Source organism: Streptomyces sp. NPDC093600, assembly GCF_044764755.1.
Lineage (GTDB): Bacteria > Actinomycetota > Actinomycetes > Streptomycetales > Streptomycetaceae > Streptomyces.
In genome coordinates, this window is the sequence record NZ_JBIWIU010000014.1 from 56,211 (window position 1) to 164,918 (window position 108,708).

The 108,708-nt window shown below is 71.7% G+C and carries 84 protein-coding genes, 1 tRNA gene and 1 rRNA gene (1 of these 86 cut by a window edge); 27 read left to right on the forward strand and 59 right to left on the reverse strand.

The genetic code is table 11. The annotated features are described in order from the left end of the window. Positions 1 to 703, forward strand: the final stretch of a protein-coding gene (locus tag ACIRB4_RS27680) for a DNA topoisomerase (ATP-hydrolyzing) subunit A (protein ID WP_403294916.1). The gene continues 1,754 nt to the left of window position 1, outside the view; 703 of the gene's 2,457 nt are visible here — the last part of the coding sequence; its start codon lies off the left edge, out of view; the stop codon is at positions 701 to 703. Here the strand turns inward: ACIRB4_RS27680 and ACIRB4_RS27685 are convergent. Next, on the reverse strand, positions 700 to 1,761 hold the full coding sequence (locus ACIRB4_RS27685) for a CobW family GTP-binding protein (protein ID WP_403294917.1): 1,062 nt from the start codon (positions 1,759 to 1,761) through the stop codon (positions 700 to 702). The genes ACIRB4_RS27680 and ACIRB4_RS27685 overlap by 4 nt on opposite strands. 217 nt (positions 1,762 to 1,978) lie before the next feature. Here ACIRB4_RS27685 and ACIRB4_RS27690 point away from each other — a divergent pair, with 217 nt between their 5' ends. Together ACIRB4_RS27690 and ACIRB4_RS27695 are read left to right on the forward strand one after the other, a co-directional pair. After that, positions 1,979 to 3,649 (forward strand): ATP-binding protein, encoded by a 1,671-nt coding sequence (locus ACIRB4_RS27690; RefSeq protein ID WP_403294918.1) that lies wholly within the window; start codon positions 1,979 to 1,981, stop codon positions 3,647 to 3,649. Then, positions 3,646 to 4,329 (forward strand): response regulator, encoded by a 684-nt coding sequence (locus ACIRB4_RS27695; RefSeq protein WP_403294919.1) that lies wholly within the window; start codon positions 3,646 to 3,648, stop codon positions 4,327 to 4,329. The genes ACIRB4_RS27690 and ACIRB4_RS27695 overlap by 4 nt, the downstream gene beginning before the upstream one ends. 74 nt (positions 4,330 to 4,403) lie before the next feature. Here ACIRB4_RS27695 and ACIRB4_RS27700 read toward each other — a convergent pair whose 3' ends face one another. From ACIRB4_RS27700 to ACIRB4_RS27710, 3 genes are all read right to left on the reverse strand, one after another. Then, a complete protein-coding gene (locus ACIRB4_RS27700; protein ID WP_403294920.1) occupies positions 4,404 to 5,996 on the reverse strand; it encodes a cation acetate symporter in 1,593 nt (530 codons plus the stop codon). Next, complete coding sequence (locus tag ACIRB4_RS27705) at positions 5,993 to 6,511, reverse strand: DUF485 domain-containing protein (protein ID WP_403294921.1); 519 nt, start codon at positions 6,509 to 6,511, stop codon at positions 5,993 to 5,995. Before ACIRB4_RS27705 ends, ACIRB4_RS27700 begins: the two co-directional genes overlap by 4 nt. A gap of 185 nt (positions 6,512 to 6,696) precedes the next feature. Further along, complete coding sequence (locus ACIRB4_RS27710) at positions 6,697 to 8,814, reverse strand: type IIA DNA topoisomerase subunit B (protein WP_403294922.1); 2,118 nt, start codon at positions 8,812 to 8,814, stop codon at positions 6,697 to 6,699. A gap of 432 nt (positions 8,815 to 9,246) precedes the next feature. Here ACIRB4_RS27710 and ACIRB4_RS27715 point away from each other — a divergent pair, with 432 nt between their 5' ends. Then, positions 9,247 to 9,477, forward strand: a complete 231-nt coding sequence (locus ACIRB4_RS27715; protein ID WP_403294923.1) for a hypothetical protein — start codon at positions 9,247 to 9,249, stop codon at positions 9,475 to 9,477. Positions 9,478 to 9,678: 201 nt separating this feature from the next. Here ACIRB4_RS27715 and ACIRB4_RS27720 read toward each other — a convergent pair whose 3' ends face one another. From ACIRB4_RS27720 to ACIRB4_RS27750, 7 genes are all read right to left on the reverse strand, one after another. After that, positions 9,679 to 10,500 carry a serine protease gene (locus tag ACIRB4_RS27720; RefSeq protein WP_403294924.1) on the reverse strand — a complete coding sequence of 274 codons (822 nt, stop codon included), beginning with the start codon at positions 10,498 to 10,500 and terminating at the stop codon, positions 9,679 to 9,681. A 174-nt stretch (positions 10,501 to 10,674) separates the two neighbouring features. Next, positions 10,675 to 12,222 (reverse strand): RNA polymerase sigma factor, encoded by a 1,548-nt coding sequence (locus tag ACIRB4_RS27725; protein WP_403294925.1) that lies wholly within the window; start codon positions 12,220 to 12,222, stop codon positions 10,675 to 10,677. Between the two features lie 374 nt (positions 12,223 to 12,596). After that, on the reverse strand, positions 12,597 to 13,484 hold the full coding sequence (locus ACIRB4_RS27730; RefSeq protein WP_403294926.1) for a FadR/GntR family transcriptional regulator: 888 nt from the start codon (positions 13,482 to 13,484) through the stop codon (positions 12,597 to 12,599). Positions 13,485 to 13,644: 160 nt separating this feature from the next. Beyond that, the gene (locus ACIRB4_RS27735) at positions 13,645 to 15,423 is read right to left on the reverse strand and encodes an ATP-binding cassette domain-containing protein (protein ID WP_403294927.1); all 1,779 of its coding nucleotides are present in this window, start codon (positions 15,421 to 15,423) and stop codon (positions 13,645 to 13,647) included. Positions 15,424 to 15,564: 141 nt separating this feature from the next. Beyond that, positions 15,565 to 16,329 (reverse strand): NUDIX domain-containing protein, encoded by a 765-nt coding sequence (locus tag ACIRB4_RS27740; RefSeq protein ID WP_403294928.1) that lies wholly within the window; start codon positions 16,327 to 16,329, stop codon positions 15,565 to 15,567. 109 nt (positions 16,330 to 16,438) lie between these two features. Beyond that, on the reverse strand, positions 16,439 to 18,607 hold the full coding sequence (locus tag ACIRB4_RS27745; protein WP_403294929.1) for a glycogen debranching N-terminal domain-containing protein: 2,169 nt from the start codon (positions 18,605 to 18,607) through the stop codon (positions 16,439 to 16,441). 115 nt (positions 18,608 to 18,722) lie between these two features. Next, positions 18,723 to 20,207, reverse strand: a complete 1,485-nt coding sequence (locus ACIRB4_RS27750) for a DUF4192 domain-containing protein (protein ID WP_403294930.1) — start codon at positions 20,205 to 20,207, stop codon at positions 18,723 to 18,725. A 133-nt stretch (positions 20,208 to 20,340) separates the two neighbouring features. Here ACIRB4_RS27750 and ACIRB4_RS27755 point away from each other — a divergent pair, with 133 nt between their 5' ends. Together ACIRB4_RS27755 and ACIRB4_RS27760 are read left to right on the forward strand one after the other, a co-directional pair. After that, a complete protein-coding gene (locus ACIRB4_RS27755; RefSeq protein ID WP_403294931.1) occupies positions 20,341 to 22,524 on the forward strand; it encodes a RecQ family ATP-dependent DNA helicase in 2,184 nt (727 codons plus the stop codon). Between the two features lie 214 nt (positions 22,525 to 22,738). Beyond that, positions 22,739 to 23,368, forward strand: a complete 630-nt coding sequence (locus ACIRB4_RS27760) for a hypothetical protein (RefSeq protein WP_403294932.1) — start codon at positions 22,739 to 22,741, stop codon at positions 23,366 to 23,368. 80 nt (positions 23,369 to 23,448) lie between these two features. Here the strand turns inward: ACIRB4_RS27760 and ACIRB4_RS27765 are convergent, their stop codons facing one another. The 3 genes from ACIRB4_RS27765 to ACIRB4_RS27775 all read right to left on the reverse strand — a co-directional run bounded on the left by ACIRB4_RS27765 (position 23,449) and on the right by ACIRB4_RS27775 (position 25,615). Further along, positions 23,449 to 24,081 (reverse strand): hypothetical protein, encoded by a 633-nt coding sequence (locus ACIRB4_RS27765; protein WP_403294933.1) that lies wholly within the window; start codon positions 24,079 to 24,081, stop codon positions 23,449 to 23,451. A 113-nt stretch (positions 24,082 to 24,194) separates the two neighbouring features. Beyond that, a complete protein-coding gene (locus tag ACIRB4_RS27770; RefSeq protein WP_403294934.1) occupies positions 24,195 to 24,905 on the reverse strand; it encodes a ribonuclease HII in 711 nt (236 codons plus the stop codon). Between the two features lie 83 nt (positions 24,906 to 24,988). Then, on the reverse strand, positions 24,989 to 25,615 hold the full coding sequence (locus ACIRB4_RS27775; protein ID WP_403294935.1) for a TetR/AcrR family transcriptional regulator: 627 nt from the start codon (positions 25,613 to 25,615) through the stop codon (positions 24,989 to 24,991). Between the two features lie 132 nt (positions 25,616 to 25,747). Between ACIRB4_RS27775 and ACIRB4_RS27780 the strand changes: the two genes are divergently transcribed. Then, positions 25,748 to 27,301: an MFS transporter gene (locus tag ACIRB4_RS27780; RefSeq protein ID WP_403294936.1), complete on the forward strand. Its 1,554-nt coding sequence runs from the start codon at positions 25,748 to 25,750 to the stop codon at positions 27,299 to 27,301. 36 nt (positions 27,302 to 27,337) lie between these two features. On the opposite strand, the gene ACIRB4_RS27785 is transcribed toward ACIRB4_RS27780, so the two are convergent. The 4 genes from ACIRB4_RS27785 to ACIRB4_RS27800 form a co-directional block, all read right to left on the reverse strand. After that, a complete protein-coding gene (locus tag ACIRB4_RS27785; RefSeq protein ID WP_403294937.1) occupies positions 27,338 to 29,077 on the reverse strand; it encodes a DUF4153 domain-containing protein in 1,740 nt (579 codons plus the stop codon). A 265-nt stretch (positions 29,078 to 29,342) separates the two neighbouring features. Next, positions 29,343 to 30,254: an ADP-ribosylglycohydrolase family protein gene (locus tag ACIRB4_RS27790; RefSeq protein WP_403294938.1), complete on the reverse strand. Its 912-nt coding sequence runs from the start codon at positions 30,252 to 30,254 to the stop codon at positions 29,343 to 29,345. Then, positions 30,244 to 30,927: a histidine phosphatase family protein gene (locus tag ACIRB4_RS27795; RefSeq protein ID WP_403294939.1), complete on the reverse strand. Its 684-nt coding sequence runs from the start codon at positions 30,925 to 30,927 to the stop codon at positions 30,244 to 30,246. Before ACIRB4_RS27795 ends, ACIRB4_RS27790 begins: the two co-directional genes overlap by 11 nt. Positions 30,928 to 30,960: 33 nt before the next feature. Next, positions 30,961 to 32,571, reverse strand: coding sequence for an ABC-F family ATP-binding cassette domain-containing protein (locus tag ACIRB4_RS27800; RefSeq protein ID WP_403294940.1), 1,611 nt, complete (start codon positions 32,569 to 32,571; stop codon positions 30,961 to 30,963). Positions 32,572 to 32,701: 130 nt separating this feature from the next. Between ACIRB4_RS27800 and ACIRB4_RS27805 the strand changes: the two genes are divergently transcribed. Beyond that, positions 32,702 to 33,394 carry a TetR/AcrR family transcriptional regulator C-terminal ligand-binding domain-containing protein gene (locus tag ACIRB4_RS27805; protein WP_403294942.1) on the forward strand — a complete coding sequence of 231 codons (693 nt, stop codon included), beginning with the start codon at positions 32,702 to 32,704 and terminating at the stop codon, positions 33,392 to 33,394. Between the two features lie 33 nt (positions 33,395 to 33,427). Here ACIRB4_RS27805 and ACIRB4_RS27810 read toward each other — a convergent pair whose 3' ends face one another. Further along, entirely contained in the window at positions 33,428 to 34,033 is a 606-nt protein-coding gene (locus tag ACIRB4_RS27810) for a YdbC family protein (RefSeq protein ID WP_403294943.1), read from the reverse strand. A gap of 186 nt (positions 34,034 to 34,219) precedes the next feature. Between ACIRB4_RS27810 and ACIRB4_RS27815 the strand changes: the two genes are divergently transcribed. Then, positions 34,220 to 34,750: a TerD family protein gene (locus ACIRB4_RS27815; protein WP_403294998.1), complete on the forward strand. Its 531-nt coding sequence runs from the start codon at positions 34,220 to 34,222 to the stop codon at positions 34,748 to 34,750. A gap of 131 nt (positions 34,751 to 34,881) precedes the next feature. Here ACIRB4_RS27815 and ACIRB4_RS27820 read toward each other — a convergent pair whose 3' ends face one another. After that, complete coding sequence (locus tag ACIRB4_RS27820; RefSeq protein WP_403294944.1) at positions 34,882 to 37,785, reverse strand: vitamin B12-dependent ribonucleotide reductase; 2,904 nt, start codon at positions 37,783 to 37,785, stop codon at positions 34,882 to 34,884. Positions 37,786 to 37,943: 158 nt separating this feature from the next. Next, positions 37,944 to 38,456, reverse strand: coding sequence for a transcriptional regulator NrdR (nrdR, locus tag ACIRB4_RS27825; RefSeq protein ID WP_403294945.1), 513 nt, complete (start codon positions 38,454 to 38,456; stop codon positions 37,944 to 37,946). A 478-nt stretch (positions 38,457 to 38,934) separates the two neighbouring features. Here nrdR and lexA point away from each other — a divergent pair, with 478 nt between their 5' ends. Next, the gene (gene lexA, locus ACIRB4_RS27830) at positions 38,935 to 39,726 is read left to right on the forward strand and encodes a transcriptional repressor LexA (RefSeq protein ID WP_356892707.1); all 792 of its coding nucleotides are present in this window, start codon (positions 38,935 to 38,937) and stop codon (positions 39,724 to 39,726) included. Positions 39,727 to 39,853: 127 nt separating this feature from the next. On the opposite strand, the gene ACIRB4_RS27835 is transcribed toward lexA, so the two are convergent. From ACIRB4_RS27835 to ACIRB4_RS27855, 5 genes are all read right to left on the reverse strand, one after another. After that, positions 39,854 to 41,827 (reverse strand): ATP-dependent DNA helicase, encoded by a 1,974-nt coding sequence (locus ACIRB4_RS27835; RefSeq protein ID WP_403294946.1) that lies wholly within the window; start codon positions 41,825 to 41,827, stop codon positions 39,854 to 39,856. A gap of 37 nt (positions 41,828 to 41,864) precedes the next feature. Next, positions 41,865 to 43,661 carry an IucA/IucC family protein gene (locus tag ACIRB4_RS27840; RefSeq protein WP_403294947.1) on the reverse strand — a complete coding sequence of 599 codons (1,797 nt, stop codon included), beginning with the start codon at positions 43,659 to 43,661 and terminating at the stop codon, positions 41,865 to 41,867. Positions 43,662 to 43,722: 61 nt separating this feature from the next. Then, a complete protein-coding gene (locus ACIRB4_RS27845) occupies positions 43,723 to 44,457 on the reverse strand; it encodes a GNAT family N-acetyltransferase (protein WP_403294948.1) in 735 nt (244 codons plus the stop codon). 42 nt (positions 44,458 to 44,499) lie between these two features. Next, positions 44,500 to 46,365: an IucA/IucC family protein gene (locus ACIRB4_RS27850; protein ID WP_403294949.1), complete on the reverse strand. Its 1,866-nt coding sequence runs from the start codon at positions 46,363 to 46,365 to the stop codon at positions 44,500 to 44,502. Positions 46,366 to 46,407: 42 nt separating this feature from the next. Further along, positions 46,408 to 47,859, reverse strand: a complete 1,452-nt coding sequence (locus ACIRB4_RS27855) for a diaminobutyrate--2-oxoglutarate transaminase family protein (RefSeq protein WP_403294950.1) — start codon at positions 47,857 to 47,859, stop codon at positions 46,408 to 46,410. Between the two features lie 331 nt (positions 47,860 to 48,190). Here ACIRB4_RS27855 and ACIRB4_RS27860 point away from each other — a divergent pair, with 331 nt between their 5' ends. Then, the gene (locus ACIRB4_RS27860; protein ID WP_403294951.1) at positions 48,191 to 49,366 is read left to right on the forward strand and encodes a trypsin-like serine peptidase; all 1,176 of its coding nucleotides are present in this window, start codon (positions 48,191 to 48,193) and stop codon (positions 49,364 to 49,366) included. Between the two features lie 141 nt (positions 49,367 to 49,507). Next, on the forward strand, positions 49,508 to 50,677 hold the full coding sequence (locus tag ACIRB4_RS27865; protein ID WP_403294952.1) for a trypsin-like serine peptidase: 1,170 nt from the start codon (positions 49,508 to 49,510) through the stop codon (positions 50,675 to 50,677). Positions 50,678 to 50,807: 130 nt separating this feature from the next. Here ACIRB4_RS27865 and hflX read toward each other — a convergent pair whose 3' ends face one another. From hflX to miaA, 6 genes are all read right to left on the reverse strand, one after another. After that, positions 50,808 to 52,301: a GTPase HflX gene (hflX, locus tag ACIRB4_RS27870; protein WP_403294953.1), complete on the reverse strand. Its 1,494-nt coding sequence runs from the start codon at positions 52,299 to 52,301 to the stop codon at positions 50,808 to 50,810. Positions 52,302 to 52,420: 119 nt separating this feature from the next. Further along, a complete protein-coding gene (locus tag ACIRB4_RS27875; RefSeq protein ID WP_403294954.1) occupies positions 52,421 to 53,911 on the reverse strand; it encodes a M1 family metallopeptidase in 1,491 nt (496 codons plus the stop codon). 208 nt (positions 53,912 to 54,119) lie between these two features. After that, positions 54,120 to 56,249 (reverse strand): RelA/SpoT family protein, encoded by a 2,130-nt coding sequence (locus tag ACIRB4_RS27880; RefSeq protein WP_403294955.1) that lies wholly within the window; start codon positions 56,247 to 56,249, stop codon positions 54,120 to 54,122. A 231-nt stretch (positions 56,250 to 56,480) separates the two neighbouring features. Next, entirely contained in the window at positions 56,481 to 57,365 is an 885-nt protein-coding gene (dapF, locus tag ACIRB4_RS27885) for a diaminopimelate epimerase (protein ID WP_403294957.1), read from the reverse strand. Positions 57,366 to 57,484: 119 nt separating this feature from the next. After that, a complete protein-coding gene (locus ACIRB4_RS27890; protein ID WP_403294999.1) occupies positions 57,485 to 57,949 on the reverse strand; it encodes a hypothetical protein in 465 nt (154 codons plus the stop codon). Between the two features lie 108 nt (positions 57,950 to 58,057). Then, a complete protein-coding gene (miaA, locus tag ACIRB4_RS27895) occupies positions 58,058 to 58,996 on the reverse strand; it encodes a tRNA (adenosine(37)-N6)-dimethylallyltransferase MiaA (RefSeq protein ID WP_403294958.1) in 939 nt (312 codons plus the stop codon). Positions 58,997 to 59,178: 182 nt separating this feature from the next. Between miaA and ACIRB4_RS27900 the strand changes: the two genes are divergently transcribed. Together ACIRB4_RS27900 and ACIRB4_RS27905 are read left to right on the forward strand one after the other, a co-directional pair. Continuing rightward, positions 59,179 to 59,466: a hypothetical protein gene (locus tag ACIRB4_RS27900; protein ID WP_403294959.1), complete on the forward strand. Its 288-nt coding sequence runs from the start codon at positions 59,179 to 59,181 to the stop codon at positions 59,464 to 59,466. A 51-nt stretch (positions 59,467 to 59,517) separates the two neighbouring features. Beyond that, positions 59,518 to 59,802: an antitoxin gene (locus ACIRB4_RS27905; protein ID WP_403294960.1), complete on the forward strand. Its 285-nt coding sequence runs from the start codon at positions 59,518 to 59,520 to the stop codon at positions 59,800 to 59,802. Positions 59,803 to 59,922: 120 nt separating this feature from the next. Here ACIRB4_RS27905 and ACIRB4_RS27910 read toward each other — a convergent pair whose 3' ends face one another. From ACIRB4_RS27910 to ACIRB4_RS27930, 5 genes are all read right to left on the reverse strand, one after another. After that, entirely contained in the window at positions 59,923 to 60,651 is a 729-nt protein-coding gene (locus ACIRB4_RS27910; RefSeq protein ID WP_403294961.1) for a class III extradiol dioxygenase subunit B-like domain-containing protein, read from the reverse strand. Between the two features lie 42 nt (positions 60,652 to 60,693). Next, on the reverse strand, positions 60,694 to 62,214 hold the full coding sequence (gene miaB / locus ACIRB4_RS27915) for a tRNA (N6-isopentenyl adenosine(37)-C2)-methylthiotransferase MiaB (protein ID WP_403294963.1): 1,521 nt from the start codon (positions 62,212 to 62,214) through the stop codon (positions 60,694 to 60,696). 88 nt (positions 62,215 to 62,302) lie between these two features. Continuing rightward, on the reverse strand, positions 62,303 to 62,974 hold the full coding sequence (locus ACIRB4_RS27920; RefSeq protein ID WP_403294964.1) for a hypothetical protein: 672 nt from the start codon (positions 62,972 to 62,974) through the stop codon (positions 62,303 to 62,305). A 22-nt stretch (positions 62,975 to 62,996) separates the two neighbouring features. Continuing rightward, complete coding sequence (gene pdxA / locus ACIRB4_RS27925) at positions 62,997 to 64,007, reverse strand: 4-hydroxythreonine-4-phosphate dehydrogenase PdxA (RefSeq protein ID WP_403294965.1); 1,011 nt, start codon at positions 64,005 to 64,007, stop codon at positions 62,997 to 62,999. Beyond that, positions 64,004 to 65,350 (reverse strand): four-carbon acid sugar kinase family protein, encoded by a 1,347-nt coding sequence (locus ACIRB4_RS27930; RefSeq protein WP_403294966.1) that lies wholly within the window; start codon positions 65,348 to 65,350, stop codon positions 64,004 to 64,006. The genes pdxA and ACIRB4_RS27930 overlap by 4 nt, the downstream gene beginning before the upstream one ends. Positions 65,351 to 65,465: 115 nt before the next feature. Between ACIRB4_RS27930 and ACIRB4_RS27935 the strand changes: the two genes are divergently transcribed. Together ACIRB4_RS27935 and ACIRB4_RS27940 are read left to right on the forward strand one after the other, a co-directional pair. Further along, positions 65,466 to 66,371 carry a LysR substrate-binding domain-containing protein gene (locus ACIRB4_RS27935; RefSeq protein ID WP_403294967.1) on the forward strand — a complete coding sequence of 302 codons (906 nt, stop codon included), beginning with the start codon at positions 65,466 to 65,468 and terminating at the stop codon, positions 66,369 to 66,371. Between the two features lie 112 nt (positions 66,372 to 66,483). Next, complete coding sequence (locus ACIRB4_RS27940; RefSeq protein ID WP_403294968.1) at positions 66,484 to 67,482, forward strand: TAXI family TRAP transporter solute-binding subunit; 999 nt, start codon at positions 66,484 to 66,486, stop codon at positions 67,480 to 67,482. Positions 67,483 to 67,495: 13 nt separating this feature from the next. Here ACIRB4_RS27940 and ACIRB4_RS27945 read toward each other — a convergent pair whose 3' ends face one another. Together ACIRB4_RS27945 and ACIRB4_RS27950 are read right to left on the reverse strand one after the other, a co-directional pair. After that, a complete protein-coding gene (locus tag ACIRB4_RS27945) occupies positions 67,496 to 68,899 on the reverse strand; it encodes an ATP-binding protein (protein WP_403294969.1) in 1,404 nt (467 codons plus the stop codon). A 16-nt stretch (positions 68,900 to 68,915) separates the two neighbouring features. Further along, the gene (locus tag ACIRB4_RS27950; protein ID WP_403294970.1) at positions 68,916 to 69,620 is read right to left on the reverse strand and encodes a response regulator transcription factor; all 705 of its coding nucleotides are present in this window, start codon (positions 69,618 to 69,620) and stop codon (positions 68,916 to 68,918) included. 271 nt (positions 69,621 to 69,891) lie between these two features. On the opposite strand from ACIRB4_RS27950, the gene ACIRB4_RS27955 reads away from it, so the two are divergent. From ACIRB4_RS27955 to ACIRB4_RS27975, 5 genes are all read left to right on the forward strand, one after another. Beyond that, a complete protein-coding gene (locus ACIRB4_RS27955; RefSeq protein ID WP_403294971.1) occupies positions 69,892 to 70,677 on the forward strand; it encodes an amino acid ABC transporter ATP-binding protein in 786 nt (261 codons plus the stop codon). A 71-nt stretch (positions 70,678 to 70,748) separates the two neighbouring features. After that, on the forward strand, positions 70,749 to 71,666 hold the full coding sequence (locus ACIRB4_RS27960) for a glutamate ABC transporter substrate-binding protein (RefSeq protein WP_403294972.1): 918 nt from the start codon (positions 70,749 to 70,751) through the stop codon (positions 71,664 to 71,666). Between the two features lie 194 nt (positions 71,667 to 71,860). Beyond that, entirely contained in the window at positions 71,861 to 72,508 is a 648-nt protein-coding gene (locus ACIRB4_RS27965) for an amino acid ABC transporter permease (protein WP_403294973.1), read from the forward strand. Continuing rightward, positions 72,505 to 73,440 (forward strand): amino acid ABC transporter permease, encoded by a 936-nt coding sequence (locus tag ACIRB4_RS27970; RefSeq protein WP_403294974.1) that lies wholly within the window; start codon positions 72,505 to 72,507, stop codon positions 73,438 to 73,440. The genes ACIRB4_RS27965 and ACIRB4_RS27970 overlap by 4 nt, the downstream gene beginning before the upstream one ends. A gap of 163 nt (positions 73,441 to 73,603) precedes the next feature. Then, positions 73,604 to 75,409, forward strand: coding sequence for an FAD-dependent monooxygenase (locus tag ACIRB4_RS27975; RefSeq protein WP_403294975.1), 1,806 nt, complete (start codon positions 73,604 to 73,606; stop codon positions 75,407 to 75,409). 99 nt (positions 75,410 to 75,508) lie between these two features. Here ACIRB4_RS27975 and recX read toward each other — a convergent pair whose 3' ends face one another. Both recX and recA read right to left on the reverse strand, forming a co-directional pair. After that, a complete protein-coding gene (gene recX, locus ACIRB4_RS27980) occupies positions 75,509 to 76,075 on the reverse strand; it encodes a recombination regulator RecX (RefSeq protein ID WP_403294976.1) in 567 nt (188 codons plus the stop codon). Between the two features lie 4 nt (positions 76,076 to 76,079). Continuing rightward, positions 76,080 to 77,213, reverse strand: coding sequence for a recombinase RecA (gene recA / locus ACIRB4_RS27985; protein WP_403294977.1), 1,134 nt, complete (start codon positions 77,211 to 77,213; stop codon positions 76,080 to 76,082). A 464-nt stretch (positions 77,214 to 77,677) separates the two neighbouring features. On the opposite strand from recA, the gene ACIRB4_RS27990 reads away from it, so the two are divergent. Next, a complete protein-coding gene (locus tag ACIRB4_RS27990) occupies positions 77,678 to 78,157 on the forward strand; it encodes a DedA family protein (protein WP_403294978.1) in 480 nt (159 codons plus the stop codon). Positions 78,158 to 78,175: 18 nt separating this feature from the next. On the opposite strand, the gene ACIRB4_RS27995 is transcribed toward ACIRB4_RS27990, so the two are convergent. Beyond that, positions 78,176 to 79,366 (reverse strand): MFS transporter, encoded by a 1,191-nt coding sequence (locus tag ACIRB4_RS27995; RefSeq protein ID WP_403294980.1) that lies wholly within the window; start codon positions 79,364 to 79,366, stop codon positions 78,176 to 78,178. Positions 79,367 to 79,404: 38 nt separating this feature from the next. Between ACIRB4_RS27995 and ACIRB4_RS28000 the strand changes: the two genes are divergently transcribed. Further along, entirely contained in the window at positions 79,405 to 80,001 is a 597-nt protein-coding gene (locus tag ACIRB4_RS28000; RefSeq protein ID WP_403294981.1) for a CGNR zinc finger domain-containing protein, read from the forward strand. Between the two features lie 27 nt (positions 80,002 to 80,028). On the opposite strand, the gene ACIRB4_RS28005 is transcribed toward ACIRB4_RS28000, so the two are convergent. Then, positions 80,029 to 81,174: an AI-2E family transporter gene (locus tag ACIRB4_RS28005; protein WP_403295000.1), complete on the reverse strand. Its 1,146-nt coding sequence runs from the start codon at positions 81,172 to 81,174 to the stop codon at positions 80,029 to 80,031. 267 nt (positions 81,175 to 81,441) lie between these two features. After that, positions 81,442 to 81,636: a DUF3046 domain-containing protein gene (locus ACIRB4_RS28010; RefSeq protein WP_403294982.1), complete on the reverse strand. Its 195-nt coding sequence runs from the start codon at positions 81,634 to 81,636 to the stop codon at positions 81,442 to 81,444. Positions 81,637 to 81,715: 79 nt separating this feature from the next. Here ACIRB4_RS28010 and ACIRB4_RS28015 point away from each other — a divergent pair, with 79 nt between their 5' ends. After that, positions 81,716 to 82,657 carry a hypothetical protein gene (locus ACIRB4_RS28015; protein WP_403294983.1) on the forward strand — a complete coding sequence of 314 codons (942 nt, stop codon included), beginning with the start codon at positions 81,716 to 81,718 and terminating at the stop codon, positions 82,655 to 82,657. A gap of 227 nt (positions 82,658 to 82,884) precedes the next feature. Here the strand turns inward: ACIRB4_RS28015 and ACIRB4_RS28020 are convergent, their stop codons facing one another. Genes ACIRB4_RS28020 through ACIRB4_RS28030 form a run of 3 tightly spaced genes read right to left on the reverse strand, consistent with a single transcriptional unit; the run spans position 82,885 to position 84,813 of the window. Continuing rightward, a complete protein-coding gene (locus ACIRB4_RS28020; protein ID WP_403294984.1) occupies positions 82,885 to 83,193 on the reverse strand; it encodes an AzlD domain-containing protein in 309 nt (102 codons plus the stop codon). Beyond that, on the reverse strand, positions 83,190 to 83,948 hold the full coding sequence (locus ACIRB4_RS28025; RefSeq protein ID WP_403294985.1) for an AzlC family ABC transporter permease: 759 nt from the start codon (positions 83,946 to 83,948) through the stop codon (positions 83,190 to 83,192). Before ACIRB4_RS28025 ends, ACIRB4_RS28020 begins: the two co-directional genes overlap by 4 nt. 10 nt (positions 83,949 to 83,958) lie before the next feature. After that, complete coding sequence (locus ACIRB4_RS28030) at positions 83,959 to 84,813, reverse strand: AraC family transcriptional regulator (RefSeq protein WP_403294986.1); 855 nt, start codon at positions 84,811 to 84,813, stop codon at positions 83,959 to 83,961. Positions 84,814 to 84,916: 103 nt separating this feature from the next. Here ACIRB4_RS28030 and ACIRB4_RS28035 point away from each other — a divergent pair, with 103 nt between their 5' ends. Both ACIRB4_RS28035 and ACIRB4_RS28040 read left to right on the forward strand, forming a co-directional pair. Further along, positions 84,917 to 89,554, forward strand: coding sequence for an ATP-dependent helicase (locus ACIRB4_RS28035; protein ID WP_403294987.1), 4,638 nt, complete (start codon positions 84,917 to 84,919; stop codon positions 89,552 to 89,554). A gap of 100 nt (positions 89,555 to 89,654) precedes the next feature. After that, on the forward strand, positions 89,655 to 90,554 hold the full coding sequence (locus tag ACIRB4_RS28040; protein WP_403294988.1) for an Fpg/Nei family DNA glycosylase: 900 nt from the start codon (positions 89,655 to 89,657) through the stop codon (positions 90,552 to 90,554). 44 nt (positions 90,555 to 90,598) lie between these two features. Here ACIRB4_RS28040 and ACIRB4_RS28045 read toward each other — a convergent pair whose 3' ends face one another. The 10 genes from ACIRB4_RS28045 to ACIRB4_RS28090 form a co-directional block, all read right to left on the reverse strand. Then, entirely contained in the window at positions 90,599 to 90,859 is a 261-nt protein-coding gene (locus ACIRB4_RS28045) for a hypothetical protein (protein WP_403294989.1), read from the reverse strand. Between the two features lie 158 nt (positions 90,860 to 91,017). Beyond that, a complete protein-coding gene (locus ACIRB4_RS28050) occupies positions 91,018 to 91,488 on the reverse strand; it encodes a DNA starvation/stationary phase protection protein (RefSeq protein ID WP_356895561.1) in 471 nt (156 codons plus the stop codon). A 167-nt stretch (positions 91,489 to 91,655) separates the two neighbouring features. Then, positions 91,656 to 92,039 carry a helix-turn-helix domain-containing protein gene (locus tag ACIRB4_RS28055; protein ID WP_041131554.1) on the reverse strand — a complete coding sequence of 128 codons (384 nt, stop codon included), beginning with the start codon at positions 92,037 to 92,039 and terminating at the stop codon, positions 91,656 to 91,658. Between the two features lie 109 nt (positions 92,040 to 92,148). Further along, positions 92,149 to 92,670: a CinA family protein gene (locus ACIRB4_RS28060; protein ID WP_403294990.1), complete on the reverse strand. Its 522-nt coding sequence runs from the start codon at positions 92,668 to 92,670 to the stop codon at positions 92,149 to 92,151. Further along, positions 92,667 to 93,365 carry a CDP-diacylglycerol--glycerol-3-phosphate 3-phosphatidyltransferase gene (pgsA, locus tag ACIRB4_RS28065; RefSeq protein WP_403294991.1) on the reverse strand — a complete coding sequence of 233 codons (699 nt, stop codon included), beginning with the start codon at positions 93,363 to 93,365 and terminating at the stop codon, positions 92,667 to 92,669. The genes ACIRB4_RS28060 and pgsA overlap by 4 nt, the downstream gene beginning before the upstream one ends. Continuing rightward, positions 93,362 to 94,903 carry a 30S ribosomal protein S12 methylthiotransferase RimO gene (gene rimO, locus ACIRB4_RS28070; RefSeq protein WP_403294992.1) on the reverse strand — a complete coding sequence of 514 codons (1,542 nt, stop codon included), beginning with the start codon at positions 94,901 to 94,903 and terminating at the stop codon, positions 93,362 to 93,364. The genes pgsA and rimO overlap by 4 nt, the downstream gene beginning before the upstream one ends. Positions 94,904 to 95,013: 110 nt before the next feature. Beyond that, on the reverse strand, positions 95,014 to 95,838 hold the full coding sequence (locus tag ACIRB4_RS28075) for a helix-turn-helix domain-containing protein (protein ID WP_403294993.1): 825 nt from the start codon (positions 95,836 to 95,838) through the stop codon (positions 95,014 to 95,016). 266 nt (positions 95,839 to 96,104) lie between these two features. Next, positions 96,105 to 98,903, reverse strand: coding sequence for a DNA translocase FtsK (locus tag ACIRB4_RS28080; protein WP_403294994.1), 2,799 nt, complete (start codon positions 98,901 to 98,903; stop codon positions 96,105 to 96,107). Between the two features lie 142 nt (positions 98,904 to 99,045). Further along, entirely contained in the window at positions 99,046 to 99,720 is a 675-nt protein-coding gene (locus ACIRB4_RS28085; protein ID WP_356895573.1) for a response regulator, read from the reverse strand. A 286-nt stretch (positions 99,721 to 100,006) separates the two neighbouring features. Further along, positions 100,007 to 105,499: a HAMP domain-containing protein gene (locus tag ACIRB4_RS28090; RefSeq protein WP_403294995.1), complete on the reverse strand. Its 5,493-nt coding sequence runs from the start codon at positions 105,497 to 105,499 to the stop codon at positions 100,007 to 100,009. 268 nt (positions 105,500 to 105,767) lie between these two features. Between ACIRB4_RS28090 and ACIRB4_RS28095 the strand changes: the two genes are divergently transcribed. Then, positions 105,768 to 108,419: a SpoIIE family protein phosphatase gene (locus ACIRB4_RS28095; protein WP_403294996.1), complete on the forward strand. Its 2,652-nt coding sequence runs from the start codon at positions 105,768 to 105,770 to the stop codon at positions 108,417 to 108,419. Positions 108,420 to 108,537: 118 nt separating this feature from the next. Here the strand turns inward: ACIRB4_RS28095 and ACIRB4_RS28100 are convergent. Together ACIRB4_RS28100 and rrf are read right to left on the reverse strand one after the other, a co-directional pair. After that, positions 108,538 to 108,610 (reverse strand) — tRNA-Thr (locus tag ACIRB4_RS28100). A 5-nt stretch (positions 108,611 to 108,615) separates the two neighbouring features. Then, positions 108,616 to 108,708 (reverse strand): 5S ribosomal RNA (gene rrf, locus ACIRB4_RS28105); the annotation flags it as partial.

Consider the following 108,708-nt stretch of genomic DNA (forward strand, 5'->3'; position numbering starts at 1 on the left):
CACCGCCGCCGCTCCGAACCTCGCGGGCGGGGCGGCGCTGTCGGAGTTCGTGACCCTGCGGGACGACGAGACGGTGGTCTGTCTGACCACGCTCGACGAGTCCTCGCCAGGTCTGGCGATCGGCACGCTCCAGGGCGTGGTGAAGCGCGTGGTGCCGGACTATCCGGCGAACAAGGAGGAGCTGGAGGTCATCACCCTCAAGGAGGGTGACCGGATCGTCGGCGCGACCGAGCTGCGGACGGGCGAGGAGGATCTGGTCTTCATCACCTCCGACGCCCAGCTGCTGCGCTACCAGGCCTCGCAGGTACGTCCCCAGGGGCGCCCTGCGGGCGGCATGGCGGGCGTCAAGCTCGCGGCCGGTGCCGAGGTGATCTCGTTCACGGCGGTGGACCCGGCCGCGGACGCGGTGGTGTTCACGGTCGCGGGCTCGACGGGCACGCTGGACGGTTCGGCGGCCACGTCGGCGAAGCTGACGCCGTTCGACCAGTACCCCCGCAAGGGGCGCGCGACGGGTGGTGTGCGCTGCCATCGGTTCCTGAAGGGCGAGGACGTGCTCATCCTCGCCTGGGCGGGCGCCGCCCCGGCGCGCGCGGCCCAGCAGAACGGCACGCCGGTGGACCTCCCGGAGATCGACCCGCGCCGGGACGGCTCGGGTACGCCCCTGGCGAAGCCGATCGCGGCCCTGGCGGGCCCGGCGAGCTAGCTCGTCGGCCGCTCTTCGGTCTCGTCGGGCTGTACGTACCGCAGGACGCCCCACATGCCGTGTTCGTCGGGGGCGTCCTGCGGGCCGGTCAGCTCGCAGGCGGCGAGCTCCTTGCGCAGCGCCTCGGCGTCGATGCCGGAGCCGATGAGGACGAGCTGGGTCCGGCGCTCCTCGCCCTCCGGCCAGGGCTCGGGGTAGAAGCGCAGGAACCGGCCGACCGCGTGGACGCCGTAGCGGTTGACCGGGTCGGCCTCGCCGAAGTCGACGAAGCCCTTCATGCGGTAGAGGCCGTAGGGGCGGGAGTCGAGGAAGTCCATCAGGCGGCGCGGGTGCAGCGCGGTCCCGGTGGAGAGGGAGAGCGTCTCGTAGGCGGCGTGCGGGTGGGCCGCCGTGTCCTCGTCCGCGTACAGCAGATCCTCGATGGACATCTGTCCCTCGATCTCGTCCTCGGGCACGACCCGGTCGAAGAGGACCTCGGGGTCGATCCGCCCGTACGCGGCGCGGATCACCGCGGCGCGCCCGGCCAGCCCGGCGACGGTGTCGTGGACGGCCTCCAGCTCCCGCTCCGCCACCCGGTCGGTCTTGTTGACGACGACCAGGTCGGCCAGGGCGAGATGCCGGTCGGTCTCGGGGTGCCGGGCCCGCGTGGCGGAGAACTCGGCGGCGTCGACGACCTGCACGAGCCCGCCGTACACGATCCGCTCGTTCTCGCTGGCGAGGACCATCCGCACGAGCTCCTGCGGCTCGGCGAGACCGCTCGCCTCGATGACGATCACATCGAGCCGCGCGGACGGCCGGGTGAGGACCTCCAGGTACTCGTCCAGTTCGCTCGCGTCGACGGCGCAGCACAGGCAGCCGTTGCCGAGCGAGACGGTGGAGCCGACCTGCCCGGCGACGGTCATGGCATCGATCCCGATGTCCCCGAAGTCGTTGACCATGACCCCGATGCGGGTCCCTCGGGCGCTGCGGAGCAGATGGTTGAGCAGGGTCGTCTTGCCCGATCCCAGGAATCCGGAGAGGACGACGACGGGGATCTGCTGCGCCTGCTGCGTGCTCAAGAGGAGGCCCTTCCGGTGTCTCGACGCTCTGACGAAACCCCCAGAATAGGCACCCCGCGGCGGGACACCCCCGCGCGGCCAGGAGGGTGGCCGGGAGCGCGGCGCGGCCGGTTGGGCGCCCCCGTGGGTGGACCACGCCCCCGGGCCGGTGCTGCCCCCCGCCCCCGCCTTCCGTCGAGATTTCCGGTCGCGCCGCCCCTCCCCGTACCGTTCCCGCATGAGCCCCGCACCGACCACCCCCGCGCGGCCCCCCGTGCGCCGTCGGCGGATCGGCTGGCCGCAGCGGGTCTTCTCGCAGGTCCTCCTCATGCAGCTGGCCATCGCCACCGGCGTGACCGTGCTCGCCACCGGCCTCTTCCTCGCGCCGCTGAGCGCCCAGCTCGACGACCAGGCCATGCGCCGTGCCCTCGCCATCGCCGAGACCACCGCGTCCCCGCAGGTCGCCGCCGCGCTGCGGGACTCGTCGCCCTCCGCGTCCGGCCCCGTGCAGACGGAGGCCGAACGGATCCGGCGCTCCACCGGGGCCGAGTACGTCGTCGTCATGGACACCCGGGGCGTGCGCTGGTCGCACACCGATCCCGCGCAGATCGGCAGGATCGTCTCCACCGACCCCAGCTCGGCTCTGGCCGGCCGCGAGGTGATGGAGATCGACAGCGGCACCCTCGGCCGCTCCGCCCGCGGCAAGGCCCCCCTGAGGAGCGCCGAGGGGACGATCGTCGGCGCCGTGTCGGTCGGCATCGAGTACGACAGCGTCCATGACCGGCTGCTCGGGGCGATCCCGGGCCTCCTCGCGTACGCCGGCGGCGCCCTGGCGGCCGGAGCCCTCGCCGCGTATCTCATCTCCCGCAGGCTCCAGCGGCAGACCCACGACCTCGCCTTCTCGGACATCTCCGCGCTGCTCGCCGAGCGCGAGGCCATGCTCCACGGCATTCGCGAGGGCGTCGTCGCCCTCGACCGGACCGGCCGCATACGGCTGATGAACGACGAGGCCCAGCGCCTTCTCGGGATCGGCCCCGAGGCCACCGGCCGCCCGCTGGAGGACGTGCTCGGCTCCGGGCGCACCGCCGACGTCCTTGCCGGTCGCGTGACCGGCGAGGACCTGGTGACCGTCCGCGGGCACCGGGTCCTGATCGCCAACCGGATGCCGACCGACGACGGCGGCGCCGTCGCCACCCTGCGCGACCGCACCGAACTGGAGCGGCTCGGCCGCGAGCTGGACTCCACGCGCGGCCTGATCGACGCGCTGCGGGCTCAGGACCACGAGCACGCCAACCGTCTGCACACCCTCCTCGGTCTCCTGGAGCTGGAGATGCACGAGGAGGCGGTCGAGTTCGTCACCGAGGTCGTCGGCGTCCACCGCGCCACCGCCGAACAGGTCACGGAGAAGATCCACGACCCGCTGCTCGCCGCCCTCCTCGTCGGGAAGGCCACGGTCGCCGCCGAGCGGGGCGTCTCGCTGCGGATCGCGCACGGCTCACTGCTCCCCGACCGTCTGGTCGACCCGCGCGAACTGGTCACCGTCGTCGGCAACCTCGTCGACAACGCCCTGGACGCCGCGGCGGGCACCGCCGGCGCCCGCGTCGAGGTCGCCCTGCGCACGGAGGACCGCACCGTCGTCCTGCGCGTGGCGGACAGCGGCCCCGGCGTCCCGGAGGACCGGCGCGAGCTGATCTTCACGGAGGGCTGGACCACGAAGGAGCTGCCGTCCCACGGCAAGCGCGGCCTCGGTCTGGCGCTGGTCCGCAGGCTCGCCGAGCGCCAGGGAGGCAGCGCCCGGGTCGGCGAGGGCCCCGACGGGGGCGCCGAGTTCACCGTCGTACTCCCGGAGGCGCTCAGAGAGCCGCTGAGCGAGCCGGAGCCCGCCGTGGCGACGGGTGACCCGCGATGATCGACGTACTGGTCGTCGACGACGACGTACGGGTCGCACGGATCAACGCGGCCTATGTGACGAAGGTGGACGGCTTCCGGGTCGTCGCCACCGCGCACTCGACCGCGCAGGCCCTCGCCCGCCTGGCCGAGGTGCCGGTCGACCTGATCCTTCTCGACCACTACCTGCCGGACGAGAACGGCCTCGCGGTCGTACGGGAACTGCGCCGGCTGGGCCACCAGACCGACGTGATCATGGTGACGGCCGCCCGTGACGTGGCGACCGTCCAGGCCGCGATGCGGCACGGGGCGCTCCAGTACCTGGTCAAGCCGTTCACCTTCGCCGGGCTGCGCACCAAGCTGGAGGCGTACGCGGCGCTGCGCCACACCCTCGACGGCGGTGGCGAGGCGGAACAGGCGGAGGTGGACCGGATCTTCGGCGCGCTGTCGGTCGGTGGGGCGGATCCCGTCCTGCCCAAGGGGCACTCCCCCACCACCGCCGAGCTGGTGCGCCAGGTGCTGCTCGCCGCCGACGGTGCTCTGTCGACGCAGGAGATCGCCGAGCGGGCCGGGGTGAGTCGGCAGACCGCCCAGCGGTATCTCAAGCTGCTGGAGCGGACCGGCCGGGTGCGGCTCTCCCTGCGGTACGGCGAGACCGGCCGCCCCGAGCACCGGTACGTGTGGGCCGGCTCGGCGGGCTGAGCCTCACGTCACACCGCTCCGGTGCCCACGTCGCACCGCCCCGGAGCGCACGTCACACCGCTCTGACTCCCACGTCACACCGCCCCGGCGCCGGTCAGCGCCCGGACCTCCGTCTCGGCGTGCTTCGCCGGGTCCGGCGGCTCGTGGGAGGTGACGGTTCCGATCCAGCCGGCCAGGAAGCCCAGCGGGATGGAGACCACTCCCGGGTTCTGCAGCGGGAAGAGATGGAAGTCGACGCCCGGGAAGAGCGCGTTCGGGCTGCCGGAGACGACCGGGGAGAGGACGACGAGCAGGACCGCGGGCACGAGTCCCCCGTACACCGACCAGACGGCGCCCCTGGTGGTGAAGTTCCGCCAGAACAGCGAGTAGAGGAGCACCGGGAGGTTGGCGGAGGCGGCGACGGCGAAGGCGAGCCCGACCAGGAACGCCACGTTCAGGTCGCGGGCCAGCAGCCCCAGCCCGATCGCCGCCGCACCGATCCCGGCGGCGGCGAACCGTGCCACGGTCACCTCGCTGTACTTCCGCCCGTTGCGACGGCGCAGCGAGGCGTACAGGTCGTGGGCGACGGAGGCGGAGGAGGCGAGCGTGATCCCGGCGACGACGGCCAGGATCGTCGCGAAGGCGACGGCGGCGACGATCGCGAACAGGACGGTGCCTCCCGTGGAGCCCGCTCCGCCGCCGAGGTCGAGCGCGAGCAGCGGTACGGCGGTGTTGCCCGCGGCGTTGGAGGCGCGGACGTCGTCGGGGCCGACGATGGCGGCCGCTCCGAAGCCGAGGACGATCGTCATCAGGTAGAAGCTGCCGATCAGACCGATGGCCCAGACGACGGAGCGGCGGGCGGCCCGGGCGGTGGGCACGGTGTAGAAGCGGGACAGGATGTGGGGCAGGCCCGCGGTGCCGAGGACGAGGGCGATGCCGAGGCTGATGAAGTCCAGGCGGGCGGTCCAGTCCCCGCCGTAGCGCAGCCCCGGCGCGAGGAAGTCCCGGCCGTGGCCGCTGCGTTCGGCGGCGGTGGTGAGGAGCTGGTCGAAGTTCCCGTGGAAGCGGAGGAGGACGAGCACGGTGAGGGTGATCGTGCCGGCCATGAGCAGGACGGCCTTGACGATCTGGATCCAGGTGGTGGCGCGCATGCCCCCCAGGGATACGTAGATCACCATCAGGGCGCCGACGCCGATCACCGTCCAGGAGCGGGCGGCTTCGCTCGTACCGCCGAGGAGCAGGGCGACGAGGCTGCCCGCCCCGACCATCTGGGCCACCAGATAGAGCACGGAGACGGTGACGGAGGAGGTTCCGGCGGCGATCCGGACCGGGCGTTCGGTCATCCGGGCGGCGACGACGTCGGCGAGGGTGAACCGGCCGCAGTTGCGGACCAGTTCGGCGACCAGGAGCAGGACGACCAGCCAGGCGACCAGGAAGCCGACGGAGTACAGCATGCCGTCGTAGCCGAAGAGGGCGATGAGACCGGAGATGCCGAGGAAGGAGGCGGCGGACATGTAGTCACCGGCGATGGCGAAACCGTTCTCCATGGGGGAGAACAGCCGGCCGCCGGCGTAGAACTCCTCGGCCGAGCCGTGCCGGTTGCGGCTCACCCAGGTGGTGATCGCCAAGGTCACCGCGATGAAGGCGCTGAACAGCAGCAGTGCGAGGGTCTGGTGGTCGCCGGTCACCGCTGGACCCCCCGCGTCATCTCCTGGGTGTCCCACCGCAGTTCCAGCGCCGCCCGGTCCCTGCGCAACCGGGCGTGCCGGGCGTAGGCCCAGGTCAGCAGGAAGGTGCTGAGGAACTGGCCGAGTCCCGCGACCATCGCCACGTTGACCGCTCCGACGACGGGTCTGGCCATCAGTCCGGGCGCGACGGTCGCCGCCACGACATAGGCGAGGTACCAGAGGAGGAAGGCGAGGGCGGCCGGGATCACGAACCGGCGGTAGCTGCCGCGTACTTCCTGGAACGCCGGACTGCGCTGGACCTGCAGATAGATGTCCGCCGCGCTGTGCGCCGGCCGCTGCGGCGGTACGGCCCCGGCCGCCTCCGCGGCCGTGTGCGCGTCCTCGCCGACGGATGCGTCCGTGTCGGCGGGCTCGCCCCAGCCGGAGGCCAGGTCGTCGTACCAGGGGTCGTCGATCCGGACCGCCGGACCGCCGGACCGCCCCGCGGGGGCGACCGGTCCTTCCTGCTTCTCCACCGGTGAACTCTCCTTGTCAGCGAACCGTTTCGGCCGCGTGCACAAGGATGGACAGAGCGGGAAGATCCAGGACTCTTCTCCTCCCCCACTTCACCCCATCAGGTGATGGAATCACCGGTCGGACTGCCGGAGCAGCCGCCCGGGCCGCCACCCTCGTGCGAGGAAGGCGGCCCGGGAGCGGCAGGTCAGGCGTCGATGCGCGAGCGGTCCAGGGTCGCCGCCGAGCTGGTGATGAACTCCTTGCGGGGAGCCACGTCGTTGCCCATGAGCAGGTCGAAGACCTGCTCGGAGGAGTCCAGGTCGCCGATGTTGATCCGGCGCAGGGTGCGGTGGCGGGGGTCCATCGTGGTCTCCGCCAGCTGGTCGGCGTCCATCTCGCCGAGGCCCTTGTAGCGCTGGATGGCGTCCTTGTAGCGGATGCCCTTGCGCTGGTACTCCAGCAGGGTCTCGCGCAGCTCGTTGTCCGAGTACGTGTAGACGTACTTGTCCTGGCCCTTCTTGGGCTGGACCAGTTCGATGCGGTGCAGCGGCGGCACGGCGGCGAAGACGCGTCCGGCCTCGACCATCGGCCGCATGTAGCGCTGGAAGAGCGTCAGCAGCAGGCACCGGATGTGCGCGCCGTCGACGTCGGCGTCGACGAGGAGCACGATCTTGCCGTAGCGGGCCGCGTCGATGTCGAAGGTGCGGCCCGAGCCGGCTCCTATGACCTGGATGATCGCGCCGCACTCGGCGTTCTTGAGCATGTCCGAGACGGAGGACTTCTGAACGTTGAGGATCTTGCCGCGGATCGGCAGCAGTGCCTGGAACTCGCTGTTGCGGGCGAGCTTGGCGGTGCCGAGCGCGGAGTCGCCCTCGACGATGAAGAGCTCGCTGCGCTCGACGTCGTCGCTGCGGCAGTCGGCGAGCTTGGCCGGCAGCGAGGAGGTCTCCAGCGCGGTCTTCCTGCGCTGCGCCTCCTTGTGCTGGCGGGCCGCGATACGGGTCCTGGCGGCCGCCACGGCCTTCTCCAGGACCGCCCGGGCCTGGGCCTTGGCGTCGCGCTTGGTGGACGTCAGGAAGGCCTTCAGCTCCTTCGCGACCACGTTGGCGACGATCCGGCGGGCTGCGGAGGTGCCGAGCACCTCCTTGGTCTGGCCCTCGAACTGCGGCTCCGCGAGGCGGACCGTGACGACGGCCGTGAGCCCCTCCAGGGCGTCGTCCTTGACGATGTCGTCCTCGGCGACGCGCAGCATCTTGGTGGAGCGCAGCACCTCGTTGACCGTCTTGGTGATGGCCTGCTCGAAGCCGGCGACGTGGGTGCCGCCCTTGGGAGTGGCGATGATGTTGACGAAGGACCTGACCGTGGTGTCGTAGCCGGTGCCCCAGCGCAGGGCCACGTCGACGCCCAGCTCTCGGGTGACCTCGGTGGGGGTCATGTGCCCGAGGTCGTCCAGGACCGGGACGGTCTCCTTGAAGGTGCCCTGGCCGCTCAGCCGCTGCACGTCGCAGACGGCCTTGTCCTGGGCGAGGAACTCGCAGAACTCGCTGATGCCGCCGTCGAAGCGGAAGGTCTCCTCGCTCTTGCCGATCCCCTCCAGGTCCCGCTCGTCGCGGACGACGATGGTCAGACCGGGTACGAGGAAGGCCGTCTGGCGGGCGCGCTGGTGGAGGTGGTCCAGGGAGAGCTTGGCGTCCTTGAGGAAGATCTGGCGGTCGGCCCAGTACCGCACCCGCGTGCCGGTGCGGGTCTTGGGCACACGCTTGCCCTTGAGCAGTCCGTTGGCCGGGTCGAAGGGGCTGTCGGGCCCCTGCTCGGTGAAGATCCCGGGGACGCCCCGGCGGAAGCTGATCGAGTGCGTGGCGCCGTTCCGGTCGACCTCGACGTCGAGCCGGGCCGACAGGGCGTTCACCACGGACGCGCCGACGCCGTGGAGACCGCCGGAGGCCGCGTACGAGCCACCGCCGAACTTTCCGCCGGCGTGGAGCTTGGTCATGACGACCTCGACACCGGACAGTCCGGTCTTGGGCTCGACGTCGACCGGGATGCCCCGGCCGTTGTCGCGCACCTCGACGGAGCCGTCGTCGTGGAGGACGACGTCGATGTGGTCGCAGTATCCGCCGAGGGCCTCGTCGACGGAGTTGTCGATGATCTCCCAGAGGCAGTGCATCAGGCCGCGGCTGTCGGTGGACCCGATGTACATACCGGGGCGCTTGCGAACCGCTTCGAGCCCTTCGAGTACGAGCAGGTGCCGCGCGGTGTAGTTGGAACCGTCACGGTCTGCGGTCAGCAGCGCACTGGACGGCACGGACGTTTCGGCGGTCACGCGGTTCGCTCCTCGCTGAATTTGAAAACTGGCCCGGTGGGGTAAGGCCCGGCTTCGGTCACCGGTCAGAGGGTACCGATGCCTGGTAGAGCGGTTGTCACGCCACCCTCCGGATTCCTCATGCTAGTCCAGAGTCGCATGGGTGTTCGATCCCTCGATGGGGTGACGTGAACATCACGTTCCCTTCCAGGCATGAACCATTTAGGCTCCGGGCACGTCCTCATGAACAACCGGCAAGCCAGCCGGGAGGACGAACCGACCCAAGCAACGCGAAATCCGTAGAGCGACGCAATACGGCTCATTCGCCGCCAACCGGCAGCAGACAGCCACCTTGGGAAAAAGTTTCAAGGAAAAGGCACGAGCGGGAACGTTTTCGGCCTGGTTGGATGTTGACCCTGGTACGACAGCTCGTCGAGCTAGAGAAGAGGCGACGTGACTACTGTTCTGACCCCCGCGAGCCCCCTGACGGCCGCTGACCGCTGCGACCGCTGTGGCGCCCAGGCGTACCTGCGTGTCGTCCTGGTCAGCGGCGGTGACTTGCTCTTCTGCGCGCACCACGGGCGTAAGTTCGAGCCGGAACTCAAGAAGATCGCCGCGGAAATACAGGATGAGACGGACCGGCTCACCGACGTGCCGGCCAAGGCAGTAGACGAGGACCACTGACACCTCGCATCCCCGACGAGCCAAGGGCCGGTCGCTGACCGGACGACGGGCGGCCACCCCCGCGAACAAGGGGGGTGGCCGCCCGTTCTCATCTGCCGCCGGCCTCAGGCTCGGGCCCCCGGGGCCGCAACGGGACGCTCGGCGCCCGTCGACCGTACGGGCACGCTCGGCGACCGTTCCCGTACGGATCGACACGGCCGCTCAGAAGCGGTTGGGCAGCACCGCCGAGACCCGGGTGTACACACCGGGGTAATCCGCCTGCGCGCAGCCGCTGCCCCACGACACCAGGCCGATGAGCCGCCCGTCGGCGACGAGCGGTCCACCGCTGTCGCCCTGGCAGGCATCCTTCCCGCCGCGCGGATCGCCCGCGCAGAGCATGAGATCCGCTCGGTAGGCGGCGCCGGACGCCCCGCGGGGATAGGCCCGCTCGCAGGCCTCGTCCGGCAGCACCTCGACGGGCGCCGAGCGCAGGGCGGAGGCATAGGTGCCGTTGCCGCTGACGTCGCCCCAGCCGTACACCTCCGCCGGTGTCCCCGGGGCCTCGGCCCTGTCGCCCGGGCGGGCCGTCGCGATCACGTACGACGCCGGCAGCGCGGTCGCCAGTGTCAGCACGGCGAGGTCACCGGCGTTGGTCGAGGGGTTGTAGCCGGGGTCGACCCAGGTCCGGGAGATCCGGATCTCCTGTCCGCCCCGGCCTCGCAGCGCGCTGCGGCCGGCGATCACCTTGAGGTCGCCGATCTCCTCCGGCTCGGCGCCCAGGAGGTCCCTGCCGACGCAGTGGGCCGCCGTGAGCACCTTCGTGGGACCCACCACGACTCCCCCGCAGAACTGTCCCGCGCGCGTACCCCCGAACCGGTCACGGCTGGAGAGCGCCACGACCCATGGCGCGTCCGCGATCCGTACGGGTTGCCCGCCGACGACGACGCTGTCGGCCGCCGCCGGCGTGGCGAGGGCGAGCGGCCCTGCCCCGGCCGGGAACAGGCCCAGGGCAGCGGCCGCTGCGAGGGCGATGGGGCGACGCATAGAGCCTCCTGACTCTCCGGTGATGTCCGTTCACCCAGAGTCGTGCACCCGTGCCGCCCTCGCACCCTCGAACGCGCCGAAGGGCCCGGCCCCTTCTCGGGAACCGGACCCTTCGTACGCTCGGCGGCACGCCGCCACGCCTCGCGCGTGCGAGGCGATGACGGCAGGCGCCGACTAGTCGAGGTAGTCGCGCAGGACCTGCGAACGCGACGGGTGGCGCAGCTTCGACATCGTCTTGGACTCGATCTGGCGGATCCGCTCACGCGTCACGCCGTAGACCTTGCCGATCTCGTCCAGCGTCTTCGGCTGGCCGTCGGTGAGACCGAAGCGCATGGAGACCACACCGGCCTCACGCTCGGAGAGCGTGTCGAGGACGGAGTGCAACTGCTCCTGGAGGAGCGTGAAGCTGACCGCGTCGGCCGGGACGACCGCCTCGGAGTCCTCGATCAGGTCGCCGAACTCGCTGTCGCCGTCCTCACCCAGCGGGGTGTGGAGGGAGATCGGCTCACGGCCGTACTTCTGGACCTCGATGACCTTCTCCGGGGTCATGTCGAGCTCCTTGGCCAGCTCCTCCGGGGTGGGCTCGCGGCCCAGGTCCTGGAGCATCTGGCGCTGCACACGCGCGAGCTTGTTGATGACCTCGACCATGTGCACCGGGATACGGATGGTGCGGGCCTGGTCGGCCATGGCGCGGGTGATCGCCTGCCGGATCCACCAGGTGGCGTACGTGGAGAACTTGTAGCCCTTGGTGTAGTCGAACTTCTCGACGGCGCGGATCAGGCCCAGGTTGCCTTCCTGGATCAGGTCCAGGAAGAGCATGCCGCGGCCGGTGTACCGCTTGGCCAGCGAGACCACCAGGCGGAGGTTGGCCTCCAGGAGGTGGTTCTTGGCGCGGCGGCCGTCCTCGGCGATGATCTCCAGCTCGCGCTTGAGCTTGGGCGCCAGCTTGTCGGAGTTGGCCAGCTTGTCCTCGGCGAACAGACCTGCCTCGATGCGCTTGGCGAGCTCGACCTCCTGCTCGGCGTTGAGCAGCGGGACCTTGCCGATCTGCTTGAGGTAGTCCTTGACCGGGTCGGCGGTGGCACCCGCGACGGCGACCTGCTGCGCCGGAGCGTCGTCCTCGTCCTCGTCGGACAGGACGAAGCCCTTGTTCTCGCCCTCGGCCTCTTCGTCCTCACCCTTGCCGGGTGCGACGTCCTCGAGGAGCTCCTCGCCCTCGATGACCTCGTCGGCGTCCTTCTTGGCGGTGGTCTTCTTGGCCGCCGTCTTCTTGGCGACGGTCTTCTTGGCCGCCGTCTTCTTCACGGCGGTCTTCTTCGCGGCCGCCTTCTTGGCCGGCGTTCCGGCCTCGTCGGCCGGGTCCGCGCTCTCTGCCGCCGGGGCCGCCGCGGCGGCCGTGGCGGGCTTCGTCACGGTCGTCTTGGCGGTGACGGTCTTGGTGGCGGTGCGCTTGGCCGGGCTCTTCGCTGCGACGCTCTTGCGGGCGCGCTTCGGCGACTCCGCTGCACTGACCATCAGCGTCACACCCTCTTCCTCGAGGATCTGGTTGAGGCTGCGCAGAACATTCTTCCACTGGGTTGGCGGAATCTGGTCAGCCTCGAAGGCCCGACGCACGTCATCGCCGGCGATCTGCCCATCAGCCTTTCCCCGCTCGATGAGCGCCATCACAGACTCGGACTCGGCGATCTCCGGCGGGAGCGTACGGGATGTGCTGGCCGACACGAACAACCTCTCGGAACGATGGAAACGGCTTCCGGCCCCGCCCATGATCGGGTCGGAGCCGACGACCGTCGACGGGGAATGTGCCGACGGCGCGGGCTGGACCGGGGAACTGCACAGCGCCTCACGCGGCGGCTGTATTCCTTCCTCGGCTGTCACCTCTTAGGTCATCGCACGGCTCCGAGGAGTGTTACGCCCAATCCGCGTGGCCCGAGTCACACCCCATGTGTGACGAATCGGCCAGAACGGTGGTTAGTAGCCCATTCGTGCCGCCGACACCGCCGCGGCCCCGGGGATCCGCCATGATCCCCGGGTTCCGCGCGGGGTCCGGCGACACGCGATGTGTACGGCTCCGCACTTCCGGCCACGTCCGCGCGTCAGTGCTCGCGCGGAGCCGGCACCACGCGCTCCATCTCGGGGTGGACGGTGAGCAGCTGCCGCATGGCCGTCTCGGCGCCGTGGGCGTCACCGGCGCCGACGGCGTCGACGATCCGGGCGTGGTGCGCGAGGCAGCTCTCACCGGGCCGGTCACAGGCGGTGACAGGTCCGCCGGAGACCTGGAGCGCCGCGCCGACGATGCCGGAGAGGTGCTCCAGCATGCGGTTGCCCGCGAGCTGGATGAGCAGGGAGTGGAACTCGGTGTCGGCCCGGGAGAAGGTGATCCCGTCGCCCTGGGCGTAGGCGTGGCTCATGATCTCGACCATGTCGGCGAGCCGCTGCTGCACGTCCTCCCGGCCGTGCCCGGCGGCGAGCCGGGCGGCCAGTGGCTCGATGGTCCAGCGCAGCTCGTTCAGCTCGCGGCGCTGGTCGTCACGCTGGGGGCCGAAGGCGCGCCACTCGATGATGTCGGGGTCCAGCAGGTTCCAGTCGCTGACCGGGCGGACCCTGGTGCCGACGTTGGGGCGGGCGCTGACCAGGCCCTTCGCCTCCAGCACGCGCAGCGACTCGCGCACGACGGTGCGGGAGACCTCGAAGCGCTGCCCGATCTCCTCCGGGACGAGTGGCCGGTCGGCGCCGAGGTCGCCGGAGACGATCATCTGTCCCAGCTGCTGGACGAGTTGGCCGTGCAGTCCGCGGCCGCGGCTGCCCGCGCTGCGGCGGCCGACCCGGCCGAGGTCCGTCTCCACCCCTTCCCAGGAGGGCGGGCCGACGCGATCGGCGACGGGCGCCTCCGCGTACGGGTAACGGTCGAGGTCGCCCGGGGCGCCGAGGCCGGAGTCGACGGAGCGGGCGGCGGTCATCATGGTGTGCGCAAGGGTACTCACGCATCCTTTGTCGGCGTGGCTCCGTGGACCCTTGAGGTCTTTGGTGAAAAGCACACGAAAGGGTGATCGTCACCCCCTACACAATTGACGATTAATCGGACATACCCCGGCATTTTTAAGGAAGTTATCGGTGAACCGCACGATGTCGGTCCACAACTGATCACCAACGCGCCTTTCGGCGAAACCCGGTGAACAGATAGGCGCAGAGCAGGCCGGTCAACGCAAGCGACAGCGCCACCCCCACGGGCTGGGCGAGCACCCGAACCATGCCCATCAGCCAGCGGTCGGCCTCGACCGGCCACTCCAGGCTGACCGATCGCCGGAGGCGGGCGGGGAGTCCGGCGATCGAGCGGCCCGACGGGCCGGCGAGCACCAGGTGCAGCACGGGGACGAGCGCGATCGGCACGGCGAGCACCGCGGCCACTCCGGCCGCGGCGACCCGGAACACCCCGGCCCCGAGCACCCCCGCCCAGGCGCAGCCGACGATCAGCCCCAGCCAACTGGCGCACAGGCTCGGCCAGTTCTCCGGCACGGGGATCAAGTCACCGCCGTAGACGAGGCGGACGGCCTCCAGATCGGCCACCACGACGGCGACGGCGAGGAACACGGCGACGGCGGCCGCGACGGTGAGCTTGGCGAGCAGCAGTCCGAGACGCCGCGGCACGGCGCCGCGGCCGGTGGTGAGGGCGGGGTAGCGGTACTCGTCCCCGAAGGAGAAGGCCCCGAGCAGCCCCGCCCCGAGCGCGGCCGGAGGCAGCGGTGACAGCCCCGGCCAGCCGGCGAGCACCGTGGCCACAGGGGTGCGGCCGCTGCGGGCGAGCAGCACCGAGATGAGGACGGAGGCGACGAGGGTCGCGGCCACGACGAGCGGAGTGCTCGGTACGCCGAGAAGGCGGCGGATCTCGTACCGCAGGGGGCGCAGCGGCGCGCGGGCCGGGCGACGGGGCGCCAGGGGCTCGGACTCCTGGCCGCTTCCGCCTCCGTCGACCTTCGCCCGGGCCTCCGCACCGGCCCGGGGGGCGGCGGGGCCGGTGGCGGGAGGAGCGGATGCGGAGGAGCCGACGCAGTCCGTGTCGCCCACCTCGTCGGCGAGTCGATGGATCAGCACACCGTGACGGAAGGCGGTCTCGCCGATCGCGGCGCAGTCGCTTCCGTAGACGGAGAGTCGGTTGCCGTTCTCGGTGACCACTTCGACGGAGCGGCGGGCGGCACGGGCCTCCTGCGTGACGGCGGCGGCGAGCCGTGCGGCGTGCGGGGTACGTACGGCCACACGGGGCCGGAGCCGGGTGCGGGCGAATTCCGTCGCGTCCTGATCGGCGACGAGGCGGCCGGACTTCACGGTGACGACCCGGTCGGCGTGGCGGGCCGCCTCCTTGGGATCCGCCGTCGTGAACAGAACGGTTCCGCCGGCCTCCGCGTGGGCGCGCAGCAGTTCGTGCAGCCAGGCACCCTCGCGCGCCGAGAGACCGGCCACGGGCTCGTCGAGCAGCAGGGTGTGCGGATCCCCCAACAGAGCACAGGCGAGCCCCAGTCGGCGGTCCATGCCCCGCGAGAGCGTGCCGACGCGCTGGTCCTGGAGGCCGGTGAGGCCGACGAGGTCGAACATCTCGTCCGCCCTGCCGCCCGGGACGCCGACGGCCGCGCAGACCATCCGGAGCTGACTGCGCAGGGTGCGCGAGGGATGTCCGGCGACGTCGCCGAGCAGGACACCGACCTCGCCGGGGGGATGGGCGATGCGGTGCAGGGGCCGGCCCCGGAAGTACGTCACGCCGCGACCGGGCTCGAGTTCGAGCATCAGCCGCAGGGCGGTGGTCTTTCCGGATCCGGCAGGGCCGAGCAGGGCGGTCACACCACCCGGCCTGGCGTCGAAGGTGAGATCGTCCACGGCGGGCGAAAGGTCGCGGCGGGGGCTGCTGGTGAGTCCGATGGCCTGGAGCATCGCTTCTCTCGCGGTAGGTGACACCGCTCCGCGGCAGGGCGGCTATCGAAGCAAGATAACGCTACATTTCAGACTTTCGGCGCAGGGTTGGGGCCTCGGGTCGCCCCGGGCCGCCCCCTGGGCGACGGAGGTCGGGCCGGTTCAGACCTCGGGGCGCAGCATGGGTGGATTGAGCAGCGTCGCCCCGCCTGCCCTGAACAGCTGCGCCGGGCGGCCGCCCTGACGGGTGGTCGTGCCACCGGCGGGGACCAGGAAGCCGGGGGTGCCGGTCACCTTCCGGTGGAAGTTGCGCGGGTCCAGAGCGACGCCCCACACCGCCTCGTACACCCTCCTGAGCTCGCCCACCGTGAACTCGGGCGGGCAGAAAGCGGTGGCCAGCGAGGAGTACTCGATCTTGGACCGAGCGCGCTCCACGCCGTCGGCCAGGATTCTGGCGTGGTCGAAGGCGAGCGGGCCGGACTGCTCGTCCTCGCGCTCGGCGTCCGGGCGGAGGAGTTCCTCCACGGGCGCCCAGCGGGCGCTGTTGGCGTCGCCACCAGCGCGCGGCGCCGGCAGATCCGGGGCGAGCGCCAGATGGGCGACGCTGACCACACGCATCCGCGGGTCTCGCTCGGGATCCCCATAGGTCGCCAGCTGTTCCAGATGGGCGCCGTTACCGGCCGCGGGCAGCGGAGCGGCGGGGTCGTGGGCGCAGAGCCCGGTCTCCTCGACCAGTTCGCGCGCCGCGGCCGCGGAGAGGTCCTCGTCGGCCCGGACGAAGCCGCCGGGCAGCGCCCACCGGCCCTGGAACGGCGGTTCTCCCCGTCGCACGACCAGGGCGCACAGGGCAGGGCCCCGGACCGTGAGCACGACCAGATCGACGGTGACGGCGAAGGGCGGAAAGGCCGACGGGTCGTAGGGAGACATGCCGCGATCATAGTCGTCTTCCTGACGATAAACACGCCCCTCGGCCGCATCGACGGTGACTTCTTCTCCCTCCCACGGGGCTTTCGGCGTGTTCCCGACCCGCATCCGTTCAGCCTCCGAGCTGGAGGCCCTCGGCGGCCTCCTCCACCATGCCGAGCCCGAGCCTGCTCACCCGTACCGCGAACGGTTCACCCGCGACGAGGAGCCCCGAAAGCCGGACGGCACCCAGCGGGGCCGTCCGTACCGGCTGCAGGGCGACCGTCCCGCCCGGTGCGTCCGGTCTGATCCCGACGAGAGTGGTCAGGACCAGCACCCCGGCCGCCGCCGCCACCGCGGCGGGCCGGCAGGCCGCCGGGTGCGGCACCGGGGCGCCCCCGGCCGTGCGCAGACCCCCGGCGTACATCTCGGGCAACCGGAAGCCGAACGCCTCGGCCGCGTCGAGAAGACCGCGGACCAGGGACGCCGCCTCCTTCTCGTATCCCGCCGCGGCGAGACCGGCGACGGCCACGGCCGTCTCGTGCACCCGTACGGCTCCGGCGCGGTGCCCGAAGGGGTTGTGGCCCGGTTCCTTGACGCCGAGGCCACGCAGGCCCCAGCCGGAGTCCAGCGCGGGTGTGCCGAGCAGCCTGGCCAGCTGTTCCGTCTCCGCCTTGTCCAGCAGGCCGGGGGCGTGGCGGCCGCCGCCCGCGAGGCCGGTGTCCAGGAGGTGCGCCGACCAGCCGCCCAGCTGGTTCCACAGCCGGCCGTCCGGCGCCCGTGCCACGGCGGGCCTGCCGCCCGAAAGGTCGTCCCACCAGAACTCCTCGTGGAAACGCCCGCGCAGGGTGTGCGCCCACCCTCGCCACATGTCGGCGCCGGGACGGCCGCACGACTCCAGGAGGTCGGCGCCGAGGACGGCCGCCCGGTGTGCGTGGGCCTGGGTCTCGGCCCGCCACGGCCCGGCGGGGCCCGGGTCCGGGACGAAGCCGCTCGGGTCCGCGGCGCCGCGCAGCCATCCCAGGCACCGTTCCGCGGTGGGGAGCAGCTCGGCGAGCTCCTGCTCCGGCATGCCCCAGCGTCTGGCCTCGGCGAGGAGGACGGGGAAGGCGAGGGTGGCCTCGATGCCGGTACAGCGGGGCGGCAGGTGCGGACCGGCGTCCCGGAGGGGCCCGGGGATCTTTCCGGCTTCGGGCCCCTGCCCGCCGCGTTGGGTGCGGGCGAGGGCGCGCAGGGTGGAGACGGCCAGTCGGGTGCCGAGCGGCAGCGCCATGCGCGCGGCCCAGAGGGCCTCGACGCTGACGGGTCCGCAGCGCCAGGGCACTCCGGCCGCGAGGTGGACGTCGGCGGGCTGGGCGGGATCGCGCTGCAGCAGCGCTCTGAGGTCGTCGACGGCGGTGCGCAGCAGCTCGCCCACGCGCGGGTCGTCCCCTTCCGCCCGCGCGTCGGCGAAGACCTGCCCGCCCGGCCGCGCGACGGCCGGTGCGGGGCTGCCCGCCGGGCCCGCGGCCGTCCTTGGGGCTTCCGGCCGTCCGGCGGCCGCCCCTGCCCCTGGCCATCCGGAGCGTCCGGTGCCCTGTATCCGGGCTCCAGGCCCCGGGCCTGGGGCGCCCGCGAGCCGGGCTGGCCGGTCGCCGCGCACGCGGAGCTCGATCGTGCGGGCGTCGCCGGCCGCCAACTCGATGTCCCAGCGGAGGACACCGGCCGCGGCCAGCGCGTCCATCGGGGGCGGGTCGGCCGTGACGGCGGCGTAGCGCCCGTCGTCCGCCGTCCAGCGCAATCCTGTGCCGTGAACGCTCGCGGCGAGCTCGGGTCCGCAGCGCCCGGCCGCCACCGCTCCCAGATCCGCGAGATCCGTCCCCAGAGCGATCTCCACCGGGAGTCGAAGCGGTCGTCCGGCGGAGCTGCGCAGGGTGATCCGCTCGGTGCCGTCCGCGCCGCGCGAACGCTCGACGGTGACACCGGGGTCAGGCCCCGTGTCACCGGGGGTGCGCAGGACACCGAGGAATCCGGCCCGGTCGGCGGCGGCCAACCTGCCCTGGAGGGGGACGGGTTCGCGGCCCGCCACCCGAAGGACGCAGCGGGAGAGGAGCCGTCGACCGGCCAGATAGACCCCGTCGAGGCCGTGGCCGGTGAGCTGGCCGTGCTGGGAGCAGACGGCGAGGGCGGGCAGGGCGACGCAGATGAGCGCGTCGTGCACGGCCGGCAGCTCTCCCGGTCGTGGGGTACCCGGGTGCGCGGGGCCGGCGGCGGACGTGAGTCCGGGCGGGCGTCCGGTGGCCGGGGCGGGGCTGGGGGCCATGGGTCGTGTGCTGTGCTCTCTGTGCGATCCGGACAGCCGGTGGAACGTCGGCGGTACGGGCCGTACGGCTCCGCCACAGAGCTGAACGCCGCTGCGGGCGAGGTGGTCACGGGCGTCACCGCCGGCTCCTCGTCCCGCGCCGCCCACCGCGCGGGGCGGCGCCGCTCCGGGCCTGCCGGGTCCGCACCGGGCCGGGGCGGGCGCTCGCGGCCGGTGGTCCCTTCCTGGCGGCCCGCGGTCGGGCGCCGCCGGGGCGGCGCACTCGGGGGCGCGGCCTGCCGTTCACCGGGACGGACGGCGGGGGCTCGGCCTCGGCGCGGCGTTCGGCGCGCAGGCAGCGGCGCAGCGACTCGGGATCGAGTCCCTCGTTGCACGCCTGGTGCAGCAGCCGGGCGAAGAGGTATTCGGGATCGGCCTCCAGCGCCAGGCCCAGAGCGACACGGGCGGACGGCTCGTCCCCGGTGGACCAGGCCGTCCAGCCCGCGAGGGTGAGCGGGGCGGCCGCGTGCTCGCCGTAGGGCGCGACGCAGCGCCGGGCCAGAGCGCGCCACAGGCGCAGGGCGGCGGCGCCTTCCCGGCCCTCCATCCATGCGGCGGCCTGGTCCCTGGTTTCCCGGTCCTGGAGGCCGATGATCAGTGTGGCGGCTTCGCGCGGGGTGAGCAGGGCGTCGTCGGCGGCGTCGAGCTCCGCCGTACCCCCCGCCCACGGCCGGCTCATGGGCTTCGGTTCGGGCCGGCCGTCGTCCGCCCCTGCCTGGGAGGAGGTGGAGGTCGCGTCCGCCGCTTCGGGCCCGGCCGGTGCGCCGAACCGGCGCAGGAGCCGGCGGGCCAGTTCGAGCGTGGTCTTCCTGATCTCCTTCCTGCCTCGGCCCGAGCGGTCTTCGAGGAGCTTGGGCGTGATCTCCGCGGCCGCCGCGTTCAGGGCCTTGCGCTGCTCCTCGTCGCCCCGCGGCTCGGTGCCGGAAGGCGTGTCGCCGTGCGACCGGCCGTCGCCGCGAAGGGCGTCACCAGGCGCTTCACGCGGCTTGAGCCGTGCCTGCATGTCCCGCAGGGTTCCCCTCACCTGGATTCCGGCGTAGGCGGCGGCCGCCGCCATCACCGACGTACCGGTCAGGGCGAGCGGTGTTCCGTCGGGCGGACAGCATCGGGTGTCGGGGCAGCAGTAGGAGAAGTACAGGCCGTCGGAGATGCAGAGGGCTTCGCAGACCGGAATGTCGAGCTCACCGCAGGCGGTACGCAGCCGATGGGCGAAGGGGCTGAGCCGCTCGCTGACCTGGCGGGCCGTCTCTCCCGGCGCCGGATCCTGGCAGAGGAAGACGACGATGCCGTCCGGGCGGTCGCCGTTGCGGGTACATCCGTCGACCAGGCACTCCGCGAGGTGCTCGGCCGTCGAGGACCACTCGGCCGGTGAGCTCGGGATGCCGAGCCTGACCCGGCCGCCGAACCGTCCGCGCTCGCCGTGGAGCCCGACGAGGACGACCGAGTCGGTGGGGTGGAAGCCGAGCATGAACGGGAGGGCGTCGGCAAGCTCGGCGGGGCTGCGCAGGGTGATCTGCTGCGCTCCGGAGGGGCCGTCGGATGCGTGTGGGTTCGTGTTCATGGTCACGACGGTCCCGCGCCGACCGCCGACCGCGAAACCCCTGTGGATAACTCACGGGGCGGTCCCCTCCGAGTTGTCCACAGGTCTCGCGGCTCGTTCGCGGTTTGTCGTACCCATCGGGTTGCATGGGGGCATGACCAACGCAGACCGCCTCGAAGACCGCGCGGCCCTCCGAGCCACCGCCGACGCCGTACTCGCCCGTCTTGTCGGCGATCCGACGGGTACGGCCAGACTGCGGGAGGACCAGTGGCGTGCCATCGAGGCGCTCGTCGCCGAGAAGCGGCGGGCGCTGGTCGTGCAGCGGACCGGCTGGGGCAAGTCGGCGGTGTACTTCGTCGCGACCTCGCTGCTGCGCTCCCTCGGCGGCGGCCCGACCGTGATCGTCTCCCCGCTGCTCGCTCTGATGCGCAACCAGGTCGACGCGGCGGCCCGCGCCGGTATCCGCGCCCGCACGATCAACTCGTCGAACGCCGAGGAGTGGGAGACGGTTCAGCGGGAGGTGGCCGCGGGCGAGGTGGACGTGCTGCTCGTCAGCCCCGAGCGGCTCAACAATCCGGACTTCCGCGACGAGGTGCTCCCCCGGCTCGCCGCCGCCACGGGCCTGCTCGTGGTCGACGAGGCGCACTGCATCTCCGACTGGGGGCACGACTTCCGCCCCGACTACCGCCGTCTGCGCACGATGCTGGCCGATCTGCCCGCCGGGGTCCCGGTGCTCGCCACCACGGCGACGGCGAACGCACGAGTGACGGCGGACGTGGCCGAGCAGCTCGGGACGGGTGCGGGGACGGACGCGCTGGTGCTGCGGGGTCCGCTGGACCGGGAGAGCCTCAGCCTCGGCGTGGTCCGGCTGCCCGACGCGGCCCACCGGCTGGCGTGGCTGGCCGATCACCTCGGCGAGCTTCCCGGCTCCGGGATCGTCTACACCCTCACGGTCGCGGCCGCCGAGGAGGTCACGGCCTATCTCCGCCAGTGCGGCCACACGGTCTCCTCGTACACGGGTCGTACGGAGAACGCCGACCGTCAGCAGGCGGAGGAGGACCTCCAGGCCAACCGGGTCAAGGCGCTGGTGGCGACCTCCGCGCTGGGTATGGGCTTCGACAAGCCGGACCTCGGTTTCGTGGTGCACCTCGGATCGCCGTCCTCCCCCATCGCGTACTACCAGCAGGTGGGTCGCGCGGGGCGCGGCGTGGAGCACGCGGAGGTGCTGCTGTTGCCGGGGAAGGAGGACGAGGCGATCTGGCAGTACTTCGCCTCGGTCGCCTTCCCGCCCGAGGAGCAGGTGCGTCGCACGCTCGACGTGCTGGCGGGGGCGGACCGCCCGCTGTCGCTGCCCGCGCTGGAGCCGTTGGTGGAGCTGCGGCGGACCCGTCTGGAGACGATGCTCAAGGTGTTGGACGTGGACGGTGCCGTGCGGCGGGTGAAGGGCGGCTGGACCAGCACCGGCCGGCCGTGGGTCTACGACGCCGAGCGGTACGCGTGGGTGGCCCGTCAGCGGTCGGCCGAGCAGCAGGCGATGCGCGAGTACGCGGCGACGACGAGCTGCCGGATGGAGTTTCTGCGGCGTCAGCTGGACGACGAGGAGGCGGCTCCGTGCGGCCGCTGCGACAACTGCTCGGGACCCCGGTTCGATCCGAAGGTGACCGAGGCCGCGCTGGACGCCGCCAAGGGCGAGCTGGGTCGGCCGGGGGTGGACGTCGAGCCGCGCAAGATGTGGCCGACGGGGCTCCCGGCGGTCGGCGTGGACCTGAAGGGCCGCATTCCCGCGGGTGAGCAGGCGTTCCCCGGACGGGCGCTGGGCCGGCTCTCGGACATCGGGTGGGGGAACCGGCTGCGTCCGATGCTCTCGGAGCATGCGCCGGACGGCCCGGTCCCGGACGATGTCGTACAGGCCGTGGTGCGGGTGCTCGCCGACTGGGCCAAGGGACCGGGCGGTTGGGCGTCTGGAGCGTCCGACGCGCCGGCCCGGCCGGTCGGTGTGGTCACGGTCGCCTCGCGGAGCAGGCCGCACCTCGTGAGCTCGCTCGGGGAGCGGATCTCGGAGATCGGCCGGATGCCGCTGCTCGGTTCGGTCGCGTACGCGCCGGAGGCGGAGGATCTGCGGATCTCGCGAACGAACAGCGCTCAGCGGGTCGTCGGGCTCCATCAGGCGCTCATGGTTCCGCCGGAGCTGGCCGAGCGGCTGGCCTCGACGGCCGGGCCGGTCCTGCTGGTTGACGACCTCTCGGACAGCGGCTGGACGCTGGCGGTGGCGGCGCGGCTGCTGCGACGGGCGGGGGCGGAGGGGGTGTTCCCGCTGGTACTCGCCGTCCAGGGGTGAAACGGGGAGTGAACAGCGGATGACTGGGCAGGGATATGAGTGTCATACCGGCTCATTCCAGTCAGCGCTCTCAATTGCTCGTTGCCGCCCGCGCACGGGCCCGCAAGAATTGGAATCCGCCCCGCACAGCCCCTACGCGGTCCGGAAGGACTGTGCTGTGCCGCGCCCTCACTCGCCCCTGCCGCCCAACGGGCGCGTATCCGAAGGGAGGACCGTGACCTTCGGATTCGCTCCGTCCGCAGCCACCTCGATCAGCTCGTCGTCCGAGTCCCCGAGCCGCCTCGCTCGGATGCTCGAACCCGCCGAGTGGGCGGCGGCCGGAATTCCGCTCCTCCGTAATCCGCGTGAGGTGGTCAGCGGACTGCACGCCCGGCACCGGCCGACGCCGTCGACCGCGGTGGTGGCCGTCCTCGACCACGAGGAACGGCTCGCCGCCAGCGCGTCGTTCACGCGCCGCGCCGTCCCGGCGGACGGCTGGGAGTTCCGTAACGCGCTCCTCGCGCATCTGCGCCGGGTCGTTCCGCACGACCTCCGGCGCAGGTCTCCCGTGCGGACCGCCGTCCTGCTCTACTGCCGGGACGGTGACGAGCGCTGGACGGAGGAGGACGGCGCCTGGATGTGGGGGCTGCGGGACGCCTGCACGCTCCACGGTCTGCGCTGCGGTGCGTACATCACCCTGACCCGGGGCGGCTGGCAGGTGCTGGGTGAGGGCAGGGGCGGCCGGCAGCCCGGTTCCGAGTCCCGTCCGACGGCGCTCGAAGACGTCGGGTCCGAGCTGGAGACGCTCCGGCCGCGTACGGCGAGTGGAGCCGCCGAACCACTGCGGCGGACGGCCGCCCGCTGAGCCACGCGCGCCCTCCGGCGTGCCACGGCCCGGCCACCCCGCAGGGCGGCCGGGTCAGGTCCGTGGACGCGTGTTCCGGCTCAGACTCCGGTGCCGAGCGCGGCGTTGACCCGACGTGGGTCGCCGCAGACGATGAGCAGCGCTGTCGCGCGCCCCATCGCCAGGGGCAGGGAGCGTGCGGTGGCGTCGTCCGCGCCACCGTTGACCGCCACGACCACGACGGGCCGGGACGCGGCCCGCTCCACGACGGCGGCGTCCGCGAAGAAGACATCGTCGCGGGCGTCCTGCTGCGCCCAGTAGGCGGCGTCGCCGAAGGACAGCTCGTGTGCCGCCCAGGGGTGCTGCTCGCCGGTGGTGAGGACGAGGATGTCGCCCGGTGCGCGGCCGGTCTCCAGGAGAAGATCGACCGCTTCCTCGGCGGCGTCGAGAGCGCCGTCGGCCTGGGCCGGAATCACCTGGATCTGCGGGCCGGGCCGCTGCGCGGAACGATTCTCCGGGCGGGGCGACGGGGAGGGGGCGGCAACGGGTTGCGGGCGCTGCACCGGCGGGCCGGGCCTGGCCGGTCCGGGGCCGGGACGGCCGGGACGCGGTGAGGCCGCGGTGCGCGGGCCGGGTACGGGACGGGGGGTCGGCGCGGGGTGTCCGGCGGCCGTGGTGGCGCGGGGACCCTGGGCACTCTCGTGAATCTGAGGCTCCTCGGGGATGAGAGGCATGAGTGGATGTCTATCAAACGCCGGTGCGCGAGTCATCGGCGGGTGGGCACAGATGTGCGCCCCGGCTGCTGAGGCGGCTCTCGGGAGAGTCGTGGGGTTCAGGAGCCGGAAGTTCAGAAGTCGAAGCCGAGTTGGCCCCCGCTTTCGAGTGCGGCCGCCTCGGCGGAGATACGGAATTTCTTGAGGTGCTGCCACCGGGGCATGGCGTCGAGGTACGCCCAGGACAGACGGTGGTACGGCGTGGGGCCGCGCTCTTCGAGGGCCGCCTTGTGGACGGGCGAGGGGTAGCCCGCGTTGGCACCGAAGCCGTAGGCGGAGCACTCCTCCGCGCCCGCCTCCAGTTCGGCCATCATCGCGTCGCGCCGGACCTTGGCGATGACCGAGGCTGCGGCCACGGCGATACAGGACTGGTCGCCCTTGATCACCGTACGGACCTTCCAGGGGCTGCCCAGATAGTCGTGCTTGCCGTCGAGGATCACCGCGTCCGGACGCACGGGCAGCGCGTCCAGGGCGCGGACGGCGGCGAGCCGGAGCGCGGCGGTCATGCCGAGGTCGTCTATCTCCTCCGGGGAGGCGTGCCCGAGCGCGTAGGCGGTGACCCACTTCTCCAGCTCCGCCGCCAGGGCGGTGCGGCGCTTGGGGGTGATCAACTTGGAGTCGGTGAGCCCCTCGGGGGGCCGGCGCAGCCCGGTGACGGCCGCGCACACCGTGACGGGACCGGCCCACGCCCCTCGTCCGACCTCGTCGACACCGGCAATGATCTTGGCGCCGGTGGTGGCTCGGAGCGATCGCTCGACGCTGTGGGTGGGTGGTTCGTACGGCATGGCGCCAGACAGGTTACGCCGATCCATGCCGCCCGCGATACCCGGATTCCCGTCGGATGTCCGAACCGGCCACCGCGCGCCGCTCAGCCGCGCCCGGGGCGCAGCAGCGGGACCATGATCTGATCGATCATGGCGGCGATCTCGGAGTCCGTCCATTCGCTGGCGCACATCTTCGAGCGGTACATCATCAACGCCGGGACGACATCGAAGAGCAGCTCACCGGTGGCGTCCGGACGGACATCCCCCCGCCCGATCCCCCGCTGCACCACCTCCCGGAAGAGGCGGGTCGACGGTTCGATCACCCCGGTCACGATCAGCCCGTGGAGCCGTTCGGCGATCTCACCGTCGCATTCGTGAATCACCGACCGCAGGGCGGAGCCGGGCTTGGAGTACATCGCCGCCCGCACCCGTCGGCACAGTTCGTACAGGTCCTCGCGGACACTTCCGAGGTCCGGCGCCTCGCCGAGGGTCGGCAGACCGGCCTGAAGGGCGTCGGCGACCAGATCCTCCTTCGACGGCCAGCGCCGGTACACGGCGGCCTTGCCGGTCTGCGCACCGAACGCGACACCCTCCATCGTCAGACCGTTCCAGCCGACCGTGCTCAGCTGTTCGAGCGCGGCTTCCAGAATGGCCCGTTCCAGTACGGGACCGCGGCGCCGCAACGACGCTCGCTGCGACCGAGCGGTGGCCGCGGAGCGCGAAGTAACCATCAGGGACTCTCCCTTGGGGGGTGTCGGAGCGTTCGGCAGCGGTCGATGAACGGTTGCGTTCACTGACGGGGACTCACTACCGTTGAAAACAGTGAACGGCATCGTTCACTAATCTTCCGTGGGGGATCCATAGTGACAACATCTCCAGTGGACACACCGACCAAGCCGGGTGCGGCCCGGCGCCAAGGGCGACCGGGAATCGCCCTCGCCGTCATCGCCGCCTGTCAGTTGATGGTCGTGCTGGACGCCACCATCGTGAACATCGCGCTGCCGCACATCCAGGACGCGCTCTCCTTCTCCACCACCGATCTGTCGTGGGTCCTCAGCGCCTACACGCTCACCTTCGGCGGACTGCTGCTGCTCGGCGGCAGGGCGGGCGACATCCTGGGTCGCCGACGGGTCTTTCTGGCCGGAATCCTGCTCTTCACCTTCGCCTCACTGCTCGGCGGGTTCGCTCAGGAGCCCTGGCATCTGCTCGCCGCCCGCGCTCTGCAGGGCGTCGGCGGGGCGATAGCCTCGCCCACCTCGCTCGCGCTGATCACGACGACCTTCCCCGAAGGCCCCGAGCGGAACCGGGCGTTCGGCGTTTTCGCCGCCGTCTCGGCCGGCGGCGGCGCGATCGGGCTGCTGGCCGGCGGCATGCTCACCGAGTGGCTCGACTGGCGCTGGGTGCTGTTCGTCAACGTGCCGATCGGTCTGCTGATCGCCTTCCTGACCCCTCGGTACATCAACGAGTCCGAGCGTCACCCCGGCCGATTCGACGTCGCGGGCGCTCTCTCGTCGACACTCGGCATGGCCTCGCTGGTGTACGGGTTCATCCGCGCGTCCGAGGAAGGGTGGCGGGACCCTGTCACCATCGGTTCGTTCGTGGCGGCGGTGATCCTGCTGGTGGCGTTCGCTGTCGTCGAGTCGCGGGCCCGGGAGCCCATCACGCCGCTCAGGATGTTCGCCGACCGCAACCGTTCGGGCACGTACGTCATCATGCTCAGCCTGGCCGCCGCCATGTTCGGCATGTTCTTCTTCATCGTTCTGTTCGTACAGAACGTCCTGGGCTACAGCCCGATCCGGTCCGGCCTCGCCTTCCTGCCGGTGACGGTCGCGATCGTCACGGGTGCGGGGCTCTCGCAGCGGCTGCTGCCGGTCCTCGGTCCGAAGCCGTTCATGGTGGCGGGCTCGGCGATCACCGGTGTCGGCCTGCTCTGGCAGACCTTCATCACGCCGGACAGCTCGTACGTCGGCGGGGTTCTGGGCCCGATGGTGCTGTTCGGGTTCGGCATGGGTCTGAACTTCGTGACGCTCACGCTGACCGCCGTCTCCGGTGTGGCGCAGCACGAGGCCGGCGCGGCCTCCGGGCTGCTGAACGCCACGCAGCAGGTGGGCGGTTCGCTGGGTCTGTCCATTCTGGTGACGGTGTTCGGTACGGCGAGCCGCGACGAGGCGGAGAAGCAGGTCCCCTCCTTCCTCGCCACCGCGACCCGGGCCCAGAAGGCGGAGTTCGCGGCCTCGAAGGAGCTCCCGGCCCCCTGGGGCCACGAGGTGCTCACGTCCGGCATCTCGACGGCCTTCACGGCCGCCGTCGGCATGGTGCTGCTCGCCCTGATCACGGCCGTGGCGGTGATCAGGGTACGCAAGAGCGATCTGGAGGCACTCAGCGGCAAGGCGGAGGCGGCGGGCCCGGCGGCCTAGGGAGAGTCGTACGGGATCGACGGCGCCGGACCTGAATCAAGGGGCGCCGTGCGGAATGTCGTCACCGTACGTATCGCCGTCACCGTCCGGGTCGTAGTCCTCTTCCCGGCTCGGCTGCCCGCAGGCCTCGGGCGAGCGTGTGAGGGGACGGTCCGCGAGGATCGCGCGGGCCCTCCTCTCCGACCAACTGGTGGCGTACCAACTGCCGTCGTCCGCACGGAGCCGGGCGTCGATGTCCAGCAGCGCGCAGGAGCGCTGCGGTTCGGGAAGCCGGTCGAGCACGGGCACCGCGTCGGCCGAGAGGCCTTCGAGATAGCGCAGATCGATCTTGCCCAGCTCGGCGTACCGTTCGACGTTGCGCTCGGCGATCAGGGCGTCGGGCGACACCAGGCCGAAGGTGAGGACCGCGGCGGCGGCGCTGACGGCCAGCGCCCGAGGCAGCAGGCGGGCGCCGAACACTCCGGCGGCCATGATCAGCAGGATGACCACGCCCAGCCAGATCTCCATCGCGGTGACGGACAGGCGCAGGCGGGTGAGGCCGTAGGCGTCGATGTACAGGTCCATCCTGCGCAGCGCGGAGGCGACCACGACGAGCGTCAGCACGCACAGGGTGCCGAGCACGGCGCGGACGAGCGTCCGGTCGCGGGTGTCGGAGCGCGGCGCCCATCGCAGGGCGAGGCCGATCACCAGGAGGGTCAGCAGGGTGGCCATGAGCAGCTGCCAGAAGCCCTGGCGGGCGTACTCGGAGTAGGTCAGCCCGGTCTCGCTGAGCACCTTGTCGTATCCGCCGAAGAGGACGGCGAGTTGGACGGCGTTGAAAGCGGCGAAGAGAAGGTTCAGGACGACGAGCGGAAGCGCCCACTCCATTCGGGCGCGCGCCCGTCCGGGGCGGACGACCACGCGGTCCCAGCGCAGGGGCGCGGCGGCGGTGCGGGCGAGGGAGATCGCTCCGAACAGACCGAGCAGCAGGAACGAGAGCCGCCAGGGCGCCTGGGCGAGCGAGACGTCGGGCGTCAGTGAGCCGAGGAGATCGGCGAAGGCCGCGTCGGCGCCGGCGAACAGCGCGCCGAAGACGACGAGCAGCAGGACGGCCACGCCGACCGTGCGCACGATCGGTCCGAGGCGGCCACGGGAACCGTCCGCGCGATCGCGCAGCCCCCGCAGCACCCAGGTGGTGCCGGAGCCCAGGGAGTCGATCAGTCCGACGGGCCCGAGCAGCATGCTGGGCCAGCCCCTCCCCCCGTGCAGCGCGAAGGCGGTGAGCACCAGCGCGGACACGATGGCCAGGAACGTCGGCCATCCCGCGTCGAGGAGCGCGGGTACGGCGAGGAGGGCCAGCCCTCCGACGGCCCACACGAGGGTCCAGGGCCGCAGTCGGCGGCCGGCGTGGCGGGCGGCGAAGGAGGCGGCGAGGATCGCCGGAACGGCCACGATGATCAGATTCAGGCCGATTCCGTCACCGAGCAGCAGGGCGCTGAGCAGTGCGGTGGCCAGGATCGCCCAGAGCGTGGGGGCGGTCACCCTCGCCGGTGGGTCCGGACGGAGCCGGGTGAGCCGGCTCTCGCGCGGAGGCATCGGAGGCCCCCACGGCTGATGCGGCGGCCTCGGTCCGCCCGGCGCACCGGCCACGGCTCGCTGCTGCGACGCGCGCGCCCCGGGCGGCGGCCGATGCGCCCACGGTGCGGGTGCGCTCGGCCCTCCGGCCGATGCGCCGACGGGCGACTTCGGCTCGGCCGGTTCTCTGTTCTTCGATGGTTGTTCAGGTGTGTCGGACACGGGACCCCCTCCCGACCCGGCCCGCGCAGGCCATGGTTGGCGGAAGGCTGCGGTCCGGGTGTCTCGTCTGCGCGCTCTGTCATGATCAGCGCTTTCGGAGTGGTCGACTCTAACCGCGCTCCGGGAGATCCAACCGGAGCGGACGGCGCTGTGGCAGGACCGTGACACTCCACTTCGGACAAGCGGGACGATCGGCGCTTACGAGGGAGCCGTGCCGGAGCGTCGCGTCGGCGAGTCGCGTCGGCGAGTCGCGTCGGGCTCCGCGTCATGGGCGGACCGTGGCCGGTAGCCAGTCCGGCAGCTCCTCGGTCTGCTCCAGCCAGGCGGCCGGCGGCGCGCCCGCCGCCGTCGAGGCGGCCACTCCACCGGCGATCGCGCAGGTGGTGTCGACGTCGCCGCCCGCCTGCGCCGTCGTCCAGAACACCTGCTCGTAGTCGCCCAGGGCTCGGGCGGCCGACCAGAGCGCGAACGGAACCGTGTCGTGGGCGCTGGTGCGACGCCCGCAGCCGAGCACCGCCGCCACCGTGCCCGCGTCGCCGTAGTCGAGCATGTCCCGGGCCCGCCGCAGACCGGCGCCGACGGCGCTGCGCGGTACGAGGGCGATGACTCCGTCGAGCAGGTCGGTGGGTGTCGGCGGACCGGCCGGATCGGCGGCGAGGGCCGCGGCGGCCGCCACAGCCATGGCTCCGACGACGGCTTCCCGGTGCTGGTGCGTGGTGTACGCGGAGATCTCGGCCTGGTGGGTGGCCTGTTCCGGGTCGTCGGCGTACCAGGCGCCGAGCGGGGCGATCCGCATGGCGGCTCCGTTGCCCCACGATCCCTGGCCCTTGAAGAGGGCCGAGGCCAGCTCCCGCCAGTCGCCGCCCTCCCGGACGAGCCGCAGCATCCGGTCGACCGTGGCGCCGTAGCCTCGGTCGACGCCGTGGTGCTCGGCGAACGACTGAGCGAGGGCGTCCTGATCGATCCGGCCGTGCCGGGCGAGCACGGTGAGGACCGAGCAGGCCATCTCGGTGTCGTCGGTCCACTGCCAGGGACCGGCCGGCACCTCGCGTCGTCTCAGCAGCGGATAGTTGGCGGGGACGAAGAACTGGGAGCCCAGGGCGTCTCCCACGGTCAGCCCACGGAGGCTGGCCAGGGCGCGGTCGAAGCGCCGGTCGAGAGAGAAGTCAGCGGTCATCGCTCTGCCACTCTATCCCGGTGTGGCCGTACGGCTCCGGCGTACGCCAGCGCTGGAACGGGCGGTCCAGGGTGTATCTGCCGTCCTCCCCCAGCAGCAGCGTCCTCGTCTCGGCGTTGCCCGGATTGGACAGCGACTCGAAGTCGGCGACCGTCCAGTGGAACCAGCGCATGCAGAACAGGCGCATGGTCAGCCCGTGCGTGACCAGCAGCACGTTCGGCGGATGGTCCGGCGCCTCGAAGCTGCGGTGGAGGCTTTCGAGGAACGCGCCGACCCTGTCGTACACATCGGCCCCCGACTCGCCCTGCGCGAAGCGGTAGAAGAAGTGCCCGTACGCGTCGCGGTACGCCTTCTGCAGCCGGACGTCCTCCCGGTCCTGCCAGTTCCCCCAGTCCTGTTCCCGCAGGCGCGGCTCCTCCCGCACCCGGACCCGTCCGGGATCGAGCCGGAACGCCTGGAACGTCTCGTGCGTACGGCGGTACGGCGAGACGTACACGCTGACCCGTTCCTCTCCGAAGAGCTCCCGGAGCCGGGCCCCCGTCGCCTCCGCCTGCCGCCGACCGGTCTCGGTGAGCCTGAGCGCGTGGTCGGGCTCCCGTTCGTACACGGTGTCATCGGCATTGCCCTCGGACTCTCCGTGCCGTACGAGAACGATGCGCCGCGGTCGTGCCATGCAACGACCCTAGATCGCCCGGTCGGGACAGGCTCAGTCGCGTAGACGCCCGGAGTCCATCCGGCGTATCCGGCCGGTGAAGCGGCGGCGCAGCTGCCGGTCGTGGGAGACGACGACCAACGCGCCGGGCCACCGCTCCCACGCCTCCTCCAGCTCCTCGACGAGGCCGAGTGCCAGGTGGTTGGCCGGCTCGTCGAGCAGCAGGAGGTCGGCGGGACCGACCAGAAGACGGGCGAGGGCCAGGCGCCGACGCTGGCCGGCCGAGAGGCTCCCGACCGCGACCCTGAGGTCGGCCGGGCGGAACAGCCCGAACGAGAGGAGCAGCTCCTCCCGTTCGTCCTGGGCGAGGGCGAGTCCCCGTCCGAAGGCGTCGAGCAGCGGCACCGCGGGGCGGTCGACCGGTATCTCCTGGGCCAGGAACCCGATGCGCCCCGCGCGGCGGACCTCCCCCGCGTCCGGCTCGACTAGACCCGCGGCGACGCGCAGCAGGGTGGACTTGCCCGCGCCGTTGTCACCATGGATCAGCAGCTTCTCGCCCGCCCGGACCGTGAGGTCGTCGACGGCCAGCCGGTCCGCGACGCGGACACCGGTCAGGGTGACCAGGTCTCCCCGGGCGCCTCCGGCGACCGGCCGGGCGGCGAAGGTGAGCGGCCTCGGAGGCCTGGCGACGGGGTCGGCCCGGAGCCGGCGCAGCCGCTCCTGCGCGTTGCGCACGCGTCCCGCGACGGATGCCTGGACCCGTCCGCCCGCGCGGTCGTAGGCCATCTTGTTGTTGTCCTTCATGGCGCGGCCGACGGCGACCCCGTGGGCGGTGGTCGCGGCGAAGACCTCGAGCCGCTCCGTCTCCTCGCGCCACTCCTCGTACGCCTGCTCCCAGCGCCGCCGTGCGGCCGCGCGTTCGGCCCGGAATCCGGCGTACCCGTCTCCGTACCGGACGACGGTGTGCCGGTCGGCGTCGACCTCCAGGACCGCGGTGGCCACACGCTCCAGGAAGACCCGGTCGTGGGAGACGGCCACGACGGTGCCGTGGTGGGCGAGGAGGGCTCCTTCCAGCCAGTCGAGGGCCCGGGCGTCGAGGTGGTTGGTCGGTTCGTCCAGGAAGAGGACCTCGGGCGCGGCGGCGACCGCGCAGGCGATACCGAGCCGGGCCTGTTCGCCGCTCGAGAGGCTGCCGAGCCGCCGCTCCCGTCCGACCCCGGCGAGCCCGAGGCCGTGCATCGCCTTGTCGATACGAGCGTCCGCCTCGTACCCGCCCCGCAGTTGGAACGCGGTGAGCAGGTCGCCGTACTCGTCGAGAAGACTCCTTTCCGCCGTGGCGAGCTCGGCTTCGAACCTTCGGAGCCGCGCCTCCATGGCGCGAAGATCGGTCAGAGCGTCGTCGATCGCGTCGGCGACGGTGTGGTGGGCAGGCAGTCGGGGAGTCTGCGCGACCACACCCGTACCGCCGTGGGTCATGGTGACGGCCTCACCCTCGTCGGGTGCGTCGAGCCCGGCGAGGATGCGCAGCAGCGTGGACTTGCCCGCGCCGTTCTCCCCGACGACCCCGATCCGCTCTCCGGGGCGCACGGTGAGCGAGACCTGGTCGAACAGCAGCCGCTCACCTCGGGACACGGTCACGTCGCGCAGAGAGATCTGTGTGGGCAAGGGCGCCTCCAACAGCGGAAACAGCGATTCGGACAGCAGGACAGGGAACAACCGACTCGATAAATGCAACTCCAGTCGCGTTACGGCGAGTGTGGCACACTCGATCCCACTAACGCAACGGGAGTAGCAATTGAATGATTCGATCGAAGGGAACCCGGCGCCCCCGCCCGGCAGCCGCCGCCCGGGGGGCCGCACCGCGAGGACGCGCGCCGCGGTCCGCGACGCCGTGCTGACGGGGTTGGCGGAGCACGGCTATCCGGCGCTCACCGTCGAGTACGTGGCGGAGCACTCCGGTGTGCACAAGACGACGCTGTACCGCCGTTGGGGCGGCCTCGAAGGGCTGGTGGCGGACGCCCTCGATCTCGCGGGCGAGGACGGCTGGGCCCCGCCGGACACCGGTAGCCTCGACGGCGATCTCCGGGCGCTGGCCCGCGAGGTGGCCGACTCCTTCGCCGACCCGGTGGCGGCCGCGGCTCCGACCGCCTTCGTCGGCGCCGCCTTCCAGTCCGAGCGGGCCGCCGGCGCCCTGCGGGCCTTCTACGCCGAGCGTTTCGGTCGCTGCGAGATCGTCGTCACCCGCGCCGTGGCTCGCGGCGAGGCGCCCGCCGGCACGGACGCGGGCGCGGTCGTGCGCGCGGTCTCCGCGCCCCTCTTCCTGCGCCTCTTCGTCACCCGCGAGCCGGTCGACACGGCGGTCGCGGATCAGGCGGCCCGAGCGACGTCCGCGGCGGTCAGGGCAGGCGCCTTCACCGCGGACAGCGGCAAGGGCGGCAACAGCGGCAACCGCCGCAACGGCGAGGCAAAGCCCGAGACCGCCGACTGACCGCGCCGCGCCGGTCACACCCCAGCACGCCGGTCACACCGTCCAGGACGGCTCGAGCTGCACCACGTCCCCCGCCAGCGCCGCCACATCGGCCTCCGTCTGGGCGCGCAGACCGAGCCGTTCGACGCGTTCCACCCGGTACTTCCCGTGCTCCGCGGCGGACCGCCACATCGACAGCACGAGGAACTCACACCCCGGCGCCTCGCCGAACACCCCGCGGAGCATGCCGGGAGAGCCGGCCATGGCCGGATTCCAGACCTTCTCCTGCATCAGCGCGAAGTGCTCGACCCGGTCCTCGTGAACGCGGCAGTGGGCGACCCGGGCCACGTCGGCGTCCGTGAACCGCGGCTCGAAACCCGTCTTGACGTCGAAGCGGTGGTCGAAGAGCTTGACCTGGGCATCCTTGAACGTGCCCGCCTGCGTGGCCGCGAGCCGGTCGTGCGACCGCGCCATGAACGAGTCGTAGAAGGCGCGGCTCTCCCAGAACGAGAAGACATGGGCGACATCGGGCCGCCCTCGGCTCCATCCTCCGCCCTGTCCCCGGAATCCCGGCTCACCCAGCAGCCCCGCCCATTTCCGCTGCCCCCGCTCGAACCCCCGACGGTCCACCACGGTGCAGCGAATCCACTTGACCAGCACCGCGCCATCGTACGGGCCCGGACATGGCCCCCGTCGGAGTACGGAGAAGTGCGGTCTCCGATCACCGCGGCCGCGTCCGTGTCCACCACCGGCGAGGGGCCCGCGTGACACCATGGGCAAACCGCCCGTTACCACGGGCAGTTGACCAGACACGGCACGGCGACGCGTACGCGGAAAGGGGACATGGTGAGCGGTCTCAACAAGGGGGTCGGCAAGATCGAGGTGACGCTCAAGTGGGACCCCAGCCCGATGGGCGCCCCGGCGCACGACCTGGATCTGATCGCGGGGGTCTACACGGCGGACGATCCGTACGGATCGCCCGCCTATCTGGTGCACTTCGGGAGCCGCTCCCCCGACGGCACCATCACCCTCAACCGCGACAGCCGTACGGGGCAGGGCTTCGGCTACGACGAGGCGATGACCCTGGAGCTGGACCGCCTCGCCCCGCACTACGCGCGCGTGGTGGTGGGTGTGGCCATACAGCAGGGTGGCGGACGCCGGACGTTCGGCGACATCGACCACGCCGGCGTACGCGTGCGTGAGGGCTACACGGAACTCCTGGCCCACGACTTCACGACTCTGGCCGACGCCACGGCGGCGACGATCGTCGAGTTCAGCCGCGACGGAGACAGCGGCTGGTCCTACCGGGCGACACGGCGCGGCTTCGACTGCGACCCGCAGACCTTCACGACACTGATGGGCGCCCAGCACTCCTGAACCCTGCCGCCTCGGGCAGGACGCGAACAGTCTCGCGGGCAGGACGGCGGACACGAACGCCGAGGGCGGTGGCGCCGGGAAACCGGCACCACCGCCCTCACACGATCTTCACCCCCGAGGGGCGAGCGCGATCAGCTGCAACCGCTGGTCGAGCCGCAGCCCTCGCAGATGTAGCAGGAGCCCGCTCGCTGCATCTTCGTACCGCAGGAGAAGCACAGCGGCGCGTCGGCGCTGATGCCCAGCTGCATCTCGACGAGCTCCGCCGAGGTGTGCGCCTGCTTCGGTGCGGGGACCTCGGTCTTCGGGGCCTGGGCGACGGCCTTCAGGGGCTCCGTCTGGGTCTCCGTCTGGCGAGGGGCGGACTGGGCCAGGCCCTCGACGTCCACCTCGTCGTCGGCGGGCTCGTAGGAACCCGTCTCCAGGTGGCGCTGACGCTCCTCGGCCGAGTGGATGCCGAGCGCGGAGCGCGTCTCGAAGGGCAGGAAGTCCAGCGCCAGGCGGCGGAAGATGTAGTCGACGATCGACTGCGCCATCCGCACGTCCGGGTCGTCCGTCATACCGGCCGGCTCGAAGCGCATGTTGGTGAACTTGGAGACGTACGTCTCCAGGGGCACGCCGTACTGCAGACCGACGGAGACGGCGATGGAGAAGGCGTCCATCATGCCCGCGAGCGTCGAACCCTGCTTGGACATCTTCAGGAAGACCTCGCCCAGACCGTCGTCCGGGTAGGAGTTGGCGGTCATGTACCCCTCGGCGCCACCGACCGTGAAGGAGGTGGTGATCCCGGGGCGGCCCTTGGGCAGACGCTTGCGGACCGGACGGTACTCGACGACCTTCTCGACCGCCGCGCGGATCGTCTCCTCGGCCTTCTCGGTGACCTCGACCTTCTCCGCCTCCTTCTTCTTGGCGGAGAGCGGCTGGCCGACCTTGCAGTTGTCGCGGTAGATCGCGAGCGCCTTGACGCCCATCTTCCACGCCTCGAAGTAGACCTCCTCGACGTCCTCGACGGTGGCCGTCTCCGGCAGGTTCACCGTCTTGGAGAGGGCGCCGGAGATCCACGGCTGGATGGCGGCCATCATGCGGACGTGGCCCATCGCGGAGATGGAACGCTCGCCCATGGCGCAGTCGAAGACCTCGTAGTGCTCGGTCTTCAGACCGGGCGCGTCGATCACGTTGCCGTGCTCGGCGATGTGGGCGACGATCGCCTCGATCTGCTCCTCCTGGTAGCCCAGGCGGCGCAGGGCCTGCGGGACGGTGCCGTTGACGATCTGCATCGAGCCGCCGCCGACCAGCTTTTTGAACTTGACCAGGGCGAGGTCGGGCTCAAGGCCGGTGGTGTCGCAGGACATCGCGAGACCGATGGTGCCGGTCGGGGCGATGACCGAGGCCTGGGCGTTGCGGAAGCCGTTCTTGGCGCCGAGACGGATCACGTCCTGCCAGGCCTCCGTGGCGGCGGCCCAGATCGGCGAGTCGAGGTCGTCCATGCGGACGGCCGTGGTGTTGGCGTCCGCGTGCTGCTTCATGACGCGCTGGTGCGGCTCGGCGTTGCGGGCGTAGCCGTCGTACGGGCCGACGACCGCGGCGAGCTCGGCGGAGCGCTTGTACGACGTACCGGTCATCAGCGAGGTGATGGCGCCGGCCAGCGCGCGGCCGCCGTCGGAGTCGTACGCGTGGCCGGTGGCCATCAGCAGGGCGCCGAGGTTGGCGTAGCCGATGCCCAGCTGGCGGAAGGCGCGGGTGTTCTCACCGATCTTCTGCGTCGGGAAGTCGGCGAAGCAGATGGAGATGTCCATCGCGGTGATGACCAGCTCGACGACCTTGGCGAAGCGCTCGGACTCGAACGACTGGTTGCCCTTGCCGTCGTCCTTGAGGAACTTCATCAGGTTCAGCGAGGCGAGGTTGCAGGACGTGTTGTCCAGGTGCATGTACTCGCTGCAGGGGTTCGAGCCGTTGATACGGCCGGACTCCGGGCAGGTGTGCCAGCGGTTGATCGTGTCGTCGTACTGGATGCCCGGGTCGGCGCAGGCCCACGCGGCCTCGGCCATCTTGCGGAACAGCGACTTGGCCTCGACCTCCTCGATGACCTCGCCGGTCATACGGGACGTGAGGCCGAACTTGCCACCCTGCTCGACCGCCTTCATGAACGTGTCGTTCACGCGGACGGAGTTGTTGGCGTTCTGGTACTGGACGGACGTGATGTCGTCGCCGCCCAGGTCCATGTCGAAGCCCGCGTCACGCAGGGCGCGGATCTTCTCCTCCTCCTTGACCTTGGTCTCGATGAAGTCCTCGATGTCGGGGTGGTCGACGTCGAGGATGACCATCTTGGCCGCGCGGCGGGTGGCGCCACCCGACTTGATCGTTCCCGCGGAGGCGTCGGCGCCGCGCATGAAGGAGACCGGTCCGGAGGCGTTGCCGCCGGAGGAGAGCAGCTCCTTGGAGGAGCGGATACGGGAGAGGTTCAGGCCGGCGCCGGAGCCGCCCTTGAAGATCATGCCCTCTTCCTTGTACCAGTCGAGGATCGACTCCATGGAGTCGTCGACGGACAGGATGAAGCAGGCGGAGACCTGCTGGGGCTGCGGCGTGCCGACGTTGAACCAGACCGGCGAGTTGAAGCTGAAGATCTGGTGCAGGAGGGCGTAGGCCAGCTCGTGCTCGAAGATCTCGGCGTCGGCGGGCGAGGCGAAGTAGCCGTACTCCTCGCCGGCCTTCCGGTAGGTCTTCACGATCCGGTCGATGAGCTGCTTGAGACCGGTCTCGCGCTGCGGGGTGCCGACGGCCCCGCGGAAGTACTTGCTGGTGACGATGTTGACCGCGTTCACCGACCAGAAGTCGGGGAACTCGACGCCACGCTGCTCGAAGTTGACCGAGCCGTCGCGCCAGTTGGTCATGACGACGTCACGACGCTCCCAGACCACCTCGTCGTACGGATGCACTCCGGGGGTGGTGTGGATGCGCTCGATACGCAGGCCCTTGCTCGCCTTGGCTCCCTTGGCGCGGGAACCTCGTGCTGCCGGACCGCTCGCCGTCTCTGTCATGCCGCCTCCCATATACGGGCAAAACACCCTGAAGTGCCCAGATAGTCCCGGGGCACCGTCTTCTTGTCTGCTGCCACGAGCACCGCGCAGGCGCGCGTGGCACGTCTTTTCGGCCGCTCGGCGACCGGTCTCGCCGGACCCTCGGTCCGGCCCGCCGGTCAGTCGGCGGCGGTGGCGGGAACGGGGACCCCGGGGGTCGCTCCGGTCCCGCGCTCCACTGCGGGAGGCCGCTGCCCGCGGAGTTCCGCGATGGCGGCCTCGAAGTCGTCGAGGCTGTCGAAAGCCTTGTAAACGGATGCGAAGCGCAGGTACGCGACGAGGTCGAGCTCCTGCAACGGGCCGAGGATGGCCAGACCCACGTCGTGGGTGGTCAGCTCGGCGCTCCCGGTGGCGCGCACCGCCTCCTCGACCCGCTGGCCGAGCTTGGCGAGGGCGTCCTCGGTCACGGGCCGTCCCTGGCATGCCTTGCGGACGCCGGAGATGACCTTGGTACGACTGAAGGGTTCCGTCACGCCCGACCGCTTGATCACCATCAGCGAGGCGGTCTCCACCGTCGTGAAACGACGGGAGCAGTCGGGGCACTGACGGCGGCGGCGGATCGACGTGCCGTCGTCGGTGGTGCGACTGTCGACGACACGGCTGTCGGGGTGCCTGCAGAAGGGGCAATGCATGGTTCCGACCCTCCCTCACAGCACGACTGAATAGCTCCGCCGGGCCCGTCAAGGCCCCTTCGAAGCGACCACCAGCATAGGCGATGCGTACGGTCCCGACCGACCGGGGACCACAACTTCTAGGTGACTGATGCCATGCAACCACTAGATCTGGTGGCGAAGCGCATTTTCGGCGCGTTGCGCGTGTCGCGCGACGCGGGCGCCCGCGGTCGACGACGAGAGTACGGGAAGAGCGCGGCGCCGCCGCTTCGGGGTCCCCGGGTGCCACACTGGAGAGGCGACCCGCCGCCCTGCGGTACGGCGGGGAAGGTTACCGTGATGACCGCATTCCACTGCGGTCCGGGCCTGCCTATACACCCACCTGCACGAACACGTAAGGCAATCTGCGAATTTTCACTCGAACGTGTGTTTGGCGCAACCTTTCGAAAGCCACTACCGTTGTGCCAGCCAGGGAGACCATTCGAGAGGGGCCGACGACGTGACCACCACCGCAGACAGTGCCACCATCACAGCCCAGGACCGCTCCCAGGGCCGATTCGAGCCGGTGCATGCCATGAATGACACAGTCATGAACGGGGACGGGGAGCCCGGCCGGCCCGCGCGCTCGTTGCCCGGACGCCCCCCAGGGATCAGGGCCGACAGCTCCGGCCTCACGGACCGGCAGCGGAGGGTCATCGAGGTCATCCGGGACTCGGTCCAGCGGCGCGGGTACCCGCCGTCGATGCGCGAGATCGGCCAGGCCGTGGGTCTCTCCAGCACGTCCTCGGTGGCGCACCAGCTGATGGCCCTGGAGCGCAAGGGCTTCCTCCGTCGCGACCCGCACCGCCCTCGGGCGTACGAGGTGCGCGGCTCCGACCAGCCCAGCACGCAGCCGACCGACACCACCGGCAAGCCGGCCGCCTCGTACGTCCCCCTGGTCGGACGGATCGCCGCCGGCGGTCCGATCCTCGCCGAGGAGTCGGTCGAGGACGTCTTCCCGCTGCCCCGGCAGCTGGTCGGCGACGGCGAGCTGTTCGTCCTGAAGGTCGTCGGTGACTCGATGATCGAGGCCGCGATCTGTGACGGCGACTGGGTCACGGTGCGCCGCCAGCCCGTCGCCGAGAACGGCGACATCGTCGCCGCGATGCTCGACGGCGAAGCCACGGTCAAGCGCTTCAAGCGCGAGGACGGCCATGTCTGGCTGCTGCCGCACAACGCGGCATACCAGCCGATCCCCGGCGACGAGGCCACCATCCTCGGCAAGGTCGTCGCGGTACTCCGGCGGGTGTGACGCCACCTCGCCGGCTCCGACCGGGCCCCGGGACCCACTGCGCCGGTCCCGGGGCCTGCTGCTGTGTCTCCTGCCCGCCGAGGGGGCGGGGCTTCCTGTCTCCTGCCCTGCCCCCCTTGCGGGGCTCTCAGGCTCCCGCCGCCGTGGACGCCGCGTCGATCGCCGCGAGCGACTTGCGCACCTGGTTACGGTCCGTGGTGTACCAGAAGTCGGGCATCGACGCCTTCAGATAGCTGCCGTAGCGCGCCGTGGCCAGCCGCGGATCCAGGACTGCGACGACGCCGCGGTCGCCCGTGGCCCGGACCAGCCGGCCGGCGCCCTGGGCCATCAGAAGGGCCGCGTGCGTGGCCGCGACGGCCATGAAGCCGTTGCCGCCCGCTTCCTCGACCGCCTTCTGCCGCGCGCTCATCAGCGGGTCGTCCGGACGCGGGAAGGGGATCTTGTCCATCACCACGAGCTGACAGCTGGCACCCGGCACATCCACCCCCTGCCACAACGAGAGCGTGCCGAAGAGACAGGTCTTCGGATCGGCCGAGAAGTTCTTGATCAGCTCTCCGAGGGTGTCCTCGCCCTGGAGCAGGATCGGGAACTCGGGGATGCGGGTGCGCAGCTCCTCCGCCGCGAGCTGAGCCGCCCGCATCGAGGAGAACAGACCGAGGGTGCGGCCGCCCGCCGCCTGCATCAGCTCGGTCAGCTCGTCCAGCATGTCGCCGCGGTCGCCGTCACGCGCGGGCCGGGAGAGGTGCTTGGCGACATAGAGGATCCCCTGCCTGGGGTAGTCGAAGGGCGAGCCGACGTCGATGCCCTTCCACACCGGGATGTCGTCGCCCTCGGTGCCCTCCGGTGCCAGCCCCAGCGAGGCTCCCACCCCGTTGAAGTCACCCCCGAGCTTGAGGGTGGCCGAGGTGAGCACCACGGACCGGTCCGCGAAGAGCTTCTCCCGCAGCAGCCCGGAGACGGAGAGCGGGGCGACCCGCACCGAGGCGCCGAAACGATCGTGGCGTTCGTACCAGACGACGTCGTACTCGGACCCCTGGGTGATCCGCTCGGCCACGCCGTGGACCGACTCGACCGAGGCCATGGCCTGCCTGCGCACCGCGTCCTCGTCCTGGACCGACTTGTCCCGGGTGGACCCCAGGGCCGTGATCACCGCGCGAGCCGCGTCGCGCAGCGCCATCAGCGCATAGGAGAGGTCCTCCGGGATCTCCTCCAGGCGGCCCGGCAGGGCCAGCTCCATGACCCGCTCGAAGCCTTCGGCGGCGGTCTGCAGCTGATCGGCGATCTTCTCGTCGACCAGCTTCGCGCTCCGGCGTACGGCGCGGTTGACCTGGCCGGGGGTGAGCTCGCCGGTGGCGACGCCGGTGACACGGGAGACCAGCTCATGGGCCTCGTCCACGATCAGCACCTCGTGCTGGGGCAGGACGGGGGCGCCCTCGATCGCGTCGATGGCCAGCAGGGCGTGGTTGGTGACGACCACATCGGCGAGCTTGGCCCGCTCACGGGCCGCCTCGGCGAAGCACTCGGCGCCGTACGCGCACTTGCTCGCTCCCAGGCACTCGCGGGAGGAGACCGACACCTGGGACCACGCGCGATCGGAGACACCGGGCGTCAGATCGTCCCGGTCCCCCGTCTCCGTCTCGTCGGACCAGTCCCGCAGCCGCAGCAGATCCTGGCCGAGCTTGCTCGTCGGCGCGGCGGCCTCGAAGGGGTCGAAGAGCCCGTCCTCCTCGTCCTGCGGAACCCCCTCGTGCAGGCGGTGCAGACAGAGGTAGTTCGACCGCCCCTTGAGCATGGCGAACTCCGGGCGCCGGCGGAGCTGTGGATGCAGGGCGTCGACCGTACGGGGAAGGTCGCGCTCGACCAGCTGGCGCTGGAGCGCCAGCGTGGCGGTGGCCACCACCACGCGCTCCCCGTGCGCCAGTGCCGGGACCAGATAGCCGAGGGACTTTCCGGTGCCGGTGCCGGCCTGGACGAGGAGGTGGGCGCTGTCGTCGATGGCCTCGGCAACGGCCTCGGCCATGGCGACCTGGCCAGGCCGTTCCACACCGCCCACGGAGGAGACCGCGGCGTGGAGGAGATCGGGGAGGGATGGCTTCGTCATAGCGCTTCCACCCTACGGCGCGGGACTGACAGCCGGATCACGCGAGGGGATTCGGGACGGTTCCGTGGACAGCCGCGTGCGGCCGCGCGGGGCGGTCGCGGTAGCCGTCCAGGTGCAGACGGTTGCGGTTGAGACAGAGACGCTCGATCCGGGGGGTGAGGAGATCGAAGAGCTCGAACCGTTCCTTCAGCTCCGGGAAGCGCGTCTGGTGACGGACGATCTCGGCGCGGACCAGGGCCCAGAAATCCTTCTCCGGTAACCCGAGTTGTTCCTCGCAGAGCGGCGCCAGGTAGCGGAAGACTCCCACGAAGAGCCCTGAATGGATGAACTGCGTGAGGAAGGCCGGCTCTTCCGTGAGCAGCACGGCGCGGACGTCGTCCGGCATGGTGTCGTGCTCGGGGAGCGGCCGGGCGCTGATGTTGACGTCGTCGACGAAGTCCTTGATCGCCAGCCGCACGGGGACGTCCCGGTCGTCGTAGACGACGATGGCGTTCTCGCCGTGCGGGGAGAACACGGTGCCGTACCGGTAGAGGAAGCGCAGCAGCGGGGGCAGCAGCGCCCGGAAGAGGTGCTGGAGCCAGACGGCGGGGGCGAGGCCGGACCGTTCGACGAGCTCGGCGACGAAGGCGCGGCCGTCCGGATCGGTGTGCAGGAGTGCGGCGAGGGTACGGGCGCGCTCACCGGGCGGCAGCCGCAGCGGTTCCCGCCAGATCGCGCCGAGGAGTTCCTTGTACTGGTACGGGACCTCGGGCAGCCGGTCGTAGAGGGGGTGCTGGACGGTGACCGAGGCGACCTCACCGAGGAGGATCACGCCGCACTCGTCGCGCAGGAAGGGGTCGGCGTCGCGCAGGCCGTGGACCCAGGAGGTGACGGCCGGGGCGGCGAGGGTGCGCTCCGTGGGCAGTCCCCGCCAGACGAGGGTGTTGAGGACGGAGAGCGGGAGTTTGACGGTGTGCCGGTCGGACCGGCTGGTGTTGAGGAAGGTGCGGATGGACTGCTGCGGCAGCCGCAGATCGCCGTCGGTCCGGTGGAGCGGGACGATGGCCCCGGCGGCGACGGCGGGTGCGTAGAGCGGGAGCAGGATCTCGTCCCACTGCCAGGGGTGCACGGGCAGCAGGAGGTACGTCGCCGGATCGAGGCCGCGGCCGCGCAGCTGCGCGTCGAAGGCTTCGCGGACCTCGGTGTCGAGCTCGCGTGCGTAGAGCCGGTCGGCGGTTTCCAGCCCCGGCACTCCCCGGTAGGCGGCGAGGTCGGTGCTGACGGCGATCCAGGGGAGGTGGACGGCGCGGCGGGCCTCGGGGGCCCAGCGGGCGGTGTCGGAGGCGGAGAAGCCGATGCGGCCCTTGTTGAGGACGAGCCAGGGGTGGCCGGTCTGGTGGCCTTCGAGTTCGGCGTATCCGAGGTCGGCGAGCCGGTCGGCGGTGAGCGCCGTGTGGTGGAGACGGGCGTCGGCGGCGAGGGTGGTGGTGAGTTCCCGGATGAGATGGCCGAGGGTGGCGCCGTCGATGCCGAGGAGCCGGCGGGCCCGGACCAGGAAGTCGAGGGGGTCGGTCAGCGGTCTGCCGTCGAGGGTGATCGAGTCCGGTGCGACGCGCCAGCTGCCGTACGCGCCGCGGCGGGCGGAGAAGGTGAGCGCCGCACCGTCGTCGAGGCGCAGGGCGTACCGGTCGGCGCCGCCCGGACCGTCGGTGGGGACCGGTTCGATGATCTCCTCATAGGCGAACTCGCCGAGGGTCTTGGCGAGAAGGTGCGAGCACGCCCGGGTCCAGGCGGCGGGGGTGAGCTCGGCGGGTGAGAGCAGTGCGGAGTCATGGGTGGCTGGGGACGACGGCACGGGGACTCCTCTGGGTGGGAACCGCTGTGGGCGGAGCGGGGTATGTACGGCGAAGGGGCGTTCACAGGAGGTGACGGAGGACGCGGTCGCGGACCATGAGGGCGGCTCGCTTCTCGGGGAGGTCGACTTCCGCGGAGAACCGGAAGCCGGCGCTCAGGAAGGCGGAGACGGACGGGGTGTTGCGCAGGTCGGGTTCGGCGATGACGCGGGTGCATCGGGGGCGGTGGTCGAGGACGAGATCGGCGACGGCTCGCAGGAGGGCCGTGCCGACGCCACGGCCGCGGTCGGCGACGCTGCCGATGAGGAGATGGACGCCGGTGTCGTGGGGGCGTGCCGGGTAGTGCCGGGCGAGGGGGTCGAGGTCGGCGCGGTAGAGCTCGAAGTAGCTCATGGGGGTGGCGTCGAGGACTCCCAGGCAGGGCACGCTGCGGCCGTCGCCTTCGAGTTGGGCGCGGAGGTGGCCGGCGGTCACGGTCTCCGGTCCGGACAGCTCCCAGAACGCGGCGACGGCCGGGTCGTTCATCCAGCGGCTGATGAGCGTGAGGTCCCGTCCGATCCGTACGGGGACGAGCTGGAACGTGCCGACGGGGGTGGTGGCCGGGCCCCAGCCGGCGACGGAGTCGAGCAGATCGCCGTCGGTCGTCTCCGTGGGCTCGTCGACCGAGAACAGGGCGACGAGTTCGTCGGGGAGGCGCAGGTCCACCGTGTCCTCGCCGGCCGTGCCGGCGTCGGTGTCGGCGCTCGCGTCGGTGTCCGTGCCGGCGTCGGTGTCGGTGCTCGCGTCGGTGGGAGGCACGGTGGCGCTCTCCTCTCGGAAGTGCGGTCGGATCGTGGTCTCTCAGGGACGGAGGGGGTTGGTGACGGTGACGTAGACGGACTGGGTGTCGACGGGTCCGACGAGTTCGTCCAGGCCGTGCAGGCGGGTGAGGAGGTTCGCCTTGCAGCGCAGGGTCGCGGCCTCCAGAAGCCGGTGGGGCAGCGGTGAGCCGAGGCTGATGGCGGAGGTGAGGAACTGGCGGAAGCCGGCGAGCAGGACGCGTTCGTCGGCGAGGCGTTGGGAGCCGAAGGCCCCGATGAGGCCGAGGACGTTGTTGATGCCGAGGTAGTAGGCGAAGCGCTCGTCGGTGACCTGGTCGGAGACGAAGGTGTCGCTGACCGTGCCGATGCCGGGCAGGCGCTTGTCGAGTTCCTCGCGGTGCGACTCGCGGAAGTAGTAGCCCTGGTTGTCGCGGTAGCGGCCGCCGACGGGCCAGCCTTCCGGGTCGAGGAGTACCAGGGTGTTCTGCTGGTGGGCCTCCAGGGCGACTCCGGCGGCGCCGTCGAGCCAGAGCACGGGGCGGACGACGTGGTCGAGGTAGCGCAGGAACCACTCGGCGGCGACGGCCGTGGTGGGGCGGCCGGTGCGGGCGGCGAGACGGGTGACGATCTCGGTGAGGCGGGAGCGCATCCGGGTGGTGCCGGGCCAGGGCCGTGGGGCGGTCAGGGCGGCGATGCAGACGGCGTCGTCTGCTGCGGCGAAGGGGTTGTGGCGGACCATGACGTCGAGTCCGGGCACGGGGTCGCCGTCGGGGGTGTCGACCGCGAGCCAGGCGGGGTCGCGGACGATGTCGAATCCGGGGTGCGCGGCCTGCCACTGGTCGACGAGGCCGGTGCGCAGGAGGCGGTGGACCTCCACGCCGCGGTGGAGCTCCTTGCGGAGGTTCTCGCGGCGGGAGTTGGTGATGCGGACGCCGAGGGAGAGCTTGAGCATGGCCCGGGCACCGGGGCGGTGCACGGTGCGGACGGAGGAGGTGGGGTGCCAGGCGGCGCCGTGGGGGCCGAGGTCGTGGAGGAGACCCGCGTCGAGAAGGGGGGCGACGGTGGGGCGGTGGAGCAGTTCGCGGGCCTGCCAGGGGTGGAGGGGCAGCGGCACGGTGCCGGCGGGCAGGGTGAGGCCCTCGGCCAGTGCGGTGGCGAGCTGTTCGGCGGTGACCGGGCGCCCCTGCTCGGTCCAGGCGGAGTCGGAGGCGAGGACGGTGCGGTCGACGGCCATCCAGTGCAGGGGGAAGGAGCCGTGCAACTCCGGTGAGTAGAGACGGACCTCTGCCTCGGAGAGTCCTTCGCGGCTCTTCGGGGTGGGATGGAGGGGGTGGCCGAGGAGCAGGGACTGCTCGGCGGTGAGGAAGAGGTCGGCGTCGGGGCGGGGGTTCGGGCGGCGGCGCCGGTCGGTGACGAATTCGGCGGTGCGGCGGGCGGAGTCGGCGACGCGGCCGACGAGTTCGGTGCCTTCCGGACGGCCGGTCTCGCGGCTGAGGAGGGCGGCGACGGTGACGGCGTCGGCCGCCGGTGCCGAGGTGGGGAGGCCTTCGAGGGCGGGGGCGCCGAAGCGGTGCCAACCGGTGGGTGACCAGTACAGGACGGGTACGAGGAGGGCGGTGCCGCTGGCTTCCAGGGGGATGCGGAGGGTGCCGGAGCCGGGGGCGGGGAGGTTCTTCTCCCGTACCCAGCAGCGCAGCAGGTTCTCGGTGGTCGCGATGTCGGCGGCGCGCTGCGGATCCGGGTCGTCGAGGTGGTCGTGGCCGGTCGCGGCGGAGGCGGGCAGGGGCGCGGCCTTGGCGTCGTACGGGCCGGAGGGCTGGCGGGGGACGGTGGCCGGCTCGACGGTGAGCGGGCCGGGGGCGGCGCTGCCGGTGTCGGACGCTTCGGAGGAGGGGGTGGCGTTCACGGGGGGGGCTTCCTTGTGAGGGGTTCCCGGGTTCGGTCCGGGTCAGTGGGACGGTCCGGTGGCGTTCCGGCGGTGCGCGGACCGGGGGCGCGGGGGCCGGCCGGGGCGGTGGGCGCGTTCGGCGGCGGCCAGGGCGTCGGCGAAGCGGTCGAGGACGGCTGCGGCCTGCTCGTCGGTGAGGGTGAGCGGGGGCAGGAGCCGGACGACTCCGGAGTGGCGGCCGCCCAGTTCGACGATGAGGCCGCGGCCGAGGCACTCCTGCTGCACGGCCACCGCGAGGGCCGGGTCGGCGGGCGGGGCGGAGGAGCCCGTTTCCTCGGCGTACGGGTCGACCAGCTCGACGCCGATCATGAGCCCTCGCCCGCGTACGTCGCCGACGCAGGGGTGCTCGGCGGCGAGGTTCCGCAGGCGCCCGAGCATCCTCGCCCCGAGAGCGGCCGCGCGTTCGGCGAGCCTGTTCTCCCGTACGTACGCGAGGGTGGCGGCCCCGGCGGCCATGGCGAGTTGGTTGCCGCGGAAGGTGCCCGCGTGGGCGCCGGGCTTCCAGGCGTCGAGTTCGCTCCGGTAGACGATGACGGCGAGCGGGAGGGAGCCGCCGATGGCCTTGGAGAGGACCATGACGTCGGGGACGATCCCGCTGTGCTCGACGGCCCAGAACGCGCCGGTGCGGCCGACGCCGGTCTGGACCTCGTCGGCGATGAGCGGGATGGAGCGCGAGGCGGTGATCTCGCGCATCCGGCGCATCCAGGTGTCGGGAGCGGGGATGACCCCGCCTTCGCCCTGCACCGGTTCGAGGATCATCCCGGCGGGGGTCGGGACGCCGCTCTTGGGGTCGTCGAGCAGGTTCTCCGTCCAGCGGGCGGCCAGCTCGGCGCCCTGGTCCCCGCCGACGCCGAAGGGGCAGCGGTAGTCCTGCGGGTAGGGCAGCCTGGTGACCCGTACGTCCGTGGCGCCGCCCGAGGCGTCGAGCGCTCCGGCGGTCATGCCGTGGTAGGCGCCGGTGAAGCTGAGCAGTCCGCCGCGTCCGGTGGCCGTGCGGACGAGTTTGAGGGCGGCCTCGACCGCGTCCGTGCCGGCCGGCCCGCAGAACTGGATGCGGGCGTCGTCGGCGAGTCCGGCCGGCAGCGTGGCGAACAGCTCCGTGGTGAAGGCGTCCTTGACCGGGGTGGCGAGGTCGAGGACATGGAGCGGGGCGCCGGAGTCGAGGACCTTCCGGACGGCCTCCAGGACCACCGGGTGATTGTGCCCGAGGGCCAGGCTCCCGGCGCCGGAGAGGCAGTCGAGGTAACGGCGCCCGTCCGCCCCCTCGATGGTCAGTCCCCGGGCGCGTACGGGCACGATCGGCAGCGACCGGGCGTAGGTGCGCGCCGCCGATTCGCGCAGCGACTGGCGGCGCAGGATGCCCTCATGGGCGCCTGTCCCGGTCGTGGTCCGCTCGCCCTCGGGCGCGTGCGCGGCCGGTGGTACGGCCGGAGCTGATTCGGTCAGGGCCACGGTTCGGTGTCCTCCCGCTGTAACGGTTGCGTTGCACATCGGTACGTCGCGCGACCGTGCGAACGCCGGCCCTGGACGCTGCCTCCGTGTCCCCCGTCCGTACCAACGACGAGGGATCGCGGGGATCACGGGCCGATCCCAAGTTCGTCGGACGGCCCGGATCACAGCCGGGCAACGGCTGCACGAGGGGCGGAACCGCGGACCTGCCGCACGCCGTCCCCTCCGGCACCGGCATCATGGGGGCCGCGCTTAGGCACCGGTCACGGCGCCGCCGCACTTCACCGCTGTTCACTCATGCACCAGTTGACGTAGTTCCCAGGGGGATCACGAGATGCGATCGATTCGTCCGCTGCTGGCCTCGGCAGCCGCCGTCGCGGCCTTGACGCTGACGGCGACGGCCTGCGGCCCGACCGAGGAGAACGCGGGGGACAAGCCCAGCGCTCCCGCCAGCCCGTCCGCCGGCGGCAAGATCACGATTCCGGACGATCTGAAGGACCGGCTCAAGGAGCGCGGGATCGATCTGGACAAGTGGCGGAACGGCGAGTGGAAGAACTGGGACCGCGACAAGTGGCTGCGTGAGGCCAAGGACTTCGTCAACCCGATCATCGAGGACCTCTGGGACCCGGACCGGATGCGGGATGCCGAGCGCCCGGACAGGCCGGTCGAGGAGGAGGACATCTCGGGCGACGAGGGTGTCACCGACCCGACCCCCGATCCGGTCAGCGCGAAGGCCGTGACGCCGCCGTACCACTCCAGCGCGCCGGAGGCGGGCAAGGTCTTCTTCGACGGTCCCGAGGGCTCGATGGTCTGCTCGGCCACGGTCGTGAAGGACCCGGCGAACCCGGGGAAGTCCAACATGGTCTGGACGGCGGGCCACTGCGTGCATGCCGGCAAGAAGGGCGGCTGGTACCGCAACATCGCCTTCGTCCCCTCGTACAACGACGGCGGCAAGCCGACCGTCCAGCTGGAGAACGCGACCCGCGAGGAAGTCGCGCCGTACGGCGTGTGGTGGGGCGACTGGGCGCAGACGTCCGAGCAGTGGATCTCGCAGGGCGCGGCGACCGGCGGTCAGGGCGCTCCGTACGACTTCGCGGTGATCCATGTGACGCCGGAGAAGGGCAGCACGGGCAAGTCGCTGGAGGAGACGGTCGGTGCGGCGCTCCCCGTGGAGTTCAACGCGCCCGCCACGTCGAAGATCGCGAGCATGAAGGCGACCGGCTACCCGGCGGGTGCGCCGTTCGACGGTCAGAAGATGTTCCAGTGCCAGGACAAGCCGGGCCGTCTGTCGGTGGTGGCCAAGCAGCCGACGATGTACCGGATCGGCTGCACCATGACCGGTGGTTCGTCCGGCGGTGGCTGGGTGGCCCAGGGCAAGGACGGGAAGCCGGCGCTGGTCTCGAACACGTCCATCGGTCCGGTGACGGCCGGTTGGCTGGCCGGTCCGCGCCTGGGCGCCGAGGCCAAGGGTGTGTACGAAGAGGTCAGCAAGAAGTACGCGGGCCGCTAGCCGGTCTTCGGTGCGGAGGCGGGGCCCCCGGGGTCCCGCCTCCCGCCGACGGGCATACTGTCCACCGCTAATGACGCGTCCATGGCAACCAATCCATGGCAGAGCCGGGGCGCGGGAAACATCCCAGGGGGATCTCAACTCATGCGTTCGACAAGACTCCTGCCGGCGTTCGCCGGCCTCGCCGTGGCGCTCTCGCTGACCGCCACCGCGTGCGGCCCGACCGAGACGGCGCCGGCGGCCGACAAGCCCGCCGCCGGGGCGACCGCCGCCGACCCCACCACCGGTGGCGGCGGCGCCACTCTGCCCAAGGACCTGGCCGACAAGCTCCAGAAGCACGGCGTCGACCTGGACAAGTGGAAGAACGGCGAGTGGAAGAACTGGGACAGGGACACCTGGCTCCGTGAGGCCGAGGACTTCGTCAACCCGGTGATCGAGGGGCTGTGGGACCCCGAGCGCATGCGGTCGGCGAAGAGCCCCGACCCGGCGATCACCACGGCGGCGGGCGCGGGCGGCAGCGACCCCGTGCCGCGGCCCGTCCGGGCCCAGCGCGAGAAGACTCCGTACCACCGCAACGCGGCGCCCGTCGGGAAGATCTTCTTCGACTCGCCGCAGGGTCCCATGGTCTGCTCCGGCACGGTCGTGAAGGACCCGCGCCGGCCCGGGAAGTCCAACCTCGTGTGGACCGCCGGGCACTGTGTGCACGCCGGCCAGCGGGGCGGCTGGTTCCGCAACATCACCTTCGTGCCCGCCTACAACGACCTCGGCAAGTCGGCGTCCTCCCTGAACAACGCGCAGCCGCACCAGGTCGCCCCCTACGGCCAGTACTGGGCCGACTGGGCGGTCACCTCGGGCGAGTGGATCCAGCGCGGTGGCACGAACCCCGCCTGGCCCTACGACTACGCCGTACTGCACGTGCAGCCGGAGCGGGGCAAGAAGTCGCTCGAGGAGACCGTGGGCGTCGCCCTGCCGATCGACTTCTCCGCGCCGACCACCGCCGAAGCCGGCACGATGGGCGCCTGGGGATACCCGGCCGCCCCGCCGTACAACGGTCTGATCATGCACAAGTGCCTCGACCGGCCGACCCGCCTGACGACCGCTCCGGCGACGCCGACCATGTACCGCATCGGCTGCACCATGACCGGCGGTTCCTCCGGCGGTGGCTGGATCCGCACGATGCCGAACGGCAAGGTGGCGCTGGTGTCGAACACCTCGATCGGCCCGGTCGGCGGCAACGGCTGGCTGGCCGGCCCGCAGCTGGGCCGTGGCGCCAAGGACGCGCACGAGATGGTCAGCAAGAAGTTCGCCCGCTGACCTCGCGTCACCGGTGGCCGGCCTTCTCGGCCGGTGTCCACGCGTAAAGGCCCCGCCCCCCTGCTCGGGGGGCGGGGCCTTTACGCGTGGGACCCGTTGAGCCGTGCGCGGCGACGCGCGGCGGGACCGGTCAGTGCGCGGCGGGAACGTACGGCATCAGGAACGCCGCCAGCTCCTCGTGCACCCGTGCCTTGACCAGCGTGCCCTCCGGCGTGTGCTCCTCGGAGAGCAGCTCGCCCTCGGCGTGCACCCGCGAGACGAGACCGCCCTCGGTGTACGGCAGGAGCGCCTCGATCTCGACCTGCGGCCGCGGCAGCTCGGCGTCGATGAGCGCGAGCAGCTCCTCGATGCCCTCGCCCGTACGCGCCGAGACGGCGATCGCGTGACGCTCGGCCCGCATCAGCCGCTGCAGCACGAGCGGGTCGGCCGCGTCCGCCTTGTTGACGACCACGACCTCCGGTACGTTCACCGCGCCGACGTCACGGAACACCTCGCGGACGGCGGCCAGCTGCTCCTCCGGGGCGGGGTGCGAGCCGTCCACCACGTGCAGGATCAGGTCGGAGTCGCCGACCTCCTCCATGGTGGAGCGGAACGCCTCGACCAGGTGGTGCGGCAGATGCCGTACGAACCCGACGGTGTCGGCCAGGGTGTACACCCGGCCGCTGGGCGTCTCGGCCCGGCGGACGGTCGGGTCGAGGGTGGCGAACAGCGCGTTCTCCACCAGCACACCCGCGCCGGTCAGCCGGTTCAGCAGGGACGACTTGCCGGCGTTGGTGTACCCGGCGATGGCGACCGAGGGAACCTTGTGACGGCGCCGCTCCTGCCGCTTGATGTCGCGGCCGGTCTTCATCTCCGCGATCTCCCGGCGCATCTTCGCCATCTTTTCGCGGATCCGGCGCCGGTCCGTCTCGATCTTGGTCTCACCGGGACCACGGGTGGCCATGCCGCCACCGCCGCCGCCACCCATCTGACGGGAGAGCGACTGACCCCAGCCTCGCAGTCGCGGCAGCATGTACTGCATCTGCGCGAGCGCGACCTGCGCCTTGCCCTCTCGGGACTTGGCGTGCTGGGCGAAGATGTCGAGGATCAGGGCGGTCCGGTCGACCACCTTCACCTTGACGACGTCTTCGAGGGCGATGAGCTGGCCGGGGCTGAGTTCACCGTCGCAGACGACGGTGTCGGCACCGGTCTCGAGCACGATGTCCCGCAGCTCACGGGCCTTGCCCGAGCCGATGAACGTGGCCGGGTCGGGCTTGTCACGGCGCTGGATGACGCCGTCGAGCACCAGGGCGCCCGCCGTCTCGGCGAGGGCCGCCAGCTCCGCGAGGGAGTTCTCCGCGTCCTGCACCGTGCCCGAGGTCCATACGCCGACCAGCACGACGCGCTCCAGGCGCAGCTGCCGGTACTCGACCTCGGTGACGTCCTCGAGCTCGGTGGAGAGGCCCGCCACGCGCCGCAGGGCCGCGCGCTCGGAGCGGTCGAACTGATCGCCGTCCCGCTCTCCGTCGATCTCGTGGCTCCAGGCGACGTCCTCTTCCATCAGGGCATCGGCCCGAAGGCTCTCGGTGCGGCTCGTCTCGGCGAAGCTCTGCTCGTCCTGGGAAGGGGATGAAGAGGAGGTCATTTGATCCTTTACGTCGATGGAAAGTCGTTGCGTCGATCACAACACGCGACGGCACGGAAAGATTCCCGGTCCGGCCGCGTCGCCGACCTGATGATGGTGACACGGCCGGACGGCGCGCGTCACCCCGGTTTCGCGGCGCTCGCGGGCTGCGGTGCCCGGCTGCTCCAGTCCGGGTGCCCGGGCATGGCCGGTGTCTTCTCCGCGTACAGCCAGCCGGCGAAGAAGGCGCTGAGATCGCGCTCCGCGATCTGGGAGGCGAGCGCGATGAAGTCGGCGGTGGTGGAGCTCGCGTCGCGGTGCTCGCTCACCCAGCGGCGCTGCAGGCTCTGGAAGGCGTCCCGGCCGATCTCCTGCCTGAGCGCGTACAGGACCAGGGCGCTCCCGTCGTAGACGACGGGCCGGAAGAGGCTGATCTTCTGGCCGGGCGAGGGCGGCTCGGGAGCGGCCGGAGGCCCTCCGGCCGCCCGCCACCCGTCGGAGGCCGCGTAGGCGGCCTTCATACGCCGCTCAAGGGACTGTTTCCCGACCTCCTCGGCGTACAGCGCCTCGTACCAGCTCGCGTGCCCCTCGTTGAGCCACAGGTCGGACCAGGTGCGCGGCGAGACACTGTTGCCGAACCACTGGTGGGCGAGCTCGTGGACCATGATCGAGTCGACGTACCACTCCGGATAGCCGGGTTCGGTGAGGAGTCTTCTCTCGAAGAGAGAGAGGGTCTGGGTCTCCAGCTGGAAGCCGGTCACGGCGTCGGCGACGAGCACCCCGTAGGTCTCGAAGGGGTAGCGGCCGACCTGGCGCTCCATCCACTCCATGTGCGCGGGTGTCCGCTTCAGCCAGGGCTCCAGGAGCTCCCGGTCGGCGGTGGGCACCACGTCCCGTACGGGCAGGCCGTGCGGTCCTGTCCGGTGGACGACGGTGGAGCGGCCGATGGAGACCTGGGCGAGCTCGGTGGCCATGGGGTGGGCCGTGCGGTAGGTCCAGGTGGTGGTGGCGCCGTTCTCGGCGCGGCCCGCCGGCAGGCCGTTGGCGACGGCCGTCAGGGTGCTGGGAGCGGTGATGCGGAAGGTGAAGTACGCCTTGTCGGCGGGGTGGTCGTTGGACGGGAAGACCCGGTGGGCGGCGTCGGCCTGGTTGGCCATGGCGAGGCCGTCGCCGGTGCGGACCCAGCCGCCGGTGCCCGCGGAGCCGCGGGGGTCGCTGGTGTGGGTGACCGCGATCTCCAGCGCGTCGCCTTCCTCGACCGCGTGTGCCGGGGTGATCACGAGGTCCTCGCCGCTGGTGGCGAAGTCGGCGTCGTCGCCGCCGACGGTGACGGCCGAGACCTCGCCGTGCGTGAAGTCGAGGTTGATCCGCTCCAGGTCGGCGGTGGCGAGCGCCGAGATCCGGGTGACGGCCGCGAGGGGCTCGGTGTTCCGGCCGGAATAGGTGAGGCCGATGTCGTACGACCGGACGTCGTAGCCGGGGTTGCCGAGGTGGGGGAAGAGCGGGTCCCCGATGCCGAGCGGCGGGGGCGGGGGGAGGGTGGCGGCGACGAGGCCGGCCGAGGCGGCGACCAGGACGGCCGAGCGGAGCCACCGCGCGCGTGGGGAGGTTTTCCGGGAGGTGAGCGGCATGGGCTACGGCTACCAGTGCGCGGGACCCTGCCCCCGGCGGCGCGCTCGTCCACCACCCGAAGGAGTCAGCGCCCGGCCGAAGGCGGCCGTCCCGTACGGCCGGCGCGGGCGCTGGCGTGGCGGGCGGGCGCTGGCGTGGTCGGCAGGCGCTGGCGTGGTCGGCAGGCGCGGCCGGTGTGTCCTGCGGGCCGGTCGGGGCGGCGCGGGCTCAGAGGTCGGGTGAGGCGGGGTGCTGCGCGCGGCTCACGTCGTACACGCCGGGCACGTCCCGCATGGCCCGCATCAGCGCGGGGAGGCCGGTGGCGTCGGGGAGTTGGAGGGTGTACGTGTGGCGGACGCGCTGTTCGCAGGGCGGTTCGACGGTCGCCGAGACGACGGCGACTCCGGCGGCGGCGATGGCCTCGGTGAGGTCGGCGAGGAGCCGGGGCCGGCCGAAGGACTCGGCGACGAGTGTGACGCGGCACTCCGCGGTGTCGCCCCAGTGGACGGTGACGGGTTCGCGGCCCAGTCGCCTCATGGCGTCGGCGGCGGCGCAGCCGGTCCGGTGGACGGTGACGGACCCGCCGCGTACCAGGAAGCCGGTGATCTCGTCGGGTGGTACGGGCGTGCAGCATCCGGCGGGCCGTACGGCGCCGGCCGTGGTCCCCGGCAGATCGGCCAGGAGCCTGGCGCCGGAGCGGCGGTCGGCCGTGACGGAGACGGGCGGGCGGGGATCGGCCGCCGGAGCCTTGGCGGCCTCCGGGTGCGCCTGGAGCCAGCCGGTGATCGCGATGCGCGCGGCGGGGGTACGGGCGTGGTCGAGCCACTCGGGAGAGGGCCCCGAGACCGTGTCCTGGGCCAGCAGTGGCTCAACGGTGTCTCCGTCGGCGAGCACGGTGCTCAGGGTCGCCAGGCGCCCGTTGACGCGCGCGCCCACGCAGGAGTGGGCTGCCTCGCCGTACTGCGCGTACGCGGCGTCGACGCAGGTGGCCCCGGCGGGCAGGCTGATCGTGCCGGGGGCGCTGCCGTCGGCCCGGAAGACGGTGATCTCCTGGTCCTCGGCGAGGTCGGCGCGCAGCGAGGTCCAGAAGGTGTCGGGGTCGGGCGTGGACTGCTGCCAGTCGAGGAGCCGGGAGAGCCAGCCGGGGCGGGTGGGGTCGGCGCGCTCACCGTCCTCGGCCGGTTCGGCGCCGTCCTGCGGTACGTACGGGTTGCCCAGGGCGACGACGCCGGCCTCGGCGACCTTGTGCATCCGGTGGGTGCGGATGAGGACTTCGGCGACGGCGCCGTCGGGAGCGGCGACGGCGGTGTGCAGCGACTGGTACAGGTTGAACTTGGGAGCGGCGATGAAGTCCTTGAACTCGGAGATCACCGGGGTGAAACAGGTGTGCAGTTCGCCAAGGACGGCATAGCAGTCGGCGTCTTCGCCCACGAGCACCAGGAGCCGGCCGAAGTCGCTGCCGCGCAGGTCGCCGCGCTTGAGCCGGACGCGGTGGACGGAGACGAAGTGCCGCGGCCGGACGAGGACTTCGGCGGTGATGCCGGCCTCGCGCAGGACCGTGGAGACGCTGTCGGCGATGGCGGCGAGCGCGTCTCCGGCGCCGGCGTTCTCCGCGATGAGGGCACGGGTGTTCTCGTACTCCTCGGGGTGGAGGATCGCGAAGACCAGGTCCTCCAGCTCGGTCTTGAGGGCCTGGACGCCGAGCCGTTCGGCGAGCGGGATGAGGACGTCACGGGTGACCTTGGCGATCCTGACCTGTTTCTCGGGCCGCATGACACCGAGGGTGCGCATGTTGTGGAGCCGGTCGGCGAGTTTGATCGACATGACGCGGACGTCGTCGCCGGTGGCGACCAGCATCTTGCGGAAGGTCTCCGGTTCGGCGGCGGCGCCGTAGTCGACCTTCTCCAGTTTGGTCACACCGTCGACGAGGTAGGCGACCTCGTCCCCGAACTGTTCGCGCACCTGATCCAGGGTCACCTCCGTGTCTTCGACGGTGTCGTGGAGGAGGGAGGCGGTCAACGTGGTGGTCTCGGCGCCGAGTTCGGCGAGGATGAGGGTGACCGCGAGCGGATGCGTGATGTAGGGCTCGCCGCTCTTGCGGAACTGGCCTCGGTGGGAGGACTCGGCGAGGACGTACGCCCGGCGCAGCACGGCCAGGTCGGCGTCGGGGTGGTGGGCGCGGTGCGCGTCGGCGACGTGGCCGATGGCGTCCGGCAGGCGGCCTCGTGCGGTCGGACCGAGCAGAGCGGCGCGCCCCAGCCTGCGGAGGTCGATCCTCGGGCGGGCGCGCCTGCGGCTGGGAGCGTCGGGGGCGTTGGCCTCTGCCGCGCTCACAGGATTGGTGGCCTCTGCACTCATGGGGCACCTCCGGCGACGTCGACCGGCGGAGGGCGGGCAAGGCGTGCCTGCCTGGCCGGTGCTTGATGCTACCGAGCCCACCACGCGGCGCAGTCACGCTCTCGCCCAGCGTGAAGCGGATCACCCATTCGAGCGACAGATCAGTCGTTGACTGTTTCGATTCCGGGACTTTTTCGATTCTGGTTCCGGCCGGTCCACGGTCGGCCGGAACCAGATCGCCGCTCGCGGTCCTCAGGCCGTGGTGGCGGTCGCCAGCCAGGAGGGGTCGATCGTGCCCTCGGCGACGATGACGGCGGGCCCGGTCATCTCGATCTCGCCGTCGGGGTGCTCGGTGATGATCAGCGTGCCGCCGAGGACGTCGACGGTGTACGTGGCGGGCGTCCCGCTCTCGGCCGGGTCGACGCCGTCCCGGCGCGCGGCGGCCACGGCGACGGCGCAGGCGCCCGTGCCGCAGGAGCGGGTCTCGGAGGATCCGCGCTCGTGCACGCGCATGGCAACGTGGCGGGGGCCGCGGTCGGCGACGAACTCGATGTTCACGCCTTCCGGATAGACCTCGGCCGGGGCATACGGCGGCTCGGTGAACAGGTCGCCCGCGTGGTCGAGGCTCTCGACGAAGGCGACGGCGTGCGGGTTGCCCATGTTCACGTTGCGGGCGGGCCAGCTGCGGCCTTCGACGGTGACGGTGACCCCGTCCTCGGGGAGCACGGCGCGGCCCATGGAGACGGTGACGGAGCCGTCCTTGTCGAGGTGGACCTTCTTGACCCCGTCGCGGGTGGCGATGGCGATCTCACCGGCCGTGACATGCCCGGCGTGCTCCAGATAGCGGGCGAAGACCCGCAGGCCGTTGCCGCACATCTCGGCGACCGAGCCGTCGGCGTTGCGGTAGTCCATGAACCATTCGGCTTCGCCGGCCATCGCACGGGCCTCGGGGTGGGCGGCGCTGCGGACGACGTGCAGCAGCCCGTCGCCGCCGATCCCGGCGCGCCGGTCGCACAGCCGTGCGACGAGGTCGGCGGGCAGCTCGACGGCGTTGTCGGTGTCGGGGACGATCACGAAGTCGTTCTCGGTCCCGTGGCCCTTGAGGAAGGGCAGCGGCGATGTCTGCGTGCTGGTCACGGGATCAACTGTACGGGTCGGGTACGACAGGCGCCTCGACGGTCCACGGAGCGGGCGGGGCGCGTCGGGCACTGTGCCGGGCCGGCGGAGGGGGCGGGGCGCGTGGGGCGCCCAGCGGGTCAGCGCAGGCGGGCGACGCGCCAGACCGCCAGAGCCACCAGGAGCGCGCTGACGCAGACGTACAGAGCCATCACGCGCCAGTCCGGGCGTTCGCCGGAGCCCCGGGACGGCAGGCCGGGCCAGGTGTAGCCCACCTTGCGGGCGGCCATCATGCCCCAGCCCGCGGCGCAGGAGCTGATGAGCAGCCCCAGCATGGCGACGACGGCGCCGCCCTCCCCCGAACCGAATGCCAGCGGAAAGGCGAACATCAGGGAGCCGACGGCGGCGAGGCCCACGATGGGCGCGAGCTGCCAGATCCGCAGACGGCCCTGCGGCCGCAGCTCGACCTCGACCTCGTCGGCGTCCACCTCCACGGAGGTGCCCTGGGCGTCGTCGGGACCGTCCGGGGTCAAACCGGGCGCGTCGCCCGGGGTTTCCCCCCGGGCCGCGCCGTGCTGCTCTGTGTCGCGAGGGCCGGCCTCCATCGCCACGCGCCCTCCCAACTCGGACTCCACTTGGTCGATCGATGCTCGATGATGGCACGCTCCCGACCGTTGGAATGACGGGCGTGGCGTCCCGATGCCATCACGTGATCAGGCTGTAACCGCTCGTTCGACCAACGTCAGCGCCTCTCGCGGGAGTTCCCCGCGGTGTTCCGCCGCGCCGCTCAGCCAGTGGACGCGCGGGTCGCGCCGGAACCACGAGTCCTGACGGCGCGCGAAGCGCTTGGTGGCGCGCACGGTCTCGGCGCGCGCCTCGTCCTCGGTGCACTCCCCCGCGAGCGCCGCGAGCACCTGCTGGTATCCCAGCGCACGGGCGGCTGTGCGCCCCTCGCGCAGTCCGCGCGCCTCCAGCGCGCGGACCTCGTCCACGAGCCCGGCCTCCCACATCCGGTCCACGCGCGCGGTGATCCGCTCGTCGAGCTCGGGCCGCTCGACGTCCACGCCGATCTGGACCGTGTCGTAGACCGAATCCGGCCCGGGCAGATTGGCCGTGAACGGCTTGCCCGTGATCTCGATGACTTCGAGCGCCCGGACGATGCGCCGCCCGTTGCTGGGCAGGATCGCGCGCCCCGCCTCGGGGTCCGCGGCCGCCAGCCGGGCGTGCAGGACCCCGGAGCCCCGCTCCTCCAGCTCGGCCTCCAGCCGGGCCCGTACGGCGGGGTCGGTGCCGGGGAACTCCAGCGCGTCGATGGCACCGCGTACGTACAGGCCGGAGCCCCCGACCAGGACGGGGGTGCGGCCGGCGGCGAGGAGGCGGTCGATCTCGGCCCGGGCGAGACGCTGGTACTCGGCGACGCTCGCGGCCTCCGTCACGTCCCAGATGTCGAGGAGGTGGTGCGGGACGCCGCCGCGCTCTTCGAGCGTCAGCTTGGCGGTACCGATGTCCATCCCTCGGTAGAGCTGCATCGAGTCGGCGTTGACGACCTCACCGCCGAGCTGCTGGGCGAGGAAAACGCCCAGATCGGACTTTCCGGCCGCTGTAGGACCGACGACGGCGATGACCCGCGGGGCGGGAGCTGCACTTCTCACCGCCCCAGTCTCGCAAACCTCCCGCCGAGTCCCCGAATGAGCGACGTGACGGCCCGCATCCGGGTTCGTTGCCTGTTGCGAGGTTCCGACCGCCGGTTTCCGTACCGGCTGCACCGGGCGGCGCAATGGGCCGCACCGGGCGCCGCGGGGCTTCTCCCACACGAGTACGCTATGGAGTGGAAATGGGCGTTTTTGCAATGTTTCGCCGTAAGGGCAAGGAAGCTGCCGAGGCGTCACCGCAGGAGACCGAGGCCGTCGCCCTGACGTCGGAGGCGGAGGAGGCGGAGGAGGCGAAGAGCGCCTCCGAGGCCCCCGCCGCCGAGGCCGAGGCGACCGAGGACAGCGGGACCGCGGGGAACACCGAGCCGGCGCCGGCCGTTGCCGAAGCGGCCGAGTCGGTGGAGATCCCCAAGCAGCAGTCGGCCGGGGAAGCGGCGGACAACGAGGCCGGCGAGAGCGCCCGGAAGTAGCTCCTGGAGACAGGGCACGGCAATACGGTTCAACCGGAGGGAAGGTGACCCATGGGTCTCCTGGATTCACTGAAGGCCAAGCTCGCCCCGGCCAAGGACAAGGTCTCCGACCTCGCACAGCAGCACGGGGACAAGATCGATCACGGCCTGGAGAAGGCCGCGAAGGTGGTCGACGAGAAGACCAAGGGCAAGTACAGCGGCAAGATCCAGTCGGGCACCGGCAAGGCCAAGGAGGCTCTGGACCGAATCGCCCACAAGGACGACGGGCCCAGCGGCGACGCGACCAAGGGCGACGGCACTCCTGGCGGAGGCCCGACCCCGCCGCCGGCCGCCTGACGCCCGGCGTCACCTGACGTTCCCTCCGCACGGCGGACGGCCGCGGAGCACATCGCTCCGCGGCCGTCCGCCGTTCGTACGGGGTTCGTTGTTGTCGGGATTGCCGGTCGTCCCCGTGTCCTAGGACCAGGCGGCGACGAAGTAGCCGACGCCGTAAGGGGCGTCCTCGTACAGCAGACGGCCCTCCAGGCCCGCGCCCTCGGCGGCGCCCGCGAGGACCTGCCAGGGGGCCCGCCCGGCCGCCTTCAGCTCGTACGCGAGGTTCTCGTCCAGGCCGAGCAGGGCCTCCGTGTCGGCGCTTCCCAGCGCCCTGGCCGCCACGGCGTCGAAGGGGGCGGCGCGCTCGTCCAGATAACCGGGGGCCTTGACCGAGCGGCAGGCACTGCCGTCGCCCATGACCAGCAGCGCCACGCGCTCGGCGGAGGCGGCCAGCTCACGGCCGGTGGCGACGCACCGGCCGCGCTCCACCCGCTCCCCCACTCCCAGCCCCTCGACCGGCGCGCCGGACCGGTCGGCGCGCTCCAGGAGCCAGGCGGCGACGGCGAGCGACGCGGGCAGCGGCCGGGCTCCGGCCCGTGTGTCGCGTCCGGTCGGCCCGTCGGTGCCGAGTCGTACGGCGAGGTCGACCCCGAACCCGGCGAAGGACCCCGTGGAGCCCTCGGGGTACGTGCCGAGGGCGCCCTCGGCCGCGGGCCCGACGACATAGAGCCGATCGGGCCGGGACGCGGCCAGCAACCCCAGGGCGTCCGCGCACGCCACCCGTGCGGCGTGGAGTTCGGGGGCGGCTCCGGCCGCGACCTCGGGCACGAGCAACGGCGGACACGGACAGACGGCTGCGGCGACAAGCATGATCCGCAGCCTACTGCGACGGCGGGTCCCCGCCCGCGGGTGTCAGTGGCTGCCGCAGGCCGGCGCGGAGGCGGCGGGAAGCGGCTCCGGCACACCGATCTTCGGCAGGCCGAGCAGGACGCCCGCCGGCTTGGCGGCGGCCTGGGTGGTGCGCTTCTCCCAGGCGTCGCCGGAGCGGGTACGCCGTACCGATGTCGTCGGGCCTTCGGCGAGCAGGTGGTGCGGGGCGGCGTAGGTGATCTCGACGGTCACCACATCGCCCGGGCGGACCTCCTGGTCCGGCTTGGTGAAGTGGACCAGTCGGTTGTCGGGGGCGCGGCCGGAGAGGCGGTGCGTGGTGCCGTCCTTGCGCCCCTCGCCCTCCGCGACCATGACCTCAAGGGTCCGGCCGACCTGCTTCTTGTTCTCCTCCCAGGAGATCTCCTCCTGGAGCGCCACCAGGCGTTCGTAGCGCGCCTGCACGACCTCCTTGGGGATCTGCCCCTCCATCTCGGCCGCGGGGGTACCGGGCCGCTTGGAGTACTGGAAGGTGAAGGCGTTGGCGAACCGGGCCTCGCGGACCGTGTGCATCGTCTGCTCGAAGTCCTCCTCGGTCTCGCCGGGGAAGCCCACGATGATGTCGGTGGAGATGGCGGCGTGCGGGATCGCGGCGCGCACCTTCTCGATGATCCCGAGGAAACGCTCCTGCCGGTACGAGCGGCGCATCGCCTTGAGGATCGTGTCCGAACCGGACTGCAGCGGCATGTGCAGCTGCGGCATGACGTTCGGGGTCTCGGCCATCGCCGCGATCACGTCGTCCGTGAAGTCGCGGGGGTGGGGCGAGGTGAAGCGGACCCGCTCCAGGCCCTCGATCTTCCCGCAGGCGCGCAGCAGCTTCGAGAACGCCTCGCGGTCGCCGATGTCGGAGCCGTACGCGTTGACGTTCTGGCCGAGCAGGGTGATCTCGGAGACGCCCTCGGCGACCAGGGCCTCGATCTCGGCGAGGATGTCACCGGGACGGCGGTCCTTCTCCTTGCCGCGCAGCGCCGGGACGATGCAGAAGGTGCAGGTGTTGTTGCAGCCGACGGAGATCGACACCCAGGCGGCGTAGGCGGACTCGCGCCGGGTCGGCAGCGTGGAGGGGAACGCCTCCAGCGACTCGGCGATCTCGATCTGCGCCTCTTCCTGGATACGGGCGCGCTCCAGGAGGACCGGCAGCTTGCCGATGTTGTGCGTACCGAAGACGACGTCGACCCAGGGCGCCTTCTTGACGATGGTGTCGCGGTCCTTCTGGGCGAGGCAGCCGCCGACGGCGATCTGCATCCCGGGGCGCGAGGTCTTCATCGGGGCGAGCCGGCCGAGGTTGCCGTACAGCTTGTTGTCGGCGTTCTCGCGAACGGCGCAGGTGTTGAAGACGACGACGTCGGCGTCACCGTCGGCGCCCTTGGGGGCGCGGACGTAGCCGGCGTCCTCCAGCAGACCGGAGAGCCGCTCGGAATCGTGGACGTTCATCTGGCACCCGTAGGTGCGGATCTCATAGGTCTTGGGTTCGCCCACGGCGAGGCTCCGGTCGATGCTAGTCACGTCTCTAGGGTAAGGGCCGGCGGAGGAGTGCCGGCCCGGCCCTCTCGTGGGCGAGCGGGCGGGCGGGCGTGCGCCCTGTATGTGCGTCCTAGGAGGCGGCGACGGCCTCGGCCACCGCGGTGAGCTGGGCGCCGAGCGTGCCCGCGTCACGGCGGAGGGAGCCGTTGAAGGCCGCGGAGCCGACGGTGAAGGCGTCGGCGCCCGCGTCGGCGAGGGCGCGGATCTGGTCGGGGGTGGTGATGCTTCCGGCGACCACGAGCCGGCCGGTGGTCGCGGCGCGTGCGGCGCGGACGAGGTCGAGAGGGTCGGCGTCGGTGGCGCGGTGGGCGAGGAGGTCGACGCCCGCGCAGCCCGCCGTCGCGGCTCGGCGGCAGTCGTCGGCGATACGGTCCGGACCGCCGGCCAGGCGGGTGGGGTGCCCGAGGGGTTGGCCGACGAAGGGCAGGTACTCGATGCCCGTCCCGGCGAGGAGTGCCTGCGTCTCGTCGATCCAGGTGCCGCCCATGAGCCGGTCGACACCGAGGTCGATCGCGCTCCTGACGGAGGTGAGGGCCTGCTCCCGCGTGGTGCTGACCACTTCGAGGTAGCTGGTGGCGCCCCTGTCCTTGATCCGGCGGTGGAGCCGGGCGAGGGTCGGGGGGTCGACGCCGATGTCCTTGAAACCGATGTGGCCGATGTCGAGGTCCGCGACGGAGTCGAGGACGCGCAGGCAGTCCGTGACGGTCCTGTCGTCACGGGTGAGCATGAAGATGAAGTCCACGGGTGTCCTCCGGAGGCATCGATCAGGTCGGTGGCGAGGGGTCTGCGGGGCGTCCGTCAGGTCCGGCGGTCAGGTCGGCGGCCTGGTGCAGGGCGGTGAGCAGGCTCGTGTGGTCCGCGGTGCCGTGTCCCGCGATGTCGAAGGCCGTGCCGTGGTCGACGCTCGTGCGTACGAAGGGCAGGCCGATGGTGATGTTGACGCCGCGTTCGAGCCCCAGGTACTTGACGGGGATGAGCCCCTGGTCGTGGTACTGGGCGACGACCGCGTCGAACTCCCCCGCCCGGGCCCGCATGAAGACCGTGTCCGCCGGCCACGGCCCGCTCGCCTCGATGCCCTCGGCCCGTGCGCCCCGGACGGCCGGCTCGATGATGTCGAGGTCCTCGCGCCCGAAGAGCCCGTTCTCACCCGCGTGCGGGTTGAGCGCGGCCACGGCGATACGGGGGTGGGCGAGCCCGCCGCCCCGGAGGGTGCGGTCGGTCAGCCGGATGATCTCCAGCTCGCGGGCGGTGGTGAGTGCGTCGAGGGCCGTACGCAGCGACTGGTGGACGGTGACCAGGACGACCCGCAGCTCGTCGTTGGCCATCATCATCGCGTAGTCCTTCGTGCCCGACAGCTCGGCCAGGATCTCCGTGTGCCCGGGGTAGGGCAGGCCGGCCAGGCGGAGCGCCTCCTTGTTGATCGGCGCGGTGGTCAGGGCCCGGATCTCGCCGCGGAGCGCGAGTTCGACACCCCGCCGTACGTACCGGAAGCAAGCCATCCCTGCGCGGGCGTCCACCGTGCCCGGGGCCAGGTCCGCGGGGAGTCCGCCCTCGGTGAGCACGTCCATGACACCCCGGGTCGGACGGGCCTGGGCCACGGAGTCGATCGCCCGGACGGTCAGGGCCGTGCCCGTGGTGCGGCAGGCGCGGGCGAGGACGTCCGGGTCCCCGATCACGACGACCGGGGGCCGGCGGGCGGGGTCGGCGTGCGCCTTGACGGTGATCTCGGGTCCGATGCCGTTCGGGTCACCCATGGTGACGGCGATGGGCTTCACGCGCGCGTGCTCCTTTCGTCGCCTTCGGTGAGAAGGCGGCACAGCCGGTCGAGCGTTCCCTCGTCCCCGAACCCGCCGGCCTTGATCAGGACGGGGATGCCCGGCGTGCCGAGCAGCGTGCCGCGGGCGATCCCGGGCTCGGGTTCGTCGTACAGGTCGATCCCGGTGGCACCGAGCCCCCGGAGGACGGTGACAGCGGTCTCTCCCCCGGTCAGGACGAGCCCGTCGACCAGACCGTCCGCCACCAACCTCCCCGCCGCCAGGGCCAGATCGCGGGTGAGTGAGCCCGGGGCGGAAGCCTCGCGGCGGGCGTCGGGCGTGTGGACGACCCGTACCGCCGCCGCCGTACGCCGCAGCGCCTCGACCGCGGCGAGGGGGTCACCGGCCGCCACCGCGGCCACGTCCGGTCGTCCGCGCAGTCGGTCCAACTGGCGCCGGGTCGCCGGATTCGCGCTGCCGACGACCACCAGTGGACGGCGTGCGGCGGACAGAGCGGTCGCGGGGGCGGTGGCAGCAGCGGTACGGGTGTGGCGCCGGGCCAGCGCAGCGGCGAGGCCCGGGGAGCCGACCCACAGCACGCCGCCGACCTCCGGCACCGCGGAGACGACACGGTCCAGATCGCCGTCCCTGGTGGCCGAGCAGACGAACAGGCCGCCGCTGTCGACCAGTTCGGGCAGGCGGTCCAGCTGGTCGGGTTCGAGGACGACGGCCTCCGGCAGGAGGTGCGTGAGGTCCGAGGAGGTGACCGGGTGCGCCGGGTCGCGGCCGAACGCGCTCTCGTGCACCGGAACTCCGTGGACATGCTGGATCCCCCGGACCGTGGTCCGGCCCTCCGCCGGGAAGGCGGGGGCGATCACCACGGCACGGCGGCGCGAGCCCGCGTGGGCGGCGCGGATCTCGGCGGCGACATGGCCCCTCAGCGTGGAGTCGACCGTCTTGATCAGCAGGTCGGCTCCGGCGTACGCCTGGGCGGCCCGCCGTGTCTCGGCCACGGCCTCGCCCAGGCCGAGCAGCCGGCTGCCGAGGTCGACGGCCACCACACCGCTCACCCCCTCGGCCCCGGCCCCGGTCACGGTCACGGGGGCGCTGAGGAGCACCCGGGCGCGGTGACCGCCCCTGCGGAAGGGGGCCGCGCCGTCACCGGCGCTGGTCAGGTCGTCGGCGAGGACGGCGATGCTGGACGCGACCGCGCGGGGGTCGAGCGGGCGGGCCGTGTGAGGTGTTCGCGCTGCCGTCGGTCCGTGGGGCGCCTGAGGTTCGTGTGACGCCTGCGGTATCGGGGGAGCCTGCGATGCCAGGGGTGCCCGCGATGCCCGCGGTCCCTCGTGTTCCTGGTGCGCCATCCTGATGCGTCTTCCTCGGATCGGATCGCCGGTCGGTGACGTCGCCAACCCTCCCGCCCACGAAGCCCCTGGACAAGCGATTCCTTCTCACCCCACCTGTGAGTAGATTTCACGCATGCGCTGGCCCGACCTCCCGCCGCCGAACACCCTCCTCCCGTTCGAGGCGACCGTGCGGCACGCGAGCATGACCCGCGCCGCACACGAACTCCACGTCACCCACGGGGCGGTCAGCCGGCAGATCCAGAAACTGGAGAAGGCCCTCGGCACCCCCCTGTTCGAGCGCGAAACGCGGTCCCTGCGACCCACCCCGCAGGCGCGCCGGCTGGCAGCCGCCGTCCGTGACGCGCTCGATCAGATCGACTCGGCGGCCCGGGAGATCTCCCGCCGTGAGCGGGGCGGTCCGATCGCGCTCTCCTGCGAGCCCACGCTGCTGATGCGCTGGCTGATCCCCCGCCTGCCGGATCTCGCCGTCCAGGTTCCCGGCCTCACCGTGCATCTGTCGGCGGGCGGCGGCCCAATCTCCTTCGAGCGGGAGACCATCGACCTCGCCGTGCGCAGGGACGACTTTCCGGTACCGGCGGGGGTGAGCCGCGCCTACCTCTTCGCGGAGCGAATCGGTCCGGTCTGCAGCCCGGATCTGGCGCAGCGCCTGAGCCGGGTGGAGGATCTCGGCAGCCTGCCGCTCCTGCACACCAGCACCAGGCCGCAGGCGTGGGACGACTGGGGGCGGCTCACCGGGACGCGTGTCGAAGGCGCCTCGCAGCAGACCTTCGAGCACTTCTATCTGGCGTTGCAGGCGGCCGTCGCCGGGGTGGGCGTCGCGATCGGCCCGTACGCCCTCGTCCATGACGATCTCGTCCGCGGACAGCTGGTGGCGCCCTTCGGCCTGGTCGCCGACGGCACGCGCTACCACCTGCTCAGCCCGCGGCCGCCCGAGGAGGACGCCCGGGTCTCCCGGCTGCTCGACTGGCTGCGGAGCCAGGCGGCCCGACTCCGGCCGCCCGAGGAACTGAGGGCCTGACGACCTGAGGGCCTGACACCCGGCCGACCGCGCTCGCCGCACACGGCCGGCTCGCCGCGTACGGCCCCGGCGGGCCTGGCCAGCGCGGGGGCCGAGCTGGCAGGATCGCGCCATGCTCGCCACCCTCTCCCGCGCCGCCCGACGCCGTGCCCTCCAGCTGGCCGCGGCGCTCCTGGTGGTGGGCGGACTGCTCGTCTGGTGGCTGATTCCTTTCGGTCCTCCGGCGCCGAGCGGCACGGTAACCTTCAGTACCGGCGTGCCCACCGGGGTCTACCAGCGGTACGGCGAGCTGCTGAAGCAGGCTCTCGCCCGCGATCTGCCGGATGTCTCGATAACGCTCAGGAACAGCGAGGGCTCCCAGCAGAACCTGGCGCGGCTCGCCTCCGGCGAGGCGGATTTCACGATCGCGACGGCCGACGCGGTCGCCCAGTACCAGCGGGACCGGAAGCCGGGGTTCGACCGGCTGCGCGGTTCCGCCCGCCTCTACGACGACTACGTACAGCTGGTGGTCCGTAAGGAGTCGCCCGTCCGGTCGGCGGCCGATCTGCGCGGGCTGCGGGTGGGCGTCGGACAGGAGGGCTCCGGGGTGAGGCTCGTCGCGGACCGGGTCCTGGCGGCCGCCGGGCTCACCCCGGACGTCGACATCCAGCCGGTATCGGCCGGTATCGACACGATGCCGTCGCTGCTGGAGCGCAAGCAGCTCGACGCGTTCTTCTGGTCGGGCGGGCTGCCCACCCATGCGGTCCAGACCCTCTCCGACCGCCTTCCGGTACGACTCGTTCCGCTGGACGCCGCCCTGGTGGACAGGCTCCACGACGGGGGCGGGTCGACCCGCCACTACCGCTCCGCGGTCATCCCGGCCGACGCCTACGCCCGGGCCCAGGACGGACAGCCGGTGGAGACACTGGCCGTGGCGAACCTCCTTGTCACCACGGCCGAGACGGACGCGGATCTGGTGGAGGGCTTCACCCGTACGGTGATCAGGAGCCGGGACCGGATCGGCCGGGAGGTCCACCCGGCGCAGCTGGTGGACCTCCGTACCGCGATCTACACCGAACCGCTGAGACTGCACGAGGGCGCGCGGCGCTACTACCGATCGGTGAAGCCGTAGGCCGCAGGGCCTCTCATTCGCTCCGTGTCTGGGGCGCCGACCGTGGCACCGTCACCGTCACGCGCAGCCCGTGCGGCTCGTTGGGCGCGAAGTCGATCGAGCCTCCCCCGGCCGCGAGCAGCACCCGGGAGATGGAGAGGCCCAGACCCGACCCCTTGACGTTCTGATGGCGGTTGCTGCGCCAGAACCGGTCACCCACGCGGTCGAGCTCCTCCGGGGTGAGCCCGGGCCCGCCGTCCGCGACCACGATCGCGCAGGTGTCGCCCTCAGGGGCCACGGTCACGGTGACCTCCTCGCCCGCCGGGGTGAACTTCAGCGCGTTGTCGATGATCGCGTCGAGGGCGCTGGAGAGCGCCACCGGGTCCGCCCACGCCGTCACCGCCCGGTGCTCGCCGCTCAGCCGGACGCCCTTCTCCTCCGCGAGCGGCCGCCAGGACGCGATCCGCTCGGCGACCAGCGCGCCGACGTCGGTGAGCCGCAGATCGGCGGCCGCGTGCTCGGCGAGCGCGAGGCCGAGCAGGTCGTCGAGGACCTGCGCGAGCCGCTTGCCCTCGGTACGCACGGAGGCGATCTCCTCGTTGCCCTCGGGGAGTTCGAGCGCGAGGAGTTCGATGCGCAGCAGGAGCGCGGCGAGCGGGTTGCGGAGCTGGTGGGACGCGTCGGCGACGAAGGCGCGCTGCTGTTCGAGGACGTCCTCGACGTTGTCGGCCATCTCGTTGAACGAGTGGGCCAGCCGCCGCAGTTCGGGCGGCCCGCCGGCGGCGGCGACCCGGGACTTCATCCGGCCGGTGGCGATGTCGTGGGTGACGGCGTCCAGGACGCGGACGGGCCGCAGGACCCAGCCCGTCAGTCGGAACGCGGCGCCGACGGCGAGCAGCATCGCGGCGGACTCACCGGCCACGATGAGCAGCCACCCGCGCAGGATCGCCGACCGCAGCCGTCCGGTGGGCGAGTCGGTGACCACGACGGCGACGACGTCCCCGTCCCGTACGACCGGTGAGGCGATGGTGAGCCGGGCGTGGTCCTGCCACGGCCAGACCTGCGGCGGGTCGTGGCTGCGGCGGCCGAGCAGCGCCTCCTGGAAGGCCCGGTGCCCCTCACCCTCGGAGGGGACGACCCAGTCGTCGGGTGCCGCGGCCATGGCACGCTTGTCGCGGTAGAAGATCCCGGTACGAATGCCGTAGACGTCGTGGTAGCTGGCGAGTTCGCCGTCCAGGGTCGTGCGGCGCTCGTCGATTCCCGGTCCGGTCTCGCTGACGAACTGGGCGAGCGCGGCGAACCGCGCCGCGTCGTCGAGCCGGTCGACGATCACGCGCTGCTGTTCGGAGGCGGCGAGGCTGGCGGCGAGCGGGAAGCCGAGGGCGAGCAGGACCCCGGCCATCAGGACGATGAGGAGCGGGAGGAGGCGTGTGCGCACGGGTGGGGTCCGGCGGCTACGCGGCCGGGGCGACCAGGCGGTAGCCGACGCCGCGCACGGTCTCGATCAGGGCGGGCATCCGCAGCTTGGAGCGCAGCGAGGCGACGTGCACCTCCAGGGTGCGGCCGGTCCCTTCCCAACTGGTGCGCCACACCTCGCTGATGATCTGCTCGCGCCGGAAGACGACCCCGGGCCGCTGCGCGAGCAGCGCGAGGAGGTCGAACTCCTTCCGCGTGAGCTGGACGGGTGCGCCGTCGACGGTGACCCGCCGGGTGGGCAGTTCGATGCTGACGGAGCCGAGCAGCAGCGCGCTGCCGTCGCCGGGCGCGGTGGACTCCTCGCCCCCGGTGGTGCGCCGGCTGACGGCGTGGATCCGGGCGAGCAGCTCCCCGGTGTCGTACGGCTTGACCACGTAATCGTCGGCGCCGAGGTTCAGGCCGTGTATGCGGGAGCGGACGTCGGCCCGCGCGGTCACCATGATCACCGGCGTGGTGGTGAGCTTACGGATCCGGCCGCAGACCTGATATCCGTCCTGGTCGGGCAGGCCGAGGTCGAGCAGGATCACTCCGTACGCGGGGCGCTCGCCGTGTGCGGCGGGCAGCACCGCCTGGAGCGCCTCCTCGCCGTTGCGGGCGTGCGTGACCGTGAACCCGTGCTTCGCCAGTACGGCGGACAGGGCCGCGGCGACGTGATCGTCGTCCTCGACGAGCAGCAGTCTCATGACCCTCCTCCGTGGCTCGATGTTCAGGTGATGGTGTTCTGTGTACCAGGGTGTACCAGGGCATGAACGCCGATCGTCGGCGTCACAGTCAAGTCTCCCCCTGTTACGCCAGGGTTTCTGTTATGGACCCGGTACGCCGTGCGCGTCCCGTTCACGCAGTGTGTCCGGTTGCGGCCGGATCGTTATCCTCAATTTCCGCTCAGATGTAATGACGGTGGTCGCACCGCGTGCCTAGTGTCCTCCCAACCGAGGAGGACGGAGCAAGAAGCCGATGAGCGGAGTGTCAGTGACCAAGGGCTCGGAAGACGCCGTAGCGGCGGCGGGCGACCTGGTCGTGCTGTCCAACGTGAACAAGCACTTCGGCGCGCTGCATGTGCTCCAGGACATCGACCTGACGATCGCCCGTGGCGAGGTCGTGGTCGTCATCGGGCCCTCCGGGTCCGGTAAGTCCACACTGTGTCGCACGATCAACCGACTGGAGACGATCGACTCCGGCAGCATCACCATCGACGGCCGCCCGCTGCCCCAGGAGGGCAAGGAGCTGGCCCGTCTCCGTGCCGATGTGGGCATGGTCTTCCAGTCCTTCAATCTCTTCGCGCACAAGACCGTGCTCGAGAACGTGATGTTGGGACAGGTCAAGGTCCGCAAGGCGGAGAAGTCGGCCGCCGAGACCAAGGCGCGTGCGCTGCTCGACCGGGTGGGTGTCGGCACGCAGGCCGACAAGTACCCGGCGCAGCTCTCCGGCGGCCAGCAGCAGCGTGTCGCGATCGCGCGGGCGTTGGCGATGGACCCGAAGGTCATGCTGTTCGACGAGCCGACCTCGGCCCTCGACCCCGAGATGATCAACGAGGTCCTCGAGGTCATGCAGCAGCTGGCGCGGGACGGCATGACGATGGTGGTCGTCACCCACGAGATGGGATTCGCGCGCTCCGCCGCCAACCGCGTCGTGTTCATGGCCGACGGCAAGATCGTCGAAGAGGCCACGCCCGACCAGTTCTTCAGCAACCCGCGCAGCGACCGGGCCAAGGACTTCCTGTCGAAGATCCTGCACCACTGACCATCTCGTCAGCGGGCTTCCCCCATGCTTCACCTGTCGATCAGCAACCCACGAACAAAGGGATGTTCACCATGAAGCTCCGCAAGAGCGCGGCCGTGGCCGTCGCCGTCCTCGCGCTGACCGCCACCGCCTGTGGTGGCAAGGAGGGCTCCGCCGGCGACAAGCCCGCCGTGAAGCCCGGCGACAAGAGCGCTCCCCAGCTCCCCAAGTACATCGTCGCCACGGACGTGAAGCTGGACTCGCCGACCCTCGAGGAAGCGCAGAAGCGCGGGAAGCTGATCATCGGCTCCAAGGCCGACCAGCCCTACCTCGGCTTCGAGGACCAGGCCACCAAGGAGCGGTCCGGCTTCGACATCGAGATCGCCAAGATGATCGCGGCGGAGCTCGGTTTCAGCGAGGACAAGATCGAGTGGAAGACCGTCGACTCCAAGCTCCGTGAGACGGCGATCTCCACGGGCCAGGTCGACTACTACGTCGGCACGTACACGATCAACGACAAGCGCAAGGCGCAGGTCGGCTTCGCGGGTCCGTACTACAAGGCGGGCGCCGACCTCCTGGTCCGCAAGGACGAGACCGCGATCACCGGCCCGAAGAGCCTCAAGGGCAAGAAGGTCTGCTCCATCACGGGCTCCACCCCGCTGCAGGAGATCAAGAAGCCCGAGTACGGCGCCCAGACCACCGAGCTCGCCAAGTACTCGGACTGCGTGCAGCAGCTGCTCACCAAGCAGGTCGACGCCGTCACCACCGACGACGCCATCCTCAAGGGCTACGCCGCCGCCAACGCCGGCAAGCTCAAGGTCGTGGGCGACCCGTTCACCGAGGAGCCCTACGGCGTCGGCATGAACAAGGACGACAAGGCCCTCCGGGACAAGATCAACGACACGCTGGAGAAGTACGTCAAGGACGGCACGTACAAGAAGATCTACGAGGCCACCCTCGGTCTGTCCGGCTCCGACTACGTCGCGCCGCCGGCCCTCAACCGCTACTGAGCCTCTGCTTGACATCGGGCGCCCCGTACGGACGTACGGGGCGCCGCTCCCCCTGCGCCCGTACACCGTGCGCGTCCACCGTGCCCGTAAGCCCGTGCGCGTCCACCGTGCCCGTAAGCCCTTGTCCGAAGCCCTTGTCCGTAAGCCTTGGCACGCCTCGACCGTAGGCCGCTGACCGCCGACGCGGAGACCTCATGAACGTACTGCTCGACCATTTCCCGGAGTTCCGCGACGGCTTCATAGGAACCGTGTCGATCACCGCCGTCAGCTCGGTCATCGCGCTGCTCCTCGGCGTCCTCGTCGCCGGCTTCCGGGTCTCGCCCGTTCCGCCGCTGCGCTTCTTCGGCACCCTCTGGGTGACGCTGCTGCGCAACACCCCTCTGACGCTGCTCTTCCTCGTCTCGTTCTTCGTGATCCCGGAGATCCTCTTCCCGGGGATGAGCCCCTTCGTACTCGCCTCGCTCGCGCTCGGCTTCTACACCTCCGCCTTCGTCTGCGAAGCCGTCCGCTCCGGCATCAGCACGGTGCCGATCGGTCAGGCAGAGGCCGCCCGCTCGCTGGGCATGACCTTCTCGCAGACACTGCGGATGATCGTGCTGCCGCAGGCGACCCGGACCGTACTGCCGCCGCTGAGCTCGATCTTCATCGCGCTCACCAAGAACTCGGCCATCGCCGGCGCCTTCAGCGTCACCGAACTCTTCGGCTGGCAGACGCTGATGAGCGAGCAGGGCTACGCCATCGCGCCGGTGTTCATCTGGGTCGCCGCCGCCTACCTGGTCATCACCTTCACGATCAGCGGGATCTTCCGTCTCCTTGAGCGCCGCATGGAGGTCGCCCGATGAGTGCCAGCGTTCTCTACGACAGCCCCGGACCCAAGGCGCGCGTCCGCAACCGGATCTACGCCGTCCTCGGCACCGTCGCCATCGTGGCGCTGCTCGCCGTGAGCGTGCTCCGGCTGAGCGACAAGGGGCACCTCGACCCCGCGATGTGGGACATCTTCAACTATGCGGGCATCCGGCAGAACATCGCCGACGCCGTGCTCGCCACCCTGAAGGCGTTCGGCCTGGCGGCCGTCGGCTCGCTCGTGCTCGGCGTACTGCTCGCCGTGGCCCGGCTCTCCGACCACCAGCCGGTTCGCTGGTTCGCGACGGCCTTCATCGAGGTCTTCCGCTCCATCCCGCTGCTGATCACGATCTATGCCGTATGGGTCGGCTTCCTCACCGACTACTCGATGTGGGCGCTGGCGCTCGGCCTGTCGATCTACAACGGCTGTGTGCAGGCCGAGGTGCTGCGCGCCGGCGTCAACGCGGTGCCCAAGGGCCAGCGTGAGGCGGCATACGCCCTCGGCATGACCAAGACGCAGGTCATGACGACCGTCCTGCTGCCGCAGGCCGTGCGGTCGATGCTGCCGACGATCATCAGCCAGCTGGTCGTCACCCTGAAGGACACCTCGCTCGGCTTCGTGATCCTCTACCCGGAGCTGCTCCAGACGGCCCGGCTGATCGCCTCCAACACGCAGGTGAACGGCCAGTACCCGTACGTCTCCACCATCGTGGTCATCGGCACCATCTACATCGCGATGTGTCTGGTGCTCTCCGCCCTCGCCACCTGGATCGAGAAGCGGGGCCGCCGGGCCAAGACCGGGATCGTCGTACCCGACCCGACGGCGACGGCGATCGTGCTGAGCAGCGACGCCGCGCAGGGCATCGGCGGCGGTGGCGGCACCGACGCAGGGCCCGACCGGAACGACGGGCCTGGCATCACGAAGAACTGACAGTATGTGACATCATCCGGGGGCAGTGGCGGCCGCGCCGCTGCCCCCGTCACTTGACGCACGCACCCGCAGTGGGTTGCATACGTTCTGTGATCACGCACCGGGCTCGCGCCACCCTTCGCTGTGCTTCCCGCATGACCGAACGGCCTTCAGGAGCCACGCCGTGGACCCGGTGATCATCGTCGGCGCGGGGCCCGTGGGCCTCGCGCTCTCCCTTGCCCTGGCCTCGCAGGGCGTACCCAGCGTCGTCCTCGACGAGGGGCCCGGCAAGGAGGAGTCACGCCCCGCCCGTACGGTGGTTCTCCGTGCCGACATGGCGGCGATGGTGGAACGCCTGGGTTGCACCACCCTGCGTGACGAGGGAGTCCGCTGGGTCGGCTGGCGCTCTCTGCGCCGGAAGCAACAGATGAGGCACATCGAGCTGAGTCTCGGCCTCGGCGGTACGGAGAGTGACGAGGAGGGGCCTGCGGCTCCGCTGCACCTCCCTCAACACGCCCTCGCGCGCGGGCTGCGCGACGCGATCGCCGGGCAGGAACTCGTCCAGCTGATCTCCGACGCCCGGCTCGACGGGATCGAGCAGGACGCGGGCGGCATCACCGCGCACACCCGGGGGCCCGGGGCGACCTGGTGGCGCGGCAGCCATCTGGTCGGCTGCGACGGCGCCCGTTCGACCGTGCGGAAGCTGCTCGGCGTCCGCTTCCCGGGCCGTACGGCCGTGGAGCGCCACGCGGTCGCGGCGCTGCGCACCGAACTGCCCTGGCCCGGTGAGGCGGTGTTGCACCGTCAGCCGCCGTGGCGCAGCAGCGGCGACGAGATCTCGGCGCGCCCGCTGCCCGACGGGGTCTGGCGGATCGACTGGCTGCTGCCGCCGCGCGGCGAACTCGTCACGCCCGACGCGCTCGTCACCCGCATCCGCGAGACGCTGGCCGGCTGGTGCGGCGGCGAGACACCGCCGTACGAACTGATCGACACCGGCGTCCACACCTTGCACCACCGGCTCGCCCGGCGCTGGCGGGTGGACCGGGTCTTCCTCGCGGGCGACGCGGCCCATCTCCTCGGCGCGGTCGGCACCCAGGGGCTCGACGAGGGGCTTCGGGACGCGGACAACCTGGCGTGGAAACTCGCGCACGCCTGGCACCACGGGGCCTCGGACACGCTGCTCGACAGTTACCAGAGCGAGCGGCGGGCGGCCGTCGCCTCGCGCCTGCGGGCCGCCGACCAGTCGCTGCCGGTGCTGCGTGGCGGTGGGGGCCTGCGGACCTACCTGCCGGGCGGCTCGCGCGGCCACGACACCCTGCTGACCGACGGGCACCTGGGGCGCGGTCCCCTGGGCGCGCCGCCTGCCTACCCGCACTCCCCTCTCGCCGCCCCGGACGCCGGTGCTTCCTCGGCCCCGGTGGCCACGGGCGTCGGCGCACCGGTGGAGGACGTACGGGTGACGGCGCCGGACGGCACGACGGTACGGCTGCGGGACCGGCTCGGTCGGGGGCGGCTCCTGGTCGTCCTGGTCGCCCCGGGGACGGGCGTGTGGGACCGGCGGCACTGGATGAGCGCGGGGGTGATGCCCCAGCTCGCCGAGGCGGTGCGCGCGCTGCCGGCGCGGGCGGAGCTGCTCGTGACCGAGGCGTACCCGGGCGCGGCGGCCCACACCGTCCTGCTCGTACGTCCGGACGGGCATCTGGTCGCCTCGTTCTCCGGCGTTCGTCCCGCTGAGCTGTACGCGGCGGCGGACGCGGCACGGGGCGGGGCGGTGGCGAAAGCGAAGGAGCTGCCGAGGCCGGCGCCTGCGCCCGGGTCCGGGGCGGGGGTGCGGGCGGCGTCGGGGTCCGGGTCCGGGGCTCGGGCAGGCGCGGCGTCCGGGGCCGGGTCCGGGTCGGCGTCCGCGCCGAAGGGGTCGGTCGAGAGTGGCTCCGAGGGAGCGGCCAAAACCGTGTCCGAGAAGAGCGACCGGACCGCGGACGTCACATGACTCGCGTGGGCCCACATGGTGTCCTCCGGAGCGTGACCGACACCGATGCACCTGTTGTGGCGGTGGGGCCCGCCGCGCCCCAATCGCCTGCCCCTCGGCCTAGAAGGGCTCTTCCAGCCCCTCCGTGTCCTCGCCCTCCTCCTCCAGCGCCTGTCTGACGACCCGCAGGGCCATGCCCTCCGCGTACCCCTTGCGGGCGAGCATGCCCGCCAGCCTGCGCAGCCGGCGGTCGCGCTCCAGGCCGCGAGTGGCCCGGAGCTTGCGGTCGACGAGCTCGCGCGCGGTGATCTCCTCCTGTTCGGAGTCGAGCTGACCCACCGCCTCCTGGATCAGCGACGGATCGACGCCCTTGGTCCGCAGCTCGCGGGCGAGGGCCCGGCGTGCCAGACCCCGGCCGTGGTGCCGGGACTCCACCCACGCGTCCGCGAAGGCGGCGTCGTCGATGAGACCGACGTCCTCGAAGCGGGAGAGGACCTCCTCGGCGACCTCGTCCGGAATCTCCCGCTTGCGCAGCGCGTCGGCGAGCTGTTTGCGGGTGCGGGGGGTCCCGGTGAGCAGGCGCAGGCAGATCGCCCGCGCCCGCTCAGCCGGATCCTGGGGCGACAGCTCCTTCTCGGCCCTCGACGAGTCGGGGCTGTCGCCCGGCCATTCGGTGCGCCCGGTCACCGCGTCAGCTCTTGGCCGCCGGGGCCTTGGTCGCCTTGGTGGCCTTCGCCGCCGGGGCGGCGGCCTTGGCCGCGTCGTCCGCGGCCGGCGTCTCGGCGGTCCCCGCGGCGCCCGCGGCCGGCTCGGCCGAGGCCTCCTGCGGCCGGACTCCGACGCCCAGCTTCTCCTTGATCTTCCGCTCGATCTCGTTGGCGAGGTCGGGGTTGTCCTTCAGGAAGTTACGGGCGTTCTCCTTGCCCTGGCCGAGCTGGTCGCCCTCGTACGTGTACCAGGCGCCGGCCTTCCGGACGAAGCCGTGCTCCACGCCCATGTCGATCAGGCCGCCCTCGCGGCTGATGCCCTGGCCGTAGAGGATGTCGAACTCGGCCTGCTTGAAGGGCGGCGCGACCTTGTTCTTGACGACCTTGACGCGGGTGCGGTTGCCGACCGCGTCCGTACCGTCCTTGAGGGTTTCGATCCGGCGGATGTCGAGGCGCACCGAGGCGTAGAACTTCAGGGCGCGGCCACCGGTCGTGGTCTCCGGCGAGCCGAACATCACGCCGATCTTCTCGCGGAGCTGGTTGATGAAGATCGCGGTGGTCTTGGACTGGTTGAGCGCGCTGGTGATCTTCCGGAGGGCCTGGCTCATGAGCCGGGCCTGCAGACCCACGTGCGAGTCACCCATCTCGCCCTCGATCTCCGCACGCGGGACGAGCGCGGCGACGGAGTCGATGACGATGAGGTCGAGGGCGCCGGAGCGGACCAGCATGTCGACGATCTCGAGGGCCTGCTCGCCGTTGTCGGGCTGGGACAGGATGAGGTTGTCGATGTCGACGCCGAGCTTCTTGGCGTACTCGGGGTCAAGGGCGTGCTCGGCGTCCACGAAGGCGACCTGGCCGCCGGCCTTCTGAGCGTTGGCGACGGCGTGCAGGGTCAGGGTCGTCTTACCGGAGGACTCCGGGCCGTAGACCTCCACGACACGGCCGCGCGGCAGCCCGCCGACGCCGAGGGCGATGTCGAGGGCGGTCGATCCCGTGGGGATCACCTCGATCGGCTCCTGGGTGCGGTCGCCCATGCGCATCACGGCGCCCTTGCCGAATTGGCGTTCAATCTGTGCGAGCGCGGCGTCGAGGGCCTTCTCGCGGTCGGTTCCTGCCATGGGTTCCACCCGGTTTGCTTGAGTCGATCGCTTCATGTGAAAGACGCTAACCCCTGCCACTGACAATGGGCCCCGACGTCCGTCCGCCCTGTGGATAACTCGACGGCACCCCCACCGAAAAGCCCGTGATCCAAGGGCCGGAACCCCAATAAGAATGGATGTTCGATTTTCGTGTCAAGCGCACCACGCCGACGGTGGAGCCCGATGCGACCGAGCGCCGCATGTGGCCACCGAGCCCAGGGTCGGCGAGGCGGCGAGCCCGGTGCCCTATACCCCCCGTATGCGCGTTCAGTTAGGCTGGCCTTACCTGGCTGCGGGGCAGCCATGTGTCGGAACGGACAGAGGCAGGGCGCGGGTGAGAGACGGTGACCGAGCTAGTGCGCCGTCACGCGCCCACTGGGGCGGGACGCCCGTGCGAGTGACGGGACTCCCGCGTTCCGGCCCGGAGCTCGGGGCGAGGCGTCGTGGATAGGATCGCGCTCACTGCCGGAGCCCTGTATGTCATCGTTCTGCTCCGCGCCGGAGGGACGTTCGCCGTCGGGTGGCTCGCCGGCGCCGGTGCCCGGCGCAGCAGGTTCGCCGAGCGGATCTCCTCGGCGAAGTTCCGGCGCGCCGAGCGGGCGATCCAGCGCTGGGGCGCCCCGGTGGTGGCCGTCTCCTTCCTGACCGTCGGTTTCCAGACCGCCGCCAACTTCCTCGCGGGCAGCATGCGCATGCCGTTGCGCCGCTACCTCCCCGCCCTGTTCGTGGGCGGAGCGGCCTGGGCGCTGATCTACGCGACCGCGGGGCTCGGCGTGCTCGCTGTGCTGGGAAGGCTCTTCGCCGAGCGGACGGCCCTCGGCGTGTCCGCGGTGGCCGTCCTCCTCGCGGTGTGCGGCGTAGTGGTGTACCGCAGAAGGAGGGCGGCCCTGCCCTCCGGTGACACCGTGGACGAGGAATCGTGAGCGCCCCCGACCGCACGCTCAGGCTGCGTCGGCGCGGGGTGCCGGAACCGCGAAGAAGGCCAGTGCCCCCAGAGCCGCCACACTCGCCGCGAGCGCCAGAGCGCCCGGCAGGGACCAGCTGACGACCGGTCCGGCGACCGCCGCCCCCAGGGCGAAACCGGTGATCTTCACGCTGGCGCCCGTGGTGAAGATCTGGCCGCGCAGGTGTTCCGGCGACTCTCGGTGGCGGATCGCGAACAAAGCGGCCAGTTGGGGCCCTTCACCGATCCCAGCGAGGAACGCGGCCAGGATGAGTACGACGGGTCCGCCCGACGCGGCCAGGGACAACGCGGCAGCCTGGACGAGAGCACCGGCCCAGATGATCGTGTCGGGGGCAAGGGGGCGCGGAAACCGGGCGAGCACGGCGGTGGCCACCAGGGCGGAGACCGCTGTGCAGGAGAGCAGCACCGCGCCACGGCCGGTCCCGCCCAGGACGCGCTCACCCAGGAGTGCGACGCAGGCCGTGAGCATGCCTTGAGCGGCACAGGAGAGGACCGAGGTGAGGGTCGCCCGGGCCAACGGCGGCCGTCCCACGATGATCCGCGCCCCGGCGGCAAGGTCACTGATCACCGCGGCCGCCCGACCGCCCCGCACCCGACGGGGACGACCGGGACGGGCAGGCAGCAGCCACGCGGCGGGCCATGCCGAAGCGATGAGAGCCGCGGAGACCACCACGGCAGCCGGGGCCCCCAGCACCTCCGCCACGCCGCCGACGAGAGCCGGACCGGCCAGACCGGCCAGACCGAAGGTGACAGCATCGAGTGCGTTCGCCCGAGGCAGGTGGCCGTCCGGCACCACACGGGGAAGCTGAGCGGTCCAACCGCCCGACAGGGCCGGCCCCAGCAGCCCCGTGACCACCGCGATCAGGATGATGACGGCGAGCGGCAGGCGGCCGAGGCCCGCGAGAACCGTCCCCAGGCCCGCCGCGTACAGGACCAAGGCTCCCGCCAGCAGGCGGCCCGGCCGTCCCGCTCTGTCGAGGAGCACCCCGAGCACCGGCCCCCCTACCGCGGCGGAGACGGTGATGCCCGCGAGCAACGACGACGCGTCGGTGGTCGATCCGGCCAGGGCGAATGCGGCCAGCATCAGCGCCGGTCCCGACATCTCGTCCCCGGCGCGAGCTGCCACCGCCCCCGCGAGATAGGAGGGCAGCGCGTAACGGTTTTTCATCTACGAGACGTTACGGAAGTAACTCAAAACTCTTCAATATGCGTTACATTCCGCAGGTGTCCTCCCTCATCGACGACTGGTCGACCCGGCACTCCGTGCTGGCCACGGCCCGACGGACCGCCGCCCTGATCAACGCTCTCGCCGGCGAACCTCCCGACCCCGCCGATGTCGCCGACGTCCTGCGCGCGTACGGCGAGACAGACCCCGTCGACCTCACCCCCGACGAACTCGCCAGGATGCGCGCGGCCGCCGCCCTGCTGCGGGAGGTCTTCGCAGCGGAGCACACCGACAGCGCCGCCGCGGCCCTCAACCGCCTCCTGCGGGAGCACACCGGGCCACTCCGCCTGACCTCACACGGTGGCGGTACCCCCTGGCACCCCCACCTCGACCGCGACGACGACGCCCCCTGGGACGAGTGGCTCCTGGCCTCGTCCTGCATGGCCCTGACCGTCCTCCTCTGGGACCGTCAGCGCCCGCCCGGCAGGATCTGCGCGTCACCCGGCTGCCAGAACGTCTTCATCGCCCAGGGCAGTGGACCGGAACGCCGCTACTGCTCCCGCCGATGCGCGACCCGCGAACGGGTCGCGGCCCACCGACGCTCCCGCTCCACCGAGCGGCCGGGCGAAACCACGTAGGGCGGCCGGGACCACCGCTGAGCGGGGTCAGGCCCCGTCCTTGCCGGGCCGCGCCTGGCCCTGCTCCTTCTTGTGGTGCAGCGCCTTCTGCAGCCGGGCCACCACCGCCTCGCCGTAGCGCCGGTGGCCGTGGACGCGCGGGTCGTCGGTCACGTCGTACCGCTTCACATAGGCGCCGAGGAACGCCTGGAGGGTGGCGACGGCCGGAATCGCGATCAGCGCGCCGACCGCGCCCAGGAGCGCCGTACCGGCGACCACGGAGCCGAACGCCACCGCCGGGTGGATGTTCACGGTCTTCGAGGTCAGCTTCGGCTGCAGGACGTAGTTCTCGAACTGCTGGTAGACCACGACGAAGACCAGCACCCACACGGCGTACCAGGGGTTCACGGTGAACGCGAGCAGCATCGGCAGGGCGCCCGCCAGATACGTACCGATGGTGGGGATGAACTGCGAGACCAGACCGACCCACACCGCGAGCGCGGGCGCGTACGGCACGCCCAGGACCTCCAGCAGGACGAAGTGGGCGGCGCCGGAGATCAGCGCCATCAGTCCGCGGGAGTAGATGTAGCCGCCGGTCTTGTCGACCGCGATCTCCCAGGCGCGCAGCACCTCGGTCTGACGGGCCGGCGGCAGGACGGAGCACAGGGCGCGTCGCAGACGCGGGCCGTCGGCGGCGAAGTAGAACGAGAACAGGAAGATCGTCAGCAGCTGGAACAGGCCGCCGAGGACGGTGGCCGAGACGTCCAGGACGCCCGTCGCGCTGTTCTGGACGTACTTCCGCAGCCAGTCGGAGCGCAGCAGGCTGTCCTGGACCTCGACCCGGGAGAGCTCGGTACGGAAGGTCTGGTTGATCCAGTGGATGACCGAGTCGAGGTACTTGGGGAAGTTCTCGACCATGTCGACGATCTGGCCCGCGAGCATCGAGCCGAGGAGGACGACGAAGCCGACGCCGACGACCATGACGGCGAAGAAGACGAGGAAGGTCGCGAGGCCGCGGCGCATCCCTCGGGCCGCCATGCGCCCGACGGCCGGCTCGATGGCGAGGGCGAGGAAGAAGGCGACCAGGATGTTGACCAGCAGCCCGATGAGCTGGTGGAAGGCCCAGCTGCCGAGCTGGAAGCAGGCGTACAGCGCGAGGGCGAGGACCAGGGCACGCGGCAGCCAGCGGGGCATCCGGGCATTGGGCGGCACGGCCTCCTCCGCGGAGTCGTTTCTCCCGCCCCCCGCGTCGCCTCCGGCCGCCCGGCCGCCCGCCGTCACGCCCGGTCCGGGCGTCGGCCGCCCGGGCGCCGCCGCGCCACCGGCCGCCTTCCTGCCGGTCTCGTCGGTGCTGCCGGTGTCGCCGGTCTCATCGGTTTCGTCAGTCGGAGCCACGCAGCCAGTCTCGCGCACCGGACGGACATCGCGTCCCTCCCCTTCGCGTCACCGCTTCTCTGCGCGTCACCGCTTTTCGTCGGGAACGCCGACGGCCGCGCAGACCGCCCGCCACACGTCCTTCGCCTCCCAGCCGGCCTGCAGTGCCTCGTACACCGTCCGGCCGCCCAGTTCCGACATCACATGGTCCCGCGCGAAGGACTCGGCGTAGGACGGACCGAAGTGGTCCGCCATCCGCTCCCAGAAAATCGTCAACCGCATGACCCCAGTATCCCGCTCCCAAGAGTGCAGCCCGGTCCTTAACCCTTGTCAGGAGCCCTTTCCGCCCTACGGTCGGACCATGGCTGGAACTCCTCTCCCGGATCCCTCCGCGGCTCCGCACACGACTCCCCTCGCGCGTGCCGAGCATTTCGTCTGGCTCACGGCCCGCGTACTCGAACAGCGGCGGTTCGCCTATCACTTCCTGCGCGGCGGCGCGGAACCCGTCGAGGTCGCCCTGTCGGCGTACCTCAACGAGGACGGCGGCTACGGCCACGCCCTCGAACCCGACCTTCGCGGCCCCATCAGCCAGCCGTTGCACACCGCGCACGCGCTGCGGGTGCTGGACTCCATCGGCCGCTGCGGCGGCCTGCGGATCGAGCGGATCTGCCGCTATCTGACCGAGGTGTCCGGGCACGACGGGGCGCTGCCCGCCGTCCTTCCGTCGCAGGGCGCCTACCCCTCGGCCCCGTTCGTCCCGATCGTCGACGACCCGCCCAGCGCGCTGCTGGCCACAGGTCCTGTGGTCGGACTGCTCCACCGCAACCAGGTGTGGCACGCGTGGCTGTTCCGCGCCACGGAGTTCTGCTGGGCGGCCGTGGAGTCGCTGGAGAAGTCCGATCCGTACGAGATCCAGGCCGCCGTCGCCTTCCTCGACGGGGCGCCCGACCGGTCGCGGGCGCAGGCGGCGGGCGACCGGCTGGGGCGCCTGGTACGGGAGCAGGGGCTCGCGGTCCTCGACCCCGAGCGTGCGGACGACTTCCCGGTGGCGCCGGGGTACGCCCCGGGCGAGCGCCACTTTCCGTACGACTACGCGCGCGTGCCGGACTCGCTGGCTCGCCGCTGGTTCACGGACGAGGAGATGGCCCGCTCGCTCGACCACCTCGCCGCCGCTCAGCAGGCGGACGGCGGCTGGCCGGTCAACTGGCAGGAGTGGGCGCCCGGTACGGCGCTGGAGGCGCGGCCCATCGTCACCATCGAGGCCCTGCGGACCCTGCGCGCCCACGGCCGCCCGATCGCCTGAGCGGCCGATGGCGGCTCGTGGCCGGGCGCCGGGAAGCGGGGTGCGTGGCCGACCGGGGGCCAGGCGCCGGCCCGGCGGGTGCATGCCGACCGGGGGCCAGGTGCCGACTGGCGGACGCCAGCCGACCGGCGGGCGCCACGGGCCGATGGGCGCAGGCGGCAGATGGACGCCGACCGGCCCGCGCGCCCCTCGGCGAGTGCGCGCGCCGGTCGGGCTCCCCCGGCTTCTCACCCGGCGACGGCCCGGACCCCGGCCGTGACCACCACGGCCGCGCCGACGACCACCAGGAAGGGCGCCCGCAGGAACAGGGCGACGGCCGCCGCGGCGACCCCCGCCGCGCGGGCGTCCAGGACGAGGACACCGTCGGCGCTGAAGGTCTGCTGGGCGGTGAGCGCCGCCAGCAGGGCCACGGGCAGCAGGGCCGCGAGGCGCTGGACGGCCGGTCGCTCCAGGGCGCCCGCGGGCACCAGCAGGCCGATCAGCTTGACGAGGTAGCAGCCCACGGCCGTGAGCCCGATCGCGATCCAGACGTTCATCGGGCGTCCTCCTGACCGGTTCCGCTGTCGTCGCCCTGGTCCACCGCGCGCGTGCGGCGGCCCCGCGCCCAGAGCACGGCGGGCGCGGCGAGTGCCGCCGCCAGGACCGGGACACCGGCCGGAAGGACGGGGAGCAGGCCGAGACCGAGCAGGACGGCGATCCCCGCGGTGGCCCGCTCGGTGGCGGTACGGAGCATCGGCGCGAGCAGCGCGAGGAAGACGGCCGGGCCCGCGGCGTCCAGACCCCAGGCCTCGGTGTCGCCGAGGGCCTCGGCGCCGAGCGCCCCGAGGAGAGTGGTCAGGTTCCACAGCACGTACAGCGTGAGCCCGGTGACGGTGAACCCGATCCGTACGGCCCGCCGTGTGGGCTGGGCGAGCGCCACCGCCGTCGTCTCGTCGATCACCCACTGCGCGGCGAACGGCCTGACCGCGCGCGGTAGGGCGAGCAGCTGCGAGAGACGCAGTCCGTAGAAGGCGTTGCGGGTGCCGAGGAAGAAGGCGCCGGCGGCGGCCGTGAACGGGTTCCCGCCCGCCGCGAGGGCGCCGACCAGCGCGAACTGCGAGGCTCCGGTGAAGACGAGCAGGCTGAGCGCGCAGGTCTGGAGCAGGGTGAGGCCGGCTCCGGCCGAGGTCACGCCGAAGGCGAAGCCGGAGAGTCCGACGGCGATCCCGACGCCGAGGGCGTCGCGGACGACGGCCGAGTCTGTTTTCGAGGGTGCTTCCCCTGTGCGGGGAGGTGCTGTCTGTTCTGCCACGCGAGGGACGTTAGGTGGTCCGGCCACCGTCGGTCTTGTACGTTCTTGCGCCGCGGGAGCGCTGGTACGCACCGGGCGGGACGCCGACACTCCGTGTGAAGTGCCGGTTGAGGTGGGGCTGGTCCGTGAAGCCGACGGCGACGGCCGCTTCCGCCGGTGTCGTCCCGGCGTCCAGGAGGCGCCGGGCCCGCCGCACGCGCGCGTCGGTCAGCCAGGTGTGCGGCGGCATCCCGTAGGCGTCACGGAACGCGCGCAGCAGGGCGAAGGGGCTGGTGCCGAGTTCGGCGGCGAGCCTCTCCAGGGTCGGCGGGTCGGCCATGCGTTCCTCGAGCACGGCACGCGCGCGTGCCGCGTCGCGCGCACCGGCCGAGCGGGGCGCGCGGGGCGTGATCCGGCCGCCGTGGCTGCGCAGCATCCTGGCGGTGACCAGCCGCAGGAGGCTGTCGGCGGCGAGCGCGTTGCCCTCCTCGGCGGCCCGGTGGACCCCGATGACGAGCTGGGCGGCGTACGGGTCGTCCACGACGGGGGTCGTGAAGCCGACGGAGCCCCGCAGGGCCAGGGTGTCGGCGGCGATCGACCTGATGAGTTCGGCGTCCGGGTAGATCGTGCGGTACGTCCAGCCCTCGGGCACGCCCGCGTGCCCGGTGTGCGAGGTGTCCGGATTGACCAGGGCGATCTGCCCGGGGCCCGCGTGCACGAGTTCGTCGCGGTAGTGGAAGGCCTCGACGCCCTCGGTGATCGCGGCGAGGACGAAGGTCTCGTGGGTGTGCCGGGCGAAGGCCTTGCGGACGTAGTGCGCGTGCAGCAGGTCGACGCCGGGCAGCTCCGAGTAACGCCAGTACCGTGCCCGCTCCCCTGTCGCCATGTCCCCATTCTGCATTCCGCGCCGCCGCCGTCGGCGACTCCGGTCCGCCGCTCGTTTCCCCAGGTCCGGGCGGTTGTCAGTGGTCGGGTGCACGATGGGTGGCATGGTCAGGTCTGCGCTCGACTCGTTCTCCCCCGCGACCCGCGGATGGTTCACCCGGGCCTTCAGCGCGCCCACGGCGGCGCAGGAGGGTGCCTGGCAGGCCATCGGCGCGGGTTCGGACGTGCTGGTCGTGGCCCCCACCGGCTCCGGTAAGACCCTGGCCGCCTTTCTCGCCTCCCTGGACCAGCTCGCCTCCACTCCCCCGCCCGCGGAGGCCAGGAAGCGCTGCCGGGTGCTGTACGTGTCGCCGCTGAAGGCCCTCGCCGTCGACGTCGAGCGCAATCTGCGCTCGCCGCTGACCGGGATCCGGCAGGAGTCCGTGCGGCTGGGGCTGCCGGAGCCGGACGTGCGGGTAGGGATCCGCTCCGGCGACACCCCGGCCGCCGAGCGCCGGGCGCTGGCCACCAAGCCGCCGGACATCCTGATCACCACCCCCGAGTCGCTGTTCCTGATGCTGACCTCCGCCACGCGCGAGGCGCTGTCCGGGATCGAGACGGTCATCCTGGACGAGGTCCACGCGGTGGCCGGGACGAAGCGCGGCGCCCATCTGGCGGTGTCCCTGGAGCGGCTCGACGAGCTGCTGCCGCGCCCGGCGCGTCGTATCGGTCTGTCGGCGACGGTCCGCCCGGTGGACGAGGTGGCCCGCTATCTCTCGCCGCAGCGCAAGGTGGAGATCGTCCAGCCGCCGTCGGGCAAGGAGTTCGACCTCTCCGTCGTCGTCCCGGTCGAGGACATGGGCGAGCTGGGCGGCTCCCCGGCCACCGAAGGACAGGAGGGCGGCGACAAGCCGTCGATCTGGCCGCACGTGGAGGAGCGCATCGCCGATCTCGTCCAGGCCCACCGCTCGACGATCGTCTTCGCCAACTCGCGCCGGCTCGCCGAGCGGCTGTGCAACCGGCTCAACGAGATCGCGTACGAGCGGGCCACCGGCGAGGCGCTCCCGGAGGGGTCTCCGCCGGCCGAGATCATGGCCCAGTCCGGTGCCGCCCAGGGCGCTCCCGCGCTGCTCGCCCGGGCTCACCACGGCTCGGTCTCCAAGGAGCAGCGCGCCCAGGTCGAGGAGGACCTGAAGGCGGGCCGGCTGCCCGCGGTGGTGGCCACCTCCAGTCTGGAACTGGGCATCGACATGGGCGCGGTGGATCTGGTCGTCCAGGTCGAGTCGCCGCCCTCCGTCGCCTCCGGCCTCCAGCGCGTCGGCCGCGCCGGGCACCAGGTCGGTGCCGTCTCCACGGGCGTGGTGTTCCCCAAGTACCGCGGCGACCTGGTCCAGGCGGCCGTGGTCACCGAGCGGATGCGGACCGGCTCGATCGAGTCGCTGCGGGTTCCCGCGAACCCCTTGGACGTGCTGGCCCAGCAGCTCGTCGCGATGGTCGCCCTGGACACCTGGCAGATGGACGACCTGCTGACCGTGGTCCGCCGGGCCGCCCCCTTCGCCTCGCTGCCCGAGTCTGCGTTCACCGCCGTCCTGGACATGCTGGCCGGCCGCTATCCCTCGGACGCGTTCGCCGAGCTGCGTCCGCGCGTGGTCTGGGACCGGGTGGCGGGGACGGTCACGGGCCGCCCGGGCGCGCAGCGGCTCGCCGTCACCTCGGGCGGCACGATCCCCGACCGGGGCCTGTTCGGGGTCTTCCTGGCGGGCGCCGACCCGAAGAAGGGCGGCGGTCGGGTCGGGGAGCTCGACGAGGAGATGGTGTACGAGTCCCGGGTGGGTGACGTCTTCACTCTGGGGACGACCTCCTGGCGGATCGAGGACATCACCCGGGACCGGGTCCTGGTCTCCCCCGCGCCCGGTGTGCCGGGCAGGCTGCCCTTCTGGAAGGGCGACCAGCTGGGCCGTCCGCTCGAACTGGGGCGGGCGGTGGGCGCGTTCCTGCGCGAGGTCGGTTCCCTCTCGCCGGAGGACGCCCGGCTGCGGCTGGTCGCCGCGGGCCTGGACGGCTGGGCCGCCGACAACGTCCTCGGCTATCTCGACGAGCAGCGCCAGGCCTGCGGCCATGTGCCGGACGACAGGACGATCCTGGTCGAGCGGTTCCGTGACGAACTCGGTGACTGGCGGGTGGTCATCCACTCCCCGTTCGGGGCCCAGGTGCACGCGCCGTGGGCGCTCGCCCTCGGCGCCCGGCTCGCCGAGCGGTACGGCATGGACGCCCAGGTCATGCACGCCGACGACGGGATCGTGCTGCGGCTGCCCGACGCGGACCTGATGGGCCTGGACCTCCTCGACCACGACCCGGTGGACCCGGGCCGGCACCTGGACACGACGTACGACGCCGACCAGGCCCCGATCGGGGCGGCCGACGCCCTCTTCGACAAGGGCGAGATCGGTCAGATCGTCACCGACCAGGTCGGCGGCTCGGCCCTGTTCGCCTCCCGCTTCCGCGAGTGCGCCGCGCGGGCGCTGCTGCTGCCCAAGCGCAATCCGGGCAAGCGCACCCCGCTCTGGCAGCAGCGCCAGCGCGCCGCTCAACTGCTCCAGGTGGCGAGCGAGTTCGGCTCCTTCCCGATCGTCCTCGAAGCCGTCCGCGAGTGCCTCCAGGACGTCTTCGACGTCCCCGGACTCACCGAGCTCATGGGCGACATCGAGTCCCGCCGGGTGCGCCTCGTCGAGGTCACCACCCCAGAGCCGTCCCCGTTCGCCCGTTCTCTGCTCTTCGGGTACGTCGCCCAGTTCCTGTACGAGGGGGATTCACCGCTCGCCGAGCGGCGGGCCGCCGCCCTCTCCCTGGACTCCCGGCTCCTCGCCGAACTGCTGGGCCAGGCCGAGCTGCGCGAACTGCTCGACGCGGACGTGCTGACCGAACTCGAGCGGGAGCTCCAGTGGCTCACCGAGGACCGGCGGATCAAGGACGTGGAGGGCGTCGCCGACCTGCTGCGCGTGCTCGGTCCTCTCACCGAGGCGGAGCTGGCCGAGCGGGGCGCCGATCCGGAATGGGCCGGTCAGCTCGCCCACGCGCGCCGGGCCATCCGCGTCCGGATCGCCGGCGCCGACCATTGGGCGGCGATCGAGGACGCAGGACGGCTGCGGGACGCCCTGGGCACGGCCCTGCCGGTCGGCGTGCCCGAGGCGTTCACCGAGCCGGTCAAGGACCCGCTGGGGGACCTCCTCGCCCGGTACGCGCGCACGCACGGGCCGTTCACGTCCTCCGCGGCCGCGGCCCGCTTCGGTCTCGGCGCGGCCGTCACCGACGGCACCCTGCAGCGGATGGCCGCCGCCGGCCGGGTCGTACAGGGCGAGTTCCACCCCTCCGGGATCGGCCAGGAGTGGTGCGACGCGGCCGTCCTGCGCCGTCTGCGCCGCCGCTCGCTCGCGGCCCTGCGCCATGAGCTGGAGCCGGTGCCCCCGGCCGCGCTCGCCACCTTCCTGCCCCAGTGGCAGCACCTGGGCGGCAGCAGCCTGCGCGGAATCGACGGCCTCGCCCGGGCCGTCGAGCAGTTGCAGGGCGCGCCCGTACCGGCCTCGGCGCTGGAGAAGCTGATCCTGCCGTCCCGGGTCAGGGACTACTCCCCCGCCCTGCTCGACGAGCTGACCACGACCGGCGAGGTCGTCTGGGCCGGCGCCGGCGCCCTGCCCGGCAAGGACGGCTGGGTGTCCCTGTATCTCGCGGACGCGGCTCCCCTGCTGCTCCCGCCGCCGCACCCTCTGGAGACCACCGCGCTCCACGAGTCGGTGCTCACGGCACTGTCCGGGGGTTACGGCCTGTTCTTCCGTCAGATCGCCGACCGGGTACGGGCCACCACGCACCCGGACGCAACCGACCTCCAACTGGCCGACGTCGTCTGGGACCTCACCTGGTCGGGACGGCTCACCAACGACACCCTCGCCCCCCTGCGCTCCCTGCTCGGCTCCGGCCGCACGGCGGGCTCCACGGCCCACCGCGCCAAGCGCACGGTCCCCCGGGGGCGTTACGGCACGCTCACCGCGGCCGCCCGACCCGCGTCCCGGACCGGTCCGCCCACGGTCAGCGGCCGGTGGTCCCTCCTCCCGCCCGCCGAGCCGGAACCGACCCACCGCGCCCACGCGCTCGCCCGCACCCTCCTGGACCGGCACGGCGTGGTCACCCGGGGCGCGGTGGCGGCCGAGGGCGTCGAGGGCGGCTTCTCGGCGACGTACCGCATCCTGTCCGCCTTCGAGGACAGCGGGCAGGCGCGCCGCGGCTATGTGGTGGAGGGTCTCGGCGCGGCCCAGTTCGCCATGGACGGCGCGGTGGACCGGCTGCGGGCGGCGGCGACCGCACGCGACCGGGGCGCCGAGGCCGGCGCGGGGCCGCGTGCGGTGGTCCTGGCCGCCGCCGACCCCGCCAACGCGTACGGCGCCGCGCTGCCCTGGCCGGAGCCGCCGACGGGCGCCGGGCACAAGCCCGGCCGCAAGGCCGGCGCGATGGTGGTTCTCGTCGACGGCGAGCTGACGCTCTACATGGAGCGCGGCGGGAAGACGCTCCTGTGCTGGCCCACGGACCCGGACGACCCGGCGCTGAGAGCCGCTGCCGAGTCCCTGGCCGCCGCCGCCCTCGCGGGCTCGCTGGGCACGGTCACGGTGGAACGGGTCAACGGAGCCGCCGCTCTCACCTCCCCGCTGGCCCGCTCCCTGGAGACCGCCGGCTTCCACGCCACCCCCCGCGGCCTGCGCCTGCGGCCCTAGGCCGGCCCGGACCCGCAGGACGGGACCCGCAGGACGGGCGTCCGGGGCCTGTCCGGCAGCCCACCGCACCACCCCGTGATCGATCCCGCATGATGGAGCCATGCCCGAAGGAGACACCGTCTGGATGACCGCCCGCCGACTGCACTCCGCGCTCGCCGGACGCGTCCTGACCCGGTCCGATCTGCGTGTGCCGCGGTTCGCCACCGCCGATCTCACCGGGCGTACGGTCCTCGACGTCACCCCGCGTGGGAAGCATCTGCTCACCCGGATCGAGGGCGACCTGACCCTCCACTCCCATCTGCGGATGGACGGCTCTTGGCAGGTGTACGCCACCGGTGAGCGGTGGCGCGGCGGACCGGCCCACCAGATCCGGGCGATCCTCGGCAACGACGAGCACACCGCCGTCGGCTACCGCCTCCCCGTCCTCGAACTGATCCGCACCGCGGAGGAGCCGGACGTCGTGGGCCATCTCGGCCCCGACCTCCTGGGCCCAGGCTGGGACCCCGTCGAAGCCGTCCGCAGACTCACCGCCGACCCCGCGCGCGCCCTTGCCGAGGCTCTGCTCGACCAGCGCAATCTCGCGGGTATCGGCAACGTCTACGCCTGTGAGCTGGCCTTTCTCGCCGCGGTCACGCCCTGGCTTCCGGTGGGCGAGCTCCCGCCCGGCGTCCCCGAGCGGCTGGTCGCCACCGCCCACCGCCTCCTGGAAGCGAACAAGGACCGCCCCGTCCGCAGGACGACGCCCGCGCGCCGCCCGTCCGAGGGGCTCTACGTCTACGGCCGCCGCGGCCGCCCCTGTCTGCGCTGCGGCACCCCCGTCCGAAAGGCGGAACTGGGCGACCGGGTCACCTACTGGTGCCCGGGCTGCCAGAAGGGCCCGTCCAGCTCCCCGGCCCCTCCTACCTCTTCCGCCCCTCCTACCTCTTCCGCCCCTCCTACCTCTTCCGCCCCTCCTACCTCTTCTGCCCCTCCCACCCCGCCGAGTACCACGAGTGATTGACGAACGGTCAGCTCCCTTTGAACGGACGGTCAGGTCCAGCCCCGTCACGACGGGTCAGATCCCCCGCCCCAACGGCGGCGCGGCGAGGAAGTGACCCCGGACCGGTCGTTCTTGGCGGGGGACGCCGCCACATGCACCGGCAGCAGGCTGAGCCCCCATCCCCCGGCCGCGATCGTCGCCTCCACCGGGCCGGACTGTTCGGGGGCCAGCACCAGACGCAGCACCGCCCACCACCACAGCCCGCCGGCCGTCAGCCCGCCGGCCACCCACGCGAGTGTCGGCAGCGGAACCCGTAGACGTACCATGGCCGCCTCCTCCGGTCGACGCTAGACCGGCCGTATCGCCCGGCGGGAGGGCGCACCGGAGCGATCCCCGGCGCACGGACAATGCCGAGCACACCGAGGACCGCGACGGGCGGCGGGCCACAGGCACGGCGGCCCTCCCGCCGCACCCGTCACCACGGCTAGGCGCTCTCCGCCTGGAACATCCACGCATGCTTCTCGAGGTCGGCCGTGAGACCGATCAGGATGTCCTGGGTGACCGGGTCCGGCTCGTCCGTGACCTCGATCCGCTCCCGCATCCGTTCGATCACCGCGCCCAGGGCGTCGACAAGGATCTTCACCGCCTGCGTGTCCTTGATCCAGCCCGTGGGAACCTCGCCGATCGCGCTGCCCGAGGCAACGGACGCGGCCCGGCCGTCCGGGTTGACGCCCACCGCGGAGGCTCGCTCGGCCACCACGTCAGAGTGCTGGCGCGCCGTGGTCACGACCTCGTCGAGCTGCAGGTGGACCGAGCGGAACCTCGGCCCGACCACGTTCCAGTGCACCTGCTTGGCGACGAGGGCGAGGTCGACCAGGTCGACGAGAGCGCCCTGCAAGGCGTTGCCGACCGTCTTGAGGTCGGCTTCGGACAACGAGCTCTTCACGACGGACATACACGTCTCCAACAAGTCGTACGGTCGTTCCCCCACCATGGCACGCATGACCCGTATCGGGCATCTCAAACTCAACCGTGCGAACCTGCCCTACCGCCGCAGAGAATGGCAAAAGCCCCGGTCGATGCCCGCACGGGACACCAACCGGGGCTTCCGCCCACTTCGGTTCAGGCAGCGACGACGTCCACCGCTTCCGCGGGCGCCTTGATGGTCACCCGCTCGGTGGGCACACCTGCCACCGACGTCACCGACACCGAATTGAGCATCGGGCGTACCGGCGTAGGCACCGGTTCGCTCGCCGCCGCCGACTCGGCCAGTTCGGCCAGTGACAGCTCGTCGCTCACTTCACGCATGAGCTCGGACATCCGTACGTCCAGCGCGTCGCAGATCGCGGAGAGCAGCTCGGAGGAAGCCTCCTTCTGCCCCCGCTCCACCTCGGAGAGATAGCCGAGCGAAACTCGGGCGGACGAGGAGACTTCGCGCAGAGTACGGCCCTGGCGCTGGCGCTGCCGACGCAGCACGTCACCCAACAGGCGACGGAGCAGAATCATCGGTGGCTCCCTCCTCGGACCGCGTAGCCGCATCCTTCACGCCCCACCGTACCGCCTCGCGACGCGGCCGTGCGGGGAGCGATGTCGTGTTCTCTCAGGGCTGCAAACATCAATTCCCCCCGTTCTGTTCCGTATCCTGTGCCCGGCCATTTCCCGAGAGTTCGTTACCGAGCAGCTCCAGCACGCTCCGTACACTCTCTCTACGGATGTCCGCACGGTCGCCGTTCAACCGCAGCGACGCCACTTTCCCGGCCCCGGTGTCCGATCCCGGCGGCCCCGCCACGGCCACGTACACCGTTCCGACGGGCTGTCCGTCCTGCGGTTCCGGGCCGGCGACGCCGGTCGTGGCGATGCCCCAGTCGGCCTCCAGCCGCGTGCGCACACCCGCCGCCATCTGCAGCGCGACCTCGGGATCCACCGCGCCGCGCTCCGCCAGCAGGGCCCCGTCGACGCCCAGGAGCTTCTCCTTCAGGGCCGTCGCGTACGCCGTGACGGACCCGCGGAAGAACTGCGAGGCTCCAGGAGCCCCGGTGAGCTCCGCGGCCACCAGACCGCCCGTGAGGGACTCCGCGGCGGCCACCGTGTGACCACGCTCCGCGAGCAGCTCCAGCACCAGCGCGGCCTCCTTCATCGCGCCGACCCCTCCGTGGGCCCCGGAAGCGACGTACCGCCGGCCTTCGCCGCCCGCTCCGCGGCCAGCCCGCGGCGCCGCAGCACGATCGCCTGCCGGACGTAGTCCAGGCCGGTGACGACCGTCAGCACGACGGCGACCGCCATCACCCAGAAGCGCAGGGTGGCGAGTGGACCGGTCAGCGCGAGGACGTACATCCCCACGGCCGTGCCCTGCGCCAGTGTCTTCATCTTCCCGCCGCGACTGGCCGGAATCACGCCGTGCCGGATCACCCAGAACCGCATCAGCGTGATGCCGAGCTCCCGGGCGAGGATCACCGCCGTCACCCACCACGGCAAGTCTCCCAGCAAGGACAGACAGATCAGCCCGGACGCCATGATCGCCTTGTCGGCGATCGGGTCGGCGATCTTCCCGAAGTCCGTGACCAGGTTGTACGCCCGTGCCAGATGGCCGTCGAAGATGTCGGTGATCATGGCGACGGCGAAGGCGGCCCAGGCCCAGGCGCGCCAGGCGGGGTCGTGTCCGCCGTCCTGGAGCAGCAGCACCACGAAGCCGGGGACGAGCACCAGCCGCATCATGGTGAGGATGTTGGCGATGTTCCACAGGCTGGCCTGATTGACGGCCGCAGCGCCCAGCTTGCCGCCGGGCGCGGGCCTACCGGTCCCGCCCGTCGCGGATGCCGGGACTCCGGTCATCTGCCCGCCTCCTCGACTCCGGGGGTCCGGGGGTCGCTCCCCAGAAGATCGCAGCACTCGGCCACCAGGTCGACGCCTTCCGTTCCCACGACCTTCGCCCTGACCATACGGCCGGGGGCCAGGTCGTGGCGCGCGGCGGACTCGGTGGTGATGATCACCTGTCCGTCCGTCTCGGGCGCCTGGTGTGCGGCGCGGCCGATGACGCCGCCGTCCTCCTCGACGGAGTCGACCGATTCGACCAGTACTTCCAGGGTCTCTCCGATCCGCTCCTCCGCACGCTGGGCGGTGAGCTCCTCGGCGAGCCGCGAGAGGTGGGCGAGCCGCTCGTCCACGATCTCCTGGTCGAGCTTGTGCTCGTACGTGGCGGCCTCGGTGCCGTCCTCGTCGGAGTAGCCGAAGACGCCGATGGCGTCCAGCCGGGCGTGGGTGATGAAGCGTTCCAGCTCGGCGAAGTCCGCCTCGGTCTCGCCGGGGAAGCCGACGATGAAGTTGGAGCGGGCGCCGGCGGTGGGGGCCTTGGAGCGGATGGTCTCCAGGAGCTCCAGGAAGCGGTCGGTGTCGCCGAAGCGGCGCATCGCCCGCAGCACGTCCGGGGCGCTGTGCTGGAAGGACAGGTCGAAGTACGGGGCGACCTTCTCGGTCGAGGTCAGGACGTCGATGAGCCCGGGGCGCATCTCGGCGGGCTGGAGGTAGCTGACGCGGACGCGCTCGATGCCGTCGACGGCGGCCAGCTCCGGCAGCAGGGTCTCCAGGAGGCGGATGTCGCCGAGGTCCTTGCCGTAGGAAGTGTTGTTCTCGGAGACCAGCATGATCTCCTTCACGCCCTGCTCGGCGAGCCAGCGGGTCTCTCCGAGCACGTCGGAGGGCCGGCGCGAGACGAAGGAGCCACGGAAGGACGGGATGGCGCAGAACGAGCAGCGGCGGTCGCAGCCGGAGGCGAGCTTCACGGAGGCGACGGGGCTGGTGTCCAGGCGGCGGCGCAGGGGCGCGCGAGGCCCGGAGGCCGGGGCGAGGCCCTCGGGGAGGTCGGCCGGTACGTTCTCGGGGGCCTGGGGGGCCTCGGGAGCGCCGTGCCCGGGCAGGGCCACGCCCGCCGCGGCCTGCTGCCGCTCCACCGGGGACAGCGGCAGCAGCTTGCGCCGGTCACGCGGGGTGTGGGCCTCGACGCTGCCGCCGCTGAGGATGGTCTGGAGGCGGTCGGAGATGTCGGCGTAGTCGTCGAAGCCGAGCACGCCGTCGGCCTCGGGGAGGGCCTCGGCGAGCTCCTTGCCGTACCGCTCGGCCATGCAGCCGACGGCGACGACGGCCTGGGTCCTGCCGTGGTCCTTCAGATCATTGGCTTCGAGGAGGGCGTCGACGGAGTCCTTCTTGGCGGCTTCGACGAATCCACAGGTGTTGACGACGGCGACGTCCGCGTCCGATGCGTCCTCGACGAGCTCCCAGCCGTCCGCTGCCAAGCGGCCTGCGAGCTCCTCCGAGTCCACCTCGTTACGGGCGCAGCCAAGAGTGACAAGGGCGACGGTACGGCGTTCGGGCATGGGCTCAAGACTACTTCGTCCCGGCCGTGCCCCCGCCGCGCAGGGTTCGGCTGCGCGACGGGGGCACGGTGGGGGGCCGGTGGAGCGGGCCTGCGGGAGGACCGCGTGGATCAGCCGGCCTCGGGGTCGCCCTTGGTGTACGAGAGCCGCTCGACCTGGCCGGACTCGAACTTCTCCTCGATCTTCTTGCCGTTCACGTGGAGCTCGATCGGTCCGGCGTTGCCGAGGACCAGGTCGACGCGCTCGGCGTCCTGGAAGGTCTTCGACTCGCCCTTGAAGAGCAGGCCGTCGAAGAGGAGCTTGCCGTCGTGCGCCTTGGCGGAGATCCAGCTCTTGTCGTCGATCGCGGTCACCTTGACCGTGACCTTGTCCTTCGGGACCGCCGCGATGGCGCTCTCGGAGGGGACCGGCTTGGGGTCGGCCGGCTTGGTCGGCTTGGGCTTGCCGGTGGGCTTCTTCTCGGCCGCGGGGCCTTCGGCGACGGTGCCGGGCCCGCTGGTCGGCTGGGTGCCGTTGAACATCGTGAAGCCGGCGAAGCCGACGACGGCGACGATCGCCGCCACCATGGCGGCGGTCCAGTTGGGCCGGCGCGGTTCGGGACGGATGCGTTCCGCCTCGAAGAGCGGCGCGGCGGGGGTCGGCGCGGGCCGGCCGCCGTGCTCGGCGTCGTACTGCTCGACCAGGGGTACGGGATCGAGCCCGACGGCGCGTGCGAGCGTGCGGATGTGCCCGCGGGCGTAGACGTCGCCGCCGCAGCGCGTGAAGTCGTCCTCCTCGATCGCGTGCACGATCGGGATGCGGACGCGGGTGGACGCACTGACCTCGTCGACGGTGAGACCAGCGGCGATTCGGGCCTGCTGGAGAGCGCGACCGATCGAGTCCCGGTCGTCTGCCGGGAAGTTCCGGTCGTCTTCGGGGGAGTTGCCGATGGACACGTGAGCGCCTTTCGAGCGTGTAGCCACCTGCTGGATGTTCAGTCTATGGGTGGTACGAAAGGGTGGGGCAACCGGGCGGACTCGGTTTGTACGCCATGAGGCTGGGACATCGTTCTGTCCTTCCCTCCAACTTGACGTACGACCCGGGGAAACGGTTGCCCTGCGTTCCCTTACGAGTGAGTCTCGGCCAGGTCTCTTTTCCGCCCGGCCCGTTCGGAGGGTCCGCCCGCCCGGTTCGGAGGGTCCGGCCGGGCGGCCGGACCCGGTCAGACCTCGGACGACTCCCCGCGGATGACGGCCAGTACCCCGTCCAGCTCGTCCGGCTTGACGAGCACGTCCCGCGCCTTGGAGCCCTCGCTCGGTCCCACGATGTTCCGCGACTCCATCAGGTCCATCAGCCGTCCGGCCTTCGCGAAGCCGACGCGCAGCTTGCGCTGGAGCATCGACGTCGAACCGAACTGGGTGGAGACGACCAGCTCGGCGGCCTGGCACAGCAGGTCGAGGTCGTCGCCGATGTCCTCGTCGATCTCCTTCTTCTGCTTGGTGCCGACGGTGACGTCGTCCCGGAAGACCGGGGCCATCTGATCCTTGCAGTGCTGGACGACGGCCGCGACCTCGGCCTCGGTGACGAAGGCGCCCTGCATACGGACGGGCTTGTTCGCCCCCATCGGCAGGTACAGACCGTCACCCTTCCCGATGAGCTTCTCCGCCCCCGGCTGATCCAGGATGACCCGGCTGTCCGCGAGGGAGGAGGTGGCGAAGGCGAGCCGCGAGGGCACGTTCGCCTTGATCAGACCGGTGACGACGTCCACGGACGGACGCTGGGTGGCGAGCACCAGATGGATTCCGGCCGCACGGGCCAACTGGGTGATGCGGACGATGGCGTCCTCGACGTCCCGGGGCGCGACCATCATCAGGTCGGCCAGCTCGTCCACGATCACCAGCAGGTACGGGTAGGGCTGGAGCTCGCGCTCGCTGCCCTCGGGCAGCTTCACCTTCCCCTGGCGGATGGCCTCGTTGAAGTCGTCGATGTGCCGGAAGCCGAACGCCGCGAGGTCGTCGTAGCGCAGGTCCATCTCGCGCACGACCCACTGCAGCGCCTCGGCGGCCCGCTTGGGGTTGGTGATGATCGGCGTGATCAGGTGCGGGATGCCCTCGTACGCGGTGAGCTCGACCCGCTTGGGGTCGACGAGGACCATCCGGACGTCCTCGGGTGTCGCTCTTATCATCACCGAGGTGATGAGGCAGTTGATGCACGACGACTTGCCGGAACCGGTGGCTCCGGCGACCAGGATGTGCGGCATCTTCGCCAGGTTCGACATCACATAGCCGCCCTCGACGTCCTTGCCGAGCGCCACCAGCATCGGATGGTCGTCACCCGCCGCGTCCGCGAGCCGCAGCACGTCGCCGAGGTTGACCATCTCGCGGTCGCTGTTCGGGATCTCGATCCCGACCGCCGACTTGCCGGGGATCGGCGAGATGATCCGGACGTCCGGGCTTGCCACGGCGTAGGCGATGTTCTTGGTGAGCGCCGTGATCTTCTCGACCTTCACAGCGGGCCCGAGCTCGACCTCGTACCGCGTGACCGTCGGCCCGCGGGTGAAGCCGGTGACGGCCGCGTCGACCTTGAACTCGCTGAAGACGGTGGTGAGCGACGCCACCACGGCGTCGTTGGCGGCGCTGCGCGTCTTGCCCGGCCCACCGCGCTGCAGCAGGTCCATGGGCGGCAGCGCGTAGGTGATGTCCCCGGAGAGCTGCAGCTGCTCCGCGCGGGGCGGCAGTTCGGTGGGTGCGGGCGCGGGCTTGGTCAGATCCGGTACGGCTCCGGTACGGCGCCCGTCCTGCGCGCCGCGGGCAGTGGGCACCGGAGCGGCCGGGGGTACGGAGGGAGCGGCGGGGGCGTCCGCGCCGTCGGCGGCCACCGCGGCGGCCCGATCGGCGGTGACGTCCCGGGTCAGGTCGGCGACCAGCGGGGACGGCGGCATGCCGTTGAGCACGGCCCCGTCGAGTGCGGCGGCCGCTGCCGCGGCGACGTCGACGGCGTCCATGGGCCGGTCGAAGTCCGGCTGCGCGGAGGGGCGGCGCGGCCTCCTGCGGCGGGTGAGCGCCTCCTCCTCGGCCCCGTCGGCGTCGTACGGCTCCTCGGCACCGGGAGCCCTGCGCCGGGTGCGCGCCGGGGCGGCCTCGCGCCAGGCTCCGTCGTAGGCGGCGTCCTCGTCCGCGAACTCGGGGTCGTACGCCGGCTCGACGATGCCGAGCCGGGCGCCGAGCGTGCGCAGGCGCTGCGGGATGGCGTTGACGGGGGTCGCGGTGACGACGAGCAGCCCGAAGACGGTGAGCAGCACGAGCATCGGTACGGCGAGCACCTCGCCCATCATGAAGACGAGCGGCTGGGAGGCGGCCCAGCCGATCAGCCCTCCGGCGTCCTGCATGGCCTTGGTCCCGTCACCTCGGCCCGGAGAGCCGCAGGCGATGTGGACCTGCCCGAGCACGCCGATGACGAGCGCGGACAGTCCGATGACGATACGGCCGTTGGCCTCCGGCTTCTCCGGATAGAGGATGAGCCGGATGGCGATGGCGCCGACCAGCAGCGGGACGAGCAGGTCGAGCCGGCCGAACGCGCCGGTGACCAGCATCTCGACGAGGTCGCCGACCGGGCCGCGCAGATGGGACCAGGTCCCGGCGGCGACGATCAGCGCGATGCCGAGGAGCAGCAGCGCCAGGCCGTCCTTGCGGTGGGCCGGATCGAGTCCCTTGGCTCCGCGCCCTATCCCCCGGAACAACGCCCCGACGGCGTGGGCGAGCCCGAGCCAGAGTCCGCGGGCGAGCCGGTACACGCCCCCCGTCGGCGACGGGGCCGGGCGGGGCGCGGTCTTCTTCGCGGCGGTCTTCCTGGCGGGCGCCCGCTTGGCGGGCGCCGCCTTCCTCGCGGGAGGCTTGGCCGTCCCGGCGGCAGGCTTCTTGGCGGGCACCGCCTTCTTCGCGACACCGGTCGTACGGCCGGCGCGCGGCTTCGCGGTGCCCGCCGTGCCCTGGGAACCCTTGCCGGACGTACGTGAGGCCATGATGCTGAGGTTACCGGTGTGAGCCGCCCGCGACACGTGCGCGTCCGGCCTCACCCGTTCGTGTCGCCCTTGCCGGGGCATGAAACTGACGCCCGTTCACGCCGGGCACCGCTGTGGTGACAGTGAGTCAGTTCTGCACGGGTCAGTTCTGCGCGGGCAGGGTGGGCGCGCCGCCAGTGCCCGGCTCCAGCGCGTCGAGGGCGCGCCGCAACCCGGTGAGCTTGCGCTCCAGATGGGCGGCGGTGGCGACGGCCGCGGCGTCGGCGGATTCGTCGTCGAGCTGCTTGGACAGCGCCTCCGCCTGCTCCTCGACCGCGGCGAGACGGGCCGAGAGCTCGGCGAGCAGCCCCGCGGACTCCTTGGCGTGACCGCCGTGGCCCCCGCCCTCCAGCTGGAGCCGGAGCAGCGCGGCCTGCTCACGCAGCTGGCAGTTCTTCATGTACAGCTCGACGAAGACCGAGACCTTGGCGCGCAGCACCCACGGGTCGAACGGCTTGGAGATGTAGTCGACGGCGCCGGCGGCATAGCCGCGGAAGGTGTGGTGGGGGCCGTGGTTGATGGCGGTGAGGAAGATGATCGGGATGTCGCGGGTCCGCTCGCGCCGCTTGATGTGCGCGGCGGTCTCGAAGCCGTCCATTCCGGGCATCTGGACATCCAGCAGAATGACCGCGAAGTCGTCGGTCAGCAGCGCCTTGAGCGCTTCCTCCCCGGACGATGCCCGCACCAGCGTCTGATCGAGCGCGGAGAGAATGGCCTCCAGCGCCAGCAGATTCTCCGGCCGGTCATCGACCAGGAGGATCTTGGCCTTCTGCACCATGCCCCGTCCTCCTCGCCCCGGCATGGGCTCGCCCCGGCTCATCGAGCCGGGGGAAGCACCGGGCGCCGCCCCAGAAGACGACTCCCTTGCGCCGTCCGTCCTTGTGCCGGTCATGGTAGCCGCACCCCGCCTGTCGCCACACCCTGTCACCACGATGTCACTGTGCACGTAGCGGAAACGTGGTGGGAGACCAGAAGGTTCCCCCGATACCTCCCTCTCACACGCCTCTGGCGACAGTCCGTCAGCGGATCGATACCTCTCCGTTGCCTACGCGGGGAGACCGCCGTCACTCGCCCCGCATCCACTGCTCCATCACCGACAGCAGGTGATCGGGGTCGACCGGCTTGGTGACGTAGTCGGAGGCGCCCGACTCGATCGCCTTCTCCCGGTCGCCCTTCATCGCCTTCGCCGTGAGCGCGATGATCGGCAGGCCGGCGAACTGCGGCATCCGCCGGATCGCGGTCGTCGTCGCGTACCCGTCCATCTCCGGCATCATGATGTCCATCAGGACGACCGTCACATCGTCGTGCTGCTCCAGGACTTCGATGCCCTCGCGGCCGTTCTCCGCGTACAGCACCGCCAGACCGTGCTGCTCCAGGACGCTGGTCAGCGCGAAGACGTTGCGGATGTCGTCGTCCACGATCAGCACCTTCTCACCGCTGAAGGAGAAGGTGCGGCGCGGCGCGGTGTCCGCCCGCTCGTCGGCGGCCGCGGACTGGTCCGCACCGCTGGGCCGGCCGGGCTGGCCCGGCAACGACGGCCGGTCGTCGACCCCCGCCTGGACCGCCCTGCGCCGGTGCCGGAAGAGCGCCCCGGCCCCCGACCGCAGATCGGCCGCCATGGACGTGGACGAGGGCGGGAAGTGCCCCTCCTGGCCGCCGGCGCCGTCCTCGTACGCCGCCTGCGGATCCACCGCCCCGTCCTCGCCCTGCCCGTACCCGTTCGGGGACAGCTCGGGGTTCAGCGGCAGATACAGCGTGAACGTCGAACCGCGGCCCGGCTCGCTCGCCGCGTAGATCTCACCGCCCAGCAGACGGGCGATCTCCCGGCTGATCGAGAGCCCCAGACCCGTACCGCCGTACTTGCGGCTGGTCGTCCCGTCCGCCTGCTTGAACGCCTCGAAGATGACCCGCATCTTCCCGGCCGCGATGCCGATGCCCGTGTCGGTCACCGAGAACGCGATCAGCTCGGCCTCCGGGTCGCGCAGCGTCCCGGCCTCCAGGAGCTGCTCGCGGATCGACTGCGGCACATCCGTCCCGGCGGGCCGGATGACCAGCTCCACCGCGCCCGTGTCGGTGAACTTCACCGCGTTGGACAGCAGGTTGCGCAGCACCTGGAGCAGGCGCTGCTCGTCGGTGTGGAGCGTGGCGGGCAGTTCGGGCGAGACCCGGACCGCGAAGTCGAGCCCCTTCTCCGCCGTCAGCGGCCGGAACGTCGCCTCGACGTAGTCGACGAGCTGGACCAGCGCGATACGGGTCGGGGAGACGTCCATCTTGCCCGCCTCGACCTTGGACAGGTCGAGGATGTCGTTGATCAGCTGAAGCAGGTCCGAGCCGGCGCCGTGGATCGTCTCGGCGAACTCCACTTGCTTGGGCGAGAGATTGGCGTCGGCGTTGTCGGCGAGCAACTTGGCCAGGATCAGAAGCGAGTTGAGCGGAGTACGCAGCTCGTGCGACATGTTCGCCAGGAACTCCGACTTGTACCGCATCGAGACGGCGAGCTGTTCGGCACGCTCCTCCAGAACCTGCCGGGCCTCCTCGATCTCGGTGTTCTTCACCTCGATGTCCCGGTTCTGCCGGGCGAGCAGCTCCGCCTTCTCCTCCAGCTCCGCGTTGGAGCCCTGCAGCTCCTTCTGCCGGTGCTCCAGCTCGGCCGACCGCTCCCGCAGCTGCTCGGTCAGCTCCTGCGACTGCTTGAGCAGCACCTCGGTCTTGGTGTTGACACTGATCGTGTTGACGGTCGTCGCGATCAGCTCGGCGAGCTGGTTGAGGAAGTCCCGCTGGATCTGGGTGAACGGCTGGAAGGAGGCCAGCTCGATGACTCCGAGGACCTTCCCCTCGAAGAGGACTGGAAGCACGATCACATGCGCCGGGGCGGCCTCGCCGAGCCCGGAGGAGATCTTCAGATAGCCCGGCGGGACGTTGACCTGGATCGTCCGCTTCTCCTCGGCCGCGGTCCCGATCAGGGTCTCCCCGGGCCGGAAGGACGTCGGCATGGACCCGGCGGAGTAGCCGTAACTGCCGCGCATCCGCAGCTCGTACGAGCCCTCGCCCTCGCCGCCGATCTCGGCGCCGCCGTTCGCGGACCCGGTCGGCACCGCGACGAAGAACGCGCCGTGCTGGGCCGAGACGACCGGCGTCAGCTCGCTCATGATGAGCGAGGCGACGTCGTCCAGGTCACGCCGGCCCTGCATCAGACCGGAGATCCGGGCGAGGTTGCCCTTGAGCCAGTCCTGCTCCTCGTTGGCGAGGGTCGTGTCGCGCAGGTTGGCGATCATCGTGTTGATGTTGTCCTGGAGGGCCTGGATCTCGCCCGCCGCGTCCACGCCGTCGATCTTGAGGTTGAGGTCGCCCCGGGTCACCGCGGTCGCGACCGCCGCGATGGCTCGCACCTGCCGGGTCAGGTTCCCGGCCATCTCGTTCACCGACTCGGTGAGATCACGCCAGGTGCCGTCGACGTCCCGAACGCGCGCCTGGCCGCCGAGGATGCCCTCCGTACCCACCTCACGCGCCACGCGCGTGACCTCCTCGGCGAACGAGGACAGCTGGTCGACCATCGTGTTGATGGTGTTCTTCAACTCCTGGATCTCACCGCGCGCGTCGATGTCGATCTTCTTGGTGAGGTCGCCCTTGGCGATCGCGGTCGTGACCGCCGCGATCTGACGCACCTGACCCGTCAGGTTGGACGCCATCGAGTTCACCGACTCGGTCAGGTCCTTCCACGTGCCGGAGACGCCCGGAACCCGTGCCTGACCGCCCAGTTCGCCTTCCGTACCCACCTCGCGGGCGACTCGCGTCACCTCGTCCGCGAACGAGGACAGCGTCGTCACCATCGTGTTGACGGTGTCGGCGAGTTCGGCGACCTCGCCGCGCGCCTCCACCGTCACCTTCTTCGTCAGGTCGCCGTTGGCGACCGCCGACGAGACCCGGGAGATGTTCCGCACCTGACTCGTCAGGTTGTTGGCCATCAGGTTGACGTTGTCGCTCAGGTCCTTCCAGATGCCCGTGACCCCGCGCACCCGCGCCTGACCGCCGAGGATGCCCTCCGTACCCACCTCGCGGGCGACTCGCGTCACCTCGTCCGCGAAGTTGGACAGCTGGTCGACCATCGTGTTGACGGTCGTCACCAGCTCCAGGATCTCGCCCTTGGCGTCGACGGTGATCTTCTTCGACAGATCGCCCTTGGCGACCGCCGTGGTGACCTCGGCGATGTTGCGCACCTGCGAGGTCAGGTTGTTCGCCATGAAGTTCACGGACTGGGTGAGGTCCTTCCAGGTGCCGGAGACTCCCTGCACCTCGGCCTGACCGCCCAGGATGCCCTCCGTACCCACCTCACGGGCCACCCGGGTCACCTGCTCCGCGAAGCTGGAGAGCTGGTCCACCATCGTGTTGAGGGTGTTCTTCAGCTCCAGGATCTCCCCGCGCGCGTCCACGTCGATCTTCTGCGACAGGTCACCACGCGCCACGGCGGTGGCGACCTGCGCGATGTTACGGACCTGAGCGGTGAGGTTCCCGGCCATGCCGTTCACCGAGTCGGTCAGATCGCGCCACACACCCGCGACGCCCGGCACCTGCGCCTGACCGCCGAGCCGCCCGTCCGTGCCCACCTCGCGGGCCACCCGGGTCACCTGCTCGGCGAAGGCGGACAGCTGGTCCACCATCGTGTTGATGGTGTTCTTCAGCTCCAGGATCTCCCCGCGCGCGTCCACGTCGATCTTCTGCGACAGGTCACCACGCGCCACGGCCGTCGTGACCTGGGCGATCTGCCGCACCTGGGACGTCAGGTTGCCGGCCATGAAGTTGACGGAGTCGGTGAGCTCCTTCCACGTGCCGGAGACACCGTCGACCCGGGCCTGACCGCCCAGGCGGCCCTCCGTGCCCACGTCCCTGGCCATCCGCGTCACCTGGTCGGCGAAGGACGACAGCTGCGACACCATCGTGTTGACGGTGTTCTTCAGCTCCAGCATCTCGCCGGCCACGTCCACCGTGACCTTCTGCGACAGATCACCGTTGGCGACCGCCGTCGTCACCTGCGCGATGTCCCGGACCTGACCCGTCAGGTTGCGGAACGCGGTGTTCACCGAGTCCGTGAGGTCCTTCCACGTACCGGCCGCTCCTGGCACCTGCGCCTGACCGCCGAGCAGACCCTCCACGCCGACCTCACGCGCGACCCGGGTCACCTCGGAACCGAAGGCGGACAGCTGGTCCACCATCGTGTTGACGGTGTTCTTCAGCTCCAGCATCTCGCCGGCCACGTCCACCGTGACCTTCTGCGACAGATCACCGTTGGCGACCGCCGTCGTCACCTGCGCGATGTCCCGCACCTGCGTGGTGATGTTCCGGAAGACCGTGTTGACCGAATCGGTCAGGTCCTTCCACGTACCGGCCGCGCCGGGCACCTGCGCCTGACCACCGAGCAGCCCCTGCGCGCCGACCTCCCCCGAGACCCGGGTCACCTCGTCGGCGAAGGTGCGCAGCGTCTCGGTCATCTGGTTGATGGTGTCCGCGAGCTGCGCGACCTCGCCGCGCGCGCTCACGGTGACCTTCTGCGAGAGGTCGCCGTTGGCGACCGCCGTGGTCACCTCCGCGATCCCTCTCACCTGTGAGGTGAGATTCCCCGCCATCGTGTTGACGGAGTCCGTGAGGTCCTTCCACACACCCGCGACCCCGGCGACCTCCGCCTGGCCGCCCAGCTCACCCTCGGTACCCACCTCACGCGCGACCCGGGTCACCTCGGAGGAGAACGAGGACAGCTGGTCCACCATCGTGTTGACGGTGTTCTTCAGCTCCAGCATCTCGCCGGCCACGTGCGCCGTGACCTTCCGCGACAGATCGCCCTTCGCGACCGCCGTCGTCACGAGAGCAATGTCACGTACCTGAGCCGTCAGCCGGTACGCCATGGTGTTGACCGAATCCGTGAGATCCTTCCACGAACCGGACATACCGCGCACCTGCGCCTGACCGCCCAGCTTCCCCTCGGTACCGACCTCCAGGGCGACCCGCGTCACCTCGTCCGTGAACGCCGACAACTGGTCGACCAGGTTGTTCACGGTCCGCGCGACCTTCAGGAACTCCCCGCGCAGCGGCCGCGCCGCCCCGTCGGGACCGTCCGAACGCAAGTCCATACGCTGGTCGAGATCGCCCTCGGCGACCGCCGACAGCACCCGTCCCACCTCGGAGACCGGCCGCGTCATATCGTCGACCAGCGCGTTCGCGGCCTCGATCGCCGCCGCCCAGGCGCCCTCGCTGGCGCCCGCCTCCAGCCGCTCGGACAGCTTGCCCTCACGCCCCACCATGCGGCGGACCCGGGACAACTCGCCGGTCAGATGCATCTGCCGGTCGGCGACCTCGTTGAACACGGCGCAGATCTCCGCCATGACCCCGTCGCCGGACACCGTCAGCCGCTTGCGGAAATTCCCGTCCCGCATCGAGACCAGGGCCGCGAGCAGCCGCTCCATGGCCGCCGCGTCCACCTGCACCGTCCCACCGCTCCGGGACCGTCCGCCCTTCGCCCGCGTGCCGCTGCCGCTGCCGCGCCGCGCCGCCGTGCCAGACTCCACCGTGTCCCTCCCGAAGGGGTTGACCGTACTGCTCGGGCTGTCACCACAAGCCTGCCCAGTGTTTCACCGCAGCCGAACAAGGCCATAACAGTTCGGCAGCTTCGCATAACGTCCCCGTCCTCGGGGGACGGAAACAGCGGTGACCGGCATCCGCCCGGACAGTGAAGGTAAGTAACCTGGCATCCGGCTGTCCAACCGCCCCGGTCCGCCCGGCGGGGGCGGGGCGGCGCGAAGACGAGCACCGGGCAGCGGGAGGGGCAGACCGACCATGGCAGAGCCGGGCGTCGAGACGCGTACGAGGAGTTCTGTGATCACCGCGCGGGCGGCTGCCACTTTCGACCCCGTCGGGCGGTCCGTCGCGACCGCACGGGCCTTCGTCCGGGACACCCTCCAGGGCTGGGGTTACGCCGATGTCGTCGACGACGCCGTCGTCCTCACCAGCGAACTCGTCACCAACGCCGTCATCCACGCCGGCACCGCCGCCGACGTCCTGTGTCTGCGCAGCGAGCACGGCGTCCGCGTCGAAGTCGCCGACCGGTACCCCGAACGTGAGATTCCGCTCCAGGGCGGGCGCACGCTCGCCCACCCGGACCGGGAGAACGGCCGCGGGCTGCTGCTGTGCGCGGCCCTCGCCACCCGCTGGGGCGTCGAGTACACCCCCACGCGCAAGCACGTCTGGTTCCAGCTCGATCTCCCCGAGCGACCGGTCGGCACCCGCTCCGCGGGCCCGGTCCTCCCCGACGCCCTGCTGCCCGTGGCCGAGAGCCGGGTGCGCGTCGCCGTCGCCCAGATCGACCGCGGCGGCGCCATCACCGCCTGGAACGAGGACGCCGAGGAGCTCTTCGGGTACGCCGCCGAGAAGGTCACCGGCAAGCCGCTCGGCGATCTCGCCGCCTGGCCGCACACCCCGGGCATCGGCACGGGACTCGTCGAGGCGCTCCAACTCTCGCGTTGGGAGGGCAGCTACGGCATCCGCTGCGCCGACGGCCGGGTCATCCCCGTCTACGCCTCCCACCTCCGGGTCCGCGACGCCGAGGGCGAACCCTCGACGGTCTGCCTCCTGGTACGGGAGTACGAGCGGGCGGTTCTCCAGACCCCGCAGCGCCCCGCGGTCTCCGACTCCGGTGCCGACAACCGCTCCGCGGACCCCTTCGAGGTCTTCATCGGCTCGCCGGCCCCCGACGACCTCGACGGTCTGCTGCAGCGCACGGTGGAGCGCGCCCGCGACATGCTGGACGGCGACTCCGCCTTCCTGCTGCTCGCCACGGACGACGAGACCGAACTGGAGGTCCGGGCCACGACCGGCCTCCCCTCGGCCCGCCAGCGCTTCGCCAGGGTCCCCGTGGAGACCGGCGCCAGCCGCTACGGCTCCGCCCGGATGCCGGCCGTCCACGAGGACCTGGCCGCCGTCCCCGGCGCCGTCCCGCTCCTTGAAGGCACCGGCATGCGCTCGGTGGTCACGGTCCCCCTCAAGGTCGAGGGCCGCCTGACCGGTTCCCTCGGCGTGGCCGCCGAGAGCGCGAACCGCTACTCCAACGAAGAGGCCCTGCGCCTGCAGTTCGCCGCCGACCGTATCGCCCTCGCCGTCGAGTCGGCCCGCCTCGGCGAGCTCGAACGCCTCCGGCGCGGCTCCCTCAGCTTCCTGGTGGAGGCGTCCGACTTGCTGGCCGGCACCCTGGACCGGGATCAGACCCTGGCGCTCATGGCCCAGATGACCGTTCCGACGCTGGCCACCTGGTGCGCCGTCTACACCATCGCCGACCAGGCCTCAGATCCGTACCTCTCCTACGTCCTCCATGAGGACGAGGACCGTATCGACGGTCTGAAGGCCCTGCTGTCCTCCATCGCCCCACCGGACCCGGTGCCGACGCCCGGCGCCCGTGTCTGGGCCGCCCCGGCCCAGGCCGCCCACCGGGCCGCGCTCTCCACGTCGATGCGTGAACTGGGCGGTGCGGCGGGGCCGTTGTCGGCGGGCATCGACTCCACGCTGGCCACGGCCGCCGTGGTCGGCGGCGAGACCGTCGTGCTGCCGCTGGTGGCCCGTAACCGCGTCATCGGCATGCTGACGCTCGGCAAGCCCTCCGACGACCATTTCCGTCAGGAGATCCTGGAGCTGGCGGAGGACCTCTCCCGCCGGGCGGCGCTCGCCCTGGACAACGCGCGTCTCTACAGCGAACGCATGGCGATCAGCCAGTCCCTCCAGCGCAGTCTGCTGCCGCCGGGCCTGCCGGACATCCCGGGTGTCGAGGTGGACGTCATCTACCGCGCGGCCGGCGAGGGCAACGAGGTGGGCGGCGACTTCTACGACCTGTTCCCGATCCGCGACAACGCCTACGGCTTCGCCATCGGCGATGTCTGCGGTACGGGCCCGGAGGCCGCGGCGGTGACGGGCCTGGCCCGGCACGCCCTGCGCCTGCTGGCCCGCGAGGGTTTCGGCGGCCCGGCGGTCCTGGAGCGCCTCAACGCCGCGATCCTCGACGAGGGCGCCCGCAGCCGCTTCCTCACCCTGCTCTACGGCGAGCTCCGCCCGCAGGAGGACGGCTCGGCCCATCTCAAGGTCGTCTGCGCGGGCCACCCTCTGCCGTTGCGCCTGCGCCAGGACGGCACGGTCGTCCCGGCCGCCGACCCGCAGCCGCTGCTGGGTGTCCTGGAGGATCTGGAACTGTACGAGCAGACCATCACGCTGGATCCGGGCGACGTCCTGCTGTGCGTGACGGACGGCGTCACGGAACGCAGGGAGGGAACCCGGATGTTGGGCGACGACGGCCTGGCGGAGGTCCTGAAGACCTGTACGGGTCTGACGGCCGGCGCGGTGTCCGCCCGCATCCTCCGCGCGGTCGAGCGCTTCGCCCAGGAGCCGGCGTCGGACGACATGGCCATCCTGGCGATGCGTATCCCGGAGCCTTTCACCCGGGACTGAACTGCCCGTCGTGGGGGATCTGTCGGCTGGGTCCCCCCATGAGAGGCGGCTCGCACGAGCCCCGCCTTCCCCGGGAACGCAAAAAGGCCCCCGCCATGAGGCGGGGGCCTTTTCTCTGAGCCCTTTAACGGAATCGAACCGTTGACCTTCTCCTTACCATGGAGACGCTCTACCGACTGAGCTAAAAGGGCGGGTTGTTCGGCGGCGTCCTACTCTCCCACAGGGTCCCCCCTGCAGTACCATCGGCGCTGAAAGGCTTAGCTTCCGGGTTCGGAATGTAACCGGGCGT

Excerpts from the sequence above, each read along its gene's own strand:
- ACIRB4_RS27900 (WP_403294959.1), top strand. The coding sequence starts at position 59,179 with ATGGGCGTTTTTGCAATGTTTCGCCGTAAGGGCAAGGAAGCTGCCGAG.
- ACIRB4_RS28085 (WP_356895573.1), bottom strand. The coding sequence starts at position 99,720 with ATGGTGCAGAAGGCCAAGATCCTCCTGGTCGATGACCGGCCGGAGAAT.
- ACIRB4_RS27970 (WP_403294974.1), top strand. The coding sequence starts at position 72,505 with ATGAGTGCCAGCGTTCTCTACGACAGCCCCGGACCCAAGGCGCGCGTC.
- ACIRB4_RS27880 (WP_403294955.1), bottom strand. The coding sequence starts at position 56,249 with ATGAGTGCAGAGGCCACCAATCCTGTGAGCGCGGCAGAGGCCAACGCC.
- ACIRB4_RS28050 (WP_356895561.1), bottom strand. The coding sequence starts at position 91,488 with ATGTCCGTCGTGAAGAGCTCGTTGTCCGAAGCCGACCTCAAGACGGTC.
- ACIRB4_RS28015 (WP_403294983.1), top strand. The coding sequence starts at position 81,716 with ATGGCTGGAACTCCTCTCCCGGATCCCTCCGCGGCTCCGCACACGACT.
- ACIRB4_RS28045 (WP_403294989.1), bottom strand. The coding sequence starts at position 90,859 with ATGGTACGTCTACGGGTTCCGCTGCCGACACTCGCGTGGGTGGCCGGC.
- ACIRB4_RS27690 (WP_403294918.1), top strand. The coding sequence starts at position 1,979 with ATGAGCCCCGCACCGACCACCCCCGCGCGGCCCCCCGTGCGCCGTCGG.
- recA (WP_403294977.1), bottom strand. The coding sequence starts at position 77,213 with ATGGCAGGAACCGACCGCGAGAAGGCCCTCGACGCCGCGCTCGCACAG.
- ACIRB4_RS27775 (WP_403294935.1), bottom strand. The coding sequence starts at position 25,615 with ATGGTTACTTCGCGCTCCGCGGCCACCGCTCGGTCGCAGCGAGCGTCG.
- ACIRB4_RS27890 (WP_403294999.1), bottom strand. The coding sequence starts at position 57,949 with ATGGAGGCCGGCCCTCGCGACACAGAGCAGCACGGCGCGGCCCGGGGG.
- ACIRB4_RS28040 (WP_403294988.1), top strand. The coding sequence starts at position 89,655 with ATGCCCGAAGGAGACACCGTCTGGATGACCGCCCGCCGACTGCACTCC.
- hflX (WP_403294953.1), bottom strand. The coding sequence starts at position 52,301 with ATGACCTCCTCTTCATCCCCTTCCCAGGACGAGCAGAGCTTCGCCGAG.
- ACIRB4_RS27735 (WP_403294927.1), bottom strand. The coding sequence starts at position 15,423 with ATGCTCCAGGCCATCGGACTCACCAGCAGCCCCCGCCGCGACCTTTCG.
- ACIRB4_RS28030 (WP_403294986.1), bottom strand. The coding sequence starts at position 84,813 with ATGGCGACAGGGGAGCGGGCACGGTACTGGCGTTACTCGGAGCTGCCC.
- ACIRB4_RS27835 (WP_403294946.1), bottom strand. The coding sequence starts at position 41,827 with ATGACGAAGCCATCCCTCCCCGATCTCCTCCACGCCGCGGTCTCCTCC.
- ACIRB4_RS27875 (WP_403294954.1), bottom strand. The coding sequence starts at position 53,911 with ATGCCGCTCACCTCCCGGAAAACCTCCCCACGCGCGCGGTGGCTCCGC.
- ACIRB4_RS28020 (WP_403294984.1), bottom strand. The coding sequence starts at position 83,193 with ATGAACGTCTGGATCGCGATCGGGCTCACGGCCGTGGGCTGCTACCTC.
- ACIRB4_RS27820 (WP_403294944.1), bottom strand. The coding sequence starts at position 37,785 with ATGACAGAGACGGCGAGCGGTCCGGCAGCACGAGGTTCCCGCGCCAAG.
- ACIRB4_RS27865 (WP_403294952.1), top strand. The coding sequence starts at position 49,508 with ATGCGTTCGACAAGACTCCTGCCGGCGTTCGCCGGCCTCGCCGTGGCG.
- ACIRB4_RS27770 (WP_403294934.1), bottom strand. The coding sequence starts at position 24,905 with ATGCCGTACGAACCACCCACCCACAGCGTCGAGCGATCGCTCCGAGCC.
- ACIRB4_RS28095 (WP_403294996.1), top strand. The coding sequence starts at position 105,768 with ATGGCAGAGCCGGGCGTCGAGACGCGTACGAGGAGTTCTGTGATCACC.
- ACIRB4_RS27790 (WP_403294938.1), bottom strand. The coding sequence starts at position 30,254 with ATGACCGCTGACTTCTCTCTCGACCGGCGCTTCGACCGCGCCCTGGCC.
- ACIRB4_RS27965 (WP_403294973.1), top strand. The coding sequence starts at position 71,861 with ATGAACGTACTGCTCGACCATTTCCCGGAGTTCCGCGACGGCTTCATA.
- ACIRB4_RS27955 (WP_403294971.1), top strand. The coding sequence starts at position 69,892 with ATGAGCGGAGTGTCAGTGACCAAGGGCTCGGAAGACGCCGTAGCGGCG.
- pgsA (WP_403294991.1), bottom strand. The coding sequence starts at position 93,365 with ATGACCGGAGTCCCGGCATCCGCGACGGGCGGGACCGGTAGGCCCGCG.
- ACIRB4_RS27795 (WP_403294939.1), bottom strand. The coding sequence starts at position 30,927 with ATGGCACGACCGCGGCGCATCGTTCTCGTACGGCACGGAGAGTCCGAG.
- nrdR (WP_403294945.1), bottom strand. The coding sequence starts at position 38,456 with ATGCATTGCCCCTTCTGCAGGCACCCCGACAGCCGTGTCGTCGACAGT.
- ACIRB4_RS27755 (WP_403294931.1), top strand. The coding sequence starts at position 20,341 with ATGACCAACGCAGACCGCCTCGAAGACCGCGCGGCCCTCCGAGCCACC.
- ACIRB4_RS28010 (WP_403294982.1), bottom strand. The coding sequence starts at position 81,636 with ATGCGGTTGACGATTTTCTGGGAGCGGATGGCGGACCACTTCGGTCCG.
- ACIRB4_RS27740 (WP_403294928.1), bottom strand. The coding sequence starts at position 16,329 with ATGTCTCCCTACGACCCGTCGGCCTTTCCGCCCTTCGCCGTCACCGTC.
- rimO (WP_403294992.1), bottom strand. The coding sequence starts at position 94,903 with ATGCCCGAACGCCGTACCGTCGCCCTTGTCACTCTTGGCTGCGCCCGT.
- ACIRB4_RS28055 (WP_041131554.1), bottom strand. The coding sequence starts at position 92,039 with ATGATTCTGCTCCGTCGCCTGTTGGGTGACGTGCTGCGTCGGCAGCGC.
- ACIRB4_RS27995 (WP_403294980.1), bottom strand. The coding sequence starts at position 79,366 with ATGAAAAACCGTTACGCGCTGCCCTCCTATCTCGCGGGGGCGGTGGCA.
- ACIRB4_RS28000 (WP_403294981.1), top strand. The coding sequence starts at position 79,405 with ATGCGTTACATTCCGCAGGTGTCCTCCCTCATCGACGACTGGTCGACC.
- ACIRB4_RS27935 (WP_403294967.1), top strand. The coding sequence starts at position 65,466 with ATGCGCTGGCCCGACCTCCCGCCGCCGAACACCCTCCTCCCGTTCGAG.
- ACIRB4_RS27695 (WP_403294919.1), top strand. The coding sequence starts at position 3,646 with ATGATCGACGTACTGGTCGTCGACGACGACGTACGGGTCGCACGGATC.
- ACIRB4_RS27940 (WP_403294968.1), top strand. The coding sequence starts at position 66,484 with ATGCTCGCCACCCTCTCCCGCGCCGCCCGACGCCGTGCCCTCCAGCTG.
- ACIRB4_RS27905 (WP_403294960.1), top strand. The coding sequence starts at position 59,518 with ATGGGTCTCCTGGATTCACTGAAGGCCAAGCTCGCCCCGGCCAAGGAC.
- ACIRB4_RS27960 (WP_403294972.1), top strand. The coding sequence starts at position 70,749 with ATGAAGCTCCGCAAGAGCGCGGCCGTGGCCGTCGCCGTCCTCGCGCTG.
- ACIRB4_RS27720 (WP_403294924.1), bottom strand. The coding sequence starts at position 10,500 with ATGCGTCGCCCCATCGCCCTCGCAGCGGCCGCTGCCCTGGGCCTGTTC.
- ACIRB4_RS27910 (WP_403294961.1), bottom strand. The coding sequence starts at position 60,651 with ATGCTTGTCGCCGCAGCCGTCTGTCCGTGTCCGCCGTTGCTCGTGCCC.
- ACIRB4_RS27750 (WP_403294930.1), bottom strand. The coding sequence starts at position 20,207 with ATGAACACGAACCCACACGCATCCGACGGCCCCTCCGGAGCGCAGCAG.
- ACIRB4_RS28080 (WP_403294994.1), bottom strand. The coding sequence starts at position 98,903 with ATGGCCTCACGTACGTCCGGCAAGGGTTCCCAGGGCACGGCGGGCACC.
- ACIRB4_RS27950 (WP_403294970.1), bottom strand. The coding sequence starts at position 69,620 with ATGAGACTGCTGCTCGTCGAGGACGACGATCACGTCGCCGCGGCCCTG.
- ACIRB4_RS27930 (WP_403294966.1), bottom strand. The coding sequence starts at position 65,350 with ATGGCGCACCAGGAACACGAGGGACCGCGGGCATCGCGGGCACCCCTG.
- ACIRB4_RS28060 (WP_403294990.1), bottom strand. The coding sequence starts at position 92,670 with ATGAAGGAGGCCGCGCTGGTGCTGGAGCTGCTCGCGGAGCGTGGTCAC.
- ACIRB4_RS27860 (WP_403294951.1), top strand. The coding sequence starts at position 48,191 with ATGCGATCGATTCGTCCGCTGCTGGCCTCGGCAGCCGCCGTCGCGGCC.
- ACIRB4_RS28005 (WP_403295000.1), bottom strand. The coding sequence starts at position 81,174 with ATGCCCCGCTGGCTGCCGCGTGCCCTGGTCCTCGCCCTCGCGCTGTAC.
- ACIRB4_RS27765 (WP_403294933.1), bottom strand. The coding sequence starts at position 24,081 with ATGCCTCTCATCCCCGAGGAGCCTCAGATTCACGAGAGTGCCCAGGGT.
- ACIRB4_RS28035 (WP_403294987.1), top strand. The coding sequence starts at position 84,917 with ATGGTCAGGTCTGCGCTCGACTCGTTCTCCCCCGCGACCCGCGGATGG.
- ACIRB4_RS27745 (WP_403294929.1), bottom strand. The coding sequence starts at position 18,607 with ATGGCCCCCAGCCCCGCCCCGGCCACCGGACGCCCGCCCGGACTCACG.